The following is a 115343-nucleotide window of genomic DNA, read 5'->3' as shown; positions in this document are numbered from 1 at the left end:
TGCCGAACTGTTTCAGGCACAGGTGGCACATGCCTACACCCCCGACACCCCGGTCGGGGCATTGTGGTCATGACTGTTCTTGCCGCTTGAGGGAACCCTTTGCCCGGGCCAGAAACTGTTCGGGCTCAAGGGGGCGATCAAACAGAAAACCCTGTGCAAACTGGCAGCCCTTGGAATGCATGAACTCAAGCTGCTGCTGGTTCTCCACACCCTCGGCTACTACTCGAATACGCAGGTCGCGTGCCATGCTCAAGATGGCCGAGACGATGGCCGCATCGTCGGCATCTACCGCCACGTCGTTGACAAAAGAGCGGTCGATCTTGATCAAGTCGATCTGAAACTGCTTGAGATAGCTGAGGCTGGAATAACCGGTGCCGAAATCATCGATGACCAGGCCGATGCCAAGCGTCTTGAGTTCGGACAGTACTTCGCGCGCGGCCTCGGCATCCTGCATGATCACGCTTTCGGTCAGCTCGATATCCAGATCTCCGGGGCTGATCTCCCATCGGCCCAGCGCATCGCGCACCACTTCGACCAGGTTGCCGCGCCAGAACTGAACGGCCGAGACATTGACGGCAATGGACATCGCTCCGATTCCTGCCTTGCGCCATTCCGCCAGTTGCTTGCACACGGCATCGATCACCCAGTCACCGATTTCCACGATCAGCCCACTTTGTTCCGCCACCGGGATGAAGCGATCCGGTGTAACCGGCCCCAGGGTCGGGTTGGTCCAGCGCAGCAGGGCTTCGGCACCGATCATCTGGTTGTCGCTGAGCCGGATCTGGGGCTGGTACACCAGCGACAGCTCGTCGTGATCGAGCGCGTTGCGCAAGTGATTCTCGATGGTCAGTCGCTCGTAGGCGCGCTCGTTGAGCTCGGCGGTGAAAAACTGGAAGGTGGACCGGCCGCGTTCCTTGGCGTGATACATGGCGGCGTCGGCATTGCGAATCAGACTTTCGGCGTCCACGGCATCATTCGGATACATGGCAATCCCGATCGACGGCGTGACGGTCAACTCCTGGCCCTCGATCTCGAAGGGTTTGCGAAAAGACTCCAGTATCGCGCTGGCCTTGGCGGCCGCCACATTGGCATCGGTATCAGGCAGTACGAGTACGAACTCGTCGCCGCCCAGCCGGCTTATGGTGTCGTAACTTCGGACCCCTTGCTCAAGTCGTCTCGCCACGGCACCCAGCAGCAGATCGCCGGCACCATGACCCAGCGAGTCGTTGATCATCTTGAAGCGATCGAGATCCATGAACATCAGCGTCAGCGACCGCTGCATGCGACCAGCCTGACGAACGGCCTGCCGGATGCGATCATTGAGCAGGGTCCGGTTGGGCAAGCCGGTTAGCGGATCGTAGTGGGCCAGCCGGTGCACTTCCTCCTCGGCACGCTTGCGTTCGGTAATGTCCGAGATTACCCCGTCGAAATGCAGCAGACGGCCCTGGTCATCGCGCACGGCCACACAGTTGTTGATGGCGGTAAAGCGGGTGCCGTCCTGGCGGATGAACTCGACTTCCTGGTTGCTGTACTGGCCGTGCTCGATGAGCTGGCGATGCAGCTCTTCACGCTGTTCGGGGTGCGCATAGAGGATGGGGCCGGTATGGTCAATCATTTCCTCCGCACTATCGAAGCGGAACATCTGCACCAGTGCCTGGTTGACGTACACCAGGTTCTCTCCGGGCACGCCACGATAAATGCCTTCGAGTATGTTGTTGGTGATCGAGCTGAGCATCTGCTCGCTTTCACGGTAGGCCCGGCTCATGCGGTCGGCCAGAGCAAGTGCCCGGGCACGATTCCGGATGAGCACATGAACAAATCCGGCGACCAGGAGCGTGATCACGAATCCTGCGGCCAGCAGCAGCCAGGGCCCCGGTCCCAGCACCGGTTTCTGGTGAAACTGGAGGGTCAGCTCCCGGCCTCCGAGTTTCAGTTGGCGTTCAACCACCATGCTGTCAGCGGCTTTGGCGACATGCTCGTTTCCGTCATGAATATGCTCGGGTGCATCGGGGTCGGTATGATCGGTCACGATCATGTGCAGATCGGTTCGATAGTCGGGGAGCACCTGAAAAACAAAGTCGAATGGAATGGTTCCCAGAACCCAGCCGGGGAGGTTGCCCCCGGCATCTTCGACCCAGACGAACAGCACGTAGCCGCGAACCGGGTCCGTTTCCTCACTCACCAGGCTCACGGGGTTCGACAGTCGGGCGCTTCCGGTGGCCCGGGCCTGGATCATTGCCGGCAGGGTGTTTTCCCGGGCGCAGGCGTCCAGACCCAGATGGTCGGCATGGATTTCCCAGGGCTCGACATAGAAGATCGGGCAGTAAATCTCGCGCAGCCCGGGCGGATCGAGGGTCATTTCCCCAAGACCTTCCTCGATAACCCGCAGCTTTAGCCGGGCCAGCTGTTCGCCGTCGACCTCCGGAAGCCAGGCCAGTTCAAAAAAGCCCCTCTGGCGCTCATCCTGCTGGAATGCCTGGGCAAAAGCCCGCCAGTCCGACCTTGATACGAAGTCGGATCCGGCAAACAGGGCACGAGCGGCGGCCAGCTGAGTTTCGTAGCGCGCAAACTGCCCGAGAATGGATCCCGCGGTCTGTTCGGCAGTGCTGGCCAGGGTGGCTTCCTGCCGCTGCCGTTCCGCGTCGGCCAGAAGTTGGTAAGCCCAGGCGGTAACCAGAAAGCCGGCAACCAGCACCCCGACAAAAACCCACCAGGCTGCACCCGAGCCGATGCCACGACCAAACTGTCTTTTTTCATGGTTGGGATGAATCAAGGGCCCCCCAGTTTTCAGGGCGGTCCAGCCAGGGAACTGGTGATGCGGATGATGTGGTGGCTACGGGTGGACTCGAACCACCGACCCCAGCATTATGAGTGCTGTGCTCTAACCGGCTGAGCTACGTAGCCACGGGGAAGCCGCATATTGTCTCCGCTTGCTGTTTCCGCGTCAAGTGTCTGTTTTCTCCGGCCTGTGGCCGTGTGTCCGATCAGTCGTCCTCGAGCTTGAAGTCGGGCGTTTGTGTCGGTTTCTGGATGAAGTTTCCCTGTAGCAGGTCGGCGCCGGAATTCCACATCCGACCCATGGTTTCGGCATCTTCCACCTGGCCGACGATGATTCGGGTGCCGGCGGCATGGAACGCCTTGGCCAGATGTTCGAACTGCTGGCTGACGACCGGATCGCTGCCGGCGCCCTCGGCGAAGCGCCGGGTGAGCTTGACATAGTCGATCTGGAAGTGGTTGAGGAGTCGCTCCGGCTGGGAGTCATCGCCGACGCCGGAGACGCTGACGCCAAAGCCCAGCGTGCGAATCTTCGGCAGTAGCTGGCGAGCCGCCTTGAGTTCGCGCTCCAGGTCGGCCAGGGCAAACTCGAACACCAGCAGGCGTTGCCGGGCAATCTCGCTTTCCAGGTCCTTGCCCAGTACTTCGAAACGGCGAAGGTCATCAAGGGATTTGCCGGACTGGCTGACCAGCAGGCGCAGTGGCCTGCTCCGGGTGACGCGTTCGCGAATGACGGCCAGGGCCCGCACGCTCATCCAGCGGTCCAGTGCCTGCACCGCACCGTGCCGGGCGGCCACCGGAACAAAGCGGGCTGCCGGGATCAGTTGATCGTCGTCGGTGAGCAGTCGCGGCAGCAACTGGTAGTGCAGCAGGTCGTCGTTGCGGGTGCTGACCGCCGGCTGGTAGAGCGTCTGCAGGCTGTTTCGCTGCAGGGCCTCGCGTAGCAGTCCGAGCAGGTGCTGTTCGTTATCGCTGGCGCTGGCCGCCGAGACTTCGGGCGTGTAGGTGCGACTGCGATTGCCGCCATCGGCCTGCGCCTGCTCGGCGGCACGGGCGGCACAGACCAGCATGGTGTCGGCATCGCTGATTCGCAGGCTGAACGGGCAGACCCCGATGCTGACCGAGGCAGCCACTTCCTGATCGCCCACTGCGAAGACGCCGGCCGTGACCTGGTTGCGCAGGGTTTCGGTCAGTCGTTCCAGGGCATGCTGATCGGCATCGGCTGCCAGTACCGCCAGGCTGTATTCGCCGTGCCGGGCCAGCAGGTGAGTGCCGGTCAGTGCATCGCTGAGTCGCTGGCCAATCCGGTTGATCAACTGATCGACACCCTTCATTCCGACATGGTCGCGAATGGTTGATGCGGCGTCGATCAGCAGGTACAGCACGCCGCCGGCACTGCGGTCGGGGTTGGCGCTGGCCGCGTTCAGCTCGGCTTCCAGCCGGGCGTGGAATTGGTGCCGATCGAACAGGCGGCCGTGATGCTGCTGCGTGTCGACCTCGGCCACCCGGTCCAGCCAGGCCGCTTCCGGATTGTCGGCGGCGATGAACTTCAGTGCCGTCTGGCCAAGCCGAATCCGGTCGCCGTCTCTCAATGCCTGACTGTCAACCACCGATTCGTTGATGCGGGTATGGTTGGTCGATCCGAGGTCCTCGATCCAGTATCTGCCGTCGCGCCATTCGATTCGGCAGTGACGACGCGATACCCCGGCCGAAGCCAGTTTCAGGTCGCATTCGCTGGAACGACCGAGCACCATGGCCTGGTTGGCAAGGTTGTACTGCCGGCCCAGCTCCGGTCCCTGAATCACGACCAGCCGCGCCAGCCCGCTGTGCCGGTTCGCGGTCGTGGCCTCAATGCGGGTCTGTGTCTGGGTCTGCGGTGACGGATTGGTCTTGTCGTTCATGCGCTGCCGAACCCTTGCTGTGTGCGCGACTCTCGGGCCCTGATTGTAGCCTGCCGCTCATTCACGCAAGAAACCGGAGGGTACTCAGGTGCCACAGAATGTATCGAGCACGCGTTCGTGTGGCTGCGGTGGCTGCATGTAGCGCTGGTCTTCCGGGCGGGGATCATGGGGTCTGCTCAGGGCGTCCATCAGTTGCTGCATGGGCTTGAAGTCCAGATGATCGACGGCGGCATCGACCGCCTCCTGGGCCAGGTGGTTGCGCAGGACGATGGCTGGGTTGACCCGGTGCATGTCGGCCTGGCGCGTTGCCTCGTCGCGACCCTCGCCTCGCAGCCGCTGCCGCCAGTCCCCGACCCAGGCATCGAAACTTGCCGGATCGTCGAATAGCGATCTGACCGGCCCGTCAGAACTGGCATCCCGGCTGCCGAGATCTGCCAGTCTACGAAACGTCAGCGTCATGTCGGCGCGCTGTTCGCTCATTCGGGTCAGCAGGTCGAAGGCCAGTTCCAGATTGCCTTCGTGCTGGCTGTCCAATCCGATCTTTTTGCACAAGCCGGTGTGGTAGCGGGACTCGAAGCAGGCGGTGAACTGCTCCAGTTGTTCGCTCGCCAGCTCGACCGCTTTAGTGGTGTCGGGGTCGATCAGCGGCAGCAGGCATTCGGCCAGGCGAGCCAGGTTCCATTGCGCGATGGTTGGCTGGTTGCGGTAGGCATATCGGCCGCGGCGGTCGATCGAGCTGTAGACCGTGTTGGGATCATAGTGATCCATCCACCCGAACGGACCATAGTCGATGGTTTCTCCCAATATCGACATGTTGTCGGTGTTCATCACCCCGTGAATGAACCCGAGGTGCATCCATTGCGCCACCATCCGGGCCGTTCGATCGATGACACGACTCAGCCAATGCAGGTAGCGGTCCGGCTGACCGGCAAGGTCCGCGTCACAGACACTGATGACATGGTCGGCCAGGCGGCGAACCAGCTCTGGATTATCGTGACTGGCAATGTACTCGAAGCTGCCGATACGGACATGGCTGCCGGCCACGCGCAGCAGCAGACCGCCGGGTTCCGGTGACTGTCTGATGACAGACTCGCCGCTGCTGATCGCCGCCAGCGCCCGCGTCGTGGGTACGCCGAGTGCATGCATGGCTTCGCTGGCCAGGTATTCGCGGATCACGGGCCCAATCGACGAGCGGCCGTCACCGCCGCGGGAATAAGGCGTCGGGCCCGAGCCTTTCAGGTGCAGGTCGCGGCGTCTGCCGGTACTGTCGATGATTTCACCCAGCAGCAGCGCCCGACCATCGCCCAGTCGCGGCACCCAGTGCCCGAACTGGTGGCCGGCATAGGCCATGGCCACCGGCTCGGTTCCGGGCATGGGCCGGTTGCCGGCCAGCATGTCCGTGCCTTCTGGCGTGGCCAGCGCATCCGGATCCAGACCCAGTCGGTATGCCAGGGGGCGGTTGAGTGCGATCAGCGCTGGCTGTGCCACCGGTGTGGGTTGTGCCGGGCTGTGGAATGGTGGCGGCAATCGAGCATAACGATTGTCGAATCGTGCTTCGCCGGGAATTGCTCCGGATTGTTCATTCACCCGCTGCACTCCGGTTGCTGATCAGCTGCATGCGCCCCTGTGCAATGGCCGCTTCAACGGCGTTGCGTTCCGAGTGTCGAATCGAACCCGGATCGGTCTCCGCATCGTATCGGAGTATGGCCCATCCGTTGCGGCCGGTTTTCTTGACCTGGTAGAGCGCCTGATCGGCCAGGTCGACACTGGCTTGCCATTGACTGCCGCGAGCCGGATCGCGGTCGCGTGGGGGCAGTTCGGCAAAGCCGATCGAGCAGGTGACTGCGAGGGCCCGTTCGGCACCGAGCTGGTAGGGGCGCTCGCCGAGCATGCGGCTCAGGCGGTCGAGCATGGCCGGTGCCTCGGCCCTGGGCAGTGCGCGAAACACCACCAGGAACTCCTCGCCGCCCCAGCGCACGACTTGATCGCCCTTGCGCACGAATGTCTGCAGGCGATCGCCCACCTGTTCGAGCGCTCGATCACCGGCGTGATGCCCGTGCTCGTCATTGACGCGCTTGAAATGATCCACATCGATCAGCGCAAAACCGAGCACAAGATCGGCCTCCGGGTCCTGCTGGCGCAGCGTGGCCAGCTGACGGGGCTCCTCGCGCATGCGTTCGTACAGGTGCCGGCGGTTGCGCAGCCCGGTCAGGGTGTCGATGGTGCTGAGGTCTTTCAGCTTGCGGTTGACCTCCACCAGACGGCGATTGGCCTGGTGGAGTTCAGCGGTTCGGGACTGGACTTCTTCGCGCAGCAGCGACTGCTGCCGAACCCATTGATGCTTGCGCCAGCGGTAGCCGGCCAAAAGCAGCAGCAGCGTACTGGCAACGAGCAGCAGCCAGAACCATGCGGTTTCATGAAAGTGGGCCGGGATGTGGATATCGGCGGTGGCCGGCTGCTGGCTCCAGCGCCCGACGTTGTTGGCGGCCAGTACCTCGAACCGATAGTGGCCCGGCGGCAGGTTGGTATAGCTGGCCATGCGCGGCACGTCCCGGCCGGGGTTCTGCCACTGGGTGTCGTAGCCGACCAGTCGAAAGCGGAAACGTACGCTGCCGGGGTCGCGGAAGCTCAATGCCGTGAAGGCCAGGGATAGGTCGCGCTGACCTGGTCGCAGCAGATTTGCCTGGTCGTCATCCAGGGAGTGCCATTCACCGCCGGCTTGCAGTCGTTCGATGCGCACGACCGGCGGCACGGGATTGCGCCGGATACGATCCGGGCGGACACGGACGACGCCGTCGCGACTCGGTAGCCACAGCCCATCCGGGCGTATCAAGCCCTTGGCATGGCCGGCACCATTGCAGCAGTATCCCTGCTGACTGCCCGCATGCCGGCCACTCTCGCTGAGCAGCATCTCGGCGTCGACCCGGGTGCGTTCGCCAGCGGCCAGCTCATCCAGCTGGGCCAGCGGCACACGGAACAGTCCTTCGTAGCTGCTGACCCACAAGTAATCCTGATCATCGTGGGTCAGGAAGTAGCTGGAATCGCTGGGCAGGCCCTGCTCCATGGTGAGCTGCACCAGCCGGTCGTCATGGCCATAAACCATCCCACGTTCCAGGGTAGAAAGCGCAAGGCGATCCCCATCGAGAATATGGGCGGCCACGAAGTTGCCACTTCTGAGCAGCTCCGGGCCGCTTTCGAACGGTTCCAACTCCGGGGGCGCGCCTCTGAGCACGCCGTTGTCGGTGACCACCAGAATGTCGGACTCATTGAGGCGGTGGACCTGCCGTATGCTGCCGTTGCCGGCCCCTTCGACCTGTTCCAGGCGCTCCTCCCCGTCCCAGAGATAAAGGCCCTCAAGTGTGGCTAGAAAGTATCGCCCGTGGTGCCCGGCCGGTACGATGCCGTTGATCTGCACGGCATCCAGCGGCGCCAGGGCCTCCGGTCGCCACTGCTCTCCGCTGTCCGGGTTCAGAACGGTCAGGCCGCTGCGGGTTCCGATCCACAAACCGTCGTCGTCTTCGAGCAGGGTGTAGGCATGGGGATGTGGCAGCTCGCTGCCGCGAAGCACACGGTCGAACTGTCCATCGTGCAGATGCGCCAGTCCGTCGTTGGTGCCGGTCCAGATGCCACCATCGCCGGCCACGGCCACACTCCATACCAACGGCGTGGTCAGCCCCTGCTCGGTGGAGTAGCGATCGGCCCAGCCGCTCCAGTAGCGGGCAAGGCCATCGATGCTGCTGCCGATCCAGAGGTTCTGTTCGTGGTCTTCATACAGGCTGCGCGCCTGTGGATGAGCAGCAGGGTGATCGTTGTCGATGCGCTCCGGCGGATAACCGTCCCGGATGCGTAACAGCGACTGATCGGCGGCCACCCACACGCTGCCCACCGAGTCGCGAAGCATGGCGTTGACGGGCTCCCGGGTCGCCACACCGGCCAGTTCATCGGTGCCGACCAGTCCGGCGCTGGTGCCCACCCACAAAGCGTCGCCGTCCTGGACGAAAGCGGTGACAAGCGCGTTTCCGAAGTCTTCAGGCAGTGACTGTTCCGAATCGGCAACGCCCTCGTCAAGACGCCAGTAGCGTCCAATACCCCCGGCCCACAAGCCCTCGGGTGTCGAGTGCAACGCTCCGATACGCTCGCGAACCTTCAATGCAGAGCGCACCAGACGGCCATTGTCGACGATAAAAAGTCCGTCACTGCTGCCGACATGAACGCGTCCGAACCCATCTTCGGCCAGGGCCAGCACCGCCAGTTCGTCGGACCCCTCGTTTTCGCCGATGTGCACGCGTTGAAACGCATCGCCATCGTAGCTCGTCAGGCCCCGGTTGCTGCCGATCCAGAGCATGCCACTGGAGCAGCGAAACAGGGTCGAGATCTCGTTGCCGGGCAGGGCCGGCTGGTTGCGGGTGGTGTAGGTTTCGAACTGGACGCCGTCAAAGCGCGCCAGCGCGTGCTGCGTGCCCACCCACAGGTAGTTGTCGGGCCCTTGCGCAATGGCCGTGACCGACCGTTGCGGCAAGCCCTCGGCCAGAGACCAGGTGTCGCGGACGAAATCACGGAACGCCCGGTCCGGATCGGGCAGGGCCTGTACGGGGCATGTCAGTGCCGCGCACAGCAGAACAGCCAGGCTGGCGGTGATTTGCCGCAGTCTGGCGCGGACTGGCACTGCAGGCCGGCGCCCGCTCCGGGCCATTCCCTCATGGTGCTCGACTTGCTCCGGCAATGGTCACCCCTTTGATCCTGATCCCGGAATGATCGCATGATCGGGGTGAGCAAGTCAGCAACCGCCTGTGAAATGGCGCTCAGTCGGCGGCGCGTGTGGCCTGCCAGAGAAAAGCCCGCCACTGGCCTTCATGCTTTCTGAAGACCCCGGAGTTGTAAAACCGGGTCTCTTCGCCGTTGCCCATATCGGCCACGAGGGTGAAGGTCAGGGTGGCCACTTCGTCGAATACCCGGATGTCCACATCGCGTGCCGAGTATCGGGGCGCGTCATCGGCGTCGGGCTCGTTTTCCGACAGGCTGCCGAGAATGTCCGACTTGCCGAAACGTGTGCCGTCGGAACTGGTGTAGACCAGATCCTCGGCCCAGAACCGCTCATGCACCGCGGGGTCGCTGCCGGCGCCTGCCAGGAAAGTGTCGAGCAAACTGCCGAGTTGCGATCGAGTGTCGGCATCGGCCGCCGTGGCGGCCGATGCCAGCAGCATCAGACAGAAGATGACGTATCGCATCAGCGATCCGTCCGGCGACAGAACTGCTCGTCGGCCCAACGGCGGATCATGCGTCGTTCATGGCTCAGGGCATCCCAGTCGGAGCGGCGGGCACCCTGCCTGAGGTAGTTCATGTCGCGAATCCAGTGCTGCTGCTCGTCAATCATGTCGCCGTCGCTGCCGTAGTGGGTGTACTCGATCTTGAGTCGCGGGAAGTCGACATCGCGCATGACCCGCACACCATCCGGGTGGTGCCACCACTCGTAGCGGCCGGCCAGGTCGACATCCAGCACCTGAATGGCCACACGTTCTCCTTCGGGCAGGCAGCTTTCTACGGCCTCGACCAGAAAGGACTCGAGCCGATCGAGGTTGCGCTCGTGATCGCGTGGACGATTGCCGGCATCGGTATAGCGATCCGTTTCGGCAAACGCCACCTCGACCCGTTCATCGCTTTCGGCCGCCACGCTTGTGGCCAGTAGCAGACATGGGAGCAACAGGGACAACAGGGTCAGATTTCGAATCAGCATGACAAGTGCCTCCTTGGGGTTTGGGCATTGTGCCGTGCCTGAGTGCAGACGGATTGCCTGCAGGCCCCGGCTCATTCTTTTGACCGGGCAGGCATGCGACTGTTCAGACACGCTTATCGCAATAGACCATGAAAACCGCTGCGATTCAACTTAGGGAGCCTCTGAATAACTCTGCGCGGAGCGCGTTTCTGTCTCAAAAGCCGTAGATCGTGTGGTGCGACCCGAGTGACAGTAGCCGTAGCTACGGCCGAGGGGCGCAGCGCGCGAGATGCGGCTTTTGAGGCGAAACCCGAATGGGACGGGCCTTTGCGGGCGACCCGCTGCGTTTGGACTCGCTCATTTGGAATGACCAAACCACACGCGCTAATCGTTTCTTACGCAGGCGCTTCTTGCCTTCGGCAAATCGCACCTGGCACGAAACGGCGCTCGCCGAAGCCACACCGGGTCATCCCGCAAAGGCCCGTCGCGCCCGCGCAGAGTTATTCAGAGGCTCCCTTAGGTCGTGGAGTGCGGGGCGCGCCGGTGCATCTGATCGAACATCGACCAGACCCCCTGTTCACCGTCCCAGTGCCCGCGGGTTGCTGCCTTGGCGTACTCGGTGGCTCGCTGCTCGAAGAAGTTGGCAAACTCCACGCCGTTGAGAATCTCGACCAGCCAGGGCAGGGGGTGGGCCGTCAGCGCGCGGTAGCTGCCCTCTTCCTGCGCAAAACAGCCGAACACGGTGGGCAGTTTGAGCTGGGCCAGTCGCCAGTCGGCGATATAGCGCACGTAGCGCTTGATGTCATAGGCGCTCATGCCTTCGATATCGCCCAGTTCGAAAGCGAGATCGACAAAGTTTTCTTCCAGGCATACCATGGTTCGGGCGACGTCAATGATGTCATCGCGCACTGCCGCGGTCAGGGCGCCGGTTTCACGGTTCCATTCATGAAACAGCCGGATCACGCCCTCGCAGTGCAGCGACTCGTCGCGTACCGACCAGCTCACGATCTGGCCCATGCCCTTCATCTTGTTGAAGCGCGGGAAATTGAGCAGCATGGCGAAGCTGGCAAACAGGCTCATGCCCTCGGTAAATGCACCGAACATGGCCAGCGTGCGCGAGACGTCGGCAACCGTGTCGACGCCGAAGGTCTGCATGTAGTCGGCCTTGGCCTTCATCTGCCGGTAATCGCGAAACGCCTCGAACTCGGTCTGCGGCATGCCCAGGGTCTTGAGCAGCAGGGCGTAGGCGTCGATGTGCACGGTTTCCATGTTGGTGAACGCGGCCATCATCATCTGGATTTCCAGTGGCTGGAAGATCGGGATGTAGCGCTTCATGTAGTTGTCCGAAACTTCCACATCGGACTGAGTGAAGAAACGGAACACCTGTGTGAGCAGCGAGCGTTCTGCCTCGCTCAGGCGATCGCCGGTCCAGTCCTTGATGTCATCGCCCAGCGGTACTTCCTCGCCCATCCAGTGGGTCTGCTGCTGGCGTTTCCAGAATTCGTAGGCCCAGCCGTAGCGTTCGACATCGTAGGTGCCGGTCGACTCGAGCAGGCCGACCCGGCCGGTACCGAGCAGCTTGCGTGGATTGGTGTTGGGGTCGATCACTGACATGCCAGGCACTCCTCGTAGTCGGTGGCCGGCTGCTGGCCACCGGTGTGTTCGGCGGCACCGAGCTGGCCGGCAAAGCCGGCGCGCTGAATGGCCTTTGAGCGGCAGTAGTACAGGCTCTTTATGCCGCGCTTCCAGGCCGACCAGTGCAGCATGTGCAGGTCCCATTTGTCGATGTTGCCCGGCAGGAACAGGTTCAGCGACTGGCTCTGGCAGATCAGCGGTGCGCGATCGGCGGCCAGTTCGATGATCCAGCGCTGATCGATCTCGAAGGCGGTGCGAAACACCAGCTTCTCGTCTTCGTCCAGGCAGTCCAGGTGTTGCACCGAACCCTCGTGCTCGAGAATCGATGCCCAGGTGTCCGGTGTGTCCTGCCCGCGCTCGGCCAGCAGCGTCTGCAGGTGGCGGTTGCGCACGGTGAATGATCCCGACAGGGTCTTGTGCGTGTAGATGTTGGCCGGTGCCGGCTCGATGCAGGCGCTGACGCCGCCGCAGATGATGGATATCGAGGCCGTCGGCGCGATGGCGAGCTTGTGACTGAAGCGTTCACGGGCGCCGGCGGCCAGCGCATCCGGGCACGGGCCACGTTCCTCGGCCAGGGCAGTCGATGCGGCATCCATGGCCGAGCGGATATGACGGAAGATCTTCAGGTTCCAGGACTTGGCCGGTGCCGATTCCAGGGGAATGCCGCGCGCCTGAAGAAAGGAATGGAAGCCCATGACGCCCAGTCCGATCGAGCGCTCCCGAAGTGCAGAGTAGTGGGCACGCGCCATCTGCTCGGGCGCCGACTCGATGAAATGCGTGAGCACGTTGTCGAGAAAGCGGGCGACATCCTCGATGAAGTCATCGTCGCCATGCCACTGATCCCAGGTCTCGATGTTGAGTGATGACAGGCAGCATACGGCGGTTCGCTCCTGGCCATCGGTATCGGTTCCGGTGGGCAGGGTGATCTCCGAGCACAGGTTGGAGGTCGAGACCTTCAGGCCCAGCGACTTCTGGTGCGCGGCCATGTCGCGGTTGACCGTGTCGATGAACAGCAGGTAGGGCTCGCCGGTCTGCAGGCGGGTCTCCAGGATGCGTTGCCACAGGCTGCGGGCATCGACATGGCGCAGCACCTCGCCGGTTTTCGGGCTCCTGAGGCCGAATTCCCGGCCATCGGTGACCGCCTGCATGAACTCGTCGGTGACATTGATGCCGTGGTGCAGGTTCAGCGCCTTGCGGTTGAAGTCGCCCGAGGGCTTGCGAATTTCCAGGAACTCCTCGATCTCGGGATGGTGAATGTCGAGATACACGGCGGCCGACCCGCGCCTGAGCGAGCCCTGGGAGATGGCCAGTGTCAGTCCGTCCATGACGTGCACGAAGGGCATGATGCCCGATGTCTGGCCGCTGCCTTTGACCTGCTCACCAATCGAACGGACCTGGCCCCAGTAGGTGCCGATGCCACCCCCGTTGGCGGCCAGCCAGACGTTTTCGTTCCAGGTGCCGACAATGCCTTCGAGCGAATCCGACACCGAGTTGAGGAAACAGGAGATCGGCAGGCCACGCCGGGTCCCGCCATTGGACAGGATGGGCGTGGCCGGCATGAACCACAGGCGCGACATGTAATCGTACAGGCGCTGGGCGTGTTCGGCGTCGTCGGCATAGGCGCAGGCGACCCGGGCGAACATGTCCTGCGGCGTTTCGCCGGGCAGCAGGTAGCGGTCCTTGAGCGTCTGCAGTCCGAAGGCGGTCAGGCGCTCGTCGCCGCGGGGATCGAGGCGCAGTGATTCGGGTGCGGGGCGGGGTCCCAGCGGAGCGGGAACAGGGGCACGACGGGCACGTTCGGTGCTCGGCGGGGTCAGCGCGGAAGCCAACTGGTTCATACAATCCTCCGTTGCAGTCTTTCGGAGGCGGGGTTGGCTCATGGGGTCGGAAGGACTGGCGGCATTGACGAGCCGCAATCCACCGCCGCCGGGAGGCCCCGCCCGGTTGCTGTTGCATGCGCCACGGCAGGTTTCCTGGCTTGCGGGTCATGGCCCGGGTCCGGACCGCCTTCCCGGTGCGACCACCAGTGGCGTGTGGGTCCGGCGGGCTCGCCGCCTACAGTTGCGGGGACAGCTTCGGAATGGATGGGCTGGCCATCGGCACCGAATTCCCTCTTAGCCCCATATCTTGTGTTCTGGGGCACCGTGGTGCCCATATATTGGGCCAGGGGCGGGATTCGGTCAAGTCCTCTGAATTGCCCGGGGCAGGCAAAGGACCCGGAGCGAACGGCCAGGGAGGGCGGCCGTTCGCTCCGGTATCGGGCTCAGTGCCCCGGCCGGGTCGGCAGGGGCGGGGCTTCGCGCGGAATATCGTCCCGGTAGTCCTCGAGCATGTCCAGGATTTCCTCGATGGCACGTTCGAGCTGGCTGTCGCGCCCGGCGTTGGTCGCGGCCGGGTCGAGCTCGACATGAATGTCGGGGGCCACGCCCTCGTTCTCGACCGACCAGTTGTTGTCGACATCGACAAAACGGAAGTGCGGCACGGTCATCACGCCGCCATCGACAAACGGGGGATTGGAAAAGATGCCGATCAGGCCGCCCCAGGTGCGGGTGCCCAGCAGCGGGCCGATCTCGAGTTCGCGGAAGGCGTAGGGCAGGAAGTCGCCGCCCGAGCCGGCATCCTGGTCGATCATCATCAGCTTTGGTCCGTGCAGCGCGCCCATGGGCGTGGTGGACATTTCACCCTGGCGATAGACCCAGTTCGACAGATGACGGCGGCTGAGAACCTCGACGATGTAGTTGGCCGCCTGGCCGCCCCCGTTGGCGCGTTCGTCGATGATCAGGGCTTCGCGGTCAAGCTGGGCATGGAACATGCGGTTGAAGAAGGTGTAGCCCGGGCCGGCGGTGTTGGGCAGGTAGATGTAACCGACCCGTCCATCGGTGGCTTCGTCGACCAGGCGGCGATTCTTCTCGACCCAGTGCCACAGACGCATGCCGTTTTCCGAGGACACCGGCTCGACCACGATTTCGCGGGCATCATCGCCCCCGGCGTCGGGCCCGACGGTCAGCACGATCTGCTTGCCGGCGGTGTCCTGCAGGCGGGCAAACAGGTTGTCCGATGCACTCAGGTCGCGACCATCGATGGCCAGGATGTACTCGCCTTCCCGGGCGCTCTGACCGGGCTTGGCCAGCGGGCTGTCGACAAAGGGGTTCCAGGCTTCGCCGGTGTAGATGCGATCGATGCGCCAGCGGTTGTTGGCGACGCTGAAGTTGGCGCCGAGCAGGCCGCCGCTGGGTCCGTTGGGCCGATGAACATCGCCGCCACTGACCCGGTTGTGGCCGGCCATGAGTTCGGCAATCATCTCGACCATCAGGTCGTTGAGGTCCTCGCGTCGCCCGACATGGTCGAGCAGGGGACGATACTGTTCATAGACAGCGTCCCAGTCCAGTCCATGCAGGTTTTCCGCGTAGAAATAGTCGCGCTGGAAGCGCCAGCCCTCGTCGAAGATCTGTGCCCATTCGGCGCGCGGATCGACGTGCATGCGCAGGCCCGACAGATCGAGATTATCCGGACTGAGGCGGTCGCCGGTGCGGCCCACGGCCAGCTGGCCGTTGTCGCGGCGAACCAGGACATGTTCCCCGCCCGCGCTCATGTTATAGCTCTGCAGGCCGGAGTAGACCCGGCTGGCGCTGCGTTCGTCGAAGTCGAAGCGCCTGAGGCGGTGATAACGCACCACCGACTCTCCCGGCGGCTCCACCGTCGCCCCTGGCTGGGCACGCTGCATCCAGTACAGGCTGCCATCGGCGGCCACAGTCAGGTTGCCATGGTTGCCCTTCTCGACCGGCAGGGCGACCTTGCGGGAAAACAGTCCGTCCAGGTCGATGTTGACGCCGCGTGCTTCGTCAGCGTCGTCATTGTCCTTGTTGGTGTCGCTCCCGGCTTCCTCGTCGCCGGTGCGCGGGGCCAGTGGCGACTCGCCGTCGGCCTCGAGCACCAGGGCATACAGCCCGGCGCGGTACGGTCGCTCCTGGCTGGACATGTCCAGCGAAAACTGGCGCGGACCGCTGTTGGTCGATGCGGCCAGATAGAGAAATTTGCCGTCGCGACTGAATGCCGGCGAGGCCACGTCGGCCATGCCATCGGTCACGGTGACCGAGCGCTCGTCATCGAAGTGATAGAGCACCAGGTCTCTGAAATAGTTGCTGGCGCGGCGGGTATAGGCCAGCCACTGGCCGTCTGGCGACAGCGCGACATCGTAACCCCCCTGACGCGACTGGCGGTCGATCTCGGTGACCTGGCCGTCATCCAGGCTGATTGCGTGCAGGCCGAGAAGATTGTCGGTGAACACGATGCGGCCATTGTCGGCATCCCAGGCCTGCAGTCGATAGAAGTCCGGCCCCAGTTCGTATTCGCGAGCATCACCCATGCCGCGCTGGTCGGTCACGACAAGGGTCTGGCCCTCCCGGGACTCGACAACCCAGGCAATCTCTTCGCCATCAGGCGACCACAGCGCAGTGTATTCCCGCACCCCGTCGGTGCGGGTGAGGTTGCGCGTCGAGCCGTCTTCCACCGGTACGGTAAAGACCTCGCCGCGGGCCGTGATCAGGGCACGCTTGCCGTTGGGCGACAGCCCGGCCTGCTCGATGTTGCCGCGCACGTTCTTCCAGCCCGGCCGGGTCTGCGGCAGGTCAGGCTGAATGTGGATGGTCAGGGTCTGTTGTTCGCCATTGGCCAGGTCGAGTTTGTGCAGGCGCCCTCCGGCCTCGAAGATCACGCTCTGAGTATGGCCCGCGGCCCAGCGGATGTCCCAGTCCTCCTGCTCGGTCAGCTGCTCGAGATCATTGCCGGCCGGGTCGAAGCGGAACAGGTTGAAGCGCTGGTCTTCACGGTCGGACACGAAGACGACCTGGTCGTCGAGCCAGAAGGGGAGAATGTCGTTGACCCGTTCCCCGGGGATGGCGCTGACCTCCCCGCTTTCGGGCTCGAGAATCCTGATCGATGGTGTTGTGCCGCCGCGGTATCCCCGCCAGCCGGCATTGCCGCCATACAGCCCGTTGTAGGCCGGACCGAAATCGATGTAGGCCAGTCGGTCGCCCGACGCGTCCCAGCGGCCGCGGAAAAAGCGCGCTTCCATCTGCCGGACCGGTGCGCCACCGTCGACGGGCACATGGAACAGCTGGGCCGACCGGCCGTGGTCGGTTTCCCGGCGCGAAGCGAACGCCACGGCGCTGCCGTCGGCGCTCCAGCCGACCGGGATGTCGTCGCCCGGGTGCCAGGTCAGGCGTTGCGGCTGCCCCCCATCGACCGAAATGACATGCACGTCGGCGTTGCCTTCGTAGTGGCCGGCAAAAGCGATGTAGCGGCCGTCGGGCGAAAAATGGGGGTTGTTTTCTTCGGCCTCGCTGGAGGTCAGGCGACGGGGGTTGCTGCCGTCGCGCTCGGCAAGCCAGAGGTCGCCGGCGTAGACGAAAGCAATGTGGTCGGCCGAAATGGCCGGCTGGCGTAGCAGCCGGGTGTCGTCGGCTTGAACCGACGATATGACAATCAAGCCGGCCAGCAACAGGGCACACAGGGTAATGGATGTTTTGCGGGTCATGGCAGTCAGGTATCTTGCGGTCCGATAAAGTGGACGCTAAAGGTAACCGATTCGCCATCCAGGCGCACGGGCGGCACGGCGGGGGTGTCCAATGGCGATGCCGTGATAGACTGCGGCGGGGTCTGGGCAGCCTGCCGGCGTGCTGTTTGCGATGCAAGAGATCACCAGGGAGAAACAGCCATGATCGCGACCTATTCCACTTTTGGCCTGTATTTCGTGATTCTGCTCGGGCTGGGCATTGTTGCCTGGCAGCGGACACAGGATCTCTCCGACTACATTCTGGGCGGGCGCCGTCTGGGAAGCGGGGTCACCGCCCTGTCCGCCGGCGCCTCGGACATGAGCGGCTGGCTGTTGCTGGGCCTGCCCGGGGCCGCCTACCTCGGCGGCCTGGAGGCCGGCTGGATTGCCGTCGGGCTGTTGATCGGCACCTGGCTGAACTGGCTGCTGGTCTCGCAACGACTGCGCGTGGCCACCGAATCCCTCGATGACTCCCTGACCCTGCCGGACTACTTCGAGCGACGCTTCGCCGACACCTCCGGACTGCTGCGGGTGATTCCCGGCGTGTTCATCTTCGTGTTCTTCGCCCTGTATGTCAGTGCCGGCCTGGTCGCCGGCGGGCGCCTGTTCGAGACCGTGTTCGAGATGTCCTACATGTGGGCGGTCGGCGCCGGTGCGGCGGCGATCATCGTCTACACCTTCCTGGGTGGTTACCTGGCGGTGAGCTGGACCGACGCATTGCAAGCGCTGTTGATGCTGCTGGCACTGGTGGCCGTGCCCATCATGGTGATGGGTTTCGGCGATATCGGACTGGTCGAGTCGGTACGTGCGGCCAACCCGGAAATGCTCAATCCCTTCACCGACACCGACGGCCAGGCACTGGGCCTGCTGGCGATCATTTCACTGCTGGCCTGGGGGCTGGGTTACTTCGGCCAGCCCCACATTCTGGCCCGCTTCATGGGCATTCGCTCCGCCGGCCAGCTCACCCGCGCGCGCCGCATCGCGGTCAGCTGGGCCGCGATCTGCCTGGTCGCCGCCATCCTCGTCGGCATGGCCGGCATCGGCGGCCTGGCCGAGCCGCTGGAAGGCGCCGACGCAGAAACCGTGTTCATACGCTTAGTCGAAGTGCTGTTCCACCCGCTGGTGGCCGGCTTCTGCCTGGCCGCCATCCTGGCCGCGGTCATGTCCACGGCCGACTCGCAACTGCTGGTGGCCTCTTCGGTGGTCGCCGAAGATTTCTACAAGGGCCTGCTGCGCCCCGATGCCACCCAGACCGAACTGGTCTGGATCGGTCGCGGCTCGGTGATCGTCATCGCGCTGATCGCGCTGTGGCTGGCCGCCGACCCCGACCGCATGGTGCTCGACCTGGTCGCCCACGCCTGGGCCGGCCTGGGTGCGGCCTTCGGCCCGGTCATCGTCATGTCGCTGTACTGGAAGGCCATGAGCCGCACCGGCGCCGCGGCGGGCATGCTGGCCGGCGGGCTGACCGTGCTCGTCTGGCAGCCGCTGGAGGGCGGACTGTTCGATGTCTACGAGATTCTTCCCGGCGCCATCTTCGCCGCCCTGGCCGCGGCCGTGTTCAGCCGATTGATGCCCGACGAGCGCGCCGAGCAACGCTTTGCCAGGATGCTGCAGTAAGGCTTCGGGGGCTCGCACCATGTCAGTCGACCATCGTCCACCCCTGGTCTGGGACCTGCCGCTGCGCCTGTTCCACTGGCTGCTGGTCATCTGCCTGGTGGGCGCCGTCGTGACGGTGCAGCTCGGCGGGAGCTGGATGGCCTGGCACGAGCGATTCGGCCTGGCCATCTTCGGGCTGCTGGTATTTCGGCTGGTGTGGGGCGTGATCGGCTCGACGCATGCGCGCTTCAGCCGGTTTTTCCCCACGCCGGGCCGGCTGCTGGCCTGGTGGCGGAGTCAATGGCATCGCCCGGGGCATACCCCGCTGGCCGCGTTGTCGGTCCTGGCCATGCTGGGGGTGCTTGCCTTCCAGGCCACCACCGGGCTGTTCGCCGACGACGACATCGCCTATACCGGCCCGCTCAGATCACTGGTCGACAGCGCGACCAGCAGCCGACTGACCGGACTGCACATGCAGATGGAATGGGTGATCTACGGCCTGGTGGCGCTGCACCTGGCGGCAGTCGCCTTCTACAGCCTGGTGCTGAAAAAACCCCTGATCCGCCCCATGATCACGGGCCGGGCAGCCGACGGCACCGACGCCGAATCGGCGCGCGGCGGCGGCTGGGTGGCCCTGCTGATCGCCCTGGCCATCACCGCCGGCGCACTCTGGGTGGCCAACGGCGGCCTGCTGCCGCCACCACCGGAAGCATCGCCCGACCTGGGCTGGTAAAACGGCCTCTGGCAGGGTCCTTCCCGACCTGAACCCTGAAACCTGAAACCTAAACCCTATTCCGAAGCGCGGAAGTTGTCGTGGCAGGTGCCGCAGGCACGTGCGAGGTTGTTGAACTGACTGGCAATCGCGTCGGGGTCTTCGCTGGCCGCCACTTCCTGCAGGCTGTTGGCCTCCTCGATAAAGCGGCCGGCAATTTCGCCCACCTTGTCGAGATCCTCGAAAAACTCCGACTTCAGCCGGGTCGGTTTCCAGCCCGTGCCCTCGTCGCTTCCGGGGCCATACAGGGCGCTCATGCCGGAGTTGGCAATGGCCGCGATGACGTCGGCGGCGCGCTGTACCTGGGCCGGGTCGTAGGGTACGTCGCCATCGACCACCTGGGCCTTGATGCGTCCCATGTTCCAGGACATGAAGGTGTAACCGGACTGGCGAAACTTGATCTGGTCGTCCACCGAAAGCTGCGCCATGGCGGTAGCGGATGCCAGGGCGACCACGACCGCCAGGGCCGTCAGGCCAATCAACTGTCTCATGTGCGAGTACCTCCTGTGACTTGAGAGCATCAGAGTCTGCGCAATGTCCGATCTGCCGTCAAGGCGCAGGCCGCAGCAATTGGTCCTGCGCTCTGGCGGCACTTTCGGTACACTTTGCGATCCAACCGCGCTCCGGCCCAAGCGAAGTCCAGACCCTGTCATGCTGCGTTTTTCCATACTGTTCGTGGTTCTGATCCTGGTGCTGTTCACCCTCGAGGTGCTGCAGCCGGTGCAGGAGGCCGTGATTCTGCCGTTTACCAGCGTCATTGCCAGTGTCAGCGTGTTCATCATCGAGTTGTTCGACAGCGGGGTGGAATCGGCCGGCAAGGTCATCCGCGACCTGGAGAGCGGTTTTGCCGTCAGCATCGAACCGGGCTGCAACGGCGTTGAGGCGCTGATCATCCTGTTTGCGGCCATATTTGCCTTTCCCGCCCCCCTCAAGCACAAGCTGATCGGTTTCGCGATTGGCTTCTGTGCCATTCAGGGTCTGAACCTGGTGCGCATCATCAGCCTGTTCTACCTGGGGCAGTGGAACATGACCTGGTTCAACTGGTTTCACCTCTATCTCTGGCAGGCCCTGATCATTCTGGATGCGCTGGTGGTGTGGCTGATCTGGCTGCGCATGCTGCCGCCGCGCGAAGGCGGCGGCTCCGGAAAAGACGCCGTCGAGGCGCCGGTCGGCACGGGTTGAGCCCGCCATGCCGAGGTTGCTGATTGCCGGTTGTGGAGACCTGGGGCTGCGTCTGGCCCGGCGGCTACGGAACACTGACTGGACAGTGACCGGCCTGCGACGTCGCCCGGACCGCTTGTCGGACGACCTCATCGCTGTCGGCGCTGACCTGTTTCGGCCCGATACTCTCAAGACACTCGAGACCGACTGGGATGCCGTCGTCTACCAGGCCACGCCCTCGCTACGCGACGAGACCGGTTACCGACAGGCTTATGTCGAAGGGCTGTCCAATCTGCTCGAACACGTGCGCACCGATCGGCTGCTGTATGTCTCCAGCACCTCGGTGTATGGCCAGGATGACGGTGAGTGGGTCGATGAACGTTCGCTGACCCAGCCGGCCCGCTTCAATGGCCGGCTGGTGCTGGAAGGCGAGCGTATCGCTCGGGAGGCGGTGGCCGATGCCGTTGCCGTTCGCTTCGCCGGCATTTATGGTCCCGGGCGCGATGCGCTGCTCAGGTCGCTGCGCGATGGCCGGGCCACGTGCCGTGAAGACCCGCCCCAGTGGACCAACCGCGTTCACGTCGAAGACTGCGCGGCCGTTCTTGCACACCTGCTTGAACTGGATGCCCCCGAACCGGTGTACTGTGCCAGCGATGGTGCTCCGACACCGCGCTGCCAAGTGCTCGACTGGCTGTCGCATCGACTGGATCTGCCGGCACCAGAGCGCCTGGCGTCGCAGGCATCGGGCGCACAGGGCAAGCGCGTGGCCAACAACCGCCTGCTGGCGACCGGATTCCGCTTCGAGTTTCCCGATTACAGGCATGGATATGGAGCAATGCTGCCATGACGACAACAACTGACTTGACCGCCGGCATGGTCGAGCGCTTCCGCGATGGCTTCGATCGCGCGGTGGCCGCCGGGGTGCCCGAGCCCACCGCCATGACCCTGGCCACGGTCGATGCCTCCGGCCGACCGACGGCGCGCACCGTCCTGCTCAAGGACATGGACGAGCAGGGTTTCGTGTTCTACACCAACCTGGAATCTCGCAAGGGTCGGCACCTGAATGCCTGCCCGGATGTCGCGCTGGTGTTCTGGTGGCGGGAATTGGCCGAGCAGGTGCTGGTCGAGGGCCGGGTCGAGGCCGTCAGCAACGAGGAAGCCGACGCCTACTTTGCCAGTCGGCCGCGCGGCAGCCAGATCGGGGCCTGGGCGTCCCTGCAGTCGAGCGAGTTGCCGTCGCGCCAGGATCTGCTCGATCGCGTGCGCGAGTACGAGCAGCGCTATGCCGGCCAGGATGTGCCGCGCCCCCCGCACTGGTCGGGCTATCGGGTCAAACCCCGCCAGGTCGAGTTCTGGTACGGCCGTGAGTCGAGGTTGCATGAGCGCGTGTGCTATCGCCACGTCGCGGGTGATTGGCAGGAGACGCTGTTGTATCCTTAGATAGAGAACAAGGTGGATTGGCTGCGGTCGGGAGGGGCTCGATCGCACCGCCTTGAGCAGGAGGGACGCACCGTGCTTATATTGCCGCTGGACCGCAAGCCGACCCGCGAGAACTTTCCTTATGTAACTGCCGCCATAGTGCTGGTCAACCTGCTGGTTTTCCTGTTGCTGCAAGGCGGCGACAGGCAGATCGAAGAACAGGCCGTCGATCGCTACGTTGAATCCGGGGTGCTGGCCGAAGAATGGCAGTGGTTCACGGACTGGGCCGAGCGGGCTCACGGGCTGGAGGCCGACCCCGAGGAAATGGATGAGTGGTTGCCCGAGCCCGGCGAGTGGTCCTGGAGCGACCGCCTGCGCCTGGCCGTGATCGACAGCGAACCCGACTTTCACCGTGACCTGGAAGCCGGCTTGGTCATCGACCCCGACAGCGAGGAGATCGCCCGATGGCGCGAAGCCCGCGAGAGGCTGGAAGCCGACCGCGAGGCCAGCTTTACTCGCCGCTACCTGCTCTACTACGACGAGGTCGAGGCCGGCAGCCTGATCATGCACATGTTCATGCATGGTGGTGTCGGGCACCTGGTGGGCAACATGCTGTTCCTGGTGCTGCTGGGCATCCTGTTGGAACCGGCGCTGGGTGGCCTGCGCTACCTGGGCCTGTACCTGATCAGCGGGCTGGGGTCGGCAGCTGTGTCGCTGACCGTCAATTGGGGTGCGGCCACGGGTTCACTGGGTGCTTCCGGCGCGATTGCCGGTCTGATGGGTGGTCTGGCCGTGGTCTATGGGCTGCGCAAGGTGCGCTTTTTTTACTGGGCTTTCGTCTACTTCGACTACGTGCGTGCGCCGGCGCTGGTCCTGCTGCCGCTCTGGCTGGGCTGGGAGATGCTGCAATGGATGCTTTTCGAGGGCAGCAACATCGCCTATGAGGCGCATGCCGGCGGCATCGTCACCGGGGCGCTGGTGGGTTGGTTGCTGGTGCGTGCCGGGCAGGTCAACCACGAGACGCTCGACCAGGACAGCGGGCCTGATGTTCACAGCGACCGCAAGACCGTGGCCGAAGCGCGCAAGGCGCTGGAGGCGCTGGATCCGGTCCGCGCCAAGCGTTTGCTGAAGCCGCTTCTCAAGCGCCATGGTGACGAGGCCAGGTTGTGGTCGCTCTACCTGGCGGCCTGTCGTTTGAGAAGCGAAGATCCTGACCTGGATATTGCGATGAAGCGCATTCTGCGTCTGCCCGGCGATACGCCCGAGCAGCGCGAACTGGTCGTGGACGCTTTTGCCGAATACCGGCGCCTGCGCGGAAAACACCTGAAAATGTCGGCGCCGCTGGCGGTCAGCCTGGCCGGCCGGCTGGCGCGCTGGGGCGCGGTGGATCAGGCCTGTTTCCTGGTTGATGTCATGGCGCGCAGTACGCGGCCCATCGCCGGGCTGGACGAGGCGGCCGGCCTGCTGGCCGACCGCCTGGAGTGCGATGGCGACTCACGCGCCCGTCGATACCGGCAGTTGCATCAGCGGTCGGCCTGAAAGGCCGGCGGGGCCTCGATACGGGCTTCGAAGCTGGCCATTTCCTCGACCAGCGGATGGTCGGGGAAACGCTTTCTGAGCTTGCGCACAATGCCCAGTGGCCGCTCGATTGATTCTCCCTGCCTGATCATGCTTCGCGCGGCCAGAAAGTAGTTCTCGACCAGGTCGGGATGATCGCGATGCCGCTTGCCGAAGCCGCTGGTCAGGCGCAGGACCAGCGCGTCGCGCCCCTGCTTGAAGGCCAGGCGAGCTAGCGGCAGGATGTCGCCCGGACGTTCGGGACGAAAAGCCGGGTCGATCTGCTGGCACTCGGCCACCACTTCCAGGGCGCGCTTTTCGGACTCGAAGGCATGCAGCAACACGGGGACATACTGACGTCCGTGATCAAGCAGCGCCTGCTTGTCGTCGCGACTGAGCAGCAGCTTGCGGTAGTAGTCATGCACTTCCGGCTCGGCACCGCTGCGGCGGATTTGTTCGCCCAGTACCTGAACCGCTTCGTCGGCCTGCCCCTGGGCAACCCGCTCCGCGGCTTCTTCGATCAAGGGGTGTTGCGACGCCTTGTCCTCGTGCTGTTCGCGCTCACGCTTTGCTGCCAGCGACACCTCGATACCCAGTTCATCGTGGTACTGGTAGAGCAGGTAGCCCATCAGGTGGAACGAGGCGGCCATGAAATAGGCGCTGATGAATGTCGACACGACCGTGAACAGCACCATCGAGCCCCCGACCAGCGGCAGCAACAAGGCTTCAGCCTGTGTCTGGCTCAACAGCATCAATAGCAGAAATGCCGAGGTCAGCAGGTAGGCCCAGCCGGTGGTCTGCATCAACTGAATCCAGATCAGCGGGTTGAGCGCCTTGATCAGGCTCTGGGTCATGGCCAGGGTCATGATCGACGCCGGCATGGCCAGCATCAGGAACAGCCCGAGCAGGAGGGCAAAGAAAATCGACCCGACCGCACCCGCGATCAGCCCATAACCCAATCCGAGCGCCAGCAGCAGACCGATGTGCTTGAACATGATGCCGCCGGAGATCCGGGTGACCGACGGCGGCCCCTCCATCATGCCACTGGCCGTGGTGTTGAGGATCTCGTAGCTGAGCTTGAACAGCATGGCCCAGAGCAGCAGCCCGATGAAAAAGCCCAGTATCGGAATGACGGTCAGCACCATGGCGGCACTGATTGCCGCAATGACCGGCAGGATACGGGACTTGAACGGATAGCGGAAAAAGCGCGGTAATTCCTGCCATACCGGCGCGATCTCGGATGATTCTTCGAACAGTTGACTCATGGATCTCCCTCGTGCGTTGGATTGCATCCCCCTGATGAATGCTTGTCAGTCCTCCGGTGGCGGTTGACGCCGTCGTGCCAGTTCGCGCGCCGTCCAGCGCTCGATCAGCCCCCTGCACGGTTCCTTGTCGGTGCCTCGCGGATGATACATCCCGGCAGCCTGTCTCTGGCGCTGGGCCTCGTAGAGGATCAGGGCCGTGGCCACCGATACGTTCAGCGACTGCGTCATGCCGAGCATGGGAATGACGATTTCGCCGTCGCATTCGGCCAGTGCCTCGCTGCTGACACCAAAGCGTTCGGTACCCACGACAATCGCGGTGGGCCGGGTGTAGTCGGGCTGGCGAAAATCCACGGCCCCCTCGGAGAAATGCGCGGCATAGAGCGCCATGCCGGCCGATCTGAGTTCACGCAGGCCGGATACGGCCTCGCGATGGCGCTTCAGCTCGACCCAGCGTTGCGCGCCCTGGGCGGTATGGTTGAGCGGCGGGATGCCGCCGGTGGGCGGGACGGCATGGGCCTGCATGACGCCAACGGCATCGCAGGTGCGCAGGATGGCGGCCACGTTGTGTGGCTTGTGCACGCGCTCCATAAAAACCGTCAGGTCGGGCTGGCGGCGGGCAGCGACTTCCCTGATGCGATGCTGGCGTTCCGGTGTCATCGCGCCAGTTTAGCCCAGCCGGGGCTGTCGAGGTCAGTCGACCCGATGTCAGTCGACAAAGAACTCCTGCTCGAAGCGCAGCTCGTAGGGTGCCGCCTCGCTGTGCGATGGCGTGATTCGGACGGTGAAATCCAGGTTCTCTTCGTCATGAACCCGAAACGTGCCGATGTAATAGATCGCATCCTGCTCGGTGACTTCGCGCATGCTGATGTTGCGTCGCTGACCGGCCCGGTTGACGGCGCTGGCGGTCACTTCGGCAGTGACCGCGCTGGGCATGTCTGCCTCGTCTTCCGGTTTTTCCAGTACGGCGATATTGAGCAGGGCGCGCGAACTCGAACGCTGAATGTCGTGGGCACGGGCCACTTCGGCCGGCAGTTGCGCGGTGATCAGGGTGTTGTAGTGCACGACATGGCGCTCGAAGCTCTGCGACTGCTCGGCCAGGGCCGGAGTGCCCGGAACAAGCAGTGTCAGCGCGGCGATTACGCCGGTCAGGGTCAGTCGCTTGGGCATCATGGTTGTCCTCCCGGGCCAGCAGGCCGCGTTTGCTTGGTCATGCTACTCGCCGTTCAGACTGACGGCAATCCGGGTCTCCCCCGCGCTCAGACAGCCAGCAGAATGATCAGGAACTGGATAAGAATAATGGCCACCAGCGGCGACAGGTCGAAGCCGCCCAGGCTGGGCAGCACGCGTCGAATCGGCGCCAGTACCGGCTGGGTCAGCTGGAAGATCAGCGGCACGATGGGGTGCCGGACCCCATGCCCAACCCAGGAAAGAATCACGCCGATGATGATCAGGATCAGGTAAAGCACCAGTAACAGCCGAATCAGCCGCATGAGCGCCAGCAGGGCAAAGACCAGTGGGTCCAGCTTCCAGCCCACGATCAGGCCGACCGCCACCAGGGCCAGCAATTGCACGATGTAGAGGGCGGCCAGGCCTGCCAGGCTGATCGGGCCAACACGAGGCAGCACCTTGCTGAGCGGGCGCACCACCGGATCGGTCACCTTGACCAGGGCCTGGCAGATCGGATTGTAGTAGTCGGCACCAATGCCTTCGAGCAGTACCCGCAGCATCAAGGCGACCAGGTAGAGGTGGAAAAGCGTTTCTACCAGGAAGGAAAAAGCGTTGGTTGCCGATCCGCCCGCCATCATTGCCCCAGTTCCTTTCCGCGTTGAATGGCCGCCTGCACGGCCTGATCGACAATCTCGTCGAGGCCGGCCTGGTCCAGTGCTTCCAGGGCCGCGGCCGTGGTGCCTCCCGGAGAGGTCACCCGACGCCGCAGTTCGGCGGCATCAAGGTCCGATTCGGCCAGCATGGTGCCGGCACCGAAGGCGGTTTGCCGGGCCAGCGCGGCGGCATCGGCTTCATCCAGTCCGGCTCGTGTGCCGGCGCGAGTCAGCAGTTCGACAAAGCGGAAAAAGTAGGCGGGTCCGGACCCCGAGATGGCGGTTACCACATCCATCAGGGACTCGTCGGCCACCCAGACGGTCTTGCCAGCGGTGCCCAGTATCTGTGTGGTGCGTTCCCGGTCGTCGCGCGTCACGCCCTCATCGGCCACCATGCCGGTGATACCCGCGCCGTAGAGTGCGGGCGTGTTGGGCATGGCCCGCACCGAACGGCGGTGACCGTCCAGGCCGCGCGCCATTTGTGCCAGCGTGACGCCGGCCGCTACGCTGATGACGAGGGTTTCCGGGCGCACAGAGTGCTTCAGCGAGTCCAGCACCGAGTCCATAACCTGTGGCTTGACCGCCAGCATGATGACATCGGCGCCGTCAGCGGCGCGGGCATTCTCTCCATGTGCCTCGATGCCGAACTGGCCTGATACGGCCTGGCGCTGGTCTGCACTGGGGTCGGCCACGCGCACACAGTCGGTGGGGTGGTTCGCGTTGATCAGGCCACCAATCAGTGCCTGGGCCATGTTGCCGGCGCCAATGAAGGTAATGATGGGGGTGGAATGTGCCATGGCATGCATTTTAGTGTACCCCGTCACTCATTGTGTAACTTATAGAGCGCGCCTGAGCCACAGTGCAAGGCGCGACCCGCAGTGAATGGCAGCGTCCTTTGCAAGGGGCGCAACACGGGCAACGGCTACGCTCGCAAGGCTTCATTCGGTGCGCGAAAGACGCCATGCGACTTCGCCTGCCCTGCACTGTCGGTTCAGGCGCGCTCCATAAGTTACACAATGAGTGACGGGGTACACTAGTCGGGGAGGTGTGTCGGGTGCCAGTTGTGTGCGCTCAGACGGTCGTGCGCGCACCGAATAATGCGGTTCCGACGCGCACCATGGTGCTGCCGGCGGCGATGGCGGCTTCCAGATCGGCGGTCATGCCGGCCGACAGTGTATCGACGCCGGTATGGCCCGACTGGAGATGCCGATACAGGGCGAACAGACGGTCGAACACCTGTTGCTGGGCCGATGCACCCTCGCGCGGGGCGGGAATGGCCATGAGGCCGCGCAGCCGCAGATTGTCGCGAGCGGCGATCTCGGCGGCCAGCGGGTCGACCTCGTCGGAACGACAGCCGGCCTTCTGCGGTTCGTCATCGATATTGACCTGGATGAGCACGTTGAGCGGTGGTCGGTCGGCGGGGCGCTGATCGGCCAGTCGGCGCACGATCTTGAGCCGGTCGACCGACTGGACCCAGTCGAACCGGGCGCTGATCTGGCGGGTCTTGTTCGACTGGATGGGGCCGATGTAGTGCCACTCCAGTTCCAGATCGCCCAGTGCATCGATCTTTTGCACGGCCTCGTCGACGTAGCTTTCGCCGAAGGCCCGCTGACCCAGCGCGTACAGCGTCCTGACGGCTTCGGCCGGATGGGTCTTGCTCACCGCCAGCAGGCGCACGTCACCCGGGTTGCGCCCGCAGGCGCGGCAGGCGGCGGTCATGCGTTCGATGACCTGGTCGAATTTCTCCTGATGTTTGGGGTTCATGTCCGCATTGGGCTAATATCGGGGAAACGTCGATTTTACTGCCGACGCTGGCTCAGGGTCGGGCAGTCTGTCCGGGTGCCGATCTGCCCGGGGCGGTCGACATTGCTGCTGGATTCAGGGAAACCGCGACATGGATATTACCGAACTGCTTGCTTTCACCGTCAAGAACAAGGCATCCGACTTGCACGTGTCGGCCGGGCTGCCGCCGATGATTCGGGTTGACGGGGACATTCACCGGATCAACACGCCGGCGATCGAAAACAAGGACATGGCCGAGCTGATCTATTCGGTCATGAATGACCACCAGCGCCGGGACTACGAGGCCAACCTTGAAGTGGACTTTTCCTATGCCGTGCCCGGCCTGGCCCGCTTCCGTGTCAATGCCTTTCATCATCACCGCGGGCTGGGAGCGGTTTTCCGTGTCATTCCCAACGACATCTTCTCGCTGGAGGATCTGGACGCGCCGGCTGTTTTCAAGGACATCGTCGAGGTGCCGCGTGGCCTGATCCTGGTCACCGGCCCGACCGGCTCGGGCAAGTCCACCACGCTGGCGGCGATGATGGATTACCTCAACAAGACCGTGCCGGGGCATATCCTGACCATCGAAGACCCGATCGAATTCATTCACACCCCCCAGCGCTGCCTGATCAACCAGCGCGAGGTCAGTCGCGATACCCACGGTTTCAACCAGGCCCTGCGTTCGGCCCTGCGTGAAGACCCCGACATTATCCTGGTCGGCGAGCTGCGCGACATGGAAACCGTTCGCCTGGCCCTGACTGCCGCCGAAACCGGTCACGTGGTCTTCGGCACCCTGCATACATCGTCGGCGCCCAAGACCATCGACCGTATCATCGACGTCTTCCCCGGCGACGAGAAGCCGGTGGTGCGATCGATGCTGTCGGAATCCCTGAGGGCCGTGATTTCGCAGACCCTGCTCAAGCGCATCAGCGGGGGCCGGGTGGCCGCTCACGAGATCATGATCGCCACCTCTGCCATCCGTAATCTGATTCGCGAGGACAAGGTTGCCCAGATGTATTCGGCGATTCAGACAGGTCACAATGTGGGTATGACAACGCTCGATCAATGCCTGATCGAGCTGGTGCGTCGCGGCGTGGTTTCCAAGCATGAGGCCCAGCGCAAGGCCCAGAACAAGCAGGCGCTGGCCTGATCGAAGCCATCGGCTCAGGAGAATTGAAGTATGAATACCGTTCAGGACTGGCTGCACAAACTGCATGAAACCAAGGGTTCCGACCTGTTCGTGACCGTCGGTGCTCCCCCTTGCATCAAGGTCCACGGCAGGATCAAGCCGCTGACCCGTGAAGCGCTCACGCACGATGCCGTGGCCGACATCATCGACAGCGTGATGACGGCCGATCAGCGAAAGGAGTTTCACGAGACCCACGAATGCCAGTTTGCGGTTTCACTGGAAGGCGTGGCCCGTTTTCGCGTCAGTGCCTTTTACCAGCGCAACAGCGTCGGCATGGTCTGTCGTCGCATCGAAACCAAGATTCCCTCCTTCGATGAACTCGATTTGCCGGAATCGCTCTCCGAGCTGGCCATGGTCAAGCGCGGCATCGTTATCCTGGTCGGGGCCACCGGCACCGGCAAGTCCACCACGCTGGCGGCCATGGTCGGACATCGCAACGTCAACGCTTCGGGTCACATCATCAGCATTGAAGACCCGATCGAGTTCGTGCACAAGCACCGCAAGAGTCTCGTGACCCAGCGTGAGGTGGGTATTGATACCGAGTCCTTCGAGGTGGCGCTGAAAAACACGCTGCGGCAGGCGCCCGATGTGATTCTCATCGGCGAGATCCGGACCCGGGAAGCCATGGAACATGCCATCACATTTGCCGAAACCGGTCACCTCTGCCTGACCACGCTGCACGCCAACAACGCCAACCAGGCCATGGACCGTATCCTGCATTTCTTCCCCGAGGAACGACACCCTCAGGTGCTGCTGGACCTGTCGTTCAACCTGCGTGGCGTGGTCGCCCAGCAGTTGGTGCCGTCCATTGACGGCAGTCGCCGTCACGTGGCGCTGGAAGTCCTGCTCAATACCCCGCTGGTGCAGGAGAAGATCCGCAAGGGGGCGATTGAGGAGCTCAAGTCGATCATGAAGGACTCCGGCCACCACGGCATGGTGACCTTTGATCAGAGCCTGCTCAGGCTTTACCAGGAAGGATTGATTTCCTACGAAGAAGCCCTTCGCCATGCCGATTCTTCCAATGAGGTCCGTCTGGCGGTCAAGCTCAGCGAGGGCGGAGATGCCGAGTCGCTGTCGGGCAATCTGCAGAATCTTGATCTGGTGGACGATTCCCGCTAATTCCTGATTCCCTAACCATTACTTGCATCCTGATTAACATGGCATTAACCGCTGCAGGCGTAGCATTCAGGCTGTTGGTGTCAAGACGAGAGCCGGTTCTGCACCGACGGTTACGGGGCAATGTGGGCCCGGACGGATTGGTTTCTGTCCGGGCATTTTTTTACACGTCAGTGGTTCGACAAGACTCATGCGCATCCTGATCATCGAAGACAACCGGGATATCGCCGCCAACCTGGGGGATTTCCTGTCCGATCGCGGCCACGAGGTCGATTTTGCCTACGATGGCATCACCGGCCTGCACCTGGCCGTGGTCAACGAGTTCGATGCCATCGTGCTCGACCTGGCGCTGCCGGGTATGGATGGCCTGGAGGTCTGTCGCAAGCTGCGCGAAGAAGGGCGCAAGGAAACCCCGGTGCTGATGCTGACCGCGCGCGACCAGCTCGACGACAAGCTCAGCGGTTTCGAGTCCGGCGCCGACGACTACCTCGTCAAGCCCTTCGAGTTGCGCGAGGTGGAAGCCCGCCTGGCCGTGTTGTCGCGTCGCGGCCAGCGAATCAAGCCGCGTGAGCTGCAGGTTGGTGATCTGGTCTACAACCTGGAGACCCTGACGGTCAAGCGCGGCGATCAGTCCATCGATCTCAACCCGATCGGTCTTCGGTTGCTCGAAAAGCTGATGTCGGCCTCGCCGGCCGTCGTCACCCGTCGCGACCTGGAGCATCATGTCTGGGGCGAGGAGTTGCCCGACAGCGACAGTCTGCGGGTTCATATTCACAGCCTGCGTGCCGCCATCGACAAGCCTTTCGGCAGTCCCATGATTCATACCCGCCATGGCATCGGTTATTGCCTGGTTGCCCCGGATGAAGTACCGGCAGAGACTTAGAAGCCGACTCATACTGTCATTCCTGTTGTTCGGCACGCTGTTGAGCGTGCTGTTTGCAGGTGCGGTGCTGTTCCTGCAGAGCTGGCTGGTCGATGCACTGATTTCCGATACGCTGGAGCAGGAGATCGACCAGTACATCACACAGCTGCGCCAGGACCCCTCACAGGTCGAGCCGTTCTACAGCCGTATCGAAGGGTATGTCACTCGCCCCGGGCAGGCTGATATCGTGCCGACGGCATTCCGAGACCTGCCCACCGGCGTTCACGACGTCCAGTCCAACGACGCCTTCTTCAAGGCGGTGGTGCGCAAGCACGACGATTTCTGGGTGTTTCTGACCTATGACGTGTCCGAAGACCGCGAACTGGCACGGCGCCTGGTTTACGGCCTGGTGGCGGCAGTGATGCTCTTTTCCATTCTTTCCCTGACGCTGGGCGTCTGGTCTTCACGCCGCATCATGGCGCCGGTGACCGAGCTGGCCCGGCGGCTGGAAACCATGGATGAACATGCCGAGCCGGGCAGCCTGGCGCGGCAGTTTCCCGATGACGAGGTCGGTCAACTGGCCGCGGCGCTGGATGATTATGCGCATCGTCTCAAGGAGCTGGTGGAACGCGACAAGGCGTTCAATGCCGATGTCTCGCACGAACTGCGCACGCCACTGGCGGTGATTTCCGGGGCCACCGAGTTGTTGCTGTCGCAGCCCGACATGAGCGAACGCGACCGCGAACGCCTGCTACGAATCGCCCGCGCGGCCCGGCAGTCAACTGACATCACCACGGCGCTGCTGCACCTGGTGCGCTCCGAGCGTGAATCCGACAACCAGCGTCGTGCCAACGATGTCGGCAGCATTGCCCGCCATGTCATTGACAACTATCGGCCGCTGATCGGCGAACGCGACCTGAGTCTGGAGGTGGACGAGCAGGAGGCCGTCAATGTCATTGCCCCGGAGGCCGTCATTGCCGTCACCCTGGGCAACCTGATCGGTAACGCCGTGCGCTACACAAGCACCGGTGAGGTGAGGGTGGTCATCAGGCGCGGCGAGGCCTGCATTCTCGATACCGGGCCTGGCATTGCCGAAGAAGAGTTGCCACATGTCTTCGATCGCCATTTCCGCGGCCGCCAGGCTGATGGCACCAAAGGCTCGGGCCTGGGGCTTTCCATCGTCAAGCGCCTGTGCGACCTCTACGGCTGGGAAACGGAGTTCAGCAACCGACCGTCCGGCGGGCTGGAGGTCTGTGTGCACTTCTTCCCCGACCGGCAGGACGACTGAATGCGTCCGGCTATCACCCGCTGACTGGATTCGGTTACCCTCTGTCGCATGGCTATCATTCACTGTCCCGGCTGCAACCAGCGAATCTCCAGCGTGGCCAAAGCCTGCCCGCACTGCGATCTGCCCCTGGGCGAAATGAGCGACGAGGATGTCCGAAAGCTCGAACTCCGACGCTGGCGCAAGCGGGTCCACCGCGCCAGCAACCTGACCTACATGGCCATGGCGGCCATCATCATTGGCATCCTGTGGTGGTGGATGAGCTCCCCGGTGGCCTGGCAGTTGCCGCCGCCGGTGGTGACCATCATCCTGGTGATCTTTGGCGGAGCGGGCTATGTGGGCGGGCGTGTCTGGCTTTTCTGGCTGCGCATGCGCCGCAACCGGCCCGGCTGAAGGCTGGTCCGCCGGTGGCCATCGTGCTGCCCCGTCTGTAGATGGCCGTGGTCAGCGTATGCGTTCGACCCGCACCGCGCTGCTGTAGCCTTCCACCGATAGCCGCCAGGTCCCGAACATGCCGGGGCGAATGGTGACCTCCGGGCTGTCCATCTCCCGTACGGCGAAGGTGTCGCGTTCGGCCTGGCGCCAGACCATGCCGTTTTTCAGCTCGAACTCGGTGTTGCCGTGCCAGCCATTGAAGGTGCCGGCAATGCGGCTGTTGATAGGCTCTCGGTCGGCTTGTTCAGGCAGGCCACGGCGATCGCCCGGCTCCTCCGGGGCATCCTGCTCAGCGGGGGCGGTATCGGTCGGCTCCGTGGGCGGATCCGCGTCTGCCGGTTCGCTGGGCGGTTCGGCATCGACCGGTTCCGTTGGCGCGGTGTCGTCGTCCAGTTCCTCGGTGGGTTCGGGGTCGACCGGCTCCGTCGGCGCAGGGTCTTCCTCCTGTTCTGCGGCCGGTTCGGCATCGTCCGGTACTGCCGACGGCTTGGCATCTTCATGATGCTCTTTCGGCATCAGCGAATGCTCGCGAAGCCACTGGTTCAGCGTCTCAAGCTCTTCTTCGCTGAGCCTGTAGAGGCCGGTGTCGCGAAACTCCCGCCCGGTCATCCGCTCTTCCAGGGTCTTGAAAGGCTGTTGCGATGCTTTCAGGGGTACAGCGACGGCCAGTGTCAGCAGAATCAATGCTACGGTGCGTGAATATGCAGGCATCACGGTCAAACCTTGTCCTGGAGTTGGGGTGCGCTCGCCCTTCGCTCAGAGGTCGTGCTTGTAGCGCACGTACGGAATGCGACCGTAAATGTTATCGCTCGATTCATCAAGCCGGCTCTCGGCACCAGGCTCATCGGCTCGCGGCATGGTGTCGAGAACATTGCTGACGCCGACGCTGATCGAAGCGTTGCGCAGCGCCTGCCATGAAAGTTCCAGGTCGAACGTATGCAGGGCCGAGGGGGCCGTGCTGGCTTCGTTGCTCAGGCCAAGCCCCGAAGGCATTTCGAGGTGGTTGCCCAGCATTTCACCGCTGAAACGCCCACGGCGCCAGCCCAGCATCAATTGTGCGCTGTTGCCGTACTGGGCGGCTCTGGGGCCAAGCCGGGCCGATTCGTCCACGGGAAGGCCGAAGTCGGTCATGCTCATGCGCTGGCGATAACGCGCCAGTTGCAGGCCCACCAGGAAATCGCCCACGCGCTCGGTCTGAATGCCGAAGCTGACATTGAAGTCCAGTCCCTCGGAGGCCGACGAGCGCGGGTTGGGGTAATGGCCAGCCGGCTCGCTGGAAAAATCATGTCCGCCCTGCTGCATTGCCAGAATGGGCGATGGCGGTTCCGGCTGGCTCTGGAATGCTCCAAAGCCGAACTGCAGCCCCGGGGTGGCCGTCCAGTTGCCGCGTACCTGGACCAGGTTGACGGAGTCCGCGGGTAGGGGCTGGTCGACAAAGCGACAGTCCTGTGCCAGGTAGGAGTCAATGGTCAGCGTGGCGCTGTTGCACTGGATATGGGCCAGGCTGGCGGTATTAAGCTGCCAGGTCTCCAGCGACCAGGAAAACGACGCGCCCTGTTCACTGCGGGCGTCCGGTTCGGGAGACCAATGGCTGTCAGGCAGGTTCATCGTCATGCGCGGCCGCATGCCCGGCAAACCCAGAGCATCATGGTCGGAGATCACGTTCGGAACCGGGCCTCGCTCGGGGATAATCGACCACGGCGTCGAATCGTGCGCCATGGCGCCCGTTCCGGCCATCAGCAGGGTGGTCATCAGCAGGCTGTGCCTAAGAGCGGTCATTACTTGGTCCCGAAATCCAGCTGTCTTCTTCCCGCCCCCTTAGAGTGCAATACCGGGAATAAGTTTTCCTCATCACCAAGTCTAGCAGAGCCGGGCCCGAGATGCACCTGCAGATTTCACACGCAAATGCCCGGAATCATGGCAGAAATGGGTCCCTCGTCACGGTCGGGGGCGAACTGGTTCGGGCACGCTGCATGTCCGGCCTTTCCGCGGGCCTTGTGTGGCCGGCCGGGCGGCGGCACAATGTCCGGTTTCTCCGCCATTGCCCAACCAAGGCCCCAGCCATCATGACCACCCGCCGAGACCTAGCCAACGCCATTCGCGCCCTGTCCATGGATGCCGTCCAGCGTGCCAATTCCGGCCACCCGGGCATGCCCATGGGCATGGCCGATATCGCTGAAGTGCTGTTCAACGATTACCACAGGCACAATCCCGCCAACCCCGACTGGTGGGATCGCGACCGTTTCGTGGTTTCCAACGGCCATGGTTCCATGTTGCTCTACTCGGTGCTGCACCTGACAGGCTACGACCTGTCGATTGACGACCTGAAGAACTTTCGCCAGTTGCACTCGCCGACGCCAGGCCACCCGGAATACGGCGAGGCGCCGGGCGTGGAGACCACGACCGGTCCGCTGGGGCAGGGCCTGGCCAATGCAGTCGGCATGGCGCTGGCCGAAAGACTGCTGGCCGAACGCTTCAACACCCACGAGCACACCATCGTCGACCATCACACCTGGGTGTTTGCCGGCGATGGCTGCCTGATGGAAGGGGTGTCGCATGAAGCCTGTTCGCTGGCCGGCACCTGGGGCCTGGGCAAGCTGGTGGTGTTTTACGACGACAACAACATTTCCATCGACGGCGAGGTCGACGGCTGGTTCACCGACAACACGCCCGAACGCTTCCGGGCCTATGGCTGGCAGGTCATCGATGATGTCGACGGCCATGATGCCGCGGCCATCGGCCGGGCCATCGAGCAGGCGCAAACCAATACCGATCAGCCCACACTGATCTGCTGCAAGACCGAGATTGGCCATGGCTCGCCCAACAAGAAGGGCACGGCCGGTGTGCACGGTGCGCCGCTGGGCGATGATGAGGTTCAGGCGACCCGCAAGCAACTGGACTGGCCGCATGCCCCTTTCGAGGTGCCCGACGAGATCCGGGCCGGCTGGGACGCACGCGAGACCGGTGCCGAGCGAGAAAAGCAATGGCAGGCCAGGTGGCGTGCCTATCGCGACGCCCATCCCAAGCTGGCCGCCGAGCTGGAGCGCCGCATGTCGGGTGCGCTGCCCGAGGATTTCGATCGTATCGTCGCCGACATTCTCGGTCGCATGCAGGCCGATAATGGCACCGTCGCCACGCGCAAGGCCTCGGGCATGAGCCTGGAAGCCTTCGGCCCGCATCTGCCCGAACTGCTGGGCGGTTCGGCCGACCTGACCGGTTCGAACAATACCAACTGGTCGGGCAGTGTCGATATCATGGATGATGCCGCCAACGGCAACTACATCTACTACGGCGTGCGTGAGTTTGGCATGACCGCCATCGCCAACGGGCTGCACCTGCATGGCGGTTTCATACCCTACACCGGCACCTTCCTGGTGTTCTCCGACTATGCGCGCAACGCGGTGCGCATGTCGGCCCTGATTCCGACCGGTGCGATTCATGTCTACACCCATGACTCCATCGGACTGGGTGAAGATGGGCCGACTCATCAGCCGGTCGAACATGTCTCCAGCTTGCGGTTGATTCCCAACCTCGATGTCTGGCGTCCGGCCGACAAGGTCGAGACGGCTGCTGCCTGGGCCGCCGCGCTGGCTCGTCGCAACGGTCCCAGCGCCCTGGTGTTGACCCGTCAGGGGCTGCCGCACCTGCCGCGTGATTCCGAGCAGGTCGCCTCCATCGGCCGCGGTGGCTACGTACTCAGCGATCCGCAGGCTGGCGATCCGCAAGCCGCCATCATTGCCAGCGGTTCCGAGGTCGGGCTGGCCGTTGCCGCTGCCGAAACCCTGGCCGCTGAAGGGATCGGCGTGCGTGTGATCTCCATGCCCAATCCTGACTTGTTCATGGCCCAGGATGCCGATTATCGCGAATCGGTCCTGCCCGCGGCGCTGGATACGCGAGTGGCCGTCGAGGCGGGTGTGAGCCTTTACTGGCGCCACATTGTCGGGCCCGGCGGCAAGGTCATCGGCATGGACAGTTTCGGCGCATCGGCACCGGCCGGTGAACTCTTCAAGGAGTTCGGGTTGACTACCGAGGCCGTTGTCTCGGCGGTGCGCGAGGCAATGGACTGACACAAAGCGCGCAGGGATGAGCGGGTCATGGCGCCGGAAAGTCATGGCCTGTCACCCGTCCCCAACTTCACTTGGTCCTTCGGTCGTCGCCACAGTACAATTCACGCATTCCCTCAAAAACAATCACTGCGGAGAGAATCCATGTCCATCAAAGTCGCCATCAACGGCTATGGCCGTATCGGCCGTAACGTTCTGCGGGCCCTGTACGAGTACAACCGCAACGACGAGGTTCAGATCGTCGCCATCAACGACCTGGGCGATGCCGAAACCAATGCGCATCTAACCCGTAGAGACAGCGCCCATGGCGTGTTCAATGCCGAGGTCAAGGTCGAGGGCGACCACATGATCGTCAATGGCGACAAGATCCGCGTGCTGGCCGAACGCGATCCCTCCAAGCTGCCCTGGAGCGAGCTGGGCGTGGATGTGGTGATGGAATGCACCGGGCTGTTCGCCAGCAAGGACAAGGCCTCGGCCCATCTGAGCGCCGGTGCCCGCAAGGTGTTGATCTCCGCCCCGGCCGGCAAGGATCTGCCGACCATCGTCTACGGCGTCAACCACGGCATTCTCAAGGAAGGCGACGACATCATCTCGAACGCCTCGTGCACCACCAACTGTCTGTCGCCGGTGGTCAAGCCACTGCACGAGAAGATCGGTCTGGAATCGGGCCTGATGACCACCATCCACGCCTACACCAACGACCAGGTACTCACCGACGTCTATCACAAGGATCTGCGTCGCGCCCGTTCGGCCACCATGAGCCAGATCCCGACCAAGACCGGCGCGGCCGCTGCCGTCGGCCTGGTCCTGCCCGACCTCGACGGCAAGCTCGACGGCTTCGCCATGCGCGTGCCCACCATCAATGTCTCGGTGGTGGACCTGAGCTTCGTGGCCAGTCGCGATACCACGGTCGATGAGGTCAACAGCGTGGTCAAGGAAGCCAGCGAAGGCGAGCTGGCCGGCATTCTCGGTTACAACACCGAGCCGCTGGTCTCCATCGACTTCAACCACGACCCGCGCTCGTCGATTTTCGATTCGACGCTGACCAAGGTTTCCGGTGGCCGCCTGGTCAAAGTGCTGGCCTGGTACGACAACGAGTGGGGCTTCTCCAACCGCATGCTCGACACCGCGCTGGCCCTCTCGCGCGTCTGAAAAGCGGTTCACCACAGAGGCACAGAGGACACAGAGAAAAGACACTAGTGGGCCATGCGGTTAATAAGGTAACGCTCAGAGCCACTGTGCTGGCGCGAATCAAGGCGCGTTTCGCAGGGAATGGCAGCGTCCTTGCCAAGAAACGCAACGCCGAGTCGCGCCAGCACAGTGACTCCCGAAGGGCCGTCGCACAAGCGCCGTGGGCAGGGCAGGCGAAACCGCATGGCGACTTTCGCGTAGCGAATGAAGCCTTGCGAGTGGAGCCGCTGCACGTGTTCCGCTCGCTTGAATTGGTACGGCCAGTCCTGCGCTCGCGCGCCTTGCCCACGACGCTTGTGCGACGGCTGAGTGTTACCTTATTAACCGCATGGCCCACTAGAGTTCATTTGTGATCTTCTCTGTGAACTCCGTGTCTCTGTGGTGAATGATTCTTTGAATTTGCAGGAACGACCATGAAAACCCTCGACCAGGTTGAACTTGACGGCAAGCGCGTTCTCGTTCGCGCCGATCTCAACGTGCCCATTCGCGACGGCCAGGTCACCTCGGCCGCGCGCATCAAGGCGGCCCTGCCCACCATCCGCCAGTGCATCGATGCCGGTGCCGCGGTCATGGTCATGTCGCATCTGGGCCGACCGGATGAAGGGGGGTTCGACGAGGAGTTCACCCTGGCCCCGGTGGCTGAAACTCTGGGTGAGCTGCTGGGCCAGCCGGTCGAACTGAAGCGCGACTGGATCGACGGCGTCGACGTGCAGCCGGGTCAGGTCGTCCTGCTCGAGAACGTCCGTTTTCTCAAGGGCGAAAAGGCCAACGACGAGTCGCTGGCAAACAAGATGGCCGCGCTGTGTGACGTGCTGGTTTTCGATGCCTTCGCCACCGCCCACCGGGCCCAGGCCTCCACCGCCGGCGTAATCCGCCAGGCAAAAATCGCCTGTGCCGGGCCGCTTCTGGCGCGCGAAGTCGAGGCGCTGGACAAGGCACTGGCCAAGCCGCAACGCCCGCTGGTGGCCATCGTGGGTGGCGCCAAGGTCTCGACCAAGCTGCAGGTGCTGGAAGCCCTGATCGACAAGGTCGACCAGCTCATTGTCGGCGGCGGTATTGCCAATACCTTCCTGGCCGCCGCCGGCTACAAGGTCGGCGCATCACTGTATGAGAAAGACCTGGTCGACACCGCGACGGATCTCATCAAGCGCGCCGAGCAGAAGGGTGCCGCCATCCCGTTGCCCACCGATGTGCTCACCGCCGAGCGCTTTCACCAGGACGCCCACGCATCCCTGCGCGATGTTGGCCGCATCCATGCCGACGAAATGATCCTCGATATCGGTCCCGAGTCCGCCGGCAAGCTCGCCAGCATCGTCCGTCAGGCCGGCACCGTGATCTGGAACGGACCCGTGGGTGTGTTCGAGTTCGAGGCTTTCCACTCCGGCACCCAGGCCATCGCCCACGCCGTGGCCGCCTGCGATGGCTTCACCCTGGCCGGCGGCGGCGACACCATTGCCGCGATCGAAAAGTACAAGGTCGCCGACCGCATCGACTACATCTCCACGGCCGGTGGCGCATTCCTGGAGTACGTCGAAGGGAAGGAGCTTCCGGCGATCGCTGCGCTGGCCGATTGAGCCGTGTCGGCTGGCCCGGAGAAATCCCGGACAGCAGCGTCATCCGCGCAATGGGCATTCACAAGGTCCAGAAGACCACGAAAAACAATATTGCACGGTAAATCTGCAGAAAGACGGTCAACCACAGGGTCATTCCGACGGCGGCCAGGACGGCACGAACTCTGCCCAGTCCGTATGCCCGACAGAAGCTGATGGTGCTCCAGGCCAGAATCAGCGAAAGGCTAATCGATGATGCCATCAAGTCGTCCCGGCCAGGCTCAATCAGTCCCGCGTAAATTGCCGCAATCGTCAGCCAGCCGCCGACCAGGCTGAAGAGCACCATGACTGCGGTCCAGTGGGTGGTAAAAACCAGGTGTTTGACCACCGACTCCCGGCGCCGGCAGAAAGCCAGCAGCGGAAACAGGGTGGCCATTGGCACCAGCACGATGACGAGCGAGCGGGCCGTGATTTCGGAACGGCGGTTGAACTCGCGCGCATAGTCGACCAGCCGATCCAGCGCCGCTTCAGTCGTCTCATCGAGCTCGACATCTCCACCGGCCGTTACGAGTTCTGACCAGGTTTCTGCTTCCAGGCGCGGGTCATTGAGTTCACGATTGACCCAGTCCAAAGCCACAGCACGGTGCGGAAACGTGCCCGAGGTCATATGCACCTGCAGCGGCGTGGAAAACGTGGTCCAGCCGGCCGAGAGCAGGAAGAACAGCAGGTTGATCAGCAAAAACAAATGCAGCGGGCGCATCCATCCAACCCGTCGGCCGGCCATGTACTCGCTGGTCAGCAACCCCGGCCTGAACAGCAGCGCTCGCAGGCTGCCCCAGAAACGGCCTTCCAGATTGACCGCCGCCTCGGCAAATTCGGCAAGGTATTCGCGTAGCGAAACATCCCCCTGGCCTCCGAGCGCGTTCGCCACAAGCCGAACACCAGGGCCCTGTCAGGCGGGCCCCGCAACATGCACAGACAGATCTGCCGGATTCCTTCAAAACGCGTTGCTCCCTCGACAGCGATTCGAACAGAGTATCAGGAGGTATGCAAGGGTCGCGGGCCGCAGGGTTCGCCTGGAATGATCAAGGCGCATCCGCCAACGTCCAGTATTACCCTCAAGTCAGAGGGTTTGACCTTCCTGTTTCCCGATATACAACAGCCCGGGCAAAATCTTCGAAGTCGTCCAGGTGCCGGGTGACGATTGCGAAGACAATTTCCCAGTCAATCTCCTGGTAGCTGTGGATGGCGATATTGCGAAATCCCACCGCCGCTTTCATCCGGTCGGCCACTGGCCGGGAAATGACCCCGGCGTTGGCCAAGCGGTCGAAACTCTGGCCCATGGTCTCGGGTGGGGCTTCATCTGTTGTAACCAGTAGGTGCGAGGCAATGTCCACACACAACTGAACGGCCCGCGTCAGATTAACGCTCAGGATGTCCTGAACATCGACGTCTTCCTTCAAGGCCTGTACGGTCTCGGGGCGTCGCTGCCGAATCCGCCCCAGACATCGGCGAAGCGACTCCAGCTTTTCATGAATTACTGCTGAAGCCATGCCTTTCGCCTTTCGGCCAGTAGCCTGTCTCGGTAGGGCATGAAGTCCGCCTGGTCGAACAGGTGCCGACTAAGCAGTTCGGCATGAACCTGGTCGCTACCCAGAACCCGCTTTCCTGAAGCAAGAATCTGCCCCAGCATGGGTTCTCCAATCGCATTGATATCCACCAGGTCGACGCTGCGTCCGGTCTGGTCGGCCAGTTCGCGAATCAGTGCCATTTTCTGCTCGCCGGTCATCACGCTGTCGCCGGCCACCGCGATATCCAGGTCGCTGTCAAAACGAGGCTGACCGGTCGCCAATGACCCGAAAACGATCGCCAAACGGAGACCGGGCTTCCCAGCGAGGCAATCGCGAATCTTGTCAATGTCGCTCGAAGCGTTCATGGGTGGAGTATATCGCGGGCCTTGCGATGCTGCAGAATGGACAGCTTGACAGAGGCGGCTAAAGGGGGCAGAACAAGCGGATATGATGGCCACCCGCAAGTTGTCCCGACTTTGGTGATCTCGATGGCCAGTGATCATTCGCTTTTCTCATGCCGGTACGAGGAAGGCGGTCCTCCGCTTCAGGACCCGGCAAGGAAAACTGGCGACACTGCATTTTCCAGACCGAGCCCTGAAGGAAAGGGCGGCAAAAATTCTTGCTGAATGCTTGCGTAGATGAACTGCCCGCGCCGTTTATCGGCGCGGTGGTTCGGCATGGTGGATGTTGAGCCTTGCCGGTTGGGGATCCTCCTTGTGTTGCTGCCATTGTTTCCACTGCACGATGGAGATCGAGGCCTGCAGTGAGTAGTCCAGGGAAATCCAGCTGGATCGGTTGTTGTCGCCATAGTCCGGCTGACCGGGCAGCAGGTTGATCGATCCGCTGTCGGTTTGTACCGTGGTGTTGAAGGGTTCGGCCGCGGGCGTGTTGGCGAAGTAGATGGCGTCGATCTGCGGATAGGTGATGGTGACGTCGCTGACCTTGCGCTGATGGGCTTGCGCGCCGCTGGCGTCGATCCAGTTGCCGTCGTCGTCTTGCAGCGCGCATTCGGAGGTCAGGCCACCGAACTGTGCGGCAATCGGGGGCACGTTGATGTTTTCATCGGCCACTGAGGCGGTGCCGTGGCAGGACATGCATGAGCTGAACGCCTTGTCGGCCGGGCCGTTGAGGCGGGAGTTGCAGCCCAGGTGTCCGGGATGTGCGTACTGGTTGGGCCCGCCGTCGGCATTGAGCATGTCCACGGTATCCCAGAAGATCACCATGTCCTCAAAGCCGTTTTTCCGCGGGTCGTCCGGGTAGCCGGAAGCAAGCTGGCCCTCCGGTGGCGTGGAGTTGCCCCACATCACGCCCAGCGGGGAGATTCGGTTCCACGGGTTGTCCTTGTCGGCCTTGCGCTGGCCGTCGGCCACGAAGGTGCCGAACACCCATGCCGTATCCGGCGCGCGGGAGTCCTTTATCGCGAAGTCGAACTGCAGCAGTGTGACTGGCCCCCATCGCTCCTGGCTGCGTGGGCATTGCCGGCTCTGCTCGGCCATGGTGCAACGGGACTCGCCATCCGGAGGCTTGCAGCTGCAGAAATCCGGCGAGGAGATGTTGGCATTCCAGGCCGGCATGTTCTCTAGCATCGGCATATGCTCGGCAGACAGGGTAGTGAACAGTGGCTTGCCGATCACCGCGCCTTCGTCAAAGGAAACATTGTCAGTGGGCAGGGTGGGTGTCCCTTCCGGCCCCCAGATCGTGCCCAGGGTGTAGGCTGCCGTGGGATTGAAGATGCCCACCGCCCACATCGTGCCGTCAAGCAAATCGCTTGCCGTGTTCATGCTGTAGGCAACCGGCGCTTCCCGCGTCAGGCCATGGGTAAATTCCCGCCCGCTCATGACGTCGTAGGTCTGGAACGGTATGTGGAACCAGGGCCGCACCTCGTTGTTGCAGACATCCCAGTCGGTAGTGATGCTGCCACTGTCGATGTTGCCTTCCTGGATGTAGGCCATGACCAGCCAGCTGTACTCCTCGGCCAGTTCCGCCCGCAGGTCGGGGTCGGTGTCGACTTCGAACATGGCATCGAAGCGCTCATCCCGCCAGGGCTGGTCGGCCTGTTCGTCCACCGGCTGCGGGGGGTAGGCATCACTCAGGCGAAAGACGGGACCGTCATAGCCGGCCGGAGGCTGATTGGAGACTTCCTGTGCCGCGTACATCTCCGGAAATGCCGGATCCTGCCAGTAACTGGGGTAGGTTCCGGTGCAGGTGCCGTTGCCGTTGGCTTCAGCCAGGCGGGCGTTTTCTGACGGCAGAGGCTCCTCGTCGGCCCGATCGTTGGCGTCGGGTTGCGGTGGCTCGGTGCAGGCGACGAGGCCAAGTAGCATGGCGATCAGGCCATATCGTGCTGTCGTGGCCAGCGCACGAGCGGCTGCTTTGCACAACGATGAAAAGGCACGGGGCGAGATGGTGGTCATGGTATTCCTCCCACTGTTCATCCTGCCCCGTAAACGATCAAACCACATGTCTGCAGGGATTGCAAGTTCTTGCTGCCGCTCATACCTCCCCGCCCTTTCACGACAAAGTTGGAATGGATGAAGAAGTGACTGTGGAAGTCCGCTGAGGGGCTGCGCCAGGCATGCAAAACAGCACCGTCCGGGAGGGGCGTCGGGGCCAGGAGTCAGATGGCAGCCCCTTGACCGCGCCGTCATCTGGTGGCAGTTTCAAACGTTGTTCTGGCATGCAGGAGACAGCGATGACGAGATTGATGCGGACTGGATTGGCTGGCCGCCTTGGTGTGGCAGCCTTTCTTGGCATTGCCCTGGCAGTTGGCTCGCCGGTACCGGCTTCGGACCGGGCGGTGGTTTTTGGCGAGGTGGCCATTGTCGACACCCGCGACGGCCAGGTGCTGGAAGGCCAGACGGTCGTCGTTGTCGATGGGATGATTGATCAGGCCGCCGCCACGGATGAAGTCGAAATACCCGCGGATGCAAAGGTTATTGATGGCAGTGGCCACTACCTGATGCCGGGGCTGGCCGAGATGCACGGTCATCTGCCGTTTGCCGGGCCGGATGAGGCGTTGGTGGGCGATCTGCTGTTTCTCTATGTGGCCAATGGTGTCACCCTGGTGCGGGGCATGCAGGGGCATGAAGAACAGTTGCGGGTGCGCCAGGCCATCGATGATGGCCAGTTGCTTGGACCCCGGTTGGTGCTGGGCAGTCCGGCGATGGGCTGGGGCAACACGCCAGAGGTCGATGAGGCGCCGGGCTTGATCGAGGAATTTGCCGGAGTCGGGTTTGACCTGGTCAAGATCGGCGAGGGGCCGGATCCGGAAACTTTCGAGGCGCTGCGACAGGCGGCCGAGGCCCATGGACTGCCGCTGGCCGGGCATGTGCCCGACGAGGTCGGACTGGAGGCGGCGATGGCCGCCGGCATGGTGACCATCGATCACCTGGACAATTACGTCGAGGAACTGGTGCCGGAAGACCAGCGCGCCGATATCGCACCGCTATGGGGTGTGGCTTCGGTGGCCAATCAGGCCCAGTTGCAGCGGCTTGACGATCTGGTCGAACTCACCGCGCGTTACGGCACCGCACAGGTGCCGACCATGGTGTTGTGGGAAACCTTTTTCGGCGGCGAGAAGCCCGGAAAGATCCGCCGCGATACGCCGGAAGCGCGCTACGTGCCCACCGAAATGGTCGACAACTGGGAGGCGTCGCTGGCGAGTCTGCGTGAAACCATCGGCCATCCGGCTGGCGCCCGCCAGGTGGTCACCCTGCGGCGTCTGGCCTTTCAGCGCCTGCACCAGGCCGGCGTGCCGTTCCTGCTTGGCACCGACTCGCCGCAGTTGTTCAGCGTGCCCGGTTTTTCCACGCACAGGGAAATGGCACTGTGGGTCGCACTCGGCATGACGCCGGCAGAGGTGATCCATGCCGGTACCTGGGCGGTGGCCGAGCATTTCGATGAACTGGACCGTGCCGGCTCGGTCGCCGAAGGCAAGCGCGCCGATCTGATTCTGACATCGGCCAATCCGCTGGATGATGTGGGTGCCATTGCCGAGGCCCGTGCGGGGGTCATGGTGGCCGGCCAGTGGCTGCCTGAAAGCGCGATCAGACAGCGGCTTGATGACATGGCCGACAGCCGGCGCGACTCTGAACAACCGTAAACCTGCTGACCCGGGCTGTGCCCGCGTTCACCAGGATTGAATCAGGACGGTGGACAGGATCAACCCGGATGGGGACAGGCCGGCCCGCGCTGCGGGCCTGGCCAGGGAGACATCGGACTTGAAGGCAAAGCGGCCAGACTCACAAGAGGGGCCTCGAACTGTTGCCCGGTCCCGGCCGGGAGGGGCGGGTATCCGTACGCGCCTGTACCTGCTGTGCCTGGTCGTTTCTCTGGCCATCGTGGTCCTGGTCGGCTTGAGCTATGTCGGTTTTCAGGCGCTGTCCGGTGCCCGTGCCTACGTCCATGGCGAAAGCCAGTGGGCCAAGGCACAGAAGCAGGCCGTGATCTCGCTGCTTGAATATGCCGCCAGTGGCCGACCCGTCGCCTTCGAACACTACCGGGAAGCACTTGAAGTCATCCGTGGCGATCAGCGAGCCAGGATTGCACTGGAGGCGGACCGGCCGGACATCGAGGCCGCCAGGGAAGGGTTCCTTGCCGGCCGGAACCATCCCGAAGATATCGACCTGATGATCCGGATGTTCCGCCATGCCACTCACCTTCAGGAGTTCGAACGCGCGGTACAGGTATGGGTTGAAGCAGAGTGGCGAATCGAGCAGGTGGAGCAGACGGCTCAGGCCCTGCGCTCTGTTGTCGACGAGCAGGGTACGGAAGCAGCGGCGATTCAGTCGGTCATCGAGCAGCTGCTTGAGCTGGATCGAGAGCTGACGATTCTTGAAGATCGCTTCTCCCTGCATATCAGTCGGCTGGCTCATCAACTGACCCGTCTGGTCGCCATCAGCATGGTGGTTTTGTCGCTACTGCTGATTGTTGGCCTCAGTGTTCTGGGCTGGTATCTGACGCGCAAGGCCGAACGCGATGAAAAAGCATTGCGCGAGAGCGAGCAACGGTATCGCGCACTGGTCGATCAGCCCGAGGTCGGTATGTGGCATATCGACCCCGAGGGACGCATTGTCTACATCAACCCCGCCATGCGCGAGATGATGGGGGTCGCGGCGGACCTGAATGTGTCCGGGCAGTCCATCGATCAGTTCATCCTGGCTGAAGACCGGAAGGCGATTCCCGAGGATCGTCTGCGGCGCGAGCAGGGCGAAACCACCACGCGGGAGATCCGTTTGACTGACGGTGGCGGCGGTTACCGCAACGTCCTTATTCATGGAGCCCCGGTCATGCTGGCGGGGGGGCGGCTGGCGGGCCACGTGGGTACTTGCGTGGACATTACCGACCGCAAGCGTGCCGAGGAGCAGCTTCGTCGGCAAGCTCACTACGATGCGCTGACGGGTCTGCCGAACCGGTTCCTGTTCATGGACCGGCTGGAGGTTGCCCTGCGTCGTGGACGACGTGATGGGCAGAATCTGGCCCTGCTCTTTATTGACCTGGACCGCTTCAAGGTAATCAATGACAGTCTCGGGCATGTTTCCGGCGACCGCATGTTGCGCGAGGCGGCGAAGCGTATCAAACAGGCCGTTCGCGAGGTGGATACGATTGCCCGGCTCGGTGGAGATGAGTTCGGACTGATTGTCGAGAACGTGCAGTACGATGCCGATGGAATCACGCTGGCAGATCGGATCATTGAAGCGTTGCGAGCCGGGTTCGAACTCAATCGCTTCAAGTCGAAGGTTTCTGCCAGTATCGGGATCGCGATTTCCGGCGACAGTGAAAGCCCGGCCGATCTGTTGCGGTTCGCTGATATTGCCATGTACGTGGCCAAGCGACGCGGCGGCGGTCAATGGCATATATTCGATCCGGAACACGATGCTCATGAAGAACAGCGCCTGCACCTGGAGAACGAGCTGTGGGCGGCCGCCGAGAACGACGAGCTGGTGTTGCATTACCAGCCGATTGTCGATCTGAGTAAGGATCGTGTGGTTGCAGTGGAGGCCCTGTTGCGATGGCAGCATCCACGCCTGGGGCTTCTGGGGCCTGATCGGTTCATTCCCATCGCCGAGGAGAACGGCGCCATCGTCGATATAGGAAGGTGGGTGGTGGATCGGGCCTGCCGGGACTACGTGACCATGAAGCAGCGACTGGGTGCGAAGGCCCCCACGGCAGTATGCGTCAATATCTCGGCAGCCGAGTTCCGCCTGGGTGATCCCACGCAGTGGGTGGGCAGCGTTGCCAGTGAACATGACCTGGAGGCGGGCGAGCTGTGTTTCGAAGTAACCGAGAGCCTGCTCACCAACAGCCTGGAGGTGGTTGGCGAGCTGGAGCAGCAGGGCTTTCCCGTCGCCATTGACGACTTCGGTACCGGCTATGCATCGCTGGACCTGCTGCGACAGGTCCGCTTCAGCACGATCAAGATCGACCGCACTTTCATTCAACGCGTGATCGACAGTCCAGTGGATCATGCACTGGTCGAGTTCATTCTGCAGCTTGCCCAGCGTCTGGACATGAAGGTGGTCGCCGAGGGGGTGGAAAACGAGCAGCAGGTCGAATTGCTTCGCGGCATGGGACTGCGGCTGGCCCAGGGCTATCTGTTCTCACGGCCGGTCGATATTGATGCCTTGGTACAGCAGCTCGAGAGTTCCTGATCGACTGCCACGATTCAGTATTTTTCTTATAGGGGTTCGGTGCTTTGCCCCTCTTGTCGCACTTGCCACGTGCTGAATGAACCTTTTATCCGCCACACTCGTCTTTCAGGCAAACCAGGGAGTAATTGAATGAAACAGCCTGAGGAGGATCTGATGGTGCTGGCTGCACAAGATGGCAATGAGCGGGCTTTCGAGTTCCTGTTCCATCGCTATCACGACTCCCTGCTGCGCTTTGCTACTGGTCTGTCCCGCGACCGGGAGCTGGCCCGCGATGCGGTGCAGGAGGCCTGGTTCGGTATTTCCCGCCGACTTCGGCGTCTCGATGACCCGCGTGCATTCAGAAGCTGGGTATTTCGGGCCGTGCGCTGGCAGGTGCTCGATCGCCTCAAGGCCCGGCGGGACTCGCATGTGCCGCTCGATCAGCAGGAAATCGCCGCACCAGCCGATGATCGGGTCCAGCAGGGCCGGGCCCTGGCCGAGTGGATCGCGGAGTTGCCCGAGCTGGAGCGTCAGGCGCTGCACCTGTTCTATCTGGACGGGATGAAAATTGCCGAAATGGCCGCCGTGTTGGAAATTCCGGCCGGAACGGTAAAGTCACGGCTAAATCGTGCACGCAATCAACTGCGAGCATTGGCAGAAGAAGGAGATGATGATGAATATCGATGAACGAATCAAGCGTGAACTGGAACAAGACACTGACCGGATCGACGAGATCCTGGCCGAACGCGACAGCCTTCTGGATCGGCTCAAACCTGCCTACCGAGGCGGATTGAAACGTTATGTCTATCTGACTACTGTCATTGCCCTGGCGCTGACTGCGCTGATTCTATGGTCCGGTTTTCGGTTCTTCACCGCGTCGAGTGCCGAAGATCTGGTCTACTGGGGCGTGATCCTGATCGTGGTGCTACTGGCGCAGGTTGCAACGAAACTCTGGATCTGGATGGAGATGCACCGCGCCTCGATGGTGCGGGAAACCAAGCGCCTTGAGATTGCTGTTGCGCGCTTGACCGATCAGGTCGAGCGGGGCCGCGAGGCGCGGTGATGGGTCGGGTCTGGTGTGACAGGTTCAGAATGATGTGACAAATGACACTGTCATTGGGTCAACGGTTGGACTAGATTGCAAGCTGTGGAAGCCGGTCCGGCTTGGCTGGTGTAAGCGCCCAAGGGAGATTGAACACGATGGCACATGGTGATGAACGCATAGATCGGCTGCGCATTCGCGAGCCTGAAAGCCAGCTTGCCTCCAGGCACTGGCTGTGGCTTGCGGCGGCCATCGCTGCGGTCCTGGCCATCGGTTCGAGCCTCTGGTGGTGGAGTTCGCCGGGCGTGGCCGAGGTCGAAGTTGTCGAGCCAAGACAGGTCAGTAGTGGCAATCAGGCCCGGCGCAGCGCGGTGCTGGATGCCTCGGGCTATGTCGTTGCGCGCCGTCAGGCGACGGTGTCGGCCAAGGTCACCGGCAAGATCGAAGAAGTGCTGGTGGAAGAAGGTATGGAAGTCGAGATCGGCCAGGTGCTTGCGCGTCTGGACGATGTGCTCGATCGCTCCGAGCTGGCACTGGCGCAAGCACGTCTGCGCGCGGCTGAAAGTGCCGTTCGAGAACTCGAGGTTTCCCTTGCCGATGCCCGGCGTACATTGAGTCGTCGCAAGGAGTTGCGTCAGCGCGATTTGGCCAGCCAGTCCGATGTGGATGAAGCCGAAACGCTGGTCGATCGTTTCGAGGCCCAGGTGCAGGCACGTCGCGATGATGTGGCGATTGCCCGCCTGGCCGTGGAGCTGCAGCAGCAGCGGGTCGATGAGCTGACCATTCGTGCGCCATTTTCCGGCGTGGTGGTGGCCAAGGCCGCTCAGCCGGGAGAAATGGTCTCGCCGATTTCGGCCGGTGGCGGTCATACCCGTACCGGCATCTGCACTATTGTCGACATGGGCTCGCTGGAAATCGAGGTCGATGTCAACGAGGCCTATATCCAGCGCGTATCGCCCAAGCAGCCGGCCACTGCCATACTGGACGCCTACCCCAACTGGGAGATCCCGGCCCGTGTCATTGCCGTGGTGCCCACGGCCGACCGGCAGCGAGCCACAGTTCGGGTGCGGGTGGGTTTCGAGGAAACCGATGCCCGCATTCTGCCCGAAATGGGGGTTCGGGTCCGTTTCCTGGAACCCGACCGGGTCAGTCAGGACTCGACGCCGCAACCGGCTTCGGGTGTGCTTCTGCCAGCCAGCGTGGTGCATCGCGAGGAGGGTCGCAACGTGGTGTACGTGGTGACCGACGGACGGCTCGAGCGCCGCGGTGTGCAGGTGGCGGAGCAGCGCGACAACGAGATCATGATCAGCGCCGGCGTACGCGCCGGAGAACAGGTTGCGGCCGTGGGCCCGGATGTGGTGCTGCGCGACCGACAGCGAGCAAGAATCATCAGAGGAGAAACGCCATGAGTGAAACGGCGATGGCCGTAGCCGGCCTGACCAAGACTTATCGCAAGGGCAAGGAAAAGGTCGAGGTGCTGCATGCGCTGGACCTGGAAGTGCCGGAAGGCGATTTTGTCGCGTTGATGGGGCCGTCGGGCTCGGGCAAGACCACCCTGTTGAACCTGATCGGCGGGCTGGACCAGCCGGATTCCGGAGAGATCCGCGTGCACGGTGAGAACATCGAGCGCTTTTCCGGTCGGCAACTGGCCCGCTGGCGCTCGCGCCAGGTGGGTTTCATCTTTCAGTTCTACAACCTGCTGCCGGTGCTCAACGCGCAGCGCAACGTCGAACTGCCGCTGCTCCTGCGTCGCATGTCGCGCAAGGAACGTCGCGAGCGCGCACTCAACGCGTTGGATATCGTCGGCCTGGCCGATCGCGCCAGTCACTATCCGCGCGAACTGTCCGGTGGCCAGGAGCAGCGCGTGGCCATTGCCCGCGCCATCGTCAGCGACCCCGGCCTGCTGCTGGCCGACGAGCCCACCGGCGATCTGGACCGGTCCACGGCCGAGGAAATTCTCGGCCTGCTCACCGTGCTTAATCGAGAGCATGGCAAGACCATCATCATGGTCACCCACGATCCGGCCGCGGCGGCCTACGCACAGCGTACCGTGCACCTCGACAAGGGCCGGCTGGCCCAGGCGGCTTGACATGATCAGCCTGCATTTGATGCGAAAGAACCTGGGGCGCAAGAAAATGCGCACCACCCTGACGGTGCTGTCGATCATCGTCGCCTTTGTTCTGCTGACCTTGCTGCTGGCCCTGAGCCGGGCGTTCAGCATGGGGGTGGAGATGGCCGGGGCCGACCGGTTGATCACCATGCACCGGGTATCGTTTATTCAGCCGCTGCCGCTCAGTTACCTCAACCGTGTCGAGTCCATCGAGGGGGTGACCGCGGCCACCCACTTCAGCTGGTTTGGCGCCTACTACCAGGACCCGCGCCGCCAGTTTGGCCTGATGCCCACCGACCTGTCCCGGTTCAGCGACATCTATGGTGAGTTCGAGATCGACCCCGACCAGTTCCGGGACTTGCAACGAAACAGGATGGGTCTGCTGGTGGGCGAGGCCATGCTCGATGCCTTCGGCTGGGAACTGGGCCAGCGCGTACCAATCGGCTCGACCATATTCCCGCAGCGTGACGGCTCCTATGCCTGGGAGTTCGACATCGTCGCTACCTTCCGTGGTACCGGCGGCGGTGGCGACGAAATGCAGGCCTACGGACATTTCGATTACTTTAACGAGGGGCGCGCGTTCTACCAGGACATGGTCGGCTGGATCGTGACCCGAGTCGAAGACCCTGACAACGCCGAGGAAATAGCGCGCCAGATCGATCAACGCTTTGCCAATTCGCCGACCGAAACCAAAACCTCCACCGAAGAAGGATGGGTGGCCGGCTTTGCCGCGCAGTTCGGCAATATCGGCCTGATCGTGCAGGCCATTCTGGCCTGCGTGTTCTTCACCCTGCTGCTGGTGGCCGGCAACACCATGGCCCAGTCGGTGCGCGAGCGTACCGGTGAACTGGCGGTGATGAAAACCGTCGGCTTTACCGACCGCCAGGTGCTCGGCCTGGTGCTGGGTGAAAGTCTGATGCTTGCATTGCTTGGCGCCGGGCTGGGCATGGCACTGGGCTTGTTGTTCCTCGGTGGGGCACGAACGGCAGTGGGGCAGTTCCTGCCCGGCCTGGCCTTGCCGCCCGGTGCGTTGGTCACGGCGGCCGGGCTGGCGGTGCTGCTGGGATTGATTACCGGCATTGTGCCGGCGATCCGGGCCATGCGCCTGAACATCGTGACTGCACTGGCGAGGAGATAAGGGCATGGGACAGATCGTGGAAATCACATTGATGAACCTGCGCAGCATTCCGCAGAGACTGGGATCATCCCTGGTGGCCGTGATCGGCGTGGCCGGTGTGGTCGGCGTGCTGGTTGCGGTACTGTCCATGGCCAAGGGTTTCGAACACACCCTGCAGGCTGCTGGGTCCGAAGACAACGTCATCGTGATGCGCTCGGGGTCCAGTTCGGAACTGGACTCCAGTCTGACTGGCGAACAGGTCAACATCATCGAACAGGCGCCGGGGCTGCTGCGCGATGAAGGCCGCGGGGTGGTTTCGGCTGAGCTGTATGTCATGGTCGATCTGGAGAAAAAATCCACCGGCACCCAGGCCAGTGTGCCGTTCCGGGGCGTGGGCGAGAATGCCAGCCGGATTCGCGAGCGCTTCGAGCTGGTCGAGGGGCGCATGTTCGAGTCCGGCCGGCGGGAGCTGATTGCCGGGCGTGGCGCGGCCGACCAGTTCAGCGGGCTGGTGGTCGGCCAGACGCTGGCCTTTGGCCAGGAACGTTGGGATGTGGTCGGTATCTTCACCGCCGGCGGGTCGGCGGCCGAATCCGAGCTGTGGACCGATGCCGGCATGCTGCAAAGCGCCTACCAGCGCGGCAACAGCTACAACATCGCCTATGCGCGGCTGGCATCAAGAGATGATCTGCAGCAGTTTCATGACGCGCTGGACGCCGATCCCAGGATGTCGATCAGGGTTCAGCGCGAAACCGAGTACTTCGCCGAACAGTCGCAAATCCTGTCGGGCTTCATTTCCGGCATTGGCTACGGCATTGCCGTGCTGATGGCCCTGGGCGCGGTGTTTGGCGCACTCAACACCATGTACACGGCCGTGTCCGATCGCACCCGCGAGATTGCCACCCTGCGCGCGCTGGGCTTTTCCCGCCTGCCCATCGTGGTGTCGGTCATGACCGAGGCACTGGCGCTGGCCTTGCTTGGCGGTGTGCTCGGCGGACTTATTGCCTGGGCGCTTTTCAACGGCTTTACCGTATCCACGCTCAACTTCGCCAGCTTTACCCAGGTGGTGTTCGCCTTTGCCGTGACCCCGGGGCTACTGGTCCAGGGCATCTTCATCGCCCTGGTGATCGGCTTTCTGGGTGGACTGGCACCGGCGGTGCGTGCAGCACGGCAGCCCATTGCCACCGCCCTGCGAACCTGATTGAGGCAAGCGAGCCTGCTGGATTCCCGGCTACAATTTGTTCGCGAATCGACCTGTCTGCTCCACGAAGTGCCGGATCTCCATGCATACACCGTCATCCAACAGCGAGTTCGAAGACTGGGAAGCGTTCCGAAGTGCGCTGGTAGACGAGGAATGGCAACAGCCCGGGGTTTACAAACACCTGCATAAGTATCGCCTCATTCAGCTTGCCTCTCGGCGTCCGTGGACTGCGTTCTCGGCGCTTGATGTAGAGTGGCTACACCGGCGCGCCGACGCCTTGCCACGAACGCTGAGAGGGAAGCTGTGTGTCTGCTGATTAGTGACCGCATTATTAACCCGGCACGAATGTAGATCGCATTCAGCCGCAGTGTGCGCTGCGGCTGAATGCGATCTACATTCGTGCCGGGTTAATAGTAACCCATGACCCCATGGCGTTTGGCACATGCGTACCTACAGTATCCCGATCTATTCTGACCCGACATAGTCGCTGTCTGGAGTCGGGATCATGAGACGCTTGAGTTTGACGGTAGTCCTGCTGCTGTCCTGTTGCACGGCCTGGGCCGGAACTGATATTGAAACGCTGCTTGCCGGGCACGATGAGTCCACACCGGGGGTGGTGATTGGCCTGGTACGAGATGGTGAGCTGGTCGAGATTAAAGTAGCCGGAATGGCTGATCTGCGATTTGGAGTGCCGATGGAAGTGGGTACGCCGGTGAATATCGGGTCAACGGCCAAGCAGTTCACCGGCATGGCAATGGCGTTGCTGCATGATCGTGGCCAGCTTTCGCTTGACGATGATGTTCGCAACCACATTCCGGAATTGCCTGAGTTCGAACATGCGGTCAGGTTGCGTCACCTGCTCGGTCATACCAGTGGCTACCGCGAGTTCATCAATGCCGAGGCCCTGGCGGGTGTACGCATCGAGAAGAGCGATTGGATGGATCGTGATGCGGTGATCGCCACGGTGCGGCGCCAACCGGAATTGCAGAACAAGCCCGGTGAGGAATGGAATTACAACAACACCGGCTATGGTCTGCTGGCCGAAGTGATCACCCGCGTGACCGGCACGCCCTATCAGGACTGGGTACGCGATGAGGTTTTCCATCCCCTGGGCATGTATGACACGCGGTTCCGCTTGCATGCCGACGAGATTGTTACAGGTGCCGCCACCGGTTATACGCAGGCGGATGGAGGATACCGGGAGGCGCGCGATATCGGTGGCGCGCTGGGTGCCGGCGGCGTTTACACGACGGTGGCCGACATGGCGCGCTGGATGAAACACCTGGGCCGATTCGAACTTGGTGGAGATGCAGTGCGCAACCTGATGACCACGCCACTCCAGCTCAACAGCGGCGATTCCAGTGGCTACGGGCTGGGCCTGTCCATCGACGAATTCCGCGGCCTGCACCGCTGGGAGCATGGTGGCGGCGATATCGGTCACATATCCGTGTTTGATTTCTTCCCGGAGCTTGATGCCGGCTACATGATATTTGCCAATGGCCCCGGAATCGATGCCGACTTCATTCATGGCGTGGCCGAGACCTGGTTGGGCGAAGATCTGGTGGCACGGGATTCCGGGGACAAGGAAATCGCCGAGCCGGATTCGGTGACAGAGGCCGCGGAGTTTACCGATGAGCTGTTTGATCGCTATGCTGGCCGCTATGAACTGGAGTCGATACCCGGGTTCGTCATGCACTTCTTCCGTGAAGGCGAAAAGTACATGATCCAGGCGACCGGGCAGCCGGCCTTTGAGCTTGAACCGGCGGGCGTCAATGTGTTCACCCAGGATGCCGTCGGTGCCCGTTTCGTCTTCGATGTCGAAGCCGACGGCAGCGTGCATGCGCTCACGTTGCACCAGAATGGCGAGCACATGGCGGTGCGCGTCAAGGACGAAACGGGCCATGGAGCCGAGGAGCTGTCTGCCTACGCCGGTCGCTATCTCAGTCTTGAGCTGGAAACCTTCTATACCATTGCCTTGACCGACTCCGATCAACTCGAACTCAGGCACCGCCGCTTCAATCCGGTGTCACTCCACCATGCATCCGACGATCGATTTAACGGCAGCTTTCCGGTGGCCAGCGTCGAGTTCGTACGCGACGATGATGGGCGGATCACTGGCTTTAAGGCCGGAAACGTCCGTGCTCGCGACATTCTGTTCGAGCGGGTTGAATGACGCCTGGTCGACTTTCCCTTATCGGCCGACCGGGCCTGATCTATATGGTGGAGAATGGGGAAATGACAGAGCAGGCAGATCAGCGAGAGGACACATGGCGGCCAGGCGGCGGCATGGTCAGCGTCCCAGGTATTTTCATGTTGCTGCTTGCGCTTGCGATCAGTGGTGGGCCTGTATTGGCCGATTCCATAGAGCTGGATTTCGACGCTTCGGCCGGAACCCTGTCGGGCACGCTGTTTCTGCCGCCGGGCGAAGGCCCTTATCCGGCCGTGATCTTCCTGGCCGGGTCAGGCGACGAGAGTTACCGCACCGGCTGGGAGGGAGAGCGGCGGTCATGGTTCTGGCCCGAGCTCCAGGCATGGTTTGCCGAACGCGGGTACGCGGTATACATCTTCGACAAGCCCGGTGTTGGACGATCCGAGGGCGACTGGCGCAAGGAGGATTTCGGTCATCGTGCCGACAACGCACTGGCCGCGGTACGAATGCTTGGCGCACGTTCCGAAATCGATAAGACACGCCTGGGCCTGCTGGGCCACAGCCAGGGTGGCTGGATTGCGGTCAAGGCTGCCGCAAGGGTGCCCGATGATATCGCCTGGGTTGTCAGCCTGGCCGGGCCGGCCATCGGAGTGCGGCAGCAGATCATCGAGGATACCGTCAACCGGTGGCAGTGCGATGAGCAAAGCGCCCTGGGACTGCGCCGCGCCGGTCTGGGCACGATGCTATCGGTGATGGGTGCTCTGGGCCGTGTCGTACCGGCTGGCTACCTGTCAAGAATCGTGCGCTACGATCCGGCCGATGACCTGGCACGGATGCGGCAGCCGATGCTGGCATTGTTTGCCACTCACGACATCATGGTCATGCCTGAAACCAATGTCCCCCGCCTTGAGCGATATTTTGGTCGCGATACCGGCAACACGCATCTGGTCGTTGAAACGATCCCTGGGCTTGACCACTTCTTTCGTCACGGATCGTTTTGCCTGGACACTCCACGACCCCAAAGCTTTGATCCCGAATTCTGGGCGGCGCTGGGATCGTCATCATTCTGGGATGATGCGCTCTTGGCCAGTCACTATTATTAACCCGGCACGAATGTAGATCACATTCAGGGCTTCAATCAGGGCCCGAATCAAGGCGTCGCTCGCCGCCAAGGGTGATTCCCTTGGCAAGAGCGAGAACGCAGAGTCGGGCCCTGATTGAAGCCCCTAACTATCTGATTCTAAAAAGTCAGGCCGCAGTGTGCGCTTCGGCAGACTGCGTTATCGAAACTTGCTGTAGGAGTGCTACAGCGGCGTTTCGCTGCCTTGCTGCCGAAGCGCACACTGCGGCTGAATGCGATCTACATTCGTGCCGGGTTAATAGCCCGGCAGGTATGTAGATCGCTTTCACTCGCGCAGGCGATGGTTTCGCCAAATTCCAGCCAACCCTGCGACGCTACTTGCTGATAGCGACAGTACACTCGCGATTACCAGTGTGGCGGTGCCGCTGAGCCATAGTTGCCACAGGAAGTAGGAGGTGCCGGAGAATCGGGCGTTGCCGAAGATCAGCAGCGATATCGGAAACCAGCTCACGGCGAGAATGACCAGCGCCAGTCCCAGGCCACGGTGGAGCCGGCGGCGGGCGGCACTGGCGGCCAGTCCGGCCAGCGAGACCAGTCCAGTCCACAGCAGCAGGTTCACCACTGGTGCGTGCAGCAGTTGGACCTCGACAAACGACGCTCCCTGAAGTCCCAAGCCAAGTGCCAGGATGATGACCTGCAGCCCGATGGCAAGTAGCCAGTATCTCATTGCTAAAGCATACACAACCCGGTGTGTCCTGTCCTGGCCGGCAGTTTGAAATTGGGCGGTGCGTCGGGTCCGCCTTCGAGTCGGCTCAATATAGACGACGCCCCGACCTGGGCCGGGGCGTCGCGGTCTTTCTCTCTCGTTTCAGCCGGATGGCTGGATCAGCTGGTGACCAGGTTCAACCCATAGCCGCTGAGCATGGGGTTGAGGCGCTGGAACCAGGTTCGGCGCTGGTTCTGCGGAATACCGCAGTTGGTGCCGTCGCCACCCAGCGCACCGCCGGATGTGACGCCTTGCGCCTGGTTGCCGCCGGCCACCCAGGAGCCACCGGAGTCACCCTGTCCGGCGCAGGCATTCGATTCACGCAAGCCGTGAACCGGGCCGCTGCCGTAGTTGACCGTGACGTTGTTGCGCGTCAGGGTGCCGCAGCGCCAGCCGGTGCGGAAGCCCGAACGGCAGACCGTGGCGCCCAGCGGTGCTTCATTGCTGCCGGTCACGGCGTAGGTGGAGTTGCCGCTGTATCTCCAGACCAGATTGTGGAGGGTGTCGCTCCGGCGGACATTGGCCCAGGCCGCATCGGCGCCAGGGAAGTTGCTGCGCTGGAACCGACCCACGGCCACGCCGTTGATTCTCACGATCTGGCCAACCGATCCGCAGTGGCCTGCCGTGACGAATCCGGGGGTGCTGCCGCGCCGGACGGCAAAGCCGATGGAGCAGCCGTTGTAGCGGAAACCGCCCACAACATTGACCAGTGTTGAAGGCTCATGTTCGGAGACTTCGAAGTGCACCATGTCCAGGTCGGCCCGGCTGCGGGCAAAGAAGTCCAGCACTCGGTCCGATACGTCCGGTGAGGCCACCACCACAACACGGTTGTTGGGCAGGTCGATACCCCAGGAGTGGATCCCGTTCAGGCTGCGTGCCATGGGGTTCCCGGATGCCCGGTTGAATGACTCGACGGTCTGCTCAAGTTCGGCCAGGCTGAAGCGAACCTCGCGAACCTCTGTGCGTGCGGCCGCCCGGTCCAGTCCGCGCAGGCCGGGGTTGCCCTGGACTGCAGCCCGGGAAGTGGCGGCAACAACCGCGCGAACTTCGCCATTTTCGTCACGCTCGATCCAGCTGCCGCCGTAGTTGTCACCCAGTGCCGAAGCGGCGCGGGAGAGCACGGAACCGGCCTCGCGTTCCATGCGAAGCGTTCTCTGGAACTCGGCCTGACTCAGGCCGAGATCCCGTTCGATCGCGGTCGCCATATCACTTGGAATATCCAGTTCTTCAGGTGGAAGGTCGGAACTGAAGACCTGGGAGGAAACGGAGAGAAAGAAAGTGGAAGCGAACAGAAAAACACCGGCATGACGCCGGTTGTTACGGGTTTGAATGGATTTCATGTTTAACCCTCGTGCATTGATGAGCCCCTTGTTTTAGCTCATTGCAAAGGTGGCGGACATCCGACCCCCTATACCAACCTCCCCGGGGTTTCGGCCAATGCCGCCGCGAGAAAAGCTAGCACGGCTTGCGGTTCGATTGCAAGCGTCGGGCGGAACTGTTGCACTCTATGGGTGGGCGCCAAAAAAGCAATTCAAATCAATCTTTTGGGCGGTCAGTGCCACGAACGGAGACGGCGATTCCCCAGATCAGCGCGACCACGAATAGCGCGGCGCCAGGGATGCCGAACAGCAAAGCACGTAGAAAGTGCTCGAAAAACCGAATCTCGCTGAGACGAAACTGGCGGGTATCGTCGAAGCCTTCGCTGATGGCGGTATAGGTGCCTGCCGCGGGAAACTCGATGCGGCCCACGGCCACCCGTCGGGAATCGCCGATTTCCTGGCTCATCGAGCCGCGCACGGGTTCGACGGGAACCCTGTCGCCGTCGGTATCGGTGAACCGGAGACTGGAACCCGACGGCAGATCGTCATCGACCTCGTGAACACGCCCGTCAATCATCGTTTTTGAATCGTGCCAGAGTCGGTAATCACCGCCTGCGGGTACCTCGATCTCCACCGATCCGGGTCCCTGGAAAGTGGTATGCCAGCCGCCAAACCCCTGAATCATGGTCCAGGTGGCCGCCAGGAACAGAACAAGCCCGGCAACGCCAAGCGCAAGGGGCCAGTAATACTGCTTGGACATGGCTCAACCTCCTGCGTGCATCATACGCAATCGAGCCGGGCAGGCGAAGTCCGGGTTCGGAAGCCTTGACCATGTTTACTTTGTTATGTAAGGTAATCGCCACCAAGTAAACCTCAGGGCAGATCATGGCCGGAAAAACCGATAGTGGGCAGATTCTCAAGGGGCTGCTCGACACGCTGGTGCTCGATTTGCTGGCCGATGGTGACAATTACGGGTTCGGCATCTTCGGCCAGCTGCTCGACCGGCTCGGGCCGGACAAGGATCTGATCAAGGAGGCCAGCCTTTATCCCTTGCTCTACCGGCTGGAAAAGCGCGGCTATCTGGCGGCATATCACGCCCCCGGAGAGCGCGGCTCGCCCCGCAAGTACTACCGTCTGACGGGCGAGGGGCAGGCCTTTCTTGAAATGCGCCGGAATGAATGGCGCCGTATGGCGGGGGTACTTGAGCGCACCCTGTTTTCCCGCACCGGATCCGAACTGCAACAAGAGGACAAAACCGCATGATTTCCAGACTGCTACGCCTGCCATCGCCGTCTTTTCCATCCGACATGAGTACGGGCGATCCATGCATTGATGACACGCTTCGCCGCCTGGACGCGGCGCTTGTTGGCGCGGCATCGGTTCGCCGGCTGACCCTGCTTGAAGTGCGCGATCACCTGCTGGAAGCCAGGGATCGGCACGTCCAGTCGGGCGCCAGTCCGGCAGAAGCGGCTCGTCTAGCAACCAGCGAAGTGGGCGACCTGGAAGCCACCGCGGCCCATCAGCGCCGGGAGCGGGCCGCCGTCTTCTGCAAGTCGGCCCTGATTCTCGGGGCGGTATTCGCGACTCTTATGCTGATCTTCTATCTGCTTGCCGCGAAGCTTACAGAAACCGGTACGCTCGATATCCTCGTCACGCTTGCCGCAATGGGCGTTGTCTATGGCCTGATCATGGGCGCCTGGTTTGCTTACGGTTTTGCCCAGTCCATGCCGACCGCCGGTGATGATGTCGGGCATGGCTTCACGGTCTATACCCCCCGTTCCAGCCTGTGGGCGGGTGTCATCCTGCTCGTGGCCATGACGGCAATTTTCCTGCTCTGTGCACTGGGTCTTGCCGGGGTGGGAGTGTTGGCCGGTCAGCCGGTGTCTGCCAGTCTGTTCCTGATGCTGCTGGCCGCATATATGATTGCCGGCGTGCCGACCACGCTGGTGCGGATTGAGGTCAGCCAGCACGACATGGATATTCGGGGGCTGTTCTCCCGACAGTGCATTCAACTAGAAAGGATTCGTGCCTTCCGTCCCGTTGCCACCTGGAAGCGTATCCTTCTGCCTGGTCTGGGAATGCCCTACCGTATGGACTGGGAAGGAGAAGGTGGTAATCTGATGAGCCGTCGCCTGTGGCTGAATGGCGAAATGGTCAATGCCGATCGGCTGCAGGCCACTGTGGAGTCCGCGGCAGATGCCCATTCAGTTCCGGCCGGCAGCCAGGGTGCGTCTGAATAAGTCGTTGCTTTCGCGGCGGATCCTTGGGAAGCTCTGAATAACTCTACGCGCCCCGCGTAGAGTTATTCAGAGCTTCCCTTGCGTGGGGCTCATGATGTTTTCGGCTGACGGATCAGTTGCACGCACGATATCAGTGTTTTCACAAGGAATGACCAATGAAACTTGAAACGATTGCCGTTCATGGCGGCTTTGCCGGAGATCCGGAAACACACGCGGTCGCTGTGCCCATCTACCAGACCACCAGCTATTACTTCGACGACACTCAGCACGGAGCTGATCTTTTTGACCTCAAGGTAGAGGGCAACATCTACAGCCGGATCATGAACCCGACAAACGCCGTGCTGGAACAACGCCTCACGGAAATGGAAGGCGGCGTCGGGGCACTGGCCATGGCATCGGGCATGGCCGCCATTACCGCGACGATTCAGACCCTGGCGCGCAGCGGCGACAACATCGTGTCAGTGACCCAGCTTTATGGCGGCACCTACAATCTGTTTGCCCATACCATGCCGACCATGGGCATCGATGTGCGCATGGCCGATGGCCAGGATCTTGAGCAGATCGAGAGCCAGATTGACGACAATACCCGGGCGCTGTTCTGCGAATCGATTGGCAATCCGGCGGGTAATATCGTCGACCTGGAGGCCATTGCCCGCATAGCGCACAAGCACGAACTGCCGTTGATCGTGGACAACACCGTGGCCACCCCGGCGCTTTGTCGTCCTTTTGACCATGGCGCGGATATCGTGGTGTGTTCCCTGACCAAGTATCTGGGCGGCCATGGCACCACCGTGGGCGGTGCCATCGTCGATTCCGGTCGTTTCCCGTGGAAGGGCAATCCACGTTTCCCCCAGTTCAACGAGCCCGATCCGTCCTACCACGGGGTCATATATACCGAGGCGTTGGGTGAGGCGGCTTTCATCGGGCGTGCACGCGTGGTGCCGCTGAGAAACATGGGCGCAGCCTTGTCACCGTTTAATGCCTTTCTGGTGTTGCAGGGAATCGAGACCCTGCCATTGCGCATGGAACGCCACTGCGACAATGCCCTCAAGGTGGCGGAGTTTCTTGAGGGGCACCCCAGGGTGCGATGGGTCCGTTTTGCCGGCTTGCCCGGCGATCCCGGACATTCGCTGGCAGCGAAATACATGGATGGAAAGGCCGCATCCATTCTGAGTTTCGGTATCGAGGGTGGGCCGGAATCGGGTGCAAAATTCATCGATGCACTGCAGATGATCAAGCGGCTGGTCAATATCGGTGATGCCAAGTCACTGGCATGCCACCCCGCCAGCACCACGCATCGCCAGCTTGATGAGGGTGAACTGAAAAAAGCTGGAGTGACCACTGACATGGTGCGGCTGTCGATAGGCATCGAACACATTGACGATATCATCGCTGATCTCAGTCAGGCACTGGACCAGGCACAATGACATTGAGTTGATCCGGCACGAGGGTGGACTGCGTTCGTGCCGGATCAGCGGCGCTCATTCAGGCGGTAGCCGTACTTGCGCACGGTCAGGATGTACCTTGGCCGGTTGGGATCGGGTTCCAGTTTTCGACGCAGTTCGGCGATGTGCGTGTCGACTGTCCGCGTAATCACCGCACCCGGGTGGCCCCAGACTTCCGCGAGCAGATCCTGGCGGGAAACGGCCTTGCCATCGTGCCGGTGCAGGGCCACCAGGAGATCGAATTCGCGTGGAGCAATCAGCACCTCCTCGCTGCCCCGCGACACGGTGCGTCGAGTGGTGTCGACTGCGATCTCCCCTATATGGAACCGGCTGCCCGTATCCGCCCGGCCTGATCGACGCAGCAGTGCCTCGACGCGGGCAAGCAGCTCCAGCAGCCCAAAGGGCTTGGTGACATAGTCGTCGGCGCCCAGTCGAAAGCCCCTTACCTTGTCGGCTTCCTGGCCACGAGCGGTAAGCATGAGCACGGGCAAGGTCTGGCCCTCCTCGCGCAGGCACCGCAGGATGCGGTACCCATCGGTATCGGGCAACATGAGATCAAGGATGAGCAGGTCGTAAGGGCATGAGCGCAACGCGTCCAGGCCAGTCTCGCCGGTGTAGGTCACTTCGGCCCGGTGACCCTCGATCTCGAGGTTGTCCCTCAGGCCGTCGGCGAGATCACGTTCGTCCTCGATGATCAGAATGGTCGCCATCGCTTCAGTCCTTGTTGCTTGCCGGAAGTTCGATTACAAAGCGGGCACCGCCTTCCGGTGCATCCTCCACCCAAGCCTCCCCGCCCAGCTGCCGGGCATAATGTCTGACCACCGCCAGACCAATGCCGCTGCCTGATGTGGCGCCATCGCTGGCGCGCCGGTACATTTCCCAGATGTCGTCCCGTCGCGAAACGGGGACGCCCGGACCGGCATCATCCACACAGATCAGCACGTGCCGTCCGCAGTCTGCAGTTTTAGCCGACAGCCGCACACTTGCCCCTTCGGGACTGTGCTTGGCGGCGTTATCGAGCAGGTTGAGCAGCATGTGCCTCAGCGCTTCCTGGTCGGCATGAACCTGCAAGCTGCCGGACGGTGACACATCGATCTCCACACCCTGATGGCTCGCCAGTGGAAGGTACTCAGACTTGACCTTCTCGAGAAACTCGTTGAGTGCGATCGATGACCGGTTGACGGTTTCGGCCCCCGCGTCACGGCGGCCGAAGTGCAGCACATTGCCGACCAGATGGTCGAGACGACGACTCTCTCGGTCGATCACGTTCAGGGCGCGTTCACGTTCCCGCTCTTCTCGAACCCTTCCCAGGCGAAGGGTGTCGGCAAACAGGCGAATCTGTGCCAGTGGAGTTCTTAGTTCGTGCGAAATCCTGGCAATCGTGTCGGTACGCATGCGCGCCAGGCGGCGTTCGGCCAGCACCTGCCAGCCGGCCACTGCCCCGAGCACCAACGCCACCAGGGTCAGGGCGCCGAGCAGCGGCAGGCGCGACCGCGGTGTTCCACCAACGATCAGATACTCGGCCGCGATCGGCGGCAACGCCGTTTCCACGGTCAGGCCGGAGAACGACTCGCTGATTGAATCGAAACTTGCACGACCACGCCACGGACCATCAAGCGGCCCACTTTGATACAAGGTTTCATCGGCACCGATGACCCGGAGGGTCAACAGGTCAGACTGCTTCCTGTCGGCAAGCAGGCTGGCTGGCAGCAGGTCGTCGCGATCAAAAACATCGGAAAGGGCCGACCTTACCGGCTCGATGTCTGCAAGATAGCCCAGTATCCCTGGCTGACTGGATCCATTTGCCACGTGCGCCACGGTTGTGGCCCGGCCATTGAAGGACAGGAAGTGCAGGCCGCGCTGTTGTTCCTGGCTGTTGTTGCCATGCTCGAGCTTGTGCTCCAGGTGAGCCATGAGCGCGACGCGATCGAGCAGGGCATCGTTGCCGCTGTATTCCAGCCGTCCATTGTCCAGGCGAAAGGTGAGGCCGGGTTGCAAGCCATGCGGGCAGGGGCAGCGACTGGCGGCATTCGTGGCCCGTTTGTGCAAGGTTTCGACCGACTGGTCCGGTGAACTTTCGGCCAGCGCCCCCAGGGCCGGTGCCAGGCTGCCGCGCAGTTCGACTTCGGCACGCCGGACATACTGCCAGGCAGCCACATCGGCATAGTCCGTCAGGGCCCCCGCGGTCACTTCCCGCTGCGCTCTCTCCGAGCGCATCATCTCGGCAAACAGGACACCGACCAGCACCAGGGCAAGCAATGCCGCCCCTCCGGGGAGCAGGTTGCCGCGTGAAGGTGCTTGTCGACCCGAACCGGACATGCTGCACACTGGGCAAGTCAAACAATCCTCAGTCTATGACAGGAACCGGCCGAAAATGTTGGGGATCTGTCAGGATCAGCTTGAGGATGGCCGGGGTAGACTGTAGACCGGGTTCATTCACTGACAAGAGGGACGCCCAGGGTCATGCAGAGCAATCAGAGCAACATCGGCACCGAGCTGGTCGTGCTGACCATTGTCGGCGCCTTGCTTGGCCTGGCCGCCAGTGGCGTGGATCTGTCGGGCCTGTTCTACCAGAGAACCGGCATGGTCGCGGCCGCCATCGGCGCTCTGATGGGCGCGCTGTGGGCGGTGGTGCTACATCAGGGTCGCAGGATCAGCCAGCTTGAGCAGCGCCTGGCGCGACGGGCGGATTCCGGATCAGTATTGCCAGTGCGGCCCGCAGTCGAAACACCATCGCCCCGCGCCGCTTCGGCGGATGCTCCGGAATCTCGACACCAGGCGGCCGCAACTGGTGTCCGGGCAGCCAGGGTGGATGAGGGCACAAGCCAGGCCAGTGGGACGACCGCACCCAAGCCGCAGCGAGCGGACAGCCCGGGCCTGCAACAACTCAAGCGCTGGTTCACCACGGGCAACGTCCCGGTCAAGATCGGTGTGCTGGTGTCTTTTGTGGGACTGGCCGCACTACTGCGCTATGCCGGTGAACAGGGCTGGTTGAAAGTGCCCGTTGAATGGCGATTGCTCGGTGTTGCCCTGTTGGCCGTTGCTGCCTTGCTGTTCGGGGTCCGCCAGGTCGAGCACCGACGTGCTTTTGCGCTGTCCCTGCAGGGTGGTGCGATTGGTACAGTGTTGCTGACGGTTTTCGCCGCCTTCCGGCTGTACCAGTTGCTGCCGGCATCGGTCGCGTTCTCGCTGATGGTCGTAATGGTCGCTGTCGGCGGGGTGTTGGCCACGGTGCAGAAGGCGATTGCGCTGGCCGTGCTGGCCATGATTGCCGGATTTGCCGCACCCATGCTGGTATCGACCGGTGAGGGCAGTCATGTTGCGCTGTTTTCCTGGTATGCCGTGCTCAACCTGGGCATCTTCGCCATTGCCTGGCGTCAGTCCTGGCCGGTGCTCAATCGCGTCGGCTTCGTGTTTACCTTTGCCATCGCCACGCTGTGGGGTGTGCTGGCCTGGTCGCCGGTTCACTATGCCAGCGTGCAGGCATTCCTGATCCTGTTCTTCACGCTCTACTTCCTGATTCCCATTCTTGAAGCCTGGCGTGGGCAACGGGGATCGCGCTGGCTGGATGTAATTCTGGTCTTCGGCCTGCCCCTGTTTGTCCTGCCTTTGCAGATACTGTTGCTGGAAGGCGAGCGGATGGCCATTGCCGGTTCCACCCTGGCCATGGCGCTGGTTTATCTGACCAGTTCGGTCCTGCTGCTCAGGCGCTGGAATATGCCGATGTTGGGCCGTTCGCATGCCGTGCTGGCAGTCTGCCTGGCAACGCTGGCGGTTCCCTTCGCATTTTCCGGCTTTTCGATCACGCTGATCTGGGCGCTGGAGGGTGCGGCGCTGGTCTGGTTCGGATGTCTGCAGCAGCAGCGCCTGACGCGGCTGTCCGGCCTGGGATTGCAGGGCATGGCCGCCGGCGTCTGGCTGGTCAACCAGGCCGTCATCTGGCCGGCGCCGGAGCTGATGCTGGTCAACAAGTACTTCCTTGGCGGGCTGGCCGTGGCCGTGGCCGGTGTGATCAGCGCCTGGCGCTATGACGCGGCCGGTGCACGGGGCTGGCGATTGAACGTGCTGCTGGTCTGGGCACTGCTGATCTGGTCGATCAATGGACTGGCTGAGATGGATCGTCACCTGGTCGCCGCCGAAAGCGCAGCGGCAATGATTCTCTTTCTTGCCGTCAGTGCCTGCCTCGCCGCCTACCTGCATTTTCGCAAGACCTGGACACCGATGGCCGTGGCCGCCGTGCTGTTCATGGCGTCGTGTCCCCTGCTATTGCCGGAACAGGTGATTCATGGCCTGCCACTGGCCGGGTGGGGGTTGCCGGCCTGGGTGCTGGTGCTGGTCGCGATACTCGCCACTGACTACTGGTTTGGCAAGATGGCTTCGCGCTGGCGTGGCTGGGCGGTCATGGTCGGTCATGCCGCCGTCGTTGCCGCGTTGAGCGTCACTGCGGTGGAACTGGCCAGCAGCTATTGGCAGCCTGGCCGTGGCTGGTTCTGGCTGCTGGGCGGACTGCCTTTGTTGCTGCTGGGTGCCTGGCGGGTGCTGACCGGGAGTCTGCCATTGTGCTTCCGGCCCTTGCCGGAGCCTCAACTGCTGATACCGTCTGCATTCATCGTGATGGCACTGCTGGCCGGTGCTGTAGTCAGTCTGACGGATGCTGGCAGCGCGGCACCCCTGCCGTGGCTGCCGCTCATCAATCCGCTGGAACTGGCACAGGTTGCGGCGCTGGTTGTACTGCTCGCGCTGTCCGGAGCCGGTGGTCCGGGAGTATTCCGCCTGCCGCTGGCGGTGCCGGCGATGCTGGGTTTGTTGCTCGCAACGCAGTTCGGCATGCGTTCGGTTCATCACCTGGCCGGAGTGGACTGGAGTGTCATGGCTTTGGCGACATCCAATGTCGCACAGGCCACACTGAGCGTAATCTGGACCCTGCTGGGCGTGCTGGCCTGGGTGGCCGGTTCACGCCGCCGCCAGGTGGCGGTGTGGTGGGCCGGTGCGATTCTGCTCGCTCTGGTGCTACTGAAACTCCTGTTGATCGACCGGCAGTTCCTGTCGACCGTTGCCGGCATTCTTTCTTTCCTGGCTTTCGGCATGCTCTCCATTCTGGTCGGCTACCTGGCGCCGGCCCCGCCGTTGCGGGAGGCTGAACAGCGTCAGCCACGCCCATGAGCGTGACCGGCGCACGGCATCCCGGGGCATGCCTCAGTCCTGGCTGTTGATCTTGTCCTGTGTGCGATGCTCGAAGTCGCTGGCATCGTGGCGTTCGCGCAGCTGTCGTTCCGGCTTTCCCCTGATGCGGTTGACCATGCAGCCGCGCTGAACGGCTTCCCGGGAATCAATCATGTGGGCCCAGCGCTGCACATGCTCGTAGGACTCGACCTGCAGAAATTCGGCCGCATCGTAGAGCCGCCCCAGCACCAGTTGGCCGTACCAGGGCCAGATGGCCATGTCGGCGATGGTGTAGGCATCGCCGGAGATGTATTCCCTGTCGGCCAGTTCGCGATCAAGCACGTCAAGCTGGCGCTTGGCCTCCATGGCATAGCGATCGATGGCGTACCTGATCTTTTCCGGGGCGTAGGCATAGAAATGCCCGAAACCTCCACCCAGAAGTGGTGCCGAACCCATCTGCCAGAACAGCCAGTTGAGGCACTGCGTGCGCTCGGTGTGCGCTTCGGGCAGAAAGGCGCCAAACTTTTCTGCCAGATAGAGCAGGATGGCGCCTGATTCAAATACCCGCAATGGCTTTTCCAGGGAATGGTCGACCATGGCCGGGATCTTGGAGTTGGGGTTGATGTCAACGAAGCCGGACGAAAACTGCGTGCCCTCTCTGATATCGATCAGCCAGGCATCGTACTCGGCATTCTCGTGGCCCCGCGCCAGCAGTTCCTCGAACAGGATGGTGACCTTTTGTCCATTGGGTGTGGCCAGTGAGTAGAGCTGGTAAGGATGCCTTCCGACAGGCAGTTTTGCTTCATGTGTGGCCCCGGCTACCGGACGGTTGATGTTGGCGAACTGTCCGCCGCTCTCGGCTTTCCATTGCCATACGCGAGGGGGCTGGTAATCACTGTTGCTTGTGCTCATGACTCGCTAAACCGCTAAAAACAGTGCCAAGCGTACACGGTGCGAGTCGACAGCATGGCCAGAATCCGCGCGGTAGTCGGGTTAGACTGCGCCAGTCTGAAACCAATGACCGGAGTTCGTCCGATGCACCTTCGCTTAATCGCCCTGCTGGCCACGATGCTAGCCGCGACGACTGGAATCGCCGATGACCGTCGTTTCGCCTCCAAGGACCTGTTTGACCTGCAGTTTGCCAGCGAGGTGCAGATTGCTCCCGATGGTGCCCGGGTGGTCTACGTGCGCTCGCTCTACGACATCATGACCGACCGGATCCGTACCAACCTGTGGATGGTCGGTGCTGACGGCAGCGATCACCGCCCGCTATTGTCCGGGCGAGAGAGCTATTCATCCCCGCGTTTTTCGCCAGACGGCGAGCGCCTGGCCTACGTGGCTGATGACGGCAAGGGAAAAGCACAGCTATTCGTGCGCTGGCTCGACAGTGGCGAGACGGCCATGATCACCGGTCTGACCGAGTCACCGTCCTCCATTGCCTGGTCGCCCGACGGCGAGCAGATCGCCTTTTCCATGCGTGTCCCGGCCGACAAGCCGGCGCTGGCCAGCCCGCCCTCGGCACCTGAAGGCGCGGACTGGGCCGAGCCTGTCACCGTGATTGATTCGGTGGTCTATCGCTGGGATGGGCGCGGCTATCTCGAGCCCGGGTTTTCACATGTCTTCGTTGTTTCAGCCACCGGTGGCGCGGCCCGCCAGCTGACCTCGGGGGACTATGACCATGAAGGCCGGCTGGCCTGGATGCCCGAGGGCGATGTCATCGTGTTCTCGGCCAATCGCGGCGAGAACTGGCAGTACGAGCGCAACCAGTCCAACCTCTATCGCGTCAGCCTCGATGGTGGCGAGATCGAACAGCTGACCGAGCTCGACGGCATCGCCCGCTCGCCGGCGGTCTCGCCGGACGGCCGACGCATTGCCTTCGAGCACGACGATCACCAGAACCAGCAGTACACCGAGTCCGTGCTGGGCGTGATCGATGCCGACGGCGATAACCTGGTGCTGCTCGGCGAGTCTCTGGATAGGTCCATGAGCGACCCGGTCTGGGCTGCCGACAGCTCCTCGATCTATTTTCGCCATGACAATCGCGGTGAGCGCAAGGTCGCTCGCGTGGACCTGCGCGACCGCATCACCAACCGCATTGATCGACTCAGCGGCGTGGCCGTGGGTCGGCCCTACCTGAGCGGCAGTTTCTCAGTCGCCGACAACGGCACCATTGCCTACACTCAGGGTACCGCGCAGCAACCGGCCGACGTGCATCTGATTGACCGTCGCGGACGCAGCCGGCAACTGACCGATCTCAATCGCAACCTGTTCGACCAGCGCGACATGGCCGAAGTCCACGAGGTCGTCTACGAGTCGTCCACCGACGGTACCCAGATTCAGGGCTGGTACCTGACCCCGCCGGATTTCGATCCCGACAAAGAGTATCCGCTGATCCTGGAGATCCACGGCGGTCCGCACCTGGCCTACGGCCCGCATTTCTCCGCCGAACTGCAGCGCTACGCGGCCGAGGGTTACGTGGTCTTCTACAACAACTACCGGGGCTCGGCTTCATACGGCACCGAGTTCGGCATGCTGCTGGAATACAAGTACTCGTCCGAAGATGACTTCGGCGATCACATGTCGGGTGTCGATGCCATGATCGACAAGGGATTCATTGACGAGGAACGACTGTTCATCACCGGTGGATCGGCCGGCGGCATTGCCACTGCCTATGCTATCGGCCTGACCGACCGCTTCCGTGCCGCGGCTGCCATCAACCCGGTCATCAACTGGATTTCAAAGGTGCTGACCGGCGACACCTATCTGAATCAGATCACGCACCAGTTCCCGGGCAAGCCGTGGGAAGAGTTCGAGCACTACTGGCAGCGCTCGCCGCTGTCGCTGGTCGGCAATGTCACCACGCCGACCTTGCTGATGACCGGTGAGGATGACTTCCGCACGCCCATCGGCGAGACCGAGCAGTACTACCAGGCACTGCAACTGCGCGGCGTTGACACGGTCATGATTCGCATGCCCGACACCGCCCACGGCCTTGACCGGCGCCCGACGCGTCATATCGCCAAGATCGACAATATCCTGGCCTGGTTCGAGCGCCACGACTTGTCTGCCGGAGAAGGATGATCACCGCTTGTCGAGTGCCTCGCGCAGTGCCCGTGCCAGGACGGCCTTTGGATAGGGCTTTTGCAGCAGACGGGCAGAAGGTCGGTCCGATTCTTCAAGGGTCAGTGCATCCTCGGTATAGCCGGAGGTGAACAGGACACGCAGGTCGGGATGGATGCGCCGAATCTCGCGGGCCAGATCCGGGCCCGTGTGACCGCCGGGCATGATGACATCGGTAAACAGCAGGTCGAATTCCTGCTCGCTGCGCGCCAGTTGCAGCGCTTCGTCGCCTGACGTTGCGGTCGCGACTTCGTAGCCAAGCTGGCAAATCAGGCGTCTGACATGTTCAAGCACGAGCTCATCGTCTTCGACGACAAGTATGCGCTCCGATCCACCCGGCAGTACTCCTTCCGCATCGTCTGTCTGCTCCTTGCTGGCTTCGCCAAAAGCGCGTGGGAGGTACATGCGCACCGTTGTCCCCATGCCTGGCTCGGAATAGACAGCGATATGGCCGCGTGATTGCTTGATGAAGCCATAGACCATGGGCAGGCCCAGTCCGGTACCCTTGCCCTTTTGCTTGGTGGTGAAGAAGGGTTCGAAGATCCGCGACTGGTCCTTGGCCCCGATGCCCTGTCCGTTGTCGGTCACGGCCACCTGAACATACTCTCCATCCAGTACGTCGGCATGCTGGCGCGTGTAGTCGCCATCGAGTACAGAATTGCTGATCGTGATGGACAGGCGGCCACCCTCAGGCATGGCATCCCGGGCATTCAAAGCCAGGTTGAGCAGGGCCGATTCAAGTTGTCCGGGATCGATCTCGGCCAGCCACAGGTCGGGTTCGGGGCTGATACGGATTTCGATGTTTTCGGGAATGGAACGGCGCAGCAGAGGCTGCATTGCTTGCACCAGGTTCAGCACATCGGTTGCTTTCGGCTCCAGCGCCTGACGGCGGGCGAAGGCCAGTAACTGGTTGGTCAGCTCGGCGCCGCGGCCGGCGGCCGACAGCATCAGGTCGGCCATTCCCTTTTGCGTGCTGCCGGTTTCCAGCGTTTCGCTGAGCAGCTCGGCATTCCCCAGAATGACGGTAAGGAGGTTGTTGAAGTCATGTGCCACGCCACCGGTAAGCTGGCCGATGGCTTCGAGCCGCTGGGCCTGCCTGAGCTGCTCCTCCAGCTCGATTTTTTCGGTGATATCCGTGTTAATAGCCAGTATGGAGCGGGGCTGGTCGGACTTGTCCAGCACCAGGGTCAGGTGACACTGTACCTGGAGCTCATGTCCGTCGCGATGGAGCTGCCGCATCTGCCCGTCCCAGCCACCCGCTTCGAGCAACCGGGCAAGGACCTGGTCCCAATCGTCACGGCTGGCAAAGACACGTTTGAGGATGGTGTTTCCCTGGATCTCGTGCGCCTGCCAGCCGTACAGTCGTTCGGCGCCGTGATTCCAGTAGGTTGCCGTTCCTTCCAGGTCGGTCACGAAGATGGCGTCCCGGGCCTTGTTGAGCAGTTCGGCCTGCTCGGCGAGCTTGCGGCGAGCAACGCGCTGCTCGGTGACATCCTTCATGCCACCAACCATGCGATCAGGTTTGCCCGGCTTGCCCCGAATGATCACTCCGCTGTCGGTCGCCTGTGCGTATCGTCCATCCTTGCGCAGGAACCGATACTCGGCAGACCATTCCTGATCTCGATACTCGAAGGCAGCCTCGAGAGAGGCAATGGTCCGGTCCTGATCGTCTGGATGAATATGATCGATCCAGAACTGAATGTCATTCCCCGCTTCCTCGAGCGTGTAGCCGAAAGCGGCCTCCAGTCCGTCACTCCACCACAGCTCGCCTGACTCCATGACGTAGTCGTAAATGACGTCGGTGGAGGCGCGGGCGACAGCACGAAAGCGTTCTTCGCTGTCTTCCAGTGCAGAGCGGGCCGTCTCCTGTTCAGTGACGTCACTGATGAATCCGGTAAAGATGCGCCGTTCCGGCAGATGGACCTCACCGACAGTCAGCTCTATAGGGAAAGCAGTCCCGTCGCGACGACGCGCTTCCAGACGCTGTGGGGATCCGATGATTCGGGCTTCGCCGGTTTCCCGGTAACGCTTGAGGTGATCGTCGTGCAAGCGTCGATACCTGTCGGTCATCAGGATGCTGATACCTTGGCCCAGCATGTCCTCGGCCCGGTAACCGAACATCTCGGTGGCGGCCGGGTTGACTGTTTCCATGACACCGTACTCGTCGATGGTGATGATGGCATCGCAGGCGGTTTCCAGAACGCCGCGCATGCGCTCGGCTTGCTCACGCAGCTGCTGCTCGGCCAAGCGGCGTTCGTGGATATCCACCGTCGATCCCAGCCGGCGAATAGCGCGGCCCTGTTCGTCGCGAATCACCTTGCTGTTGGACTCAACCCAGCGATAATCGCCTGATTGGGTCAGCAAGCGGAACTGGGCCGTGGCCCGGTCCTCGGTTGCGCGATCGACCATCCTGTCCGCCTTCTCACGCACGCGGTCACGGTCTTCCGGGTGCATCAGCTGCATGTAGGCCTCGAGCGTGTCGGGCATGTCTTCCAGGCGTGCGTAGCCCAGCATATTGCGAAAGGTCTCGGAGAAGCTGACCTTGCCGGTGATCATGTCGTAGTCCCAGAGCGCGGCCTGGGACGCCTCGGCGGCATGTCGGTAGCGTTCCTCCGACAGGCGCAGGGCCTCTTCGGTACGCTTGCGTTCGGAGATATCCAGGATGGCGCCCTGTACGCCGATGATACTGCCGTCCGGATCATGCTCGGGCTCGCCGATGGTTCGCACCCAGCGCCGACGGCCCCTGGCGGTTATCAGTTGCAGTTCTTCGTCGAAGGGCACACCGCGGGTCGCGCAGGACGTATAGGCCTCGCGGATCTTGCGACGGTGTTCGGGGGCGTAATAATTGATGCCCTCGTCGACCCTGGGTGAGTGCCCGGGTGGCTCTTCATGTATGACGGCTGCCTGTTCGCTCCAGGTAATCTGCTCGGATGCAAGGTCAACATGCCATCCGCCCAGCCTGACAGCGCGCCGGGCGATATCCATCAGCCACTGGCTCTTGTCGAGCTTATCGAGCAGATGCTGCTTCTCGTCGGCACTGTCCTTGAGTGCCAGTCGGGTCAGGCGCAGGTCCAGGGCATGCATGGCCAGCTTGGAAAAGGCCTGCAGCGTATGCACCTGATGCGCTTCAATGGACCGGGCCTCGGAATCCATGACTGCCAGGGTGCCGATGCACGAGCCGTCGGCTGCAAGCAGCGGTACGCCGGCATAAAATCGGATATTGGGCTTTCCCGTAACCAGCGGGTTGTCGATAAAGCGGGGGTCCAAGGCGGCATCATCCACGACCAGGTTCCTGCATTGCCGAATAACCAGATCACAGAAGGCTATCTTTCTCGGCGTGCTGTCGATGTCCATGCCCACCGATGCCTTGAACCACTGGCGATCGGCATCCATGAGGCTGACAATGGCCATGGGGGTGTCACAGGCCTGTGCAGCGAGCCTGACCAGTTCATCGAACAGGGCCTCGTTGTCGGTGTCGAGCACACGGTACTCTTCGAGCTTCCGCTGCCGCCGCACCTCGGTGTCGTGACGCGACTCTTTCATGGTCACTCCATAGGCCTTTTGCCCCGATACAATACCGGCGCAAGAGACATCCTTCCCCGCCACTCTGACAATACCACCGTGGGTCATTGGCGAAAAGGTCGCGCGACCCGGAAGTGACCATCCGGGTGAGCGGCAGCGCTACACTAGACGACATGAGCCGAAGAACCAAGATTGTTGCCACCCTGGGGCCGGCCACTGATGAACCGGAGGTGCTCGAACGTCTGATCACCGCGGGTTGTGACGTGGTCCGGATCAATTTCTCACACGGTGATGCCGAGACGCATGCTCGGCGCATTCGCATGGTGAGGGCTGCCGCCCGGGAGCTCGATACCGATATCGCCGTGCTGGCCGACCTGTCGGGTCCAAAGATCCGTATTGACCGCTTCAGGGAAGGCGCCGTGGAACTCGTCCCCGGTCAGCCCTTCACGCTGTATGCGCGCGAGAATCCACCCGCCGGTGACGAGAGTGGCGTGGGCGTGGCCTACCTGGGACTGGTCGACGATGTTCGCCCGGGCAGTGAGCTGCTGCTCGACGATGGCCTGATGGCCATGCGCGTTGAGAAGGTCAACGGCGACGAGATTCATTGCACCGTGCTGACGGCCGGCAAGCTGTCTGATCGCAAGGGCTTGAACCTGCGCGGCGGTGGTCTTTCCGTGCCGGGCCTGTCGGCAGCCGACGAGCGCGATATCGAACGTGCAGCTGAATGGCAGGTCGACTACCTGGCCGTATCCTTTCCGCGCAGCGCCGAGGATATCGAGCAGGCACGCGACCTGATGAAGCGGGCAGGAGGGCAGGCTGCGCTGGTCTCCAAGATCGAGCGCGCCGAGGCCATCGAGAATCTTGAGTCCATCATCGATGCTTCCGACGCCGTGCTGGTCGCGCGAGGCGACCTGGGCGTGGAGATCGGCGACGAGGAGCTGCCGGGTTTGCAAAAGCGCATCATTTCCGCTTCGCTGGAACAGAATCGTGCCGTGATCACCGCCACGCAGATGATGCAGTCCATGGTCGAGTCGCCAATCCCGACCCGCGCGGAAGTGCTTGATGTGGCCAACGCCGTGATCGACGGCACCGATGCGGTCATGCTGTCGGCCGAAACCGCGGTCGGTCGTCATCCGGTCAAGGTGATTGAGGCGATGAGCCGCATCTGTCTCGGGGCCGAACGCCATGTCGAGGCTCATGTACCGATCCGGCGACTCAACGTGCGTGCCGAACGCATCGATCAGGCCATTGCCATGGCCACCATGGTCACGGCTCACTCGCTGCCGCTTACGGCCATTATCGCACTTACGGAATCCGGTTCGACCGCACAGTGGCTTAGCCGGGTGCGCTCTCCGGTGCCGATCATCGCGCTTTCGCCCAATCGTTTCAGCTTGCGCCGCATGCGCCTTTTCCAGCACGTGCAGCCCCTCTTTTTCGCCCCCGGCGACGAACCGGCGGCCGAGATTCAGCAACTTGCGCTGGATCGGGTGCGCAATGCCGGCCTGATCCAGCCCGGCGACCGCGTGCTGCTGACCCTGGGTGACGAAATGGGCGTGCTGGGTGGCACCAATACGATGAAGATACTGACGGTGTCTGGAGAGGTGGGGTAGAGGGGAGACGGGAGACGGGAGACGGAAGACGGAAGACGGAAGACGGAAGACGGAAGACGGAAGACGGAAGACGGAAGAGGATGGGCACTGCTGTTCTTCTCCTCCTCTCCTCCTCTCCCCCTCCAGCCGCTCGAACAGATGAACTCCCCGGCTCGGCGGGCTACAATACCGGCCTGATTTCGCCCAACTCCAAACCACCTTCGCATCAGGGACCGTCATGATCGACAAGCTTGAACAACTCGTTGAAATCGCCCGTCAGATGGTAGCGCCCGGCAAGGGCATTCTCGCCATCGACGAATCCACCGGCACCATCAAGAAGCGCTTTGACGGCGTGGGTGTCGAGTCCACCGAGGAGAACCGCCTCGATTACCGTTCGATGATGCTCTCGACTCCCGGGCTGGGTGAACACATTTCCGGAGCGATTCTTTTTGACGAAACCATTCGCCAGAACACGGCTGACGGCACGCCGCTGGTCAAGCTGATGGAATCGCAGGGCATCCTGCCGGGCATCAAGGTCGACAAGGGTGCCAAGGCACTGGCCGGTTTTGATGGCGAAAAGGTCACCGAGGGCCTCGATGGTCTGCGCGAACGACTGGCCGAGTACGCCGAACTGGGTGCAAAGTTCGCCAAGTGGCGCGCGGTCATCGGCATCAGCGAGGATGCGCCCACCCGTGCCTGCCTGGAAGCCAATGCTCATGCGCTGGCCCGCTATGCCGCCCTGTGCCAGGAAGCCGGCATCGTGCCCATCGTCGAACCGGAAGTGCTGATGGACGGCGACCACGACCTTGATACCTCTTACGATGTCACCGAGGCAACTCTCAAGACTCTGTTTCATCAACTCTACGAGCAGAACGTGCTGCTGGAAGGGACGGTGTTGAAAGCCTCGATGGTGATTTCGGGTTCCAATGCCACTGAACGCGCCGACACCGAGGAAGTGGCCGAGGCCACGCTCGACTGCCTGCTCAACTCGGTGCCTGCCGCGACCGCCGGCATCGTGTTTCTGTCGGGAGGTCAGGGCGATATCGAGGCCACCGCCCACCTGGATGCAATGAACAAGATGGGCAGCCTGCCGTGGCCGCTGTCATTCTCCTACGGTCGCGCCCTTCAGGCCCAGTGCCTGAAAACCTGGGCCGCCGACCCGAAAGGCCATCGCGAGAAGGCCCAGAAGATCCTGGCCCACCGCGCCCGCATGAATGGCCTGGCCGCCCTGGGCGAGTGGAGCGAGGACGAAGAGTCGTAGTTGGCAAGGTGGTTGTTGAAGTTCGTTGCATGATTCTTGATCGGGCGTGTCGGGACTCGGGGCTCGGGACTCGTGACTCGGAAAAGAGAGGCCGGGTCCCGGGTCCCGAATCGCAGAGCGCCAATCGAAGCCCCTGTCATTAGAGACCAAACCAACCTGCCATCAGGCCACCCCATGACCGACAAAGACAAATTCCGAGAACAGGCGCTCGACTATCACCGTTATCCGGTGCCGGGCAAGATTCGAATCACGCCGACCAAGGCGCTGACCACGGCCAAGGACCTGGCGCTGGCCTATTCGCCGGGCGTGGCCGCGGCCAGTGAGGAGATCGCAGAGACACCCGACAAGGCGCGTGATTATACGGCCCGGGGCAACCTGGTGGCGGTCGTCTCCAATGGTACGGCGGTGCTGGGCCTGGGCGATATCGGTCCGCTGGCCTCCAAGCCGGTCATGGAGGGCAAGGGGGTGCTGTTCAAGAAGTTTGCCGATATCGACGTGTTCGATGTCGAGATCGACGAGAAAGACCCCGACAAGCTCATCGACATCATTGCCAGCCTGGAGCCCACCTTCGGCGGCATCAACCTGGAAGACATCAAGGCGCCCGAGTGCTTCAAGGTCGAGGAGGCGCTCAAGGAGCGCATGAATATCCCGGTCTTCCATGACGATCAGCACGGCACGGCGATCATTGCCGCCGCTGCCCTGGTCAACGGCCTGGAGCTGGTCGGCAAGGAAATGAAGGATATCCGCCTGGTGGCTTCCGGTGCCGGCGCGGCCGGCATGGCTTGCCTGGACCTGCTGGTCACCATGGGGGTGCGACGGGAGAATATCGTGGTCTGCGACCGTGAGGGCGTGATCTACACCGGCCGCGAATCCTACATGGACGAGCGCAAGGCAAGCTACGCCGCCGACACCGATGCGCGCACGCTCGGAGAAGTCATTACCGATGCCGACGTGTTTCTCGGTGTATCCGGTCCGGGGGTCCTCAAACCCGAAATGGTCAAGGCCATGGCCGACAGGCCGATCATCCTGGCGCTGGCCAATCCGGTGCCCGAGATCATGCCGGACGAGGCCCGCGAGGTGCGCTCGGACGCGCTGATTGCCACCGGTCGATCCGATTTTCCCAACCAGGTCAACAACGTCCTGTGTTTCCCCTACATCTTCCGCGGCGCGCTGGATGTGGGGGCGACGGCCATCAATGACGAAATGAAGATGGCCTGTGTGCATGCCATCGCCGAATTGGCCCGCATGGAAGCATCCGACGTGGCCGCCCAGGCCTATGGTGGCCAGGCGCCCAAGTTCGGCCCGGACTATCTTATTCCGCAACCCTTCGATCCGCGTCTGCTGGTTCACCTGGCGCCGGCGGTGGCCAGGGCGGCCATGGATTCAGGCGTGGCACAGCGCCCCATTGACGACCTTGAAGCCTACCGCGAGCGGCTCAACCAGTACGTATTCCGGACCGGTTTGCTGATGAAGCCGGTGTTCGATGCCGCCCGCAAGGATCCCAGGCGCGTGGTGTTCGCCGAGGGCGAGGAAGAAACCGTGCTGCGTGCCGTGCAGACCATCGTCGACGATGGCCTGGCCAGGCCCATTCTCATTGGCCGCCCCAAGGTGGTCGACATGAGAATCGAGCGGGCCGGTCTGCGTATCCGACCGGGCCAGGATTTCGAACTGGTCAATCCCGAGGACGACCCTCGTTTCAAAGAGTACTGGCAGACCTTTCACGAGATCACGCAGCGCCGGGGAGTCACCCCCGATTCGGCCAAGGCCATCGTACGCACCCGCACGGCAGTGATTGCCGCGATCATGGTGCATCGCAACGAGGCCGATGCGCTGATCTGTGGCGTGGTGGGTCGTTATCAGAAGAAGCTGCAATACATCCACGAAGTGCTCGGCCTGGGCGAGAACAGCAATACCCTCGGCGCGCTCTCGGCAATGACCAACGACGACGGCGCCTGGTTTGTGCTCGACACTCATGTGAACCCCGACCCGACGGTCGACCAGCTCGCGGAGCTGACCATCAAGGCGGCAAAGAAGTTGCGCATGTTCGGCATTACGCCCAAGGTGGCACTGTGCTCGCACTCGAACTTCGGCAGTCACGTCAACCCTTCAGCCTCGAAGATGCGCCAGGTGCTGCTGAAAGTACGAGAGATGGAACCGGAGCTGGAAGTCGAGGGCGAAATGCGCGCCGACGCCGCGCTGGTGCCCGAGATCCGCGAACGCATCTTTCCCAATTCCAGGCTGACCGGTTCGGCCAACCTGCTGGTCATGCCGGATCAGGATGCCGCCCATATCGCGTTCTCCATGGCACGTGTGATCGGCGGCGGGGTGACCATCGGCCCGATCCTGATGGGCATCGGCCGCCCGGCCCACGTGCTGACTCCTTCCGCGACCGTGCGCCGCGTGGTCAATATGACCGCCATTTCCGTGGTCGAGGCCCAGCAGTACGAGCGGCGCCGGCAGAAGACCGGGGAATTGTTCGGCTGAGCAACCTCGCGGGCCAGATGTTGAGTGTTCTCTGGCGCACATCGCAAGGTCTTGTGATCCCCGGCCGACGGTGAAGCGCAGCTTGCATCAATGACGTCAAAGCTCTGCGGGAGTGGTCCGGCATCGATCTTTTCCCGGACGCTTCCGTTGAGTCAAATGTTATTTTTGTGCGGCTGTATGTAGTCAATTAGCGGCAAGTTGCGAAAATTTCACGTTGTGCGTGTTAGCGTGGAGTCAGTCATCGCAGAATTGGAGGTCAGTAGATGATTCAGCAGAATCAGCCTGGCGCAGTTCAGCGTCCCATTCGTTCGAAAGGCGTGGAAAAGAATCCCGACAAGGGGTATATCGCCTTGCTTGGCTGGAGCCTGAACGCCATCGATGCCATGGAGCGCTTTGACCGGCGTTACGTGGTGGTAGCCCCGTCCTGGGCGGCCGATTACGCGCGCGAGAACGACATTCCGTTCCTGGAATGGGATTTCGAACGGATCAACGAGCGCTCGCTGGAAATTGCCGAGACCCTGAAAAAGGAAGGTGTCGATGTCTCCATCCCGCTGTTCGAGGAAACGGTGGAGTGGGCCGGGGCGATCAATTCGGTGCTGATGGGCAATCCACGCCTGCACGGTCAGTCCGTTCTGTTTCGGGACAAGGCGTTGATGAAGCGCCGCGCCCACCTCGGTGGCATCCGTGTCGGCGTGTTTGAGGAAGCGCATGATCGCGATGATGTCTACCGCTTTCTGCGTCGCGTCAACCAGACACTGCTCAAGCTCGACGGCGACCCCAATGACCCCATTCATCTCAAGGCCTTCGACCAGGCAGGTTGTCTTGGTCATCGCGTGATCCGGTCTCCCGAGGAGATCGACTCGATTCCCGATACCGACTTCCCGCTGCTGATGGAAAGTCATCTCGACGGCTGGGAGTTCGCCGTCGAAGCCTGGATTCACGATGGCGAGATCAAGTTTCTCAATATTTCCGAGTACGTCACCCTCGGCTATTCGGTATTCGTGCCGGCCACGCCGGAACTCGAAAGCTGGCGAGACGCCATCACCCGGGAAATCGAAAAGCTGATCAAGGCCTTCGATATCAAGTTCGGCCTGATTCATCCCGAGTACTTCGTGACTTCCGACGGCACCATGTACTTCGGCGAAGTGGCCTATCGACCGCCGGGATTCAAGGCCTTTGAGTTGATCGAGCGTGCCTACGGTTTCAATGCCTATCAGGCCTCGGCCGTGGTGTTCGATCCGAAGTCAACGAAGGAAGAAGTCGATGCCTTCTTCCCCGAGCCCGTCAAGGGCGCCAAGGGGCATGCCGGCTGCTTCGGCGTGTTCCCGCGCCGGCGCGTGGTCAGCGAGCTGGCCTTTCCGGAAGAAACCGCCGAGCATCCCTACTTCGAGAGTCATGAACTCTACCCGCTGGAAAACGAAGTCGTGGCCGAACGCGAAGCTTTCGGCACCCACTGGGGATTGGTTTATTTCTTCGGTGAGGACGCCCACACCATGCGCGATCTGCTCAGGCATCAGGAAGACCTGGACTTTTACGTATAGATTGGTCGATCCGACTGTTGCACCTGTCCCGGGCCCCATCGCACAGGGGCTGGCCGGGGCATAATGAGTGCATTGCCGTTTGCGGCTGACGCGAAGGATGGAGAGGTACCATGATGCACCAGCGCTTCCAGGGGCAGGGCGTGGATGACAACCCCGAATTGGCCCGGGCCGTGGAGCAGTTCGAGCATGCCCTCGACACGCTGGCGACGGTTTCCGACTTTGCCCGTGCCGGCCACCTGCCCCGTCTGTTCAATGCCACGACTCGCCTGCTCAGGTTGCCCGGCGGTGCCGAGCACTTGCATGGTCATGCCGGTCGTTTCGACTCAGCGGGTGTGTTTGCCGGCAGTGACTGGGATCATCCGGCGCGGCTGCAGCCGGAGCTGTCACGCGGATCGTTGACCGGCACGCCGGAAGCCATCGCTGTCGAATCACTCAGCCGTCTGCGAATGCTGGCAATCGCCGAGGGAACTCACGAGCATCCCGAAATGGATGCCGCCGCCGCGCGTGACTTTCTCGAGCGCAGCCTGGTGCACAACCTCGATCTGATGCTGGTCGATCATTCCGAGGCGGCCCGAGCCGCGGGTGCTCAGCGTGAGGCAGTGCGCAATCTGCTTGCTTTCGAGCTCGACCGGCTCGGTGGCAGCCGCGTGATCCAGGCCCTGGTCGGCGAGGCCGATCGCATTCTCGAGCAGCGGCCGATCGACATCGCACCGGTTCGCCATTTGCTGATCCAGGTCGAACGCCTGCTAGAGCGCGACCTGCCCGACAGTGACGCAGTCGAGCGTGCCCGTTTTCTCGTGTCGGCCTGTCGCGGGCCGACTGAACTGAGTGCCGGGAAGGTCGACGATTATGTTGTTGCCTTCCAGGCCCTTTCGACCGAGCGCCGCGAGGAGGAACTGGTCGCGCTGGGCGAAACGATGAATGCCACAGGCCTGGTCTGCCCGGCCCATGGCGCCCTGCTGCGCCATCTGGCCGAAAGCGGAAGCGAGCGGGACCTGGCCCTGGCGATGGGGCTGGACAATGTCGGCGCCGACAGCCTGGATGCTTTTGAAGACCTGTCTCGTGCCCTGATTCTTGAGGCGGTCTGGCCCGAGACTGCCCAGTGCATCGAGGGCCTGAGCAACCTGCTTGATCGCGGGATGCTCTTTTTCCCGCCGGTGCCGCATGCCCTGTGGCGGCTGACCCGGCTCGATCCGCTGCCGGATGTCTCCGAACATCTGCGCGAGGAGTTCGGGCATGACAACCCGCCGTCCGGGCGCAGCCTGCTGCTGGCCGGAGTGATCAGCGTGCTGGGCCTGCCGCTGGGCGTGAGCCAGGGTAACAATCCCACCTGCCAGTCGGCCCGCGCCATCAGCTTGTGGGCGCAGTGCGACCCCGGATTCCTGCTGGAGCTGGTGACCTGGGCGGCGCGCGATGGCGAGATCGACCTGCATTTCGAAGGGGACCTGATTCGCTCCAGCGAACTGACCGAGGGCCTGATCGATGATTTTCACACCGAACTCGATATCGTCTCCCTGCTGCTGGTGCCGCACCTGGACAAGATCTACTGGGAGATGGGGCGGCGCATCGCCGGGCGTGGCGAGGACGGTCATCGCTGGATCAACCCCGAGTTCCATGGCTGGTGGGTGCACCGCGGATTCGCCACGACCATTGAATACGCCACCGGGGCGGTGATCGATTTCGCCGGTTTCATACGGCGCTTCCATGCCGCCTATCATCCCTATTACAACGATGGCGCCGAGCTGATCTACCCGCAGCCGGCCGGGATCGTGGCCACCGACCCCTTCGGCCAGTTCGTCGGTTGGCACGCCATCGCCATACAGCGCGTTGCCCTAGACCCCGAGGGCGTGATGCGGGTGTATTTCTACAATCCCAACAACGAGGGGCGGCAGGATTGGGGGAATGGCATTGTCACCTCCACCCGGGGAAACGGCGAGATTCCCGGTGAGTCCTCGCTGCCATTCGAGCATTTCTGTGCCCGGCTCTATGTCTTCCACTACAACGAGCGTGACCTGGGCGATCCACTGGCCGTTTCCGATGACATCGTCGGCGCTATCGCCGATGCCGTGCGCGATAGCTGGGCGGCGGACAAGGCCTGGCACGAGGTGGTCTTAAGCTGATGGCCGCCCGCTTGGCCCTGGTTTATCACGACGAGATGCTGGCGCATCGCCCGCCCGGGCTGGAGCCGGAAATTCGCGACTATCATGCGCGCAAGCTCCGAGCGCTGCTCGGTCCCCTGGTGGCCGAGTCGCCATGGAAGCACCCCGAACGTCCGGAACGCCTGTCGGCGCTGGTCGAGTACCTGCGGGGCGTTACCGACGAACGCATCGCCTGGATCGAGCCGGAACGGGCCGATGCCGAAACGATACTGCGCGCCCACACGCCAGTGCATCTGCGTCGTCTCGAGGCTCTGAGGGGGCGCAGCCGCATGTTGTCGATCGACACCACGGCCGTATCGCCGGGCAGTGTGGATGCGGCCACCCGCGCCGCCGGCGCGGCGGTCGAAGCGGTTAACGCCGTGTGCGACGGACGCGCCGAGACCGCCTTCGCATTGGTGCGCCCGCCCGGACATCATGCTTTTGCCGCAACTTACCGCGGCTTCTGCCTGGTCAACAACGTGGCCGTGGCCGCCCGTCACGCCCGGGCGGTACACGGTATGGATCGCGTGTTGATTGTAGACTGGGACATCCACCATGGTGACGGCACCGAGTCGATTTTTGCTGCCGACCCGAGCGTCCTGTTCTTCGATGTCCACCGGTCGGCGCCGTTCTATCCGGGCAGCGGACCACTCGAGTTCATCGGCCGCGGTCGCGGCAAGGGCACCACGCTGAACGTGCCCCTGCCGGCTGGTGCCGGAGACCGCGCCGTGCTGGCGGCATTTGACGAGATTCTCCTGCCCGCCGCGCAAACTTTCCGTCCCGAGCTGATCCTCGTCTCGGCCGGATTCGATGGCACTCGCGAGCACCTGGCCTGTCGCTTCAGCCCGGCGGTCTACGCTCACCTGACACGGCGCTTGCAGGACCTGGCCGAAACCCATGCACAGGGGCGTCTGGCCATGGTGCTGGAAGGGGGGTATCACATCAATCCCATGCGCCAGGCGCTGGAACAATGTATACATGTCCTGCTCGATCCCGATGCCGACCTTCCCTCGATCAAGCCCACCCGCACCGGCTTGCCGGCGGTGCGCCGTGCGCGCGACCACTTCGCCAGAACCGTACCCGGTCTGGCACGCTGAAATCGGATCAGTCGCGATGCATAATGAGCCACAAGTCTGCCGAAACATTCCGGATATCGACGTTTGACCACGAGGGCATGACCAGTCAATGAACAAACCAGTCTTTCTCATCAGTACCCTGCTTGCCATGACCAGCATCCACTCAGACACGGTCGCAGAGACGGACCGTCCCCGCGATTTCGGTATCGAGATCGGCATTCTCACGCCCGGCGAACACAACGCCATTACCGATGTGGCCGGGGTCGAGGTGGGTCACTACACCGTGCTCGAAGGCGACGACATTCGCACCGGGGTCACGGCCATCCTGCCCCATGATCACAACCCTTTTACCGAGCGCGTACCGGCGGCTGTCCATGTCGGTAATGGCTTCGGCAAGGCGGTCGGATTCACCCAGGTGCAGGAGCTCGGCGAGCTGGAAACGCCCATCGCGCTCACCAACACCCTGAGCGTCTACCAGGCCGCTCACGGGCTGGCCGACTGGGTGCTGAATCTCGACGGCAACGAAGCGGTGCGTTCGGTCAATGCCGTGGCCGGCGAGACCAACGATGGTTATCTCAACGATATCCGTGCGCGTGTGATCAGGCCGGAGCACGTGCATAAAGCCATCGATGCAGCACGCACCGGGCCGGTCGAAGAAGGCAACGTCGGCGCGGGCACCGGCACACGAGCGCTGGGCTTCAAGGCCGGCATCGGTACGGCGTCTCGCGTCCTTCCGGCATCGGAAGGCGGCTACACACTGGGCGTGCTGGTGCAGTCGAATTTCGGTGGCGTGCTGTCCATCGACGGAGTGCGAGTCGGCGAGCGGCTGGGAAATCACTATCTGGCCGACAAGGTGCCGTATGAGCGTCCTAACGGCCAGAACGCTGACCGCTCTCCGACCGAATACGACGAGGATGCCGATGGTTCGATCATGATTGTCATTGCCACCGACGCACCGGTGACCGCCCGCAACCTCGAACGCCTGGCCAGCAGGGCGCTGCTGGGCGTAGGAAGAGTGGGCGGCATCATGTCCAACGGCTCGGGCGATTACGTGATCGCCTTTTCCACCGCCGAGGAGGTGCGCATCAAGCACGATGGCCGCGACCGTCACGCATTCACCGAGCTGTCCAACGCGGCCATGACACCGCTTTTCCTGGCCGCCATCGAGGCCACCGAGGAAGCCATTCTCAATTCCCTGTTTGCCGCCGAGACCATGACCGGCCACGAGGGTCGTATCATCGAAGCCTTGCCGGTTGAGCGGGTCGTGGACCTGCTCAAGTAATCCCGAGGGGGTGGGGGGGGTAGTAGCGGGTGGCATCCGGTCGATCACGGCCTGGGCGGGTGATCGGCTCTTTTGGGTCGTTTGGGTTGGGTGGCCCTTGCGTCGATACGATTGGCGTGTTGCCACCGACGGCTGAGTTGCCTTCGACTTGGCTGTAGGTGCTGAGGAAGGATCGGGATGACTCAGGTGGATAATCCGTCACCCGCCCAGGCCGTGCTCGACCGTATACCACCCGCTATGAACGGTGAGAGAAGGTTTAAAGACCGCTCGCCACCCCGCCCCCACCCATCTCTTTGCCAGGCAAATTCCAGCAATTCGCGTTCATCTGCGTTAATCTGCGGTTCCCCACCCACGCGAATACACACACAAAATCGACATGCTGAAATTCATTCCCCTCGCTATTGTCCTGCTGCTTGCCGCACCGGCAGTGGCCGCTGAACAGTCTCCCGAGTACCAGCGCGCACTCGAACTGCTGGCCGAGACACCGCTGATCGACGGTCACAACGACGTGCCCTGGCAGTACCGCACCCGGGTCGACAACCGTCTCGAGGCCATTGATCTCAACGATGACACCACCGAGCTGGATCCGCCCATGCACACCGACATGGCGCGTCTTCGGGCCGGGCGGCTGGGAGCGCAGTTCTGGTCGGTGTATGTACCGCCGGCCTACAGCGGGGACGAGGCGGTGCGTATCCAGCTCGAACAGATCGACCTGGCCCATCGCCTGATCCAGCGTCATGACGAGTTGGAGTTTGTCACTACTGCCGATGAACTGGAGCGTTCCTTCGCCGAGGGTCGTATTCCTTCCATGCTCGGCATGGAAGGCGGGCACGTACTCAACAATTCGCTGGCCACACTGCGCATGTTCCATCGACTCGGCGCCCTCTACCTGACGCTGACCCATTGGCAGAGCCATGACTGGGCCGATGCCGCCACCGATGCGCCGCGCCATGACGGACTGAACGAGTTCGGCAAGGAAGTGGTACGCGAGATGAACTGGCTGGGCATGCTCATCGATTTGTCCCATGTCAGCCCGGCGGTCATGCACGATGCACTGGATGTCAGCGAAGCGCCGGTGATCTTCTCGCACTCGTCTGCCATGGGCGTGACACCGCATGCGCGCAACGCGCCCGACGATGTACTTGACCGCCTGCCGGACAATGGCGGCGTGGTGATGATCACGATCGTGCCCAGCTTCGTCAACGAGGAGCTGCGCCAGTGGGGTGCCGAGCGTGCCGCCGAGCAGGCCCGCCTGGAAAGCCTGCACCCCGGTCATCCCGATGCGGTTGAGTCCGGCATGGACGACTGGCTGGAAGCCAACCCGGAACCCCAGGCCGATCTGGCCGATGTGGTTGATCATTTCGACTATATCCGCGACCGTATCGGTGTCGAGTACATTGGTATCGGTGGCGATTACGACGGCATTACCACCGTCCCCGTCGGTCTGGAAGATGTGTCCACCTACCCGGCGCTGGTTGCCGAGCTGATCCGTCGAGGCTATTCGGATGACGATATCCGCGCCATTCTCGGCAACAACGTGCTGCGGGTGATGCGCGAAGCCGAGGCCGTTGCCGCGCGAATGCAATCCGAGCGTCCGGCCTCCGATGCACAGTTCGAAGACTTCGAGTGAAGCATCAGGGCGGGGCGATTGCCCCGCCCTGAATCCACTAGGTAATCCCATGTCGCAAGACCCCGCCAACCCCCGACTCGCCATTGGCCAGATCATTCGACACCGCAAGTACGACTACCGCGGAGTCATCGTCGATGTGGACCCGGTCTTTCAGGGCACCGAGGAATGGTACGAACAGATGGCCGTCAGCCTGCCGCCGAAAGACCGGCCCTGATACCACGTTCTGGTCGACGGTGCCGAACATTTCACCTACGTGGCCGAGCAACACCTGGAAGCGGATCCGAGCGGTCATCAGGTCAGCCACCCGGCGCTGGGGCAGTTCTTCGATCGCTTCGAGCGTGGACGTTACTTTCGCGCGGCCGGCCCGCACTGACCGGCCGCTGAATGCGATCTACATACCTGCCCGGTTAACCCCGCTATTGCATAAATCTCCGGCGCAGGACCGCTCTACTGCCCGGTATAGCAGCGCAGGCGGGAACGGAAGGGCGGATTGCGCCAAAGGCGAAAAAAGCCCTGCAGTGGAGCCGTTGCGCGTGTTTCCGGTGCGCGTGCTCGATTTTTCAATCCTCACATAGTGTGAACTATGCTCCGGTTGAAAAATCTCCGCGCCACGCCCCGGAAACACTGCTCTCCGGGCTCCTGCATCCGGACATTTATGCAATAGCCGGGTTAATGACCGCTCACTCGCATGGCCTGACCACCGACACCTTGAACTGGCAGGAGGCTGACTCACCGTCCACCCCGGTTCTCGCGCACAGGGTGGCGTAGCACTGTCCGCCTCCGTTGCTTGTTGGCGGGGACATGGGAAAACCATCGACGGGAGAGTCACCGCCCGTTCCATGATAGTAGTCGACGAGCAGACCCTGAATATTGGCGAACTTCTGCGCCACGCAGGGGTTGTCGACAGCGGCATTGCCCGAGAACAGGCGGCTGACCGTTGTTCCGGCCACCCAGCTCGACTCCGGGCGAAATCGAATGTCTACTGCTGCGGCGTCCCCGATCATGCCGGCGAGCTCCACTGCCCAGATCAGGCCGTCGTCGCTGCCTCCAATCTCGTTGGGGGAGGTGCCCTCAATCAGCAAACGCCGGGGTATGTTGTCCGTAGGCTCCCAGCTCAGGTGACCCCGATTCCCCGCATCGGCTAGGCCGATCCCTCTGACTCTATCGACCGAGGGGTGCTGGTCCTGATAGTCGCACAGGCTGTCGCGTACATGCTCGCGGATGGCGGCTTCCAGCTGTGCCGTCGTGCCGGGGTTGGCATGCAGACCGATGGCTGCTTCCAGGGCCGTGTCTACCGGGCAATCCACGGCACCTTGCACGGTTGCTGGTTGGTCCGATGGCGAAACAAGGGGGCGGCGGTGGGCACTGTTGCATTGAAGGTCGATATCGTCCAGGGTCAAGCCGGTCAGCAGCGCTTCCCAATCCTGACGCAGGCTGATGATGCTTTGGTAGAGCTCCTGTTCAACAGTGTCAAGCGGACTGGCTTCCACCGTCAGTGCTGGCCACTGTTCCCAGCTTACCCTGAAGGCAAAGACCTGCCCGGTGTTCGGGTTGCCGAGGATGACCCATCGCGTTGGACCCCGGCAGTGCCAGGCTTCTTCGGAATCCGACATGCTGTTCTCTTTGCGACGGCATTGAAGCGGAGTAGCATACATGCCCGCCTGGGTGGCAGCGCTCTGTTCATTGATGCACGAACTGCAGAAGTAGCCGACCTGCTCATCGTGGTCGGCCTGTGCTGAAACAAACGAGAATCAGGCCCAGCAGGGCCAGTACGATACGACCGGAGTTCATGGAACCTTTCTCCTTACTTACTGCCATTTTGATGCCAAAATGTGACCGCCCAATGCGGCAGTCGACGCCAAGCCACTGCTTCCCCCGAAGGCGGTGGTCACCAAAAAATTGGCGACGTAGCCATGGCTTGTCAAGGTAGGGAGGTTGATGATCGATCTCATCAGTACGCGGGCGCTATTGACGATTTATATCGTTTCCTGATTAGGTGTGGTTTTCAGTAACGGAACTGACTTGATTTATAAAACCGCAGATGAACGCAGATAAACGCAGATTGTTGATTGAACTCATGGATCATGAATAGGTGGTGGGGATCAGCGATTCATATGCGGCCCGACCTTCATGTGTCCATAAGCTGAGGTGTATGGTCGCGACGCTCTTGGGATTCGGATGATTACAGGGTTTGCTGCTGTAAGCCCATAAATCTGCGTTTATCCGCGTTCATCTGCGGTTCCTTGAATTTCCGTCTGGAAGATAGTTGAAAGATCTGAGCAATCAGGTGGTTCTGTTGAATAAAGGCAGGCCACACGATACGCTGGGCTGAACGGGGTCAGGGAGGTCATCAATTCATGATGTTGTTGGTACTGGAACGCGCGCTTCGCGCCGTCTCGGCTCGTCGTGAGCTGCTTGCTCGGCGGCTCCCCGTCCCGTTGGGGTTGGCGCTACTGGCCATGGTGCTGGATTGGCTCAGGCCGCTGGCGGGTGACTTTCCAGGATTGTTGACCGCGATGCTTACTTTGGCCGTGTTCTCGCTGTACCTTGCGGCCACGGTGCTGGTGGCCGTGGTGGTCCACCGGGTCATGCTGCTGGGAGACGCGGTGAGTCGAGACCGGCGTCCGTCCTGGACATTCCGGGAAACCTGGTTTGCACTGCACCTGTTTGCCGTGCTGATCGTGGTCATGCTGTTGCTGGTGCTGGCCGCTTTCCCCGTAATCGGCTGGTTGCTGGCGTTGCTTGCAATCGGCTATGTCGTGGGTCGGCTTTCCCTGGTGTTTCCTGGCATATCCGTGGATCGGGCGGTGTCCTTTGGCTATTCTTGGCGACTGACTGCCGGGCACGGGTTCAGCATGTTCATGCTGGTTGCATTCATTCCCTGTGTGTTGTTCATCCCGCTGGCATGGATGCCCGATACCTGGTGGGGCGTGCCCTTGCGCGTTGCACTGGGCTTCGGTATCGAAATCTTTGCCATCGCCTGCCTGTCGCTGGCCTATCACGAACTCACCACAAGGCGCTGGGGGCAGAACGATCGGACGGATGAAGAAGCCGCAGGCTGAGCGTTGCCCAGCCAGTTTCATGCACAGTCGCAAGTGCTCAGGCGGCTGCAAACCACCCGGCAAGAAAGGCCACGATGATGGCGCTCGCGACGATCCCCAGTCCCCATGCAACACCCCCGGGATGTCCCAGATTGACAGTCCATCCCAGAATCGGGACTGGTTTCGGCACCCAGTTGCGAGAGTCTTTCCGACTGAAGTAAATGCCCAGCCAGCGGGGCGGGGACCAATTGGCCGGACTGTTCCATTCGGCCTGGTTGATGTCCTCTTGTGTCATGCTTGGTCTCCGGTTCCGGCACCCATCCGAAGGGTGGGGTGGTGATTGAGTTGTGATGGTTGCGGTTTATTTATATTCACCCTACAATAAATAATATTCAATTGAAAGTTGTTTTATTTTCATCATGAAGCGAACTCCGGCGCAATGTCCCGCCTGTGATGGTGAGTTGGCCGTGACCGAGCTCACCTGCCTGCAATGCGACACTCGGGTGACCGGGCACTATCGTCTGCCGGCGCTGTTGCGCCTGTCCCCTGACGACCAGCATTTTGTTGAAGCCTTCGTGCTGTCCTCGGGCAGCCTCAAGGCAATGGCCGGTCAGCTCGGGGTCAGCTATCCAACGGTGCGCAATCGCCTCGATGACATCATCGAGCAACTGAACGGGGGGCGGGAGCAATGATGACCTGGCTGTTCAAGCCCTTCGAACGGGTCGCGGGCGGCCCGGCGCTGGTTGCCGGTCTGGGCGTGATCGTGCTGGCCGCCTTGCTGGCCTGGCAGTCCGGGCTGCATACCCGTGGCGTGATCGATCTTCACTTCGGTCCGCGCCTGGGCTTGTGGGTGCTGGTCATGCAGGGGCTGATCAACTGGCTGACCCTGTCGCTGCTGCTGTTCGGCGTGGGCAGATGGTTGAGCCATGGTCGCTTCCGCGCGCTTGATCTGTTCGCCACCCAGGCACTGGCCCGCTGGCCACTACTCATCGGCGCGGTCTGGCTGTCAATTCCCGGTGTGGGTGCGGCCATCGAATCGCGCACAGCCACGCTGATGGCGCAGATGCCCGACCAGCCCGGGCAGGTGATCGCACCGATTGAACATATGTTTGATGCCATGTGGTTGCTGCTGTTGAGCCTGCCGGGGCTGGCAGCGATTGGATGGATGGTATGGCTGATGTTTCATGGCTACGCCCTGGTGACCAACCTGCGCGGCACCCGGGTTTTCTTCAGCTTTGCCGCCGCACTGGTGGCTGCCATCATCCTCAGCAAGGGGCTGATCCATCTACTCTTGCGGGCAGCCACTTGAGTGGCCAGTCCAGCCGGGTTGCGAGGCATCCCGCCCGCCGTTGATGTCTTGCGACGGACGGGATGTTTCAACCTCACTGGTCTTGTTGTCCAGGCTGTATCAGAAGCAGATGATCTTGCCGCTGGCGGAGGTGCACTTCCACTTGTTGAACGGCGTGGGCCGGACACATGCCTTGGCCGAGTAGGTCAGACATCTGTCCTTCAGGCAGACCTCGACCGAAGCTTTGGCCAGCAGGACGCTGCCATGGAGCTTGACACATGGGTTGCTGGGGTCGAGATTGCCGCAGGCAACATCAACGCCGGCGATGTTCAGACAGACCTTGAATCCGCTACCTGATTGCGAGTAGCAGATCTTGATCGGTCCGATGATGTTGAAACAGCCCTGGACGTTTTCGTGCTGTGCAAGTACCGAATAGGGCTCCTCGTCGAGGTGCTGCAACGGATCGCTGTCGAGTTCCTTGAGTTCGTGATTAGCCATGATTTCCATTCCTCGCTTTGTGGTTGATTGAGGTGAGCGGGCTGGATGCCGCTCCTGAAACTGCGCGCCTTGTCGCGTCGCAGTTACCCAACTATCGCGAGGCATGAAAAATCGAGGACAAAAAAATGCCGCCCGGGGTGGGCGGCATGATTCGGATTGCTGGAGGTTCCCTTACTGACTGCCGTCGCTGTAGATGCGAGGGTCATCCCAGACTATCCTGCCGTCGGCATTGATGCCGAGTTGATAGTAGATCTCATGGCTCTGGCCATCCAGTTCGAAGTTCAGTGTCCGGGCGCTCCTCGAGTTCAGCATCCGCGCCTGGCCGTGGGTATCGTTGAACCAGCGGTCGGCATTCGGGTCATCGGGGAACTCGCTATCCTTGTTGGCAAAACGCAGCCCGTAGAACTCGGCATTGCTCGCCTCGGCCAGCCGCAGTTCGACCACTCGACCGCGGCGTGGCGGCCGGATGTTTCCATCCTGCGATACTTGCCAGCCCGGTGAGCTGCTGGTGAGCAGGTATTGAAAGACCGGTTCTGAGGACCGGAAAGAAAAATTGACTTCTACCAGACAGTCGGGTGTGTTCATATCGGGTTCTCCTCGTGTTGTCGTTCATGACTTGTTGCAGGGCAGATCTGGTCCAGCCCCGGTTCAACATCGATAAGGGTTCGGGCGCCAACCACGGGGACAGGCTGGTCTTGTCCCAGGCATTTCAGGGCGGTCTTCCACGGCAATATCAAACGGATGTCGTTTCCGTCCCGGGCCAGGGTGCCGATCGTCTGTTCCGCCCTTTTCCAGGCAGACCGCGCTTTTGCCGGTGAAGCAGCCAGCGCGCCCGCTACCAGGTGGGTCTGGACGAGCCAGCGATGGACGGACAGGTCGCCGGGGCGTTCGGCGGCCAGCGCTTTCAGAGCTTCCAGGGCTGGCTCGATAGCCTCGGATTGCGAGCGGCCGTGCAAGAGATCCAACAGGGCCAGGTGGTAATCGATCACTGCACCTGTGCGGCGCCAGGCGTGCGGATCATCCTGCTCCAGCAAGTCGGTGACCAGACGCCGTGCGTGGCCGAGCTCGTCCGCCGCGGTCGTCGAGTCCCGATCGATCAGGTGTGCGCGAGCAAGATTGATGTGACTCCAGGCCAGTTTGAACTGCCACTGGACGTTTTTGGGATCGTGTCCTGTCAGTTCGGCAAACAGCTCGTGGGCCTGCTGGAAATGAGTCTTGGCTTCGCTCCACTGTCCCACCAGGCCGAGGTGTACGCCGAAGTCGTTGTGACTGGTGCCGAGCAGATCGCGATAACGCGGATTCTCATGGTCCCGCTCAGACAGTTCTCGACGGAGTTGCATGCTGGTGGCCAGGTGCTCGCCCGCGATGTCCAATCGACCCAGATCCTGCAGGACCGTACCGACCATATTGTGACTCGCGGCCAGTTCCGACCGCGCTTCCGCATCGTCCGGATCGGCATCCGCAAGTTGCTGGTCGATGGCCAGTGTGGCCTGGAACTGCTTCAGGGCGGCTTCCAGGTCGTTCTCGGCGCGCTGCAGTGAGCCCAGATTGCTGTGAGCATGAGCCAGTTCTTGCTGCCATTTCAGATTGTCGGGTTCCCCTTCGACCAACTTTGTGGCAAGGACCAGGTAGCGCTCGAAATGTGGCCTGGCGCTGCCCAGACTGCCACGCTGCCAGGCCAGGTAGCCAGCCCAGAAGTGGCTCTGGGCAAGCTCGAAACGCCGTTCATTGTGCTCGGGGTTGAGTCTTGAAAGGTGTTCGGCAAGTTGGAGCGACTGTTCCAGTGCCGCGGAGGCCGAATTAAGCCGTCCCTGGCGGATCTGTACCCTCGCAATCTGGTACAGCATGCGGGATTGCTGCAACTTCTCAGCGGGGCTGAGATCGGTTTCCGGGACGGCTGCAAAGTAGGCTCGGGCGGCATCGCCCACGTCGGCCAGCACATCCAGTCGGCCCAGTTCATCAAGCTTGTCATGCAGATCGACAACGGTAAAACGGATCAGCCCCTCGGCCTGGGCCTGGCGCAACTCGGCCCGCTCGCGCGCTGCGTCGGCACGCAGCGCGAATACACTGACGGCAATCGTTGCCCCGACCAGTGCGCACAGGGCCACCCCAGCCAGAGCGGCGACTGCACGGTTGCGCAACAGCCATCGGGTCAGCCGGAACGCCAGACTGGCGGCATAGGCTTCCACCACCTCACCGTCCAGAAAGCGTATGAGTTCGTCGGCCACCGCCCGGGCCGAGGCGTAGCGCTCGGCAGGATCACGGGCCATGCAGCGCAGAATGACAGCTTCCAGATCGGCCGGAAAGTCGGCGATGCGTTTGCCTGGCGGCACGATGGCGGCTTCCCGGGATTGGCGCAGCATGTCCACGGTGTTGTCGGCGTCCAGTGGCAGGCTGCCGGTCAGCACGCGGTACATGGTCACGCCCAGGCTATAGACATCGGCGCGACGGTCTTCAGGCGCCGAATCCGGGTTCAGACGTTCCGGCGCGATGTACTGGGGTGATCCGGCGACTGGGTCGGCGGCGCCGGCAAGCGTATCGCGGATTTCCACCGCCAGGCCGAAATCCGTCACCAGGGCCCGCAGTTCGCCGTCGGACAGGGCTTCAACGAGGATGTTCGACGGCTTCACGTCTCGATGGAGCAGGCCGGCCCGATGAGCCGCGTGCAGGCCTTTTGCCGCCTGAACCAGCAAGCGGACTTTCTGTTCCAGGGGGAGCAATGGCCCGATCTCGGCCAGTGACCGGCCATCGACCAGCCGCATCGAGACAAAGGGTCGGCCCTCCAGTTCACCGCTGTCGTAAACATCAAGTACGTGTGGATGGCGCACCCGGGCCTGGTGGCGCGCCTCGCGCAGGAACAGGTCACGCACTTCCGGGGCGTCGTGGTTGAGCAGCTTCAGTGCCACCTCCCGGTCCAGATGCTGATCCCTGGCCCGAAAGACCTGTCCCATGCCGCCCGTACCCAGGCAGGGGCCAAGGGAGTATCGTTGCTCGGGCGACAGGGTCTTCGCCGACGGCGCCCCGGCACCGGCGAGCTGTGGATTCGTCAGGCGTTCCGCCGCCGGGTAGTCCAGAAACGTGGTCGACATTTCACTGACTGCCTTGAGGCGTCGCCGCAGCTCCTGCGCGAGCTCAGGATGGTCTCGATCGACAGCGGCCAGATAGTCTCTTCGCTCCAGAGGATCCATGCCGGCCGCCAGCAGCAGTGCCTCATCAACCTGGAGTTCACTGCCTCCCCCGGGCGGCGCCTCCTGCTGCGGCTTTCTTCGCTTGCTCATTGCTACAGCCGCAACTTGTCGAGTAGCCAGATACGAACGGCCTGCCAGTCGCGTACCACCGTGCGCGGCGTGATCTGCAGTATCCGGGCTGTTTCGGGAACCGTCAGCCCGGCGAAGTAGCGCAGTTCCACCAGCTGCTCGTGGCGCGGGCGGACTTCGGCCAGCCGATCGAGTAACTGATGAATGGCGAGAACCTCGGCCGGATTGCCGATGCCGTGATCGGACAAGGCGGGTGCCTCAGCTTCCAGCGACACGACCTGGCCGTCACCTCGCTTCCGGGCCAACTGGTGGCGCGCCTCGTCGGCAAGAATGAAGCGCATAGCGCGCGCGGCGATGAGAAAGAAGTGCCGGCGATCATTCCAATCAACATCTGCTCCGACCAGGCGCAGGTAGGCCTTGTTGACCAGGCTGGTGGCGTCATGACGCGCGTCGCGGCCGCTGTCACGCAGCGCACTGCGTGCCAGGTTCTTCAGATCGAAATAGACAATCGACCAGAGTCGTTCATCCGCTCCGGCATAGCCACGCTGCCAGTCCTGCAACAGGCGCGTGACTTCGCCAGCTTGAGAGTGCTCCTGCATGCTCGGGTCCCAACTACTTGCCCCCCAAGCTTTTTTTGGTTCTGGCCCAGTGGCGCCAGTTCCATCGACTATGCAATAGGCCCGAATGCTTGTCAAACACGACACGCTTGCTGGCATGGCTAGTCCGGGTAGTCTGGCTGACACGGCCCAGAAGTGTTTCGTTCGCGGCAGTGCCGTGGTCAGTAGCCGGGCTCTGTTCGCCCTGATGTGTTTCGGCGAAAAGGTGCCTATTTCAATACGCAGGTGTACGGTGGCTGCTGGCGATCAGTGATGCATGCACTTCTCTCTGCAGTCGGTACAATACGGGGTTTGCATAATAGTCAACGCCCCGCGAGAGGACAGGCATGGTTCAACAGTATCCCCATCCGGATGATCTGGATCCGCAGGAGACACGGGAGTGGCTGGAGTCGCTGGCCGCCGTGGTCGATCGTGATGGCCCGGAGCGGGCACATTTCATTCTCGATCGCCTGGTCGAACTGGCCCGGCGCAGTGGCGCCCACCTGCCGTTTGATCTGACCACTGCCTATATCAACACCATTCCACCGCATCGCCAGCCGAGCATGCCCGGCGACCGCGCTCTTGAAAAACGCATCAAGCATATGATTCGCTGGAATGCCATGGCCATGGTAGTGCGGGCTGCGCGGCGTGGCGGCGAGCTCGGCGGTCATATCTCCAGTTTTGCCTCGGCGGCCACGCTCTACGATGTTGGATTCAACCATTTCTTCAAGGGGCCGGACCACGAAGACGGCTCGGACCTGCTCTATATTCAGGGCCACTCCTCGCCCGGCATCTATGCCCGTGCTTTTCTTGAGGGTCGGCTGACCGAGGAGCAGCTCGACGGTTTTCGCCAGGAAAGTGATGGCGAGGGCCTGAGTTCCTATCCGCATCCCTGGCTGATGCCGGATTTCTGGCAGTTCCCGACCGTCTCGATGGGCTTGGGCCCCATCATGTCGATCTACCAGGCGCGTTTCCTCAAATACATGCACAATCGCGGCCTTGTCGATGCGAGCAAGCGCAAGGTATGGAGTTTCCTTGGTGATGGCGAGATGGACGAGCCGGAATCGCTGGGCGCGATTTCGCTGGGTGGGCGCGAGAAACTCGACAACCTGGTCTGGGTGGTCAACTGCAACCTGCAGCGCCTGGACGGGCCGGTGCGGGGCAATGGCAAGATCATCCAGGAGCTCGAGGGCGTGTTCCGGGGCGCGGGCTGGAACGTGATCAAGGTGATCTGGGGATCTTACTGGGATCCGCTGCTGGCGCGTGATCACAAGGGCCTTCTGCGCAAACGCATGGAGGAGGCACTGGATGGCGACTACCAGAAATACAAGGCCAACGATGGCGCCTACGTGCGTGAGCACTTCTTTGGTGCCTACGACGAACTTCGGGAAATGGTCGCCGACCTGTCGGACGAGGATGTCTGGCGCCTGAATCGTGGCGGCCACGATCCGAACAAGGTTTACGCCGCCTACCATGCGGCCACCAACCATACGGGCCAGCCGACCGTGATTCTGGCCAAGACCATCAAGGGATATGGTCTCGGACAGTCCGGCGAGGGTCAGAACATCTCGCACCAACAAAAGAAGCTCGACGATGAAGGGGTGAAGTACTTCCGCGATCGCTTCAATGTGCCGGTCCCGGACGACAAGCTGGGCGAAGTGCCCTACTACCACCCCGGCGAGGATTCCGAGGAAGTGCGCTACTTGAAAAAGCGCCGCGAGGAACTCGGCGGCTTTCTGCCGCAACGCCGGGTCGAGGCCAAGGCATTGAAGGTGCCCGAGCTCAAGGCGTTCGAATCCATCATGAAGGATACCGGAGAGCGCGAAATATCGACCACCATGGCTTTCGTTCGGGCACTCGCCGTGATGCTCAGGGACAAGAACATCAAGGAGAACATCGTCCCGATTATCTGCGACGAGGCGCGCACCTTCGGCATGGAAGGGCTGTTTCGACAGATCGGCATCTACGCACCGTTCGGCCAATTGTACGATCCGGTCGATTCCGAGCAGCTGGCCTACTACAAGGAAGATCAGCAGGGACAGGTGTTGCAGGAAGGCATTACCGAAGCCGGTTCGATGAGTTCCTGGATTGCCGCGGCAACCAGCTACGCCACCAATGGCGTGCCCATGATTCCGTTCTACATCTTCTACTCGATGTTCGGATTCCAGCGTATCGGCGACCTGGCATGGGCGGCCGGCGACATGCGTGCACGCGGCTTCCTGATTGGTGGCACATCGGGCCGGACCACGCTCAATGGCGAGGGTCTGCAGCACGAGGATGGTCACAGCCACGTAATGGCCGGTACCGTGCCCAACTGCGTCAGCTACGATCCGACCTTCGCCTACGAACTGGCCGTGATCGTTCAGGACGGCCTGAAACGCATGTATGCGCAGGGCGAGGATGTCTATTACTACATCACGGTGCTCAACGAGAACTATCACCACCCGCAAATGCCCGAGGGTGCCGAGGAAGGCATTCGCCGGGGCATGTACCTGTTCCGCGAGCCACAAACCTCGCAGGTGCAGCTCATGGGCAGTGGCTCGATCCTGCGCGAAGTGATTGCTGCGGCGGATCTCCTGGAAAAGGACTTTGGCGTTCATGCCAACATCTGGTCGGTTCCTGGCTTCAACGAGATCAGAAGAGAGGGCCACGAGGTGTCACGTCGCAATCGCCTCAACCCGGATCAGCCGGCGAAAACGCCGTGGATTACCGCATTGCTGAAGGACAGGGAAGGCCCGGTGGTCGCCGCCACTGACTACGTGCGGGCCTATGCCGACCAGGTACGCGAGTTCATTCCCCAGGATGACTATATCGTGCTGGGCACCGATGGGTTCGGGCGCTCCGATACGCGCGAGAACCTGCGCAGCTTCTTTGAGGTGGATCGCAGGCACGTGGCCTGGGCCGCGCTGGTCGGGCTGAATCGCCAGGGCAAGTTCAGCGACGATGATCTGCTCAAGGCCCGCAAGAACCTGGATATCGATCCCGACAAGCCCCTGCCACTGAAGGTGTGACGGGCCGGATGAGCAGGTCGGGCGCCAATCCCGACCGATGCGATACAGGACAGAACCGAGACGAATGTCATGAGTGATAAGCAAGAAATCAAGGTGCCGGATATCGGCGACTTCGACAAGGTGCCGGTCATCGAGGTGCTGGTGTCGGTTGGCGACGAGGTCGAGAAGGAAGATTCGCTGGTCACGCTGGAGTCGGACAAGGCGACCATGGAAGTGCCGTCGTCGGAGTCCGGCAAGGTTGTCGAAGTGAAGGTCGCCGAAGGCGACGAGGTCGGCGAGGGGGATGTGATTGCGGTGGTCGAGGTTTACGAAAGCGCCGGGGATGCGTCTGAAGGGGGTGACGAGGACGGGAAGTCGGGAGACGAGAGACGGAAGCCGGAAACCGCTTCCAGCCCGGGAGCCCCGGATACTCATTCCCCGCCGGCGCGTGCCGACGGCAACCAGGCCGTGCCGGGCTGGAAGGATGATGTGCCGCCGCCCCCGGTGCCGTTCGATGAAATGGACCGCGAACCAGGCAGCCTGCCGCATGCCTCGCCCTCGGTGCGCAAGCTGGCGCGCGAGTTGGGGGTCGAGCTTTCCGGTGTCAGCGGCTCGGGCCGCAAGGGGCGCATTACCGAAGACGACCTCAAGGCGCACGTCAGGCAGGCTATGGAGTCGGGCACGGCCACCGCAGGCGGCGCGGGTGGCGCGGGGCTGAATATTGCGGCTCCACCGCAAGTCGATTTTTCGAAGTTCGGTGAGGTCGAGGAAGAAAAGCTCTCGCGTATCAAGCGGATTTCCGGTCCCAACCTGCATCGCAACTGGGTTTCGATTCCGCACGTGACGCAGTTCGACGAGGCCGATGTCACCGAGATGGAAGCCTTCCGCAAGGCCAGCAAGCAGCAGGCCGAGGCCGCGGGCACCAAGATGACGCCGCTGGTGTTCCTGATCAAAGCCGTGGTCGCGGCCTTAAAGGAGTTCCCGCATTTCAATGCGTCGCTGTCCAACGATGGCGAGGTGCTGATCAGGAAGAAATACTTCCATGTCGGCGTGGCCGTCGACACGCCCAACGGGCTGGTTGTGCCGGTGCTGCGCGACTGCGACCAGAAGGGCCTGATCGAGCTGGCCCACGAGCTGACCGATCTGTCCACGCGCGCCCGCGACGGCAAGCTCAAGGGCGATGAGATGAAGGGCGGCTGCTTCTCCATCTCCAGCCTGGGCGGCATTGGTGGAACGGCCTTCACGCCCATCATCAATGCGCCCGAGCTGGCCATTCTGGGCGTGTCGCGATCGGAGATGAAGCCGGTGTGGGATGGTGAGCAGTTCCAGCCGCGCCTGATGCTGCCCCTGTCGTTGTCCTACGACCACCGGGTCATCGATGGCGCCGATGCGGCACGCTTTACCCGCTTCCTGGCCGAGCAGCTCGAAGACCTGCGCCGGCTGCTGTTGTAGCCGCCATGGCCGAGCGCGGCTCGCACAACCCGGGTTTCGGCATGATGCTGGTCGCCGCGGTCGGGTTTCTGGCGCTGCTGACCTGGTTTTTCGCCGGCGTGGTCGACGACCGTGCCAACCCCAACCGCCAGGTGCAAAGCCAGATCGTCAATGGAGCGGTTGAAGTGGTGCTGGAGGCCGATCATCAGGGTCACTTTGTCGCCACCGGCCAGATCAACGGGCACGAAGTGCGTTTCCTGGTCGATACCGGGGCCACGCTGGTCTCGGTGCCCGAGGCACTGGCTGATCGGCTGGGGCTGGAAAAAGAGGCCCCCATCCGGCTGGAAACGGCCGGTGGTACGGTGCAGGGCTGGTTGACCCGGCTCGAAGAGGTTCGCCTGGGTGATATCGTCCAGCGTGATGTCCGGGCCAGTATCAACCCCGGGCGTCATGAAAGCGTCCTGCTGGGCATGAGTTTCCTGCGCGACCTGGAAATGACCCAGCGCTCGGGCGAACTGCGCCTGGTGGCCGAGTAGGGGACAGGGACCAGAACGGTAGGTCGGGGTTGCATCCCCGACGGACGACACATCAACCATGATCATCCGTGCCGATGTGCGCCGAGATCCGATGGGTTGATGCGCGCATCCAGACAGACACGATAACGAGACGAATGCCATGAGTGAAAACAAGGAAATCAAGGTTCCCGACATCGGCGATTTTGACAAGGTGCCGGTCATCGAGGTGTTGGTCACCGCCGGTGACGAGGTCGAAAAAGAGGACTCGCTGGTCACGCTGGAGTCCGACAAGGCGACCATGGAAGTGCCGTCATCGGAGTCCGGCAAGGTCGTCGAGGTGAAGGTCTCCGAGGGCGACGAAGTGGGCGAGGGGGATGTGATTGCGGTGGTCGAGGTATCCGAAGACTCAGGGGAAGCATCGGATGATCACGACTCCGGTGACGAAGGTGATCGGGACTCGGATGAAGAGGGGGAGACGGAAAGCAAGATAGGTGAGAAGGGTGCCGGCGACTCTGACGAAGCCCGCCCTGAAACCCGAAACCTGAAACCCGAAACCGATCATTCCTTCGACTTCGACCTGGTCGTGCTCGGCTCCGGCCCTGGCGGCTACACCGCTGCCTTCCGCGCGGCCGACCTCGGCCTGAAGGTCGCGCTGATCGAGCGTTATCCGTCGCTGGGTGGCGTGTGCCTGAACGTGGGCTGCATTCCTTCCAAGGCGCTGCTGCACGTCGGTCAGGTCATCGATGCCGCCCAACACCTGGGTTCGCACGGGGTGAAGTTCGGCCAGCCGGAACTCGATATCGACAAGCTGCGTGAGTTCAAGGATGAGGTCGTCGGCAAGCTCACCGGCGGTCTGGGCGGCATGGCGAAGAAACGCAAGGTCGAGGTGATCCAGGGCGAAGGGCGGTTCGCCGGTGAACAGGAACTGGCCATCGAGCATGACGGCGAGAAGAAGACGATCAGTTTCAATCAGTGCATCATCGCCGCCGGTTCGCGGGTGATCGAGATTCCGGGGATCCCCTGGGATGACGAGCGCGTAATCGATTCCACCGGGGCGCTGGAGCTGAAAGACGTACCCGAGCGTCTGCTGGTCATCGGCGGCGGCATCATCGGTCTGGAAATGGCCTGCGTGTACCGTGCCCTGGGCGCGAAAGTGACCGTGGTCGAGCTGATGGACCAGCTCATGCCCGGCGCGGATCCCGACCTGGTCAAGCCGCTGCACCAGCATCTGAAGAAGCAGGGCGTCGAGTTTCATCTGAAGACGAAGGTGGAGAAAGTCGAGGCCGGGGATTCGGTCCTTACTGCGCATTTTGATGGCGACAAGGCTCCCGATTCCGAAGCATTCGATCGCGTGCTGGTGTGCGTCGGCCGCCGACCCAACGGTGATCGCATCGATGCCGACCAGGCCGGCGTGAAGGTCGACGACAAGGGCTTCATCAAAGTCAATGGCCAGATGCGAACCAATGCCGACCACATCTTCGCCATCGGCGATATCGTCGGCCAGCCCATGCTCGCGCACAAGGCCAGCTACGAAGGCAAGGTCGCCGCCGAAGTGGCCGCCGGCGAGAAGCGTGCTGCCGATGCGCGGGTCATTCCATCGGTGGCCTATACCGACCCGGAAGTGGCCTGGGTGGGCCTGACCGAACAGCAGGCCAAGGACGGCAGCCTGGATTACGGCATCGGCAAGTTCCCGTGGGCTGCCTCGGGCCGGGCATTGGGCATGGATCGTTCCGAAGGCTTTACCAAACTGATTTTTGACAACAAGTCCGGTCGACTGGTGGGCGCCGGCGTGGTGGGCCTGCATGCCGGCGACCTGATCGCCGAGCTGGGCCTGGCCATAGAAATGGGCTGTGATGCCGAGGACATCGGGCTGACCATTCATCCGCATCCGACGCTGAGCGAGTCGGTGATGATGGCCGCCGAAGCCTATGAAGGCACGATTACCGACCTGTATATGCCTAAGAGAGGGTGAAAGGTGAAAGGGCCAAAGCCTTACGGTTTCAGGGGGAATAGCCAGGGTACGACGATGAGGGTGGCGATGAGGATCAGGCACTGCAACGGAATGCCGGCGCGGGCGAAGTCGCCGAAGCGGTAGCCGCCGGGATTGAGCACCAGGGTGTTGACCGGAGAGGCCACCGGGGTGGCAAATGCCGTGCTGGCGGCAATGGCCACGGTCATCATGAAGGGATAGGGGCTCAGTTCCATGGCCATCGCGGCCTGCAGGGCAACCGGGGCGATCAGTACCGTGGTGGCGGTGTTGGAAATGACCTGGCTGAAGGCCGAGGTGATGATGAACAGCGCGGCCAGTATGACCAGCGCACCGTGGCTCTCTGACAGCCCGAACAGCCAGTCGGCTGCCAGCTCCAGCCCGCCGGTATTGTCCAGCGCGGTGGCCATGGGCATGATGGCCGCGATCAGGACCACGCTTTCCCAGTTGATGTGGCGATAGGCCTCCAGGCCGTCGAGGCAGCGCGTGAGCACCAGCACGCTGGCGGCAGCCAGCACGGCAATCACGTTGGGAACGAGATCAAAGGTCATGGCCACCAGCATCAGCAGCATGACCGCCATGGCCACCGGCGCCATTCCGGTCCTTCGGGACTCGGCCTGTCCGTCAACGCCGAGCAGCACCAGGTCGCGCGCGTCGCGGGCCACATTGTTGAGGTTGCTTCGCTTGCCGGTGACCAGCAGAACGTCGCCCACCCCCAGCTTGCGATCGAGGTCGACCATGCTGCCCTTCCCGCCATTGGGGCGCTGGCCGAGCACGGTCACGCCGGCGCCACTGTGCAGGCGCAGTTCCCGCAGGGTCTTGCCGATCCAGCGTGAACGCGGCGGCACCAGGGCGTCGACCAGGCTGAGTGGTGCCGGCAACTCCGGTTGCCATTGGTCGAACTCCAGCGACATGTCGGCCACGGCCTGCTCGATCTGTTCCGGATCGCCGCTCAGGTACAAATCATCGCCCGAGAGCATCGGTGTGCCGGGTTCGGGCCGCCGGGTAAACCGGCCGCGACGGGTCTGGCTGGTGATGGCGAGTACGCTGACCTGGTAGCGTGAGCGCAGGCCGCAACCGGACACGCTCTGCCCGGCCAGGGGGGAGCTTGCCGGCAGGCGGACCCTGGCCAGCCCTTTCTCAAGTCCGTATTCGGTGAACAGGTCGAACCAGTGAGGGCCGGTTTCGACCTCCTCGGCCCGTTTCCTCGCCGGCACCAGCCAGGGACTGACCAGTACCATGAACACGATGCCAATGGCCAGCATGACCAGCCCCGGCGCGGTGTAATCGAAAAAGGCGAAGGGCTCCAGGCCGGCCTGCCTGAGCTGGCCGGCCACGATCAGGTTGGGTGGCGTGCCGATCAGTGTCAGCATGCCGCCCAGCAGGGCGGCGAAAGCCAGCGGGATCAGCAGTCGGGAGGGGCTGATGCCGCGTGAACGGGCGATGGCGATGACCACCGGCAACATCACTGCGACGGTTCCGGTGGAGCTGAGAAACCCCGACAGCACGGCTGTGGTCAGCATCAGTACCGCAACCAGCCGCGCCGGGCTTTGCCCGGCCAGCCGCTCGACCCCCCGCCCCATGGCGTCGGCCACGCCGGTCTTGAACAGGGCCGCGCCGACCACGAACAGGCCGGCAATCATCAATACCACGGGGTCGGAAAAGCCGGCCAGTGCTTCCTCGGTCGAAATCACGCCGGCAAAGACCAGGGCCAGCAATGCCATGACGGCCACCAGGTCCAGCCGTAGCCGGTTGCTGACGAACAGCGCCAGGGTCAGGCCAAGAATGACCAGGACGATGATCAGGTCGGTGGGCATGGTTGCTGTCGGTGAGTTCCCGCGATTCTTACGTGCAGTCTACCGCGGCGACATTCATCGGGTTGGGGTATGCTCGACACCCCTGGATTCATGGTTGGAAGACTGAAGATGGCAAATGCAATCAGAATACTGGCCGTGCTGGCGCTGCTGGCGCTGCTGGCCGGCTGCGGTGGCGAGAGTGAGCGCGAGACCCGGGACAGCGAGGTGCCAGCTGACGAGGCCGTCAGCGAGAGCCTGCACGACTTCTTTGAGCGTATCGAGACCGAGCGTGCCGAACTCAGCCCGCAGACCAAGGCGGCTGCAGTCGCCGGTACCGAGCGTGAGGCCGACTATCTTGGGCGCCTCGACATCCCCTCGATCGAGCGCAGCGAAGCGGAGCTTGCCATGGCCAGGCGGCATCGCGATGAGCTGGCCCGATTCGATCGCGACAGCCTGGAGGGTCAGGACGCTCTGTCGTGGGACATCATGGCCTGGCAACTCGACCAGCGGATCACCGGTGCCGATTACCTCTGGCACGATTTTCCGATCAACCAGCTCATGGCTGTGCACAACCAGTTGCCTGCGTTCATGACCGATCAGCACCCGCTGCGCGGAGATGAAGATGTGGATTTCTATATCCAGAGAATCCAGCAGTTTCCCGAGGTGTTTCAGGGTGCGATCGAGGTCGTCGCCTACCGTGCCGAACAGGACCTGTATCCGCCGCGTTTCGCGCTGGAAAAGACCGCGCGCGATGCGCGCCAGTTTGTCGCAGGCGATGCGGCCGACAATCCGCTGGTCGATCGATTCATCGCTCGTGCCGATCATGCCGGTGTGTTGTCCGATGAGCGACGTGCCGGGCTGGAGGATGAGCTCGCTCGTGCGGTACGCGAATACGTGGTGCCGGCCTACGAGGTCTTTGCCGATTATCTCGAAGGCCTGATCGAGCAGGCCGATTCCAATAATGGAATCTGGCGTCTGCCCGACGGTGAAGGGTATTACCGCTGGCTGCTCAAGGGTCATACCACGACGACCAAGTCGGCCGAGGAGATTCATGACCTGGGGCTGGCCGAGGTCGAGCGGCTGGAAGGAAAGATGCACGAGATTCTGTGCAAGCAGGATCGCTGCGACGGCACGGTGGGTGAGCGGATGGCCGAGCTCAATGCCGACGATCGCTTCCTGTTCGAAGACAGTGACGCCGGACGCGAGGAGATACTCCAGGCCTACCGCGAGATGGCCGAGACTGCCGAGCAGGCGCTCGATGGCTGGTTTCATGATGGGCCGACCGCCGGGCTGGAGGTGCGTCGGGTACCCGAGTATCGCGAGGACACGGCGTTTCGTGCCTACTACATGCGCCCGGCCGCCGACGGTTCGCGGCCAGGCGTGTTCTTCGCCAATCTGCGCAGTGTCGAGGAGCATCCGCGTTTTGCCATGCCCACGCTGACCCACCACGAGGCCGTGCCGGGCCATCACCTGCAGATCAGTCGCATGCAGGCGATGGATGATGTGCCATCGTTCCGTCGCACGCTGGGCCTGCATGCCCATGCCGAGGGCTGGGCACTTTACGCCGAGTACCTGTCTGCCGAGATGGGGTTGCTTGACGACCCCTACGACGACCTCGGCCGCCTGCAGGCCGAACTGTTCCGGGCCGTCCGACTGGTGGTCGATACCGGCATGCATCATCATCGCTGGTCGCGCGAGCGCGGCATCGAATACATGCTCGAGACCACCGGCATGCCGCGAAGCGATGTCGTTGCCGAGATCGAGCGCTACCTGGTGATACCGGGGCAGGCCTGTGCCTTCAAGATCGGCATGATGCGCATTCAGGCGATGCGCGAGCGCGCCGCGGATGCCCTTGGCGAGGCATTCGACATCCGTGACTTCCATCGCGTGATCCTGGACAACGGGGCCATGCCCTTGGACTTGCTGGATGGCGTGGTCGACCAGTGGATCGGAGCCGGCGGCGGTCCGGACTGGGTGTTGGATTCTGAATAACTCTGCGCATGTCGTTCAGAGGAAAACAGACGATTCACCACAGAGACACAGAGAGCACAGAGAAAATCTGAAAAAAGATCGATCTTTCATTAATTGCTCTCTGTGTCTCTGTGGTGAAAATCTCTTGTTCCTGCTACGACAGAGTCTCGGGGACCGGGCCAAGGCTCCCTAGAAAATTCTCCAGCCGGCCCAGATCAGGCAGAAGATCACCAGAAACGCGAAGCCGCTCCAGGCCAGCAACATCAGGCGCGGCCCCGGGCGGTGCTCGACGGGCATGTGCTCGCTGGTCACGACTCGAATGTTAAGCCACGCCAGCAAGGGGGCGGCCAGAAACGACACCGTGGTGGCGAAATCGATCAGGCGGGTGAAGTGATCGCCGAAGTAGTGAATGATGATCATGGCGCCAATGGTCACCAGCAACAGCACCGTGATGTAGCGTCCGCGGTGCATGTTGGGCGCCTCGTCCTTGTCGTCGGCCGCGCCGCTGATCTCGATCAGCGCACGGACCACCCGCGGATAGGCATCGGTCACGGCCAGCGTGGTCGAGAACATGGTGGTCAGCGCGGCAACGGCGATGATCGGGCGCGCCCACTCGCCCAGGCTGACAGCGTACAAGTCGACCAGCGAGGCGGAGAAGGCAACCGCTGATTCGGGCAGTGCGTTGCCGCTGCCATGCATGACCAGTGCTCCGAGCAGCAGGAACAGGACCGCCAGCACGGTCGCGCCGAAATAGCCGATGCGAAAGTCGGTAATGGCGTGCTCGACACTGGGGCGGTGCCCGGTCTGCTCGGCCCGTTCCAGGGACCACAGCGAATGCCAGGCAGCCACGTCAAGTGGAATCGGCATCCATCCAAGCAGGGCGAGCACGAAGGCAAAACCGGCTGCCGTCCAGACCGCCTCCCACCCGAATGTCGGGTGCAGTGCATCCCAGTTCGGTTCACCGCCGAAGGCGAAGACAACCGCCGCCAGAGTGGAGACGGCCAGTGCCGCCATGATGACTTTCATGATCAGGTCCAGCCCCTGGTAACGGCCGATCGTCAGGATCACGATACAGCCGACCAGGACGGCGAAAGACAGCTGCGTGAGATTCCAGTCCAGTCCGAACACCATGCCGGCCAGGCCGGCGGTCACCAGCGTCACGCTGGCCTGGATGATGAACATCGTACCGAGCGTAATGAGGGTGAACAGCCCCAGGGCCCAGTCGCCCAGCCGGCGATAACCGCTGATCAGGCTCTGCCCGGTCGCCGCGGCATAGCGGGGACCGAACTCGAGAAAGGGGTATTTGAGTATGCACGCGACCAGCACCACGCCCAGCAATGCCAGTCCGTACTCGGCACCGGCCCGGGTTGATTGCACCAGGTGTGACACGCCAACCGCGGCCCCGGCCATCAGCAGTCCCGGCCCCAGCGCTGCCAGCAGTCCCGAAGTTCTCCCTTTCATGATCTTGCCCGTCGCTTGCGGTGAGTTCGAAGCGCAAACCATACCCGATTAGGCCGAACCAGGCAGCGCCAGTGGCCGCCAAGGTCGCGAGGAAAGCCGGCAATCAGGTAGCATGGTGATGGATGCGCCCGTAGCTCAACTGGATAGAGCACCAGGCTTCGAACCTGGCGGTTGGGGGTTCGAGTCCCTCCGGGCGTGCCACCATTGACCCTGCAGTGCTGCAATCATGCCGGGTGCTTGCAAAAATTAAGATTCTGTTCATATCATACAAGCGTGGACTATTAGGAGCTGCACCATACTCCACAGTATCGTAGAACCACCCACCTCTGCTTTGGGGAGTCAAAATGATGAAGTCATGCCGTTACATGGCGCTTGCGCTCGTGCCCCTGCTCTTCCTGGTCGGTTGCGGCGGGAGTTCGGACGTCGAACGGGCCACACCCGCGCCACCTGTCACCAATCCCGAGGGACGCCCTGTCGACGGTGTCATCACCGCCCGCTTTGATCCGGGCGAAGGGGATATCCCGTTTCCCAACAGCCTGCTGCTACAGGGGACGGCCGACCTGACCCTGAATCTGCCGGTCGACGATCCCACCGACTTCAGCAATCCGCAGGTCGCATTGAGCAAGCTTGACGGCTTCAGTACCGTCGCTCCCTGGACTTTCAGCTTCTCCACCGCGCCGGATCCCGACTCCATCGTGCCGGGCAGCAGTGTGCGTTTCTACGAAGTGAGCTTCGCGCAGGGAACCGCGGCGGTCACGGGTGTCAACCGCGAACTCGTGCCGGGCCAGGATTACGTGGCCACCATCGCCCCTTCCGATCCCACCGGCCGCACGGTCGCTATCGTGCCGCTGCGTCCATTGCAGGAAATGACCGGCTACATGGCCGTGGTCACCGACGGCATCCGCGATGAACGCGGCAACCCGGCCACGGCGGCCCAGCCCTACCACCTGTCCAAGCGCCCCGACCCGCTGGTCGATGAGCAGGGCCAAAGCACCGATCCCCTGCTCGACAACGAAACCGCCGGTGCGCTGGAGGGCCTGCGTCAGCTGACCAATACGCACCTGGCCGCAGCCGGCAGCCAGGGGGTTGATCCCGACAGCGTGGTGCTTTCTTTCACGGCGACCACCCAGTCGATTACCCCGGTGCTTGAACGGGTCCGCTCCGCGGCCAGGCCGACCTCGAGCCAGATTGCCCGCGCCTGCGTAGCTCCGGACACCTGCCTGACCACGGCCGACGTGCTGCCGCCGGGCGCATCGCCGGGCATTGCCGATCTCTACATCGGCGTGGTCGAACTGCCTTACTACCTGGGCATTCCGGAAGGGCCCACCGATCCCACGCCCCTGAGCCAGTTCTGGCAGGCCGAGCCCGGTGCCTACGTCCCGCCGTTCGACGATGCCGATCTGGACCCGAACTCCACCAGCCTGACCGTTGCCAACCCCATGCCGGTGGAAACCGGTCGCCAGATTGCACCGGTACTGATGAGCGTGCCCAACGAACAGTCCGGGTTTGATCGTCCGACAGCCGGCTGGCCGGTCGTGATCTTCCAGCACGGCATCACGGGTGATCGTTCACAGATGCTGGCGCTGGCCGACGCCATGGCGACCATCGGTTTTGCCGTTGTGGCCATCGACATGCCCCTGCACGGCATCACGGAAACCGATCCGAGCGAGCCGCTGGGCGCACTTTACGTCGGCAACACTCCATTCGGCGAGATCGCCACCGAGCGTACTTTCGACCTCAGGCTGGGCGATGGCCAGACCATCGACGACTCCGGTGAATGGTTCATCAACCTGCAGAACCTGCTGGTCTCGCGCGACAACCTGCGTCAGGCCCAGGTCGACCTGTCGACACTGGCGCTCAATATTCCCCAAATGGACTTGACCGGCGACGGGGTGAGCGATCTGGATGGATCCAGCATCCAGTTTGTCGGCCTGTCGCTGGGCGGCATGGTCGGTACACCGTTCCTGGCCGTGGAGGACACCGTCAACAATGGCGTGCTGTCGGCTTCGGGCGGCGGCATCGCCAACCTGCTGGCCGGGTCCGATACTTTCGGACCGGTCATTCGCGCCGGGCTTGAGCAGGCTGGCGTTGAGCCCTTCTCCCCGGACTACTACCAGTTCCTGCTGGCCGCCCAGACCGTCATCGATGCGGCCGACCCGATCAACTGGGGCGCTCAGGCCGTGCTCACCAACAGCGTGCTGATTCAGCAGATTGCCGGTGACGCGGTGGTTCCGAATGCCGTTTCCGGTGCACCGCTTTCCGGTACCGAGCCTTTGATCGCGGTCATGGGTCTCGACCCGATCGTCGAGACCACCACCGACCCGATGGGTATCCGCGGTGCGGTAAGAATGCTTGAAGGCGGGCATGGCTCGCTGCTCGACCCGGGCGCCTCGCCGGCGGCCACGGCGGAACTGCAGGGCCAGGCCGCCAGCATGGCAGCCTCCGGTGGCGCCCAGGTCGTCATCGGCAACCCGACCATCATCCAGACCGACTGACAGGAGATCGAGACCATGAAAAACAATGCACTCAAATCACGTCGGCACGGTCTGAAGAAGCTGCGCCCGGCCCTTCTGGCCTGCGCCGTGGGCCTGGCACTGTCGGCCCAGCAGGCTTCCGCCCTGGATCTGAGTTTCGGCGATGTCCGCGTCACCCTGGACAACACAGTCAGCTACGGCGTCGGCTTCCGCGTACAGGACCGTGACGAAGACCTGGTCGCCAAGTCGCACTTCAATCCGGCCATTTCCCAGGCGTCCATACAGGACCAGATCGCCGCGCCAGGCCGGTTTTCGGCCAACAGCGACGATGGCAACCTGAACTTCGACCAGTGGGACCCGATCTTCAATGCTGCCCGCATCACATCGGAGCTCGATATCAGCTACCGCAACGTTGGTGCTTTCGTGCGCGGCAACTACTTCTACGATTTCACGCTCAACAGCATGGACGAGTTGTCAGAAGGCGCGAAGGATCGTGTTGGCGAACGCGGTCGTGTTCTCGATGCTTACGTCTTCGGCGACTTCGATGTGGGCGATCGTGTGCTGTCTCTCCGGGCCGGTCGACAGGTTGTGAGCTGGGGCGAGAGTACTTTTATTGCCGGGGGTATCAACACGATCAACCCGGTCGATGTGACCGCCCTGCGCACCGCCGGTGCCGAGTTGCGTGATGCCTTCCTGCCGCTGAACATGCTCTGGGGCAGTTTTGATCTGACACCCAACCTCTCGCTCGAAGGGGTGGCCATGTTCGAATGGGGCCGCGTCGAGGCCGAACCGGTAGGCACTTATTTCGCCACCAACGACTTTGCCACGGCCGGTGGGCGCTACGCCATGCTCAACTTTGGCTTGGTGCCCCAGCCGGTCATGAACCCCGACCTGTACGACCCGGTCTGCAACGGCGGTAATTTCGGCGCGACCGATAAACCGTTGCCCCCGGAACTGGTGGGGGCTGGGTGTTCGGCGGCCTTCCCGCGCGGTGACGACATGCGCCCGAGCGACAGTGGCCAGTGGGGCCTGGCGGCACGCTATTTCGCTCCCTGGTTCTTCGATAGCGAGCTTGGTTTCTACTACCTTCGCTACCACAGCCGGCTGCCGGTGCTTTCCGGGCAGGCAGTGACCACGACCGAACCCAGTTCCGGGCGCGTGATCGTCGAGTATCCGGAGGATATCAATCTCCTGGGTGCGAGCATGAACACCAATCTCGGCCTCTGGTCGGTCGGAGCCGAGATCAGTTATCGCGACAATCAGCCGATCCAGATCGACGATGTGGAGTTGCTGTTTGCCGGTCTGTCACCGCTCAACAGCCTTCTGCCCGAAGAGGCGCTGCATTTTCGCAGTCAGCTCGGCGAGTATGCTCCGGGTGAGTTTATCCAGGGTTACGAGCAGCGTCGTGTATCCCAGGCCCAGGCCACCTTCACCCGGCTGTTCGGTCCCGGCAACCCGCTGCGGGCCGACCAGATTACCTTCGTGGGTGAGGTCGGTGTGACCCATGTCTGGAATCTGCCGGATGAGGACGTGCTTCGTTTCGAAGGCCCGGGAACTGATACCGGGGGAGGACCGTCTATAGTGACAGGTGGCAATCTCCGCAATCCGGTAACCACGACCGACGGATTCGTGACCGATACCAGCTGGGGTTATCGCCTGTTGATTTCGCCGACCTACAACAACGTGTTCGGCACACCGTGGAACATGTCGCCGAGGCTGGCATTCAACCACGATGTCGGCGGCACGTCTCCCGGGCCGGGCGGCAACTTCGTCGAAGGGCGCAAGCAGATCACGGCCGGACTCGGCTTTGATTTCCAGGCAACCTGGCGGGCCGATATTGCCTACACGTCATTTTTCGGTGGCGGCATCAACAATCTGCTCAGAGACCGCGACTTTGTCTCGGCCTCACTGAGCTACTCATTCTGACGCGGAGGTTTTCATGCTCAAGACATTCATTCATACAGGCTCGCGAACACTGGCGAGGACAACGCTGGGTATCGCCCTGGGCAGCATGGCCGTCACCCTGGCGTTGGCCGGTGAAGCCGATGAAGGTGTGCCGCCACAGAACGAAGACTTCATCATTGAACGCACACCTGAGAACATCGCGCGTCTTGGTGAAGATCTCACGCCCATGGGTTCGATCCGGGCCGGTAACGAAGATGGCACCATCCCGGCCTGGGAAGGCGGCCTGGGCGAAGAGGACTGGCCTGATGGCTTTGAGCCCGGCGACCGGCATCCCAACCCCTTCCCCGATGACGAGCCACTGTTCGTTATCGATGGCGAAAACTACCAGGAGTATGCCGACAAACTCTCGGCCGGTCAGATCGCCACCTTCGAGCGATACCCCGACACCTACTACATGAAGGTCTATCCCACGCGCCGGACGGCCTCTTTCCCCGAGCGCACCTACGAGATGACCATGCAAAACGCCGAAACCGGTCGCCTGGTGGCCGAGGGCGAGGGTGTGGCCGATGTGGCCGAAGGTTTCCCCTTCCCGCTCCCTCAGAATGCCTACGAGCTGATGTGGAACCACAAGCTCAAGTACAAGGGCATTGGCGGCACACGCTACAACAACCAGGTGGTGCCAACCGCCCGCGGCAGCTTCCAGCTTATTCGCCTGCGTGAAGAACTGCTCGGCATGTACTACCGCGAAGGCATGACCATCGAGGATACCAACAACATCCTGCTGTACTTCTTCCAGGAAGTTGAATCCCCGGCGCGTCTGGCCGGCAATATCCTGCTGGTCCATGAAACGCTCAACCAGATCGAAACGCCGCGCCAGGCCTGGATCTACAACCCCGGTCAGCGCCGAGTGCGTCGTGCCCCCAACGTGGCCTACGACAACCCGGGTACGGCCTCCGACGGCCTGCGCACCAATGACATGACCGACATGTTCAACGGTGCCATGGACCGCTACGAGTGGGAAATCGTCGACAAGCGTGAAATGTACATCCCCTACAACTCCTACGATGCGCACAGCGGCGACATCACTGCCGACGACCTGGTTCGTCCCGGCCACCTGAATCCGGAGTACATGCGCTACGAGCTGCATCGGGTCTGGGTTGTAGAAGCCACCCTGCGTGATGGCACCCGGCATATCAATCCGCGCCGGACTTTCTACTTCGACGATGACTCCTACCAGATCGTGCTGACCGACCACTACGATCAGCGCGGCAATCTGTGGCGAGCCTCTGAAGCCCACACGATCAATTACTACGAAGTCCCGACCTACTGGTCGACCATTGAAACCCACATGGATCTGCAGTCCGGTCGTTTCCTGGCCACGGGGCTGGACAACCAGGACCCGGTCAATACGTTCAACGTCGAGCTGAGACCCAGCAATTACACGCCGCAGGCCCTGCGGACGAGAGGGCGTCGCTAGTCCGATTCCCTCAATACTGCCGGGGCCGGCTTCAATGCCGGCCCCGGTGTCTGAGCGCATCAGAACGAAGAACTTTCCGGGGTGCAAGCCATGGGTCCTCTCAAGCATTTCCTGCTGATTTCCCTTCTACTGCCGGCTGTTTCGCTGGTCTCGGCCCAGCCGGCCGATCTTGAAATCGAACCACGACCTGCCGACCCGGCGCCTCTGGCGCACAAGTCGCTGATGCTCGACATAGTCCAGGCCGGTGAGCGCTACGTGGCCGTGGGCGAACGCGGCCACGTGCTGTACTCCGACGATGGCCGGGAATGGACCCAGGCGCGCTTTGTGCCGGTTTCCGCCACCCTGGTCCGGGTCACCTACACTGATGGCCGACTCTGGGCGGTCGGTCATGACTCCACCATCATTCACAGCCGGGACCGGGGCGATACCTGGAGCCTGCAGTCCTTTGAGCCTGAATGGGAGCAACCCCTGCTCGATGTCCATTTCTTCAACGCCAACGAAGGCATTGCAATCGGAGCCTACGGCCTTTTCATGCGCA

General features: G+C 62.4%; 87 protein-coding genes, 2 tRNA genes, 1 pseudogene and 1 riboswitch (2 of these 91 only partly in view). Of the genes and pseudogenes, 52 read left to right on the top strand and 38 right to left on the bottom strand.

The features are described 5' to 3' along the window. Positions 1-73, top strand: the end of a protein-coding gene (locus IC757_RS15745) for a 3'-5' exonuclease (RefSeq protein ID WP_190975226.1). It extends 656 nt beyond the left edge of the window; the window shows 73 of its 729 coding nt (coding positions 657-729); the start codon falls outside the window, past its left edge; it ends in the stop codon at positions 71-73. Here IC757_RS15745 and IC757_RS15740 read toward each other — a convergent pair. The 10 genes from IC757_RS15740 to IC757_RS15695 all read right to left on the bottom strand — a co-directional run bounded on the left by IC757_RS15740 (position 68) and on the right by IC757_RS15695 (position 17560). After that, entirely contained in the window at positions 68-2773 is a 2706-nt protein-coding gene (locus IC757_RS15740) for an EAL domain-containing protein (RefSeq protein ID WP_190975225.1), read from the bottom strand. The two genes, IC757_RS15745 and IC757_RS15740, sit on opposite strands and share 6 nt — an antisense overlap. A gap of 54 nt (positions 2774-2827) precedes the next feature. Then, positions 2828-2904, bottom strand: a tRNA-Met gene (locus IC757_RS15735). Positions 2905-2984: 80 nt separating this feature from the next. Further along, positions 2985-4676, bottom strand: coding sequence for an EAL domain-containing protein (locus IC757_RS15730; RefSeq protein WP_190975224.1), 1692 nt, complete (start codon positions 4674-4676; stop codon positions 2985-2987). 84 nt (positions 4677-4760) lie between these two features. After that, positions 4761-6263 carry a protein adenylyltransferase SelO gene (locus IC757_RS15725; protein ID WP_223846164.1) on the bottom strand — a complete coding sequence of 501 codons (1503 nt, stop codon included), beginning with the start codon at positions 6261-6263 and terminating at the stop codon, positions 4761-4763. Then, the gene (locus tag IC757_RS15720) at positions 6256-9342 is read right to left on the bottom strand and encodes a ligand-binding sensor domain-containing diguanylate cyclase (RefSeq protein WP_190975223.1); all 3087 of its coding nucleotides are present in this window, start codon (positions 9340-9342) and stop codon (positions 6256-6258) included. Before IC757_RS15720 ends, IC757_RS15725 begins: the two co-directional genes overlap by 8 nt. A gap of 136 nt (positions 9343-9478) precedes the next feature. Then, on the bottom strand, positions 9479-9904 hold the full coding sequence (locus tag IC757_RS15715; RefSeq protein WP_190975222.1) for a nuclear transport factor 2 family protein: 426 nt from the start codon (positions 9902-9904) through the stop codon (positions 9479-9481). Then, entirely contained in the window at positions 9904-10410 is a 507-nt protein-coding gene (locus IC757_RS15710; protein WP_190975221.1) for a DUF3016 domain-containing protein, read from the bottom strand. Before IC757_RS15710 ends, IC757_RS15715 begins: the two co-directional genes overlap by 1 nt. 495 nt (positions 10411-10905) lie before the next feature. Continuing rightward, entirely contained in the window at positions 10906-12003 is a 1098-nt protein-coding gene (locus IC757_RS15705; protein WP_190975220.1) for a ribonucleotide-diphosphate reductase subunit beta, read from the bottom strand. Continuing rightward, positions 11994-13862, bottom strand: coding sequence for a ribonucleoside-diphosphate reductase subunit alpha (locus IC757_RS15700; RefSeq protein WP_190975219.1), 1869 nt, complete (start codon positions 13860-13862; stop codon positions 11994-11996). Before IC757_RS15700 ends, IC757_RS15705 begins: the two co-directional genes overlap by 10 nt. Before the next feature lie 107 nt (positions 13863-13969). Continuing rightward, positions 13970-14186: riboswitch (cobalamin riboswitch) on the bottom strand. Between the two features lie 101 nt (positions 14187-14287). Further along, entirely contained in the window at positions 14288-17560 is a 3273-nt protein-coding gene (locus tag IC757_RS15695) for a S41 family peptidase (RefSeq protein ID WP_190975218.1), read from the bottom strand. A 180-nt stretch (positions 17561-17740) separates the two neighbouring features. On the opposite strand from IC757_RS15695, the gene putP reads away from it, so the two are divergent. After that, positions 17741-19195 carry a sodium/proline symporter PutP gene (gene putP / locus IC757_RS15690; protein WP_190975217.1) on the top strand — a complete coding sequence of 485 codons (1455 nt, stop codon included), beginning with the start codon at positions 17741-17743 and terminating at the stop codon, positions 19193-19195. 19 nt (positions 19196-19214) lie between these two features. Then, complete coding sequence (locus tag IC757_RS15685) at positions 19215-19907, top strand: cytochrome b/b6 domain-containing protein (RefSeq protein ID WP_190975216.1); 693 nt, start codon at positions 19215-19217, stop codon at positions 19905-19907. A gap of 56 nt (positions 19908-19963) precedes the next feature. On the opposite strand, the gene IC757_RS15680 is transcribed toward IC757_RS15685, so the two are convergent. Further along, the gene (locus IC757_RS15680; protein ID WP_190975215.1) at positions 19964-20437 is read right to left on the bottom strand and encodes a c-type cytochrome; all 474 of its coding nucleotides are present in this window, start codon (positions 20435-20437) and stop codon (positions 19964-19966) included. A gap of 160 nt (positions 20438-20597) precedes the next feature. On the opposite strand from IC757_RS15680, the gene xrtH reads away from it, so the two are divergent. The 4 genes from xrtH (at position 20598) to IC757_RS15660 (ending at position 24065) form a co-directional block, all read left to right on the top strand. Then, positions 20598-21128 carry an exosortase H gene (gene xrtH / locus IC757_RS15675; protein ID WP_190975214.1) on the top strand — a complete coding sequence of 177 codons (531 nt, stop codon included), beginning with the start codon at positions 20598-20600 and terminating at the stop codon, positions 21126-21128. A gap of 7 nt (positions 21129-21135) precedes the next feature. After that, positions 21136-21954, top strand: a complete 819-nt coding sequence (locus tag IC757_RS15670) for an NAD-dependent epimerase/dehydratase family protein (protein ID WP_190975213.1) — start codon at positions 21136-21138, stop codon at positions 21952-21954. Continuing rightward, positions 21951-22547, top strand: coding sequence for a pyridoxamine 5'-phosphate oxidase (gene pdxH / locus IC757_RS15665; protein WP_190975212.1), 597 nt, complete (start codon positions 21951-21953; stop codon positions 22545-22547). Before IC757_RS15670 ends, pdxH begins: the two co-directional genes overlap by 4 nt. A 72-nt stretch (positions 22548-22619) precedes the next feature. Next, on the top strand, positions 22620-24065 hold the full coding sequence (locus IC757_RS15660; RefSeq protein WP_190975211.1) for a rhomboid family intramembrane serine protease: 1446 nt from the start codon (positions 22620-22622) through the stop codon (positions 24063-24065). Here the strand turns inward: IC757_RS15660 and IC757_RS15655 are convergent. From IC757_RS15655 to IC757_RS15630, 6 genes are all read right to left on the bottom strand, one after another. Next, positions 24050-25348: a hypothetical protein gene (locus IC757_RS15655; RefSeq protein ID WP_190975210.1), complete on the bottom strand. Its 1299-nt coding sequence runs from the start codon at positions 25346-25348 to the stop codon at positions 24050-24052. The two genes, IC757_RS15660 and IC757_RS15655, sit on opposite strands and share 16 nt — an antisense overlap. 45 nt (positions 25349-25393) lie before the next feature. Further along, complete coding sequence (trmH, locus tag IC757_RS15650; protein ID WP_190975209.1) at positions 25394-26005, bottom strand: tRNA (guanosine(18)-2'-O)-methyltransferase TrmH; 612 nt, start codon at positions 26003-26005, stop codon at positions 25394-25396. 48 nt (positions 26006-26053) lie between these two features. Further along, complete coding sequence (locus tag IC757_RS15645) at positions 26054-26518, bottom strand: DUF4426 domain-containing protein (RefSeq protein WP_190975208.1); 465 nt, start codon at positions 26516-26518, stop codon at positions 26054-26056. Positions 26519-26604: 86 nt separating this feature from the next. Continuing rightward, on the bottom strand, positions 26605-27153 hold the full coding sequence (locus IC757_RS15640; protein WP_190975207.1) for a YggT family protein: 549 nt from the start codon (positions 27151-27153) through the stop codon (positions 26605-26607). Continuing rightward, on the bottom strand, positions 27150-27965 hold the full coding sequence (gene proC / locus IC757_RS15635; RefSeq protein ID WP_190975206.1) for a pyrroline-5-carboxylate reductase: 816 nt from the start codon (positions 27963-27965) through the stop codon (positions 27150-27152). Before proC ends, IC757_RS15640 begins: the two co-directional genes overlap by 4 nt. 274 nt (positions 27966-28239) lie before the next feature. Then, on the bottom strand, positions 28240-28932 hold the full coding sequence (locus tag IC757_RS15630) for a YggS family pyridoxal phosphate-dependent enzyme (protein ID WP_190975205.1): 693 nt from the start codon (positions 28930-28932) through the stop codon (positions 28240-28242). A 130-nt stretch (positions 28933-29062) separates the two neighbouring features. Between IC757_RS15630 and IC757_RS15625 the strand changes: the two genes are divergently transcribed. From IC757_RS15625 to IC757_RS15605, 5 genes are all read left to right on the top strand, one after another. Further along, positions 29063-30100 (top strand): type IV pilus twitching motility protein PilT, encoded by a 1038-nt coding sequence (locus IC757_RS15625; protein WP_190975204.1) that lies wholly within the window; start codon positions 29063-29065, stop codon positions 30098-30100. Between the two features lie 30 nt (positions 30101-30130). Then, entirely contained in the window at positions 30131-31258 is a 1128-nt protein-coding gene (locus IC757_RS15620; protein ID WP_190975203.1) for a PilT/PilU family type 4a pilus ATPase, read from the top strand. A 187-nt stretch (positions 31259-31445) separates the two neighbouring features. After that, a complete protein-coding gene (locus IC757_RS15615; RefSeq protein ID WP_190975202.1) occupies positions 31446-32138 on the top strand; it encodes a response regulator transcription factor in 693 nt (230 codons plus the stop codon). Then, positions 32086-33405, top strand: a complete 1320-nt coding sequence (locus tag IC757_RS15610; protein WP_190975201.1) for a sensor histidine kinase — start codon at positions 32086-32088, stop codon at positions 33403-33405. Before IC757_RS15615 ends, IC757_RS15610 begins: the two co-directional genes overlap by 53 nt. A 48-nt stretch (positions 33406-33453) precedes the next feature. Further along, positions 33454-33795: a hypothetical protein gene (locus IC757_RS15605; RefSeq protein ID WP_190975200.1), complete on the top strand. Its 342-nt coding sequence runs from the start codon at positions 33454-33456 to the stop codon at positions 33793-33795. 51 nt (positions 33796-33846) lie between these two features. On the opposite strand, the gene IC757_RS15600 is transcribed toward IC757_RS15605, so the two are convergent. Together IC757_RS15600 and IC757_RS15595 are read right to left on the bottom strand one after the other, a co-directional pair. Further along, positions 33847-34551: a hypothetical protein gene (locus tag IC757_RS15600; protein WP_190975199.1), complete on the bottom strand. Its 705-nt coding sequence runs from the start codon at positions 34549-34551 to the stop codon at positions 33847-33849. A gap of 42 nt (positions 34552-34593) precedes the next feature. After that, complete coding sequence (locus tag IC757_RS15595; protein ID WP_190975198.1) at positions 34594-35616, bottom strand: hypothetical protein; 1023 nt, start codon at positions 35614-35616, stop codon at positions 34594-34596. Between the two features lie 287 nt (positions 35617-35903). On the opposite strand from IC757_RS15595, the gene tkt reads away from it, so the two are divergent. From tkt to IC757_RS15580, 3 genes are all read left to right on the top strand, one after another. Next, a complete protein-coding gene (tkt, locus tag IC757_RS15590; protein WP_190975197.1) occupies positions 35904-37904 on the top strand; it encodes a transketolase in 2001 nt (666 codons plus the stop codon). 141 nt (positions 37905-38045) lie between these two features. Then, on the top strand, positions 38046-39053 hold the full coding sequence (gene gap / locus IC757_RS15585; protein WP_190975196.1) for a type I glyceraldehyde-3-phosphate dehydrogenase: 1008 nt from the start codon (positions 38046-38048) through the stop codon (positions 39051-39053). Between the two features lie 452 nt (positions 39054-39505). Then, positions 39506-40666 carry a phosphoglycerate kinase gene (locus IC757_RS15580; RefSeq protein ID WP_190975195.1) on the top strand — a complete coding sequence of 387 codons (1161 nt, stop codon included), beginning with the start codon at positions 39506-39508 and terminating at the stop codon, positions 40664-40666. 58 nt (positions 40667-40724) lie between these two features. Here the strand turns inward: IC757_RS15580 and IC757_RS15575 are convergent, their stop codons facing one another. The 4 genes from IC757_RS15575 to IC757_RS15560 form a co-directional block, all read right to left on the bottom strand. Beyond that, positions 40725-41573, bottom strand: a complete 849-nt coding sequence (locus IC757_RS15575; RefSeq protein ID WP_190975194.1) for a DUF3667 domain-containing protein — start codon at positions 41571-41573, stop codon at positions 40725-40727. A 187-nt stretch (positions 41574-41760) separates the two neighbouring features. Continuing rightward, the gene (hepT, locus tag IC757_RS15570) at positions 41761-42195 is read right to left on the bottom strand and encodes a type VII toxin-antitoxin system HepT family RNase toxin (RefSeq protein WP_190975193.1); all 435 of its coding nucleotides are present in this window, start codon (positions 42193-42195) and stop codon (positions 41761-41763) included. Next, a complete protein-coding gene (mntA, locus tag IC757_RS15565; RefSeq protein ID WP_190975192.1) occupies positions 42180-42578 on the bottom strand; it encodes a type VII toxin-antitoxin system MntA family adenylyltransferase antitoxin in 399 nt (132 codons plus the stop codon). Before mntA ends, hepT begins: the two co-directional genes overlap by 16 nt. Before the next feature lie 291 nt (positions 42579-42869). Continuing rightward, positions 42870-44627: a hypothetical protein gene (locus IC757_RS15560; protein ID WP_190975191.1), complete on the bottom strand. Its 1758-nt coding sequence runs from the start codon at positions 44625-44627 to the stop codon at positions 42870-42872. A 278-nt stretch (positions 44628-44905) separates the two neighbouring features. On the opposite strand from IC757_RS15560, the gene IC757_RS15555 reads away from it, so the two are divergent. The 10 genes from IC757_RS15555 (at position 44906) to IC757_RS15510 (ending at position 57564) form a co-directional block, all read left to right on the top strand. After that, positions 44906-46315 carry an amidohydrolase family protein gene (locus tag IC757_RS15555; RefSeq protein WP_190975190.1) on the top strand — a complete coding sequence of 470 codons (1410 nt, stop codon included), beginning with the start codon at positions 44906-44908 and terminating at the stop codon, positions 46313-46315. A 118-nt stretch (positions 46316-46433) separates the two neighbouring features. Next, positions 46434-48863 (top strand): putative bifunctional diguanylate cyclase/phosphodiesterase, encoded by a 2430-nt coding sequence (locus IC757_RS15550; protein WP_190975189.1) that lies wholly within the window; start codon positions 46434-46436, stop codon positions 48861-48863. Positions 48864-48992: 129 nt separating this feature from the next. Next, the gene (locus IC757_RS15545; RefSeq protein WP_190975188.1) at positions 48993-49529 is read left to right on the top strand and encodes an RNA polymerase sigma factor; all 537 of its coding nucleotides are present in this window, start codon (positions 48993-48995) and stop codon (positions 49527-49529) included. Then, positions 49510-49905: a DUF6768 family protein gene (locus tag IC757_RS15540; protein WP_190975187.1), complete on the top strand. Its 396-nt coding sequence runs from the start codon at positions 49510-49512 to the stop codon at positions 49903-49905. Before IC757_RS15545 ends, IC757_RS15540 begins: the two co-directional genes overlap by 20 nt. Before the next feature lie 137 nt (positions 49906-50042). Continuing rightward, positions 50043-51293, top strand: coding sequence for an efflux RND transporter periplasmic adaptor subunit (locus IC757_RS15535; RefSeq protein WP_190975186.1), 1251 nt, complete (start codon positions 50043-50045; stop codon positions 51291-51293). After that, positions 51290-51973, top strand: a complete 684-nt coding sequence (locus IC757_RS15530) for an ABC transporter ATP-binding protein (protein ID WP_190975185.1) — start codon at positions 51290-51292, stop codon at positions 51971-51973. The genes IC757_RS15535 and IC757_RS15530 overlap by 4 nt, the downstream gene beginning before the upstream one ends. A 1-nt stretch (position 51974) precedes the next feature. Then, a complete protein-coding gene (locus IC757_RS15525; RefSeq protein WP_190975184.1) occupies positions 51975-53132 on the top strand; it encodes an ABC transporter permease in 1158 nt (385 codons plus the stop codon). Positions 53133-53136: 4 nt separating this feature from the next. Next, positions 53137-54312 (top strand): ABC transporter permease, encoded by a 1176-nt coding sequence (locus IC757_RS15520; RefSeq protein WP_190975183.1) that lies wholly within the window; start codon positions 53137-53139, stop codon positions 54310-54312. Between the two features lie 505 nt (positions 54313-54817). Beyond that, positions 54818-56485: a serine hydrolase domain-containing protein gene (locus IC757_RS15515; protein ID WP_190975182.1), complete on the top strand. Its 1668-nt coding sequence runs from the start codon at positions 54818-54820 to the stop codon at positions 56483-56485. A 62-nt stretch (positions 56486-56547) separates the two neighbouring features. Further along, positions 56548-57564, top strand: coding sequence for an alpha/beta hydrolase family protein (locus IC757_RS15510; RefSeq protein WP_190975181.1), 1017 nt, complete (start codon positions 56548-56550; stop codon positions 57562-57564). A gap of 303 nt (positions 57565-57867) precedes the next feature. Here the strand turns inward: IC757_RS15510 and IC757_RS15505 are convergent, their stop codons facing one another. The 3 genes from IC757_RS15505 to IC757_RS15495 all read right to left on the bottom strand — a co-directional run bounded on the left by IC757_RS15505 (position 57868) and on the right by IC757_RS15495 (position 60387). Then, the gene (locus IC757_RS15505) at positions 57868-58269 is read right to left on the bottom strand and encodes a hypothetical protein (RefSeq protein WP_190975180.1); all 402 of its coding nucleotides are present in this window, start codon (positions 58267-58269) and stop codon (positions 57868-57870) included. 158 nt (positions 58270-58427) lie between these two features. Next, on the bottom strand, positions 58428-59648 hold the full coding sequence (locus IC757_RS15500) for a S1 family peptidase (protein WP_190975179.1): 1221 nt from the start codon (positions 59646-59648) through the stop codon (positions 58428-58430). A gap of 196 nt (positions 59649-59844) precedes the next feature. Continuing rightward, positions 59845-60387, bottom strand: a complete 543-nt coding sequence (locus tag IC757_RS15495; protein ID WP_190975178.1) for a hypothetical protein — start codon at positions 60385-60387, stop codon at positions 59845-59847. 125 nt (positions 60388-60512) lie between these two features. On the opposite strand from IC757_RS15495, the gene IC757_RS15490 reads away from it, so the two are divergent. From IC757_RS15490 to IC757_RS15480, 3 genes are all read left to right on the top strand, one after another. Then, the gene (locus IC757_RS15490) at positions 60513-60890 is read left to right on the top strand and encodes a PadR family transcriptional regulator (RefSeq protein ID WP_190975177.1); all 378 of its coding nucleotides are present in this window, start codon (positions 60513-60515) and stop codon (positions 60888-60890) included. Further along, a complete protein-coding gene (locus IC757_RS15485) occupies positions 60887-61867 on the top strand; it encodes a hypothetical protein (protein ID WP_190975176.1) in 981 nt (326 codons plus the stop codon). The genes IC757_RS15490 and IC757_RS15485 overlap by 4 nt, the downstream gene beginning before the upstream one ends. Positions 61868-62022: 155 nt before the next feature. Beyond that, complete coding sequence (locus IC757_RS15480; RefSeq protein ID WP_190975175.1) at positions 62023-63294, top strand: O-acetylhomoserine aminocarboxypropyltransferase/cysteine synthase family protein; 1272 nt, start codon at positions 62023-62025, stop codon at positions 63292-63294. 44 nt (positions 63295-63338) lie between these two features. On the opposite strand, the gene IC757_RS15475 is transcribed toward IC757_RS15480, so the two are convergent. Both IC757_RS15475 and IC757_RS15470 read right to left on the bottom strand, forming a co-directional pair. After that, a complete protein-coding gene (locus IC757_RS15475; RefSeq protein ID WP_190975174.1) occupies positions 63339-64022 on the bottom strand; it encodes a response regulator transcription factor in 684 nt (227 codons plus the stop codon). Between the two features lie 4 nt (positions 64023-64026). After that, positions 64027-65631 (bottom strand): sensor histidine kinase, encoded by a 1605-nt coding sequence (locus IC757_RS15470; protein ID WP_190975173.1) that lies wholly within the window; start codon positions 65629-65631, stop codon positions 64027-64029. A 144-nt stretch (positions 65632-65775) separates the two neighbouring features. Here IC757_RS15470 and IC757_RS15465 point away from each other — a divergent pair, with 144 nt between their 5' ends. Further along, complete coding sequence (locus tag IC757_RS15465) at positions 65776-68475, top strand: DUF2339 domain-containing protein (RefSeq protein ID WP_190975172.1); 2700 nt, start codon at positions 65776-65778, stop codon at positions 68473-68475. Positions 68476-68508: 33 nt separating this feature from the next. Here the strand turns inward: IC757_RS15465 and yghU are convergent, their stop codons facing one another. After that, positions 68509-69387, bottom strand: a complete 879-nt coding sequence (gene yghU, locus IC757_RS15460) for a glutathione-dependent disulfide-bond oxidoreductase (RefSeq protein ID WP_190975171.1) — start codon at positions 69385-69387, stop codon at positions 68509-68511. Between the two features lie 123 nt (positions 69388-69510). Here yghU and IC757_RS15455 point away from each other — a divergent pair, with 123 nt between their 5' ends. Beyond that, positions 69511-71556 (top strand): alpha/beta hydrolase family protein, encoded by a 2046-nt coding sequence (locus IC757_RS15455; protein ID WP_223846163.1) that lies wholly within the window; start codon positions 69511-69513, stop codon positions 71554-71556. Here the strand turns inward: IC757_RS15455 and IC757_RS15450 are convergent, their stop codons facing one another. After that, positions 71557-75138, bottom strand: a complete 3582-nt coding sequence (locus IC757_RS15450) for a PAS domain S-box protein (RefSeq protein WP_190975170.1) — start codon at positions 75136-75138, stop codon at positions 71557-71559. A gap of 152 nt (positions 75139-75290) precedes the next feature. On the opposite strand from IC757_RS15450, the gene pyk reads away from it, so the two are divergent. The 9 genes and pseudogenes from pyk to hspQ all read left to right on the top strand — a co-directional run bounded on the left by pyk (position 75291) and on the right by hspQ (position 88491). Then, a complete protein-coding gene (pyk, locus tag IC757_RS15445) occupies positions 75291-76727 on the top strand; it encodes a pyruvate kinase (protein WP_190975169.1) in 1437 nt (478 codons plus the stop codon). Positions 76728-76944: 217 nt separating this feature from the next. After that, a complete protein-coding gene (locus IC757_RS15440) occupies positions 76945-77967 on the top strand; it encodes a class I fructose-bisphosphate aldolase (RefSeq protein WP_190975168.1) in 1023 nt (340 codons plus the stop codon). Positions 77968-78141: 174 nt separating this feature from the next. Beyond that, entirely contained in the window at positions 78142-80451 is a 2310-nt protein-coding gene (locus IC757_RS15435; protein ID WP_190975167.1) for an NADP-dependent malic enzyme, read from the top strand. A 263-nt stretch (positions 80452-80714) separates the two neighbouring features. Continuing rightward, positions 80715-81992, top strand: a complete 1278-nt coding sequence (locus tag IC757_RS15430; protein ID WP_223846162.1) for an acetyl-CoA carboxylase biotin carboxylase subunit family protein — start codon at positions 80715-80717, stop codon at positions 81990-81992. 110 nt (positions 81993-82102) lie between these two features. Beyond that, complete coding sequence (locus tag IC757_RS15425) at positions 82103-84112, top strand: hypothetical protein (protein WP_190975166.1); 2010 nt, start codon at positions 82103-82105, stop codon at positions 84110-84112. After that, positions 84112-85227: a histone deacetylase gene (locus tag IC757_RS15420; protein WP_190975165.1), complete on the top strand. Its 1116-nt coding sequence runs from the start codon at positions 84112-84114 to the stop codon at positions 85225-85227. The genes IC757_RS15425 and IC757_RS15420 overlap by 1 nt, the downstream gene beginning before the upstream one ends. 88 nt (positions 85228-85315) lie before the next feature. Beyond that, positions 85316-86488 carry a P1 family peptidase gene (locus tag IC757_RS15415; protein ID WP_190975164.1) on the top strand — a complete coding sequence of 391 codons (1173 nt, stop codon included), beginning with the start codon at positions 85316-85318 and terminating at the stop codon, positions 86486-86488. A 376-nt stretch (positions 86489-86864) separates the two neighbouring features. After that, on the top strand, positions 86865-88118 hold the full coding sequence (locus tag IC757_RS15410) for a dipeptidase (protein ID WP_190975163.1): 1254 nt from the start codon (positions 86865-86867) through the stop codon (positions 88116-88118). 49 nt (positions 88119-88167) lie between these two features. Next, positions 88168-88491, top strand: a pseudogene (hspQ, locus tag IC757_RS15405) (heat shock protein HspQ). A 307-nt stretch (positions 88492-88798) separates the two neighbouring features. On the opposite strand, the gene IC757_RS15400 reads toward hspQ, so the two are convergent. Beyond that, positions 88799-89731, bottom strand: coding sequence for a hypothetical protein (locus IC757_RS15400; protein WP_190975162.1), 933 nt, complete (start codon positions 89729-89731; stop codon positions 88799-88801). A 744-nt stretch (positions 89732-90475) separates the two neighbouring features. On the opposite strand from IC757_RS15400, the gene IC757_RS15395 reads away from it, so the two are divergent. Next, complete coding sequence (locus tag IC757_RS15395; protein ID WP_190975161.1) at positions 90476-91180, top strand: hypothetical protein; 705 nt, start codon at positions 90476-90478, stop codon at positions 91178-91180. A gap of 37 nt (positions 91181-91217) precedes the next feature. On the opposite strand, the gene IC757_RS15390 is transcribed toward IC757_RS15395, so the two are convergent. Next, entirely contained in the window at positions 91218-91454 is a 237-nt protein-coding gene (locus IC757_RS15390) for a hypothetical protein (protein ID WP_190975160.1), read from the bottom strand. A 124-nt stretch (positions 91455-91578) separates the two neighbouring features. Between IC757_RS15390 and IC757_RS15385 the strand changes: the two genes are divergently transcribed. After that, positions 91579-91851, top strand: coding sequence for a DUF2089 domain-containing protein (locus tag IC757_RS15385; protein ID WP_190975159.1), 273 nt, complete (start codon positions 91579-91581; stop codon positions 91849-91851). Next, the gene (locus IC757_RS15380) at positions 91848-92468 is read left to right on the top strand and encodes a hypothetical protein (RefSeq protein WP_190975158.1); all 621 of its coding nucleotides are present in this window, start codon (positions 91848-91850) and stop codon (positions 92466-92468) included. Before IC757_RS15385 ends, IC757_RS15380 begins: the two co-directional genes overlap by 4 nt. Before the next feature lie 99 nt (positions 92469-92567). Here IC757_RS15380 and IC757_RS15375 read toward each other — a convergent pair whose 3' ends face one another. The 4 genes from IC757_RS15375 to IC757_RS15360 all read right to left on the bottom strand — a co-directional run bounded on the left by IC757_RS15375 (position 92568) and on the right by IC757_RS15360 (position 96801). Further along, positions 92568-92945 (bottom strand): hypothetical protein, encoded by a 378-nt coding sequence (locus IC757_RS15375; RefSeq protein ID WP_190975157.1) that lies wholly within the window; start codon positions 92943-92945, stop codon positions 92568-92570. A gap of 171 nt (positions 92946-93116) precedes the next feature. Next, positions 93117-93530, bottom strand: a complete 414-nt coding sequence (locus IC757_RS15370; protein WP_190975156.1) for a hypothetical protein — start codon at positions 93528-93530, stop codon at positions 93117-93119. Then, the gene (locus IC757_RS15365; protein WP_190975155.1) at positions 93527-96223 is read right to left on the bottom strand and encodes a serine/threonine-protein kinase; all 2697 of its coding nucleotides are present in this window, start codon (positions 96221-96223) and stop codon (positions 93527-93529) included. The genes IC757_RS15370 and IC757_RS15365 overlap by 4 nt, the downstream gene beginning before the upstream one ends. A gap of 2 nt (positions 96224-96225) precedes the next feature. Then, positions 96226-96801: an ECF-type sigma factor gene (locus IC757_RS15360; protein WP_190975154.1), complete on the bottom strand. Its 576-nt coding sequence runs from the start codon at positions 96799-96801 to the stop codon at positions 96226-96228. A gap of 344 nt (positions 96802-97145) precedes the next feature. Here IC757_RS15360 and aceE point away from each other — a divergent pair, with 344 nt between their 5' ends. From aceE to lpdA, 4 genes are all read left to right on the top strand, one after another. Beyond that, entirely contained in the window at positions 97146-99809 is a 2664-nt protein-coding gene (gene aceE / locus IC757_RS15355; RefSeq protein WP_190975153.1) for a pyruvate dehydrogenase (acetyl-transferring), homodimeric type, read from the top strand. 69 nt (positions 99810-99878) lie between these two features. Further along, on the top strand, positions 99879-101240 hold the full coding sequence (aceF, locus tag IC757_RS15350; RefSeq protein ID WP_190975152.1) for a dihydrolipoyllysine-residue acetyltransferase: 1362 nt from the start codon (positions 99879-99881) through the stop codon (positions 101238-101240). A gap of 5 nt (positions 101241-101245) precedes the next feature. After that, positions 101246-101755: a TIGR02281 family clan AA aspartic protease gene (locus IC757_RS15345; RefSeq protein WP_223846161.1), complete on the top strand. Its 510-nt coding sequence runs from the start codon at positions 101246-101248 to the stop codon at positions 101753-101755. Positions 101756-101894: 139 nt separating this feature from the next. Next, complete coding sequence (gene lpdA / locus IC757_RS15340; RefSeq protein ID WP_190975151.1) at positions 101895-103706, top strand: dihydrolipoyl dehydrogenase; 1812 nt, start codon at positions 101895-101897, stop codon at positions 103704-103706. Positions 103707-103726: 20 nt separating this feature from the next. Here lpdA and IC757_RS15335 read toward each other — a convergent pair whose 3' ends face one another. Beyond that, the gene (locus IC757_RS15335) at positions 103727-105538 is read right to left on the bottom strand and encodes an SLC13 family permease (protein ID WP_223846160.1); all 1812 of its coding nucleotides are present in this window, start codon (positions 105536-105538) and stop codon (positions 103727-103729) included. A gap of 108 nt (positions 105539-105646) precedes the next feature. Between IC757_RS15335 and IC757_RS15330 the strand changes: the two genes are divergently transcribed. Further along, positions 105647-107509 carry a DUF885 domain-containing protein gene (locus tag IC757_RS15330; RefSeq protein WP_190975150.1) on the top strand — a complete coding sequence of 621 codons (1863 nt, stop codon included), beginning with the start codon at positions 105647-105649 and terminating at the stop codon, positions 107507-107509. Positions 107510-107677: 168 nt separating this feature from the next. On the opposite strand, the gene IC757_RS15325 is transcribed toward IC757_RS15330, so the two are convergent. Beyond that, entirely contained in the window at positions 107678-108952 is a 1275-nt protein-coding gene (locus tag IC757_RS15325) for an NRAMP family divalent metal transporter (protein WP_411913480.1), read from the bottom strand. A 121-nt stretch (positions 108953-109073) separates the two neighbouring features. Between IC757_RS15325 and IC757_RS15320 the strand changes: the two genes are divergently transcribed. The 5 genes from IC757_RS15320 to IC757_RS15300 form a co-directional block, all read left to right on the top strand. Then, positions 109074-109150: transfer RNA gene (locus IC757_RS15320), tRNA-Arg, on the top strand. Between the two features lie 143 nt (positions 109151-109293). Continuing rightward, positions 109294-111444 (top strand): lipase, encoded by a 2151-nt coding sequence (locus IC757_RS15315; protein ID WP_190975149.1) that lies wholly within the window; start codon positions 109294-109296, stop codon positions 111442-111444. 15 nt (positions 111445-111459) lie between these two features. Beyond that, entirely contained in the window at positions 111460-113349 is a 1890-nt protein-coding gene (locus tag IC757_RS15310) for a DUF1302 domain-containing protein (RefSeq protein ID WP_190975148.1), read from the top strand. A 13-nt stretch (positions 113350-113362) separates the two neighbouring features. Then, positions 113363-114805 carry a DUF1329 domain-containing protein gene (locus IC757_RS15305; RefSeq protein ID WP_223846158.1) on the top strand — a complete coding sequence of 481 codons (1443 nt, stop codon included), beginning with the start codon at positions 113363-113365 and terminating at the stop codon, positions 114803-114805. A 90-nt stretch (positions 114806-114895) separates the two neighbouring features. Beyond that, a protein-coding gene (locus tag IC757_RS15300) for a WD40/YVTN/BNR-like repeat-containing protein (protein WP_190975147.1) crosses the window boundary here: on the top strand, positions 114896-115343 show its beginning. 680 nt of this gene lie beyond the right edge of the window; only the first 448 of its 1128 coding nucleotides appear in the window; its start codon is at positions 114896-114898; its stop codon lies off the right edge, out of view.

It is taken from the genome of Wenzhouxiangella sp. AB-CW3, from assembly GCF_014725735.1.
Lineage (GTDB): Bacteria > Pseudomonadota > Gammaproteobacteria > Xanthomonadales > Wenzhouxiangellaceae > Wenzhouxiangella.
The sequence above is the reverse complement of the archived record's forward strand: the minus strand, read 5'-3'. Positions and strand labels throughout refer to the sequence as shown.

Coding starts and splice junctions, on each gene's coding strand:
- IC757_RS15480 (WP_190975175.1), top strand. CDS start 62,023: ATGAAACTTGAAACGATTGCCGTTCATGGCGGCTTTGCCGGAGATCCG.
- tkt (WP_190975197.1), top strand. CDS start 35,904: ATGACCACCCGCCGAGACCTAGCCAACGCCATTCGCGCCCTGTCCATG.
- IC757_RS15495 (WP_190975178.1), bottom strand. CDS start 60,387: ATGTCCAAGCAGTATTACTGGCCCCTTGCGCTTGGCGTTGCCGGGCTT.
- IC757_RS15595 (WP_190975198.1), bottom strand. CDS start 35,616: ATGACCGCTCTTAGGCACAGCCTGCTGATGACCACCCTGCTGATGGCC.
- IC757_RS15630 (WP_190975205.1), bottom strand. CDS start 28,932: ATGAACCCCAAACATCAGGAGAAATTCGACCAGGTCATCGAACGCATG.
- IC757_RS15540 (WP_190975187.1), top strand. CDS start 49,510: ATGATGATGAATATCGATGAACGAATCAAGCGTGAACTGGAACAAGAC.
- IC757_RS15620 (WP_190975203.1), top strand. CDS start 30,131: ATGAATACCGTTCAGGACTGGCTGCACAAACTGCATGAAACCAAGGGT.
- IC757_RS15545 (WP_190975188.1), top strand. CDS start 48,993: ATGAAACAGCCTGAGGAGGATCTGATGGTGCTGGCTGCACAAGATGGC.
- IC757_RS15685 (WP_190975216.1), top strand. CDS start 19,215: ATGTCAGTCGACCATCGTCCACCCCTGGTCTGGGACCTGCCGCTGCGC.
- IC757_RS15375 (WP_190975157.1), bottom strand. CDS start 92,945: ATGGCTAATCACGAACTCAAGGAACTCGACAGCGATCCGTTGCAGCAC.
- IC757_RS15695 (WP_190975218.1), bottom strand. CDS start 17,560: ATGACCCGCAAAACATCCATTACCCTGTGTGCCCTGTTGCTGGCCGGC.
- IC757_RS15515 (WP_190975182.1), top strand. CDS start 54,818: ATGAGACGCTTGAGTTTGACGGTAGTCCTGCTGCTGTCCTGTTGCACG.
- IC757_RS15610 (WP_190975201.1), top strand. CDS start 32,086: ATGGCATCGGTTATTGCCTGGTTGCCCCGGATGAAGTACCGGCAGAGA.
- IC757_RS15510 (WP_190975181.1), top strand. CDS start 56,548: ATGACAGAGCAGGCAGATCAGCGAGAGGACACATGGCGGCCAGGCGGC.
- proC (WP_190975206.1), bottom strand. CDS start 27,965: ATGGCACATTCCACCCCCATCATTACCTTCATTGGCGCCGGCAACATG.
- yghU (WP_190975171.1), bottom strand. CDS start 69,387: ATGAGCACAAGCAACAGTGATTACCAGCCCCCTCGCGTATGGCAATGG.
- putP (WP_190975217.1), top strand. CDS start 17,741: ATGATCGCGACCTATTCCACTTTTGGCCTGTATTTCGTGATTCTGCTC.
- IC757_RS15450 (WP_190975170.1), bottom strand. CDS start 75,138: ATGAAAGAGTCGCGTCACGACACCGAGGTGCGGCGGCAGCGGAAGCTC.
- IC757_RS15380 (WP_190975158.1), top strand. CDS start 91,848: ATGATGACCTGGCTGTTCAAGCCCTTCGAACGGGTCGCGGGCGGCCCG.
- IC757_RS15500 (WP_190975179.1), bottom strand. CDS start 59,648: ATGAAATCCATTCAAACCCGTAACAACCGGCGTCATGCCGGTGTTTTT.
- IC757_RS15490 (WP_190975177.1), top strand. CDS start 60,513: ATGGCCGGAAAAACCGATAGTGGGCAGATTCTCAAGGGGCTGCTCGAC.
- IC757_RS15395 (WP_190975161.1), top strand. CDS start 90,476: ATGATGTTGTTGGTACTGGAACGCGCGCTTCGCGCCGTCTCGGCTCGT.
- pdxH (WP_190975212.1), top strand. CDS start 21,951: ATGACGACAACAACTGACTTGACCGCCGGCATGGTCGAGCGCTTCCGC.
- IC757_RS15730 (WP_190975224.1), bottom strand. CDS start 4,676: ATGAACGACAAGACCAATCCGTCACCGCAGACCCAGACACAGACCCGC.
- IC757_RS15435 (WP_190975167.1), top strand. CDS start 78,142: ATGACCGACAAAGACAAATTCCGAGAACAGGCGCTCGACTATCACCGT.
- gap (WP_190975196.1), top strand. CDS start 38,046: ATGTCCATCAAAGTCGCCATCAACGGCTATGGCCGTATCGGCCGTAAC.
- IC757_RS15625 (WP_190975204.1), top strand. CDS start 29,063: ATGGATATTACCGAACTGCTTGCTTTCACCGTCAAGAACAAGGCATCC.
- IC757_RS15640 (WP_190975207.1), bottom strand. CDS start 27,153: ATGATGGCGGGCGGATCGGCAACCAACGCTTTTTCCTTCCTGGTAGAA.
- IC757_RS15440 (WP_190975168.1), top strand. CDS start 76,945: ATGATCGACAAGCTTGAACAACTCGTTGAAATCGCCCGTCAGATGGTA.
- IC757_RS15305 (WP_223846158.1), top strand. CDS start 113,363: ATGCTCAAGACATTCATTCATACAGGCTCGCGAACACTGGCGAGGACA.
- IC757_RS15615 (WP_190975202.1), top strand. CDS start 31,446: ATGCGCATCCTGATCATCGAAGACAACCGGGATATCGCCGCCAACCTG.
- IC757_RS15560 (WP_190975191.1), bottom strand. CDS start 44,627: ATGACCACCATCTCGCCCCGTGCCTTTTCATCGTTGTGCAAAGCAGCC.
- pyk (WP_190975169.1), top strand. CDS start 75,291: ATGAGCCGAAGAACCAAGATTGTTGCCACCCTGGGGCCGGCCACTGAT.
- IC757_RS15420 (WP_190975165.1), top strand. CDS start 84,112: ATGGCCGCCCGCTTGGCCCTGGTTTATCACGACGAGATGCTGGCGCAT.
- aceE (WP_190975153.1), top strand. CDS start 97,146: ATGGTTCAACAGTATCCCCATCCGGATGATCTGGATCCGCAGGAGACA.
- trmH (WP_190975209.1), bottom strand. CDS start 26,005: ATGACACCGGAACGCCAGCATCGCATCAGGGAAGTCGCTGCCCGCCGC.
- IC757_RS15530 (WP_190975185.1), top strand. CDS start 51,290: ATGAGTGAAACGGCGATGGCCGTAGCCGGCCTGACCAAGACTTATCGC.
- IC757_RS15315 (WP_190975149.1), top strand. CDS start 109,294: ATGATGAAGTCATGCCGTTACATGGCGCTTGCGCTCGTGCCCCTGCTC.
- mntA (WP_190975192.1), bottom strand. CDS start 42,578: ATGAACGCTTCGAGCGACATTGACAAGATTCGCGATTGCCTCGCTGGG.
- IC757_RS15525 (WP_190975184.1), top strand. CDS start 51,975: ATGATCAGCCTGCATTTGATGCGAAAGAACCTGGGGCGCAAGAAAATG.
- IC757_RS15710 (WP_190975221.1), bottom strand. CDS start 10,410: ATGCTGATTCGAAATCTGACCCTGTTGTCCCTGTTGCTCCCATGTCTG.
- IC757_RS15415 (WP_190975164.1), top strand. CDS start 85,316: ATGAACAAACCAGTCTTTCTCATCAGTACCCTGCTTGCCATGACCAGC.
- IC757_RS15505 (WP_190975180.1), bottom strand. CDS start 58,269: ATGAGATACTGGCTACTTGCCATCGGGCTGCAGGTCATCATCCTGGCA.
- IC757_RS15385 (WP_190975159.1), top strand. CDS start 91,579: ATGAAGCGAACTCCGGCGCAATGTCCCGCCTGTGATGGTGAGTTGGCC.
- IC757_RS15310 (WP_190975148.1), top strand. CDS start 111,460: ATGAAAAACAATGCACTCAAATCACGTCGGCACGGTCTGAAGAAGCTG.
- IC757_RS15535 (WP_190975186.1), top strand. CDS start 50,043: ATGGCACATGGTGATGAACGCATAGATCGGCTGCGCATTCGCGAGCCT.
- IC757_RS15430 (WP_223846162.1), top strand. CDS start 80,715: ATGATTCAGCAGAATCAGCCTGGCGCAGTTCAGCGTCCCATTCGTTCG.
- IC757_RS15485 (WP_190975176.1), top strand. CDS start 60,887: ATGATTTCCAGACTGCTACGCCTGCCATCGCCGTCTTTTCCATCCGAC.
- IC757_RS15335 (WP_223846160.1), bottom strand. CDS start 105,538: ATGCCCACCGACCTGATCATCGTCCTGGTCATTCTTGGCCTGACCCTG.
- IC757_RS15705 (WP_190975220.1), bottom strand. CDS start 12,003: ATGTCAGTGATCGACCCCAACACCAATCCACGCAAGCTGCTCGGTACC.
- IC757_RS15580 (WP_190975195.1), top strand. CDS start 39,506: ATGAAAACCCTCGACCAGGTTGAACTTGACGGCAAGCGCGTTCTCGTT.
- xrtH (WP_190975214.1), top strand. CDS start 20,598: ATGCTGCGTTTTTCCATACTGTTCGTGGTTCTGATCCTGGTGCTGTTC.
- IC757_RS15330 (WP_190975150.1), top strand. CDS start 105,647: ATGGCAAATGCAATCAGAATACTGGCCGTGCTGGCGCTGCTGGCGCTG.
- IC757_RS15655 (WP_190975210.1), bottom strand. CDS start 25,348: ATGAGTCAACTGTTCGAAGAATCATCCGAGATCGCGCCGGTATGGCAG.
- IC757_RS15370 (WP_190975156.1), bottom strand. CDS start 93,530: ATGAACACACCCGACTGTCTGGTAGAAGTCAATTTTTCTTTCCGGTCC.
- IC757_RS15700 (WP_190975219.1), bottom strand. CDS start 13,862: ATGAACCAGTTGGCTTCCGCGCTGACCCCGCCGAGCACCGAACGTGCC.
- aceF (WP_190975152.1), top strand. CDS start 99,879: ATGAGTGATAAGCAAGAAATCAAGGTGCCGGATATCGGCGACTTCGAC.
- IC757_RS15520 (WP_190975183.1), top strand. CDS start 53,137: ATGGGACAGATCGTGGAAATCACATTGATGAACCTGCGCAGCATTCCG.
- IC757_RS15605 (WP_190975200.1), top strand. CDS start 33,454: ATGGCTATCATTCACTGTCCCGGCTGCAACCAGCGAATCTCCAGCGTG.
- IC757_RS15555 (WP_190975190.1), top strand. CDS start 44,906: ATGACGAGATTGATGCGGACTGGATTGGCTGGCCGCCTTGGTGTGGCA.
- lpdA (WP_190975151.1), top strand. CDS start 101,895: ATGAGTGAAAACAAGGAAATCAAGGTTCCCGACATCGGCGATTTTGAC.
- IC757_RS15680 (WP_190975215.1), bottom strand. CDS start 20,437: ATGAGACAGTTGATTGGCCTGACGGCCCTGGCGGTCGTGGTCGCCCTG.
- hepT (WP_190975193.1), bottom strand. CDS start 42,195: ATGGCTTCAGCAGTAATTCATGAAAAGCTGGAGTCGCTTCGCCGATGT.
- IC757_RS15465 (WP_190975172.1), top strand. CDS start 65,776: ATGCAGAGCAATCAGAGCAACATCGGCACCGAGCTGGTCGTGCTGACC.
- IC757_RS15360 (WP_190975154.1), bottom strand. CDS start 96,801: ATGCAGGAGCACTCTCAAGCTGGCGAAGTCACGCGCCTGTTGCAGGAC.
- IC757_RS15455 (WP_223846163.1), top strand. CDS start 69,511: ATGCACCTTCGCTTAATCGCCCTGCTGGCCACGATGCTAGCCGCGACG.
- IC757_RS15365 (WP_190975155.1), bottom strand. CDS start 96,223: ATGAGCAAGCGAAGAAAGCCGCAGCAGGAGGCGCCGCCCGGGGGAGGC.
- IC757_RS15475 (WP_190975174.1), bottom strand. CDS start 64,022: ATGGCGACCATTCTGATCATCGAGGACGAACGTGATCTCGCCGACGGC.
- IC757_RS15715 (WP_190975222.1), bottom strand. CDS start 9,904: ATGCGATACGTCATCTTCTGTCTGATGCTGCTGGCATCGGCCGCCACG.
- IC757_RS15670 (WP_190975213.1), top strand. CDS start 21,136: ATGCCGAGGTTGCTGATTGCCGGTTGTGGAGACCTGGGGCTGCGTCTG.
- IC757_RS15410 (WP_190975163.1), top strand. CDS start 86,865: ATGCTGAAATTCATTCCCCTCGCTATTGTCCTGCTGCTTGCCGCACCG.
- IC757_RS15645 (WP_190975208.1), bottom strand. CDS start 26,518: ATGATGCCCAAGCGACTGACCCTGACCGGCGTAATCGCCGCGCTGACA.
- IC757_RS15470 (WP_190975173.1), bottom strand. CDS start 65,631: ATGTCCGGTTCGGGTCGACAAGCACCTTCACGCGGCAACCTGCTCCCC.
- IC757_RS15400 (WP_190975162.1), bottom strand. CDS start 89,731: ATGTCGGATTCCGAAGAAGCCTGGCACTGCCGGGGTCCAACGCGATGG.
- IC757_RS15425 (WP_190975166.1), top strand. CDS start 82,103: ATGATGCACCAGCGCTTCCAGGGGCAGGGCGTGGATGACAACCCCGAA.
- IC757_RS15345 (WP_223846161.1), top strand. CDS start 101,246: ATGGCCGAGCGCGGCTCGCACAACCCGGGTTTCGGCATGATGCTGGTC.
- IC757_RS15390 (WP_190975160.1), bottom strand. CDS start 91,454: ATGACACAAGAGGACATCAACCAGGCCGAATGGAACAGTCCGGCCAAT.